Source organism: Advenella sp. S44, assembly GCF_002810445.1.
Lineage (GTDB): Bacteria > Pseudomonadota > Gammaproteobacteria > Burkholderiales > Burkholderiaceae_B > Advenella.
The window spans coordinates 1-115,343 of the sequence record NZ_NEXS01000005.1 but is presented as its reverse complement, the minus strand read 5'-3'; the positions used below and the strand labels follow the sequence as shown (position 1 = coordinate 115,343).

General features: G+C 54.5%; 106 protein-coding genes and 1 tRNA gene (1 of these 107 running past the window's edge). 64 read left to right on the top strand and 43 right to left on the bottom strand.

Annotated elements, in window-relative coordinates; translation table 11 throughout:
• Positions 1-772, bottom strand: the 5' end (the start) of a protein-coding gene (urtB, locus tag CAP48_RS12140) for an urea ABC transporter permease subunit UrtB (protein WP_100697062.1). 875 nt of this gene lie to the left of the window's left edge; 772 of the gene's 1,647 nt are visible here — the first part of the coding sequence; its start codon is at positions 770-772; its stop codon lies beyond the left edge, outside the window.
• 41 nt (positions 773-813) lie between these two features.
• On the bottom strand, positions 814-2,091 hold the full coding sequence (urtA, locus tag CAP48_RS12135) for an urea ABC transporter substrate-binding protein (RefSeq protein WP_100697060.1): 1,278 nt from the start codon (positions 2,089-2,091) through the stop codon (positions 814-816).
• Between the two features lie 469 nt (positions 2,092-2,560).
• On the opposite strand from urtA, the gene CAP48_RS12130 reads away from it, so the two are divergent.
• Both CAP48_RS12130 and CAP48_RS12125 read left to right on the top strand, forming a co-directional pair.
• Positions 2,561-3,301, top strand: a complete 741-nt coding sequence (locus tag CAP48_RS12130) for a c-type cytochrome (RefSeq protein ID WP_161495246.1) — start codon at positions 2,561-2,563, stop codon at positions 3,299-3,301.
• A gap of 62 nt (positions 3,302-3,363) precedes the next feature.
• Positions 3,364-4,317, top strand: a complete 954-nt coding sequence (locus tag CAP48_RS12125; protein WP_369806353.1) for a c-type cytochrome — start codon at positions 3,364-3,366, stop codon at positions 4,315-4,317.
• A gap of 310 nt (positions 4,318-4,627) precedes the next feature.
• On the opposite strand, the gene CAP48_RS12120 is transcribed toward CAP48_RS12125, so the two are convergent.
• Positions 4,628-5,113 (bottom strand): hypothetical protein, encoded by a 486-nt coding sequence (locus CAP48_RS12120; RefSeq protein WP_100697054.1) that lies wholly within the window; start codon positions 5,111-5,113, stop codon positions 4,628-4,630.
• Positions 5,114-5,372: 259 nt separating this feature from the next.
• On the opposite strand from CAP48_RS12120, the gene tig reads away from it, so the two are divergent.
• From tig to lon, 4 genes are all read left to right on the top strand, one after another.
• Complete coding sequence (gene tig, locus CAP48_RS12115; protein ID WP_100697052.1) at positions 5,373-6,683, top strand: trigger factor; 1,311 nt, start codon at positions 5,373-5,375, stop codon at positions 6,681-6,683.
• The gene (gene clpP, locus CAP48_RS12110) at positions 6,683-7,339 is read left to right on the top strand and encodes an ATP-dependent Clp endopeptidase proteolytic subunit ClpP (RefSeq protein ID WP_100697050.1); all 657 of its coding nucleotides are present in this window, start codon (positions 6,683-6,685) and stop codon (positions 7,337-7,339) included. Before tig ends, clpP begins: the two co-directional genes overlap by 1 nt.
• 89 nt (positions 7,340-7,428) lie before the next feature.
• Positions 7,429-8,736 carry an ATP-dependent Clp protease ATP-binding subunit ClpX gene (clpX, locus tag CAP48_RS12105; protein WP_100697048.1) on the top strand — a complete coding sequence of 436 codons (1,308 nt, stop codon included), beginning with the start codon at positions 7,429-7,431 and terminating at the stop codon, positions 8,734-8,736.
• Between the two features lie 189 nt (positions 8,737-8,925).
• Positions 8,926-11,394, top strand: coding sequence for an endopeptidase La (gene lon, locus CAP48_RS12100; protein ID WP_100697046.1), 2,469 nt, complete (start codon positions 8,926-8,928; stop codon positions 11,392-11,394).
• Between the two features lie 363 nt (positions 11,395-11,757).
• Here the strand turns inward: lon and CAP48_RS12095 are convergent, their stop codons facing one another.
• Together CAP48_RS12095 and CAP48_RS12090 are read right to left on the bottom strand one after the other, a co-directional pair.
• Positions 11,758-12,612, bottom strand: a complete 855-nt coding sequence (locus tag CAP48_RS12095) for a hypothetical protein (RefSeq protein WP_100697044.1) — start codon at positions 12,610-12,612, stop codon at positions 11,758-11,760.
• Positions 12,613-12,721: 109 nt separating this feature from the next.
• Positions 12,722-13,264: an OmpA family protein gene (locus CAP48_RS12090; protein WP_161495245.1), complete on the bottom strand. Its 543-nt coding sequence runs from the start codon at positions 13,262-13,264 to the stop codon at positions 12,722-12,724.
• A 403-nt stretch (positions 13,265-13,667) separates the two neighbouring features.
• Between CAP48_RS12090 and thrS the strand changes: the two genes are divergently transcribed.
• From thrS to ptsP, 6 genes are all read left to right on the top strand, one after another.
• Positions 13,668-15,602: a threonine--tRNA ligase gene (thrS, locus tag CAP48_RS12085; protein ID WP_100697040.1), complete on the top strand. Its 1,935-nt coding sequence runs from the start codon at positions 13,668-13,670 to the stop codon at positions 15,600-15,602.
• Positions 15,568-16,176, top strand: coding sequence for a translation initiation factor IF-3 (gene infC, locus CAP48_RS12080; RefSeq protein ID WP_198772007.1), 609 nt, complete (start codon positions 15,568-15,570; stop codon positions 16,174-16,176). Before thrS ends, infC begins: the two co-directional genes overlap by 35 nt.
• Before the next feature lie 47 nt (positions 16,177-16,223).
• Entirely contained in the window at positions 16,224-17,183 is a 960-nt protein-coding gene (gene gshB, locus CAP48_RS12075) for a glutathione synthase (protein ID WP_100697038.1), read from the top strand.
• Between the two features lie 11 nt (positions 17,184-17,194).
• The gene (locus CAP48_RS12070) at positions 17,195-17,608 is read left to right on the top strand and encodes a PTS sugar transporter subunit IIA (RefSeq protein WP_100697036.1); all 414 of its coding nucleotides are present in this window, start codon (positions 17,195-17,197) and stop codon (positions 17,606-17,608) included.
• A 32-nt stretch (positions 17,609-17,640) separates the two neighbouring features.
• Positions 17,641-17,910, top strand: coding sequence for an HPr family phosphocarrier protein (locus tag CAP48_RS12065; RefSeq protein WP_100697034.1), 270 nt, complete (start codon positions 17,641-17,643; stop codon positions 17,908-17,910).
• 87 nt (positions 17,911-17,997) lie between these two features.
• A complete protein-coding gene (ptsP, locus tag CAP48_RS12060) occupies positions 17,998-19,755 on the top strand; it encodes a phosphoenolpyruvate--protein phosphotransferase (RefSeq protein ID WP_100697032.1) in 1,758 nt (585 codons plus the stop codon).
• A 148-nt stretch (positions 19,756-19,903) separates the two neighbouring features.
• On the opposite strand, the gene CAP48_RS12055 is transcribed toward ptsP, so the two are convergent.
• The gene (locus tag CAP48_RS12055) at positions 19,904-21,130 is read right to left on the bottom strand and encodes an ammonium transporter (protein WP_100697030.1); all 1,227 of its coding nucleotides are present in this window, start codon (positions 21,128-21,130) and stop codon (positions 19,904-19,906) included.
• Positions 21,131-21,171: 41 nt separating this feature from the next.
• Positions 21,172-21,510 (bottom strand): P-II family nitrogen regulator, encoded by a 339-nt coding sequence (gene glnK / locus CAP48_RS12050; protein ID WP_100697028.1) that lies wholly within the window; start codon positions 21,508-21,510, stop codon positions 21,172-21,174.
• A 373-nt stretch (positions 21,511-21,883) separates the two neighbouring features.
• Here glnK and CAP48_RS12045 point away from each other — a divergent pair, with 373 nt between their 5' ends.
• The 9 genes from CAP48_RS12045 (at position 21,884) to CAP48_RS12005 (ending at position 30,029) form a co-directional block, all read left to right on the top strand.
• Complete coding sequence (locus CAP48_RS12045; RefSeq protein WP_153045691.1) at positions 21,884-22,498, top strand: hypothetical protein; 615 nt, start codon at positions 21,884-21,886, stop codon at positions 22,496-22,498.
• 173 nt (positions 22,499-22,671) lie between these two features.
• On the top strand, positions 22,672-22,956 hold the full coding sequence (locus tag CAP48_RS12040; protein WP_100697024.1) for an accessory factor UbiK family protein: 285 nt from the start codon (positions 22,672-22,674) through the stop codon (positions 22,954-22,956).
• 153 nt (positions 22,957-23,109) lie between these two features.
• Positions 23,110-24,636, top strand: a complete 1,527-nt coding sequence (locus CAP48_RS12035) for a YifB family Mg chelatase-like AAA ATPase (protein ID WP_100697022.1) — start codon at positions 23,110-23,112, stop codon at positions 24,634-24,636.
• A gap of 487 nt (positions 24,637-25,123) precedes the next feature.
• Positions 25,124-25,321 carry a 50S ribosomal protein L35 gene (gene rpmI / locus CAP48_RS12030; RefSeq protein WP_100697020.1) on the top strand — a complete coding sequence of 66 codons (198 nt, stop codon included), beginning with the start codon at positions 25,124-25,126 and terminating at the stop codon, positions 25,319-25,321.
• Between the two features lie 13 nt (positions 25,322-25,334).
• Positions 25,335-25,694 (top strand): 50S ribosomal protein L20, encoded by a 360-nt coding sequence (gene rplT / locus CAP48_RS12025; RefSeq protein WP_100697018.1) that lies wholly within the window; start codon positions 25,335-25,337, stop codon positions 25,692-25,694.
• A gap of 82 nt (positions 25,695-25,776) precedes the next feature.
• Complete coding sequence (gene pheS / locus CAP48_RS12020; RefSeq protein ID WP_100697016.1) at positions 25,777-26,799, top strand: phenylalanine--tRNA ligase subunit alpha; 1,023 nt, start codon at positions 25,777-25,779, stop codon at positions 26,797-26,799.
• 43 nt (positions 26,800-26,842) lie between these two features.
• Complete coding sequence (pheT, locus tag CAP48_RS12015) at positions 26,843-29,248, top strand: phenylalanine--tRNA ligase subunit beta (protein WP_100697014.1); 2,406 nt, start codon at positions 26,843-26,845, stop codon at positions 29,246-29,248.
• An 18-nt stretch (positions 29,249-29,266) separates the two neighbouring features.
• Entirely contained in the window at positions 29,267-29,599 is a 333-nt protein-coding gene (locus CAP48_RS12010; protein WP_024005975.1) for an integration host factor subunit alpha, read from the top strand.
• A gap of 40 nt (positions 29,600-29,639) precedes the next feature.
• Entirely contained in the window at positions 29,640-30,029 is a 390-nt protein-coding gene (locus CAP48_RS12005; RefSeq protein WP_100697013.1) for a MerR family transcriptional regulator, read from the top strand.
• Between the two features lie 233 nt (positions 30,030-30,262).
• On the opposite strand, the gene CAP48_RS12000 is transcribed toward CAP48_RS12005, so the two are convergent.
• From CAP48_RS12000 to CAP48_RS11975, 6 genes are all read right to left on the bottom strand, one after another.
• Positions 30,263-31,420 (bottom strand): alpha-hydroxy acid oxidase, encoded by a 1,158-nt coding sequence (locus CAP48_RS12000; protein WP_100697011.1) that lies wholly within the window; start codon positions 31,418-31,420, stop codon positions 30,263-30,265.
• 102 nt (positions 31,421-31,522) lie between these two features.
• Positions 31,523-31,963, bottom strand: coding sequence for a hypothetical protein (locus tag CAP48_RS11995; protein WP_100697009.1), 441 nt, complete (start codon positions 31,961-31,963; stop codon positions 31,523-31,525).
• Between the two features lie 485 nt (positions 31,964-32,448).
• Positions 32,449-32,525: transfer RNA gene (locus CAP48_RS11990), tRNA-Pro, on the bottom strand.
• 323 nt (positions 32,526-32,848) lie between these two features.
• The gene (locus CAP48_RS11985) at positions 32,849-33,199 is read right to left on the bottom strand and encodes a GFA family protein (protein WP_100697007.1); all 351 of its coding nucleotides are present in this window, start codon (positions 33,197-33,199) and stop codon (positions 32,849-32,851) included.
• Positions 33,200-33,286: 87 nt separating this feature from the next.
• Positions 33,287-33,703: a hypothetical protein gene (locus CAP48_RS11980; protein WP_100697005.1), complete on the bottom strand. Its 417-nt coding sequence runs from the start codon at positions 33,701-33,703 to the stop codon at positions 33,287-33,289.
• Between the two features lie 384 nt (positions 33,704-34,087).
• On the bottom strand, positions 34,088-34,672 hold the full coding sequence (locus CAP48_RS11975; protein ID WP_100697003.1) for a YceI family protein: 585 nt from the start codon (positions 34,670-34,672) through the stop codon (positions 34,088-34,090).
• Between the two features lie 535 nt (positions 34,673-35,207).
• Here CAP48_RS11975 and CAP48_RS11970 point away from each other — a divergent pair.
• Positions 35,208-36,380 carry a class I SAM-dependent methyltransferase gene (locus tag CAP48_RS11970; protein ID WP_242444472.1) on the top strand — a complete coding sequence of 391 codons (1,173 nt, stop codon included), beginning with the start codon at positions 35,208-35,210 and terminating at the stop codon, positions 36,378-36,380.
• Here the strand turns inward: CAP48_RS11970 and CAP48_RS11965 are convergent.
• Positions 36,361-36,615: a hypothetical protein gene (locus tag CAP48_RS11965; RefSeq protein ID WP_100697001.1), complete on the bottom strand. Its 255-nt coding sequence runs from the start codon at positions 36,613-36,615 to the stop codon at positions 36,361-36,363. The two genes, CAP48_RS11970 and CAP48_RS11965, sit on opposite strands and share 20 nt — an antisense overlap.
• Before the next feature lie 258 nt (positions 36,616-36,873).
• Between CAP48_RS11965 and CAP48_RS20305 the strand changes: the two genes are divergently transcribed.
• Entirely contained in the window at positions 36,874-37,314 is a 441-nt protein-coding gene (locus CAP48_RS20305) for a hypothetical protein (protein ID WP_192871329.1), read from the top strand.
• 480 nt (positions 37,315-37,794) lie between these two features.
• A complete protein-coding gene (locus CAP48_RS11955) occupies positions 37,795-40,176 on the top strand; it encodes a UvrD-helicase domain-containing protein (protein ID WP_161495244.1) in 2,382 nt (793 codons plus the stop codon).
• On the opposite strand, the gene CAP48_RS20065 is transcribed toward CAP48_RS11955, so the two are convergent.
• Positions 40,087-40,437, bottom strand: a complete 351-nt coding sequence (locus CAP48_RS20065; RefSeq protein ID WP_153045690.1) for a hypothetical protein — start codon at positions 40,435-40,437, stop codon at positions 40,087-40,089. The two genes, CAP48_RS11955 and CAP48_RS20065, sit on opposite strands and share 90 nt — an antisense overlap.
• 214 nt (positions 40,438-40,651) lie before the next feature.
• Here CAP48_RS20065 and dinB point away from each other — a divergent pair, with 214 nt between their 5' ends.
• A complete protein-coding gene (dinB, locus tag CAP48_RS11950; RefSeq protein ID WP_100696997.1) occupies positions 40,652-41,716 on the top strand; it encodes a DNA polymerase IV in 1,065 nt (354 codons plus the stop codon).
• A gap of 265 nt (positions 41,717-41,981) precedes the next feature.
• Here the strand turns inward: dinB and CAP48_RS11945 are convergent, their stop codons facing one another.
• The gene (locus CAP48_RS11945) at positions 41,982-42,443 is read right to left on the bottom strand and encodes a GatB/YqeY domain-containing protein (protein ID WP_100696995.1); all 462 of its coding nucleotides are present in this window, start codon (positions 42,441-42,443) and stop codon (positions 41,982-41,984) included.
• Between the two features lie 63 nt (positions 42,444-42,506).
• Here CAP48_RS11945 and CAP48_RS11940 point away from each other — a divergent pair, with 63 nt between their 5' ends.
• On the top strand, positions 42,507-43,223 hold the full coding sequence (locus CAP48_RS11940) for a hypothetical protein (RefSeq protein ID WP_100696993.1): 717 nt from the start codon (positions 42,507-42,509) through the stop codon (positions 43,221-43,223).
• A gap of 274 nt (positions 43,224-43,497) precedes the next feature.
• Here CAP48_RS11940 and pbpG read toward each other — a convergent pair whose 3' ends face one another.
• Positions 43,498-44,409 (bottom strand): D-alanyl-D-alanine endopeptidase, encoded by a 912-nt coding sequence (pbpG, locus tag CAP48_RS11935; protein ID WP_100696991.1) that lies wholly within the window; start codon positions 44,407-44,409, stop codon positions 43,498-43,500.
• A 373-nt stretch (positions 44,410-44,782) separates the two neighbouring features.
• Here pbpG and purL point away from each other — a divergent pair, with 373 nt between their 5' ends.
• Entirely contained in the window at positions 44,783-48,844 is a 4,062-nt protein-coding gene (gene purL, locus CAP48_RS11930; RefSeq protein WP_242444471.1) for a phosphoribosylformylglycinamidine synthase, read from the top strand.
• A gap of 103 nt (positions 48,845-48,947) precedes the next feature.
• Positions 48,948-50,408 (top strand): IMP dehydrogenase, encoded by a 1,461-nt coding sequence (gene guaB, locus CAP48_RS11925; protein ID WP_100696987.1) that lies wholly within the window; start codon positions 48,948-48,950, stop codon positions 50,406-50,408.
• 316 nt (positions 50,409-50,724) lie between these two features.
• Here guaB and CAP48_RS11920 read toward each other — a convergent pair whose 3' ends face one another.
• On the bottom strand, positions 50,725-51,660 hold the full coding sequence (locus CAP48_RS11920) for an alpha/beta hydrolase (RefSeq protein WP_100697183.1): 936 nt from the start codon (positions 51,658-51,660) through the stop codon (positions 50,725-50,727).
• Positions 51,661-51,897: 237 nt separating this feature from the next.
• On the opposite strand from CAP48_RS11920, the gene guaA reads away from it, so the two are divergent.
• Positions 51,898-53,490, top strand: a complete 1,593-nt coding sequence (gene guaA, locus CAP48_RS11915) for a glutamine-hydrolyzing GMP synthase (RefSeq protein WP_100696985.1) — start codon at positions 51,898-51,900, stop codon at positions 53,488-53,490.
• A gap of 133 nt (positions 53,491-53,623) precedes the next feature.
• On the top strand, positions 53,624-53,875 hold the full coding sequence (rhuM, locus tag CAP48_RS11910) for a RhuM family protein (protein ID WP_100696983.1): 252 nt from the start codon (positions 53,624-53,626) through the stop codon (positions 53,873-53,875).
• Here rhuM and CAP48_RS11905 read toward each other — a convergent pair.
• Complete coding sequence (locus CAP48_RS11905; RefSeq protein ID WP_242444470.1) at positions 53,844-54,257, bottom strand: LysR substrate-binding domain-containing protein; 414 nt, start codon at positions 54,255-54,257, stop codon at positions 53,844-53,846. The two genes, rhuM and CAP48_RS11905, sit on opposite strands and share 32 nt — an antisense overlap.
• Here CAP48_RS11905 and CAP48_RS20635 point away from each other — a divergent pair.
• The 4 genes from CAP48_RS20635 (at position 54,257) to CAP48_RS11890 (ending at position 56,652) form a co-directional block, all read left to right on the top strand.
• A complete protein-coding gene (locus CAP48_RS20635) occupies positions 54,257-54,370 on the top strand; it encodes a DUF815 domain-containing protein (RefSeq protein WP_153045697.1) in 114 nt (37 codons plus the stop codon). The genes CAP48_RS11905 and CAP48_RS20635 overlap by 1 nt on opposite strands.
• A gap of 36 nt (positions 54,371-54,406) precedes the next feature.
• The gene (locus tag CAP48_RS11900; protein ID WP_100696981.1) at positions 54,407-54,988 is read left to right on the top strand and encodes a TetR/AcrR family transcriptional regulator; all 582 of its coding nucleotides are present in this window, start codon (positions 54,407-54,409) and stop codon (positions 54,986-54,988) included.
• Positions 54,989-55,042: 54 nt separating this feature from the next.
• Positions 55,043-56,146: an alkene reductase gene (locus CAP48_RS11895; RefSeq protein WP_100696979.1), complete on the top strand. Its 1,104-nt coding sequence runs from the start codon at positions 55,043-55,045 to the stop codon at positions 56,144-56,146.
• A 122-nt stretch (positions 56,147-56,268) separates the two neighbouring features.
• A complete protein-coding gene (locus tag CAP48_RS11890) occupies positions 56,269-56,652 on the top strand; it encodes a nuclear transport factor 2 family protein (RefSeq protein ID WP_100696977.1) in 384 nt (127 codons plus the stop codon).
• 313 nt (positions 56,653-56,965) lie between these two features.
• Here CAP48_RS11890 and CAP48_RS11885 read toward each other — a convergent pair whose 3' ends face one another.
• Together CAP48_RS11885 and CAP48_RS11880 are read right to left on the bottom strand one after the other, a co-directional pair.
• Positions 56,966-58,183 (bottom strand): MFS transporter, encoded by a 1,218-nt coding sequence (locus CAP48_RS11885; RefSeq protein ID WP_100696975.1) that lies wholly within the window; start codon positions 58,181-58,183, stop codon positions 56,966-56,968.
• Positions 58,184-58,252: 69 nt separating this feature from the next.
• The gene (locus CAP48_RS11880; RefSeq protein WP_242444469.1) at positions 58,253-58,732 is read right to left on the bottom strand and encodes a MarR family winged helix-turn-helix transcriptional regulator; all 480 of its coding nucleotides are present in this window, start codon (positions 58,730-58,732) and stop codon (positions 58,253-58,255) included.
• A gap of 164 nt (positions 58,733-58,896) precedes the next feature.
• Between CAP48_RS11880 and tadA the strand changes: the two genes are divergently transcribed.
• From tadA to CAP48_RS11860, 4 genes are all read left to right on the top strand, one after another.
• A complete protein-coding gene (gene tadA / locus CAP48_RS11875) occupies positions 58,897-59,373 on the top strand; it encodes a tRNA adenosine(34) deaminase TadA (protein WP_100696973.1) in 477 nt (158 codons plus the stop codon).
• On the top strand, positions 59,370-60,401 hold the full coding sequence (locus CAP48_RS11870) for an LD-carboxypeptidase (protein ID WP_100696971.1): 1,032 nt from the start codon (positions 59,370-59,372) through the stop codon (positions 60,399-60,401). Before tadA ends, CAP48_RS11870 begins: the two co-directional genes overlap by 4 nt.
• A 109-nt stretch (positions 60,402-60,510) precedes the next feature.
• Complete coding sequence (locus tag CAP48_RS11865; RefSeq protein ID WP_100696969.1) at positions 60,511-62,112, top strand: ABC-F family ATPase; 1,602 nt, start codon at positions 60,511-60,513, stop codon at positions 62,110-62,112.
• Between the two features lie 14 nt (positions 62,113-62,126).
• Positions 62,127-62,717, top strand: a complete 591-nt coding sequence (locus CAP48_RS11860) for a YigZ family protein (RefSeq protein WP_100696967.1) — start codon at positions 62,127-62,129, stop codon at positions 62,715-62,717.
• Between the two features lie 102 nt (positions 62,718-62,819).
• Here the strand turns inward: CAP48_RS11860 and trxA are convergent, their stop codons facing one another.
• Together trxA and CAP48_RS11850 are read right to left on the bottom strand one after the other, a co-directional pair.
• Positions 62,820-63,203 (bottom strand): thioredoxin, encoded by a 384-nt coding sequence (trxA, locus tag CAP48_RS11855; RefSeq protein ID WP_100697176.1) that lies wholly within the window; start codon positions 63,201-63,203, stop codon positions 62,820-62,822.
• A gap of 276 nt (positions 63,204-63,479) precedes the next feature.
• A complete protein-coding gene (locus CAP48_RS11850) occupies positions 63,480-64,769 on the bottom strand; it encodes an NCS2 family permease (protein ID WP_100696965.1) in 1,290 nt (429 codons plus the stop codon).
• A 222-nt stretch (positions 64,770-64,991) separates the two neighbouring features.
• Between CAP48_RS11850 and tsaD the strand changes: the two genes are divergently transcribed.
• Positions 64,992-66,026 (top strand): tRNA (adenosine(37)-N6)-threonylcarbamoyltransferase complex transferase subunit TsaD, encoded by a 1,035-nt coding sequence (tsaD, locus tag CAP48_RS11845; RefSeq protein WP_100696963.1) that lies wholly within the window; start codon positions 64,992-64,994, stop codon positions 66,024-66,026.
• A 9-nt stretch (positions 66,027-66,035) separates the two neighbouring features.
• Here the strand turns inward: tsaD and plsY are convergent, their stop codons facing one another.
• The gene (plsY, locus tag CAP48_RS11840; protein ID WP_100696961.1) at positions 66,036-66,671 is read right to left on the bottom strand and encodes a glycerol-3-phosphate 1-O-acyltransferase PlsY; all 636 of its coding nucleotides are present in this window, start codon (positions 66,669-66,671) and stop codon (positions 66,036-66,038) included.
• Between the two features lie 132 nt (positions 66,672-66,803).
• Between plsY and surE the strand changes: the two genes are divergently transcribed.
• From surE to rlmD, 6 genes are all read left to right on the top strand, one after another.
• Complete coding sequence (gene surE, locus CAP48_RS11835; protein WP_100696959.1) at positions 66,804-67,559, top strand: 5'/3'-nucleotidase SurE; 756 nt, start codon at positions 66,804-66,806, stop codon at positions 67,557-67,559.
• Complete coding sequence (locus tag CAP48_RS11830) at positions 67,552-68,397, top strand: protein-L-isoaspartate(D-aspartate) O-methyltransferase (protein WP_100696957.1); 846 nt, start codon at positions 67,552-67,554, stop codon at positions 68,395-68,397. Before surE ends, CAP48_RS11830 begins: the two co-directional genes overlap by 8 nt.
• A 76-nt stretch (positions 68,398-68,473) precedes the next feature.
• Positions 68,474-69,214, top strand: coding sequence for a peptidoglycan DD-metalloendopeptidase family protein (locus tag CAP48_RS11825; RefSeq protein ID WP_100696956.1), 741 nt, complete (start codon positions 68,474-68,476; stop codon positions 69,212-69,214).
• Between the two features lie 31 nt (positions 69,215-69,245).
• Positions 69,246-70,025 (top strand): 3'-5' exonuclease, encoded by a 780-nt coding sequence (locus CAP48_RS11820; RefSeq protein WP_100696955.1) that lies wholly within the window; start codon positions 69,246-69,248, stop codon positions 70,023-70,025.
• A gap of 182 nt (positions 70,026-70,207) precedes the next feature.
• The gene (locus tag CAP48_RS11815) at positions 70,208-70,954 is read left to right on the top strand and encodes a Spy/CpxP family protein refolding chaperone (protein WP_100696954.1); all 747 of its coding nucleotides are present in this window, start codon (positions 70,208-70,210) and stop codon (positions 70,952-70,954) included.
• A 565-nt stretch (positions 70,955-71,519) separates the two neighbouring features.
• The gene (gene rlmD, locus CAP48_RS11810; protein WP_100696953.1) at positions 71,520-72,872 is read left to right on the top strand and encodes a 23S rRNA (uracil(1939)-C(5))-methyltransferase RlmD; all 1,353 of its coding nucleotides are present in this window, start codon (positions 71,520-71,522) and stop codon (positions 72,870-72,872) included.
• Positions 72,873-73,115: 243 nt separating this feature from the next.
• Here rlmD and argH read toward each other — a convergent pair whose 3' ends face one another.
• Positions 73,116-74,528: an argininosuccinate lyase gene (gene argH, locus CAP48_RS11805; protein WP_100696952.1), complete on the bottom strand. Its 1,413-nt coding sequence runs from the start codon at positions 74,526-74,528 to the stop codon at positions 73,116-73,118.
• Between the two features lie 115 nt (positions 74,529-74,643).
• On the opposite strand from argH, the gene CAP48_RS11800 reads away from it, so the two are divergent.
• The gene (locus tag CAP48_RS11800) at positions 74,644-76,305 is read left to right on the top strand and encodes an NAD+ synthase (RefSeq protein ID WP_100696951.1); all 1,662 of its coding nucleotides are present in this window, start codon (positions 74,644-74,646) and stop codon (positions 76,303-76,305) included.
• 77 nt (positions 76,306-76,382) lie between these two features.
• Complete coding sequence (locus tag CAP48_RS11795; RefSeq protein ID WP_100696950.1) at positions 76,383-76,721, top strand: P-II family nitrogen regulator; 339 nt, start codon at positions 76,383-76,385, stop codon at positions 76,719-76,721.
• A gap of 204 nt (positions 76,722-76,925) precedes the next feature.
• Here the strand turns inward: CAP48_RS11795 and CAP48_RS11790 are convergent, their stop codons facing one another.
• Entirely contained in the window at positions 76,926-77,495 is a 570-nt protein-coding gene (locus tag CAP48_RS11790; RefSeq protein ID WP_100696949.1) for a chorismate lyase, read from the bottom strand.
• A gap of 126 nt (positions 77,496-77,621) precedes the next feature.
• Here CAP48_RS11790 and CAP48_RS11785 point away from each other — a divergent pair, with 126 nt between their 5' ends.
• Both CAP48_RS11785 and CAP48_RS11780 read left to right on the top strand, forming a co-directional pair.
• The gene (locus CAP48_RS11785) at positions 77,622-78,347 is read left to right on the top strand and encodes a pseudouridine synthase (protein ID WP_100696948.1); all 726 of its coding nucleotides are present in this window, start codon (positions 77,622-77,624) and stop codon (positions 78,345-78,347) included.
• Positions 78,348-78,433: 86 nt separating this feature from the next.
• The gene (locus tag CAP48_RS11780; RefSeq protein WP_100696946.1) at positions 78,434-79,009 is read left to right on the top strand and encodes a hypothetical protein; all 576 of its coding nucleotides are present in this window, start codon (positions 78,434-78,436) and stop codon (positions 79,007-79,009) included.
• 147 nt (positions 79,010-79,156) lie between these two features.
• On the opposite strand, the gene xth is transcribed toward CAP48_RS11780, so the two are convergent.
• Positions 79,157-79,939 (bottom strand): exodeoxyribonuclease III, encoded by a 783-nt coding sequence (gene xth, locus CAP48_RS11775; protein WP_100696944.1) that lies wholly within the window; start codon positions 79,937-79,939, stop codon positions 79,157-79,159.
• Positions 79,940-80,036: 97 nt separating this feature from the next.
• Here xth and CAP48_RS11770 point away from each other — a divergent pair, with 97 nt between their 5' ends.
• From CAP48_RS11770 to CAP48_RS11725, 10 genes are all read left to right on the top strand, one after another.
• Entirely contained in the window at positions 80,037-81,218 is a 1,182-nt protein-coding gene (locus CAP48_RS11770; RefSeq protein WP_100696942.1) for an acetyl-CoA C-acyltransferase family protein, read from the top strand.
• A 6-nt stretch (positions 81,219-81,224) separates the two neighbouring features.
• Entirely contained in the window at positions 81,225-82,007 is a 783-nt protein-coding gene (locus CAP48_RS11765) for a spermidine synthase (protein ID WP_192871328.1), read from the top strand.
• A gap of 127 nt (positions 82,008-82,134) precedes the next feature.
• Positions 82,135-83,106, top strand: coding sequence for an ABC transporter substrate-binding protein (locus CAP48_RS11760; RefSeq protein ID WP_100696940.1), 972 nt, complete (start codon positions 82,135-82,137; stop codon positions 83,104-83,106).
• Between the two features lie 68 nt (positions 83,107-83,174).
• Positions 83,175-84,065 carry an ABC transporter permease gene (locus tag CAP48_RS11755; protein WP_100696938.1) on the top strand — a complete coding sequence of 297 codons (891 nt, stop codon included), beginning with the start codon at positions 83,175-83,177 and terminating at the stop codon, positions 84,063-84,065.
• A 1-nt stretch (position 84,066) separates the two neighbouring features.
• The gene (locus tag CAP48_RS11750) at positions 84,067-84,861 is read left to right on the top strand and encodes an ABC transporter ATP-binding protein (protein WP_100696936.1); all 795 of its coding nucleotides are present in this window, start codon (positions 84,067-84,069) and stop codon (positions 84,859-84,861) included.
• Positions 84,862-85,337: 476 nt separating this feature from the next.
• The gene (locus tag CAP48_RS11745) at positions 85,338-86,618 is read left to right on the top strand and encodes an efflux RND transporter periplasmic adaptor subunit (protein ID WP_242444468.1); all 1,281 of its coding nucleotides are present in this window, start codon (positions 85,338-85,340) and stop codon (positions 86,616-86,618) included.
• 9 nt (positions 86,619-86,627) lie between these two features.
• Complete coding sequence (locus CAP48_RS11740; protein WP_100696934.1) at positions 86,628-89,876, top strand: efflux RND transporter permease subunit; 3,249 nt, start codon at positions 86,628-86,630, stop codon at positions 89,874-89,876.
• A gap of 2 nt (positions 89,877-89,878) precedes the next feature.
• On the top strand, positions 89,879-91,384 hold the full coding sequence (locus tag CAP48_RS11735; protein ID WP_100696931.1) for an efflux transporter outer membrane subunit: 1,506 nt from the start codon (positions 89,879-89,881) through the stop codon (positions 91,382-91,384).
• 13 nt (positions 91,385-91,397) lie between these two features.
• Complete coding sequence (pdxJ, locus tag CAP48_RS11730) at positions 91,398-92,111, top strand: pyridoxine 5'-phosphate synthase (RefSeq protein ID WP_100696929.1); 714 nt, start codon at positions 91,398-91,400, stop codon at positions 92,109-92,111.
• A gap of 102 nt (positions 92,112-92,213) precedes the next feature.
• Positions 92,214-92,795, top strand: coding sequence for a nitroreductase (locus tag CAP48_RS11725; protein WP_100696927.1), 582 nt, complete (start codon positions 92,214-92,216; stop codon positions 92,793-92,795).
• 242 nt (positions 92,796-93,037) lie between these two features.
• Here CAP48_RS11725 and CAP48_RS11720 read toward each other — a convergent pair whose 3' ends face one another.
• The 7 genes from CAP48_RS11720 to CAP48_RS11690 all read right to left on the bottom strand — a co-directional run bounded on the left by CAP48_RS11720 (position 93,038) and on the right by CAP48_RS11690 (position 100,930).
• Positions 93,038-93,622 carry a monovalent cation/H(+) antiporter subunit G gene (locus tag CAP48_RS11720; protein WP_100696925.1) on the bottom strand — a complete coding sequence of 195 codons (585 nt, stop codon included), beginning with the start codon at positions 93,620-93,622 and terminating at the stop codon, positions 93,038-93,040.
• The gene (locus CAP48_RS11715) at positions 93,619-93,900 is read right to left on the bottom strand and encodes a K+/H+ antiporter subunit F (RefSeq protein WP_100696923.1); all 282 of its coding nucleotides are present in this window, start codon (positions 93,898-93,900) and stop codon (positions 93,619-93,621) included. The genes CAP48_RS11720 and CAP48_RS11715 overlap by 4 nt, the downstream gene beginning before the upstream one ends.
• On the bottom strand, positions 93,900-94,391 hold the full coding sequence (locus tag CAP48_RS11710; protein ID WP_100696921.1) for a Na+/H+ antiporter subunit E: 492 nt from the start codon (positions 94,389-94,391) through the stop codon (positions 93,900-93,902). Before CAP48_RS11710 ends, CAP48_RS11715 begins: the two co-directional genes overlap by 1 nt.
• Positions 94,388-96,028, bottom strand: coding sequence for a monovalent cation/H+ antiporter subunit D (locus tag CAP48_RS11705; RefSeq protein WP_100696919.1), 1,641 nt, complete (start codon positions 96,026-96,028; stop codon positions 94,388-94,390). The genes CAP48_RS11710 and CAP48_RS11705 overlap by 4 nt, the downstream gene beginning before the upstream one ends.
• Positions 96,025-96,366 carry a Na+/H+ antiporter subunit C gene (locus tag CAP48_RS11700; protein WP_100696918.1) on the bottom strand — a complete coding sequence of 114 codons (342 nt, stop codon included), beginning with the start codon at positions 96,364-96,366 and terminating at the stop codon, positions 96,025-96,027. The genes CAP48_RS11705 and CAP48_RS11700 overlap by 4 nt, the downstream gene beginning before the upstream one ends.
• Positions 96,357-99,335, bottom strand: coding sequence for a monovalent cation/H+ antiporter subunit A (locus CAP48_RS11695; RefSeq protein ID WP_100696916.1), 2,979 nt, complete (start codon positions 99,333-99,335; stop codon positions 96,357-96,359). Before CAP48_RS11695 ends, CAP48_RS11700 begins: the two co-directional genes overlap by 10 nt.
• Before the next feature lie 281 nt (positions 99,336-99,616).
• Positions 99,617-100,930 (bottom strand): anti-sigma factor domain-containing protein, encoded by a 1,314-nt coding sequence (locus CAP48_RS11690; protein ID WP_100696914.1) that lies wholly within the window; start codon positions 100,928-100,930, stop codon positions 99,617-99,619.
• A gap of 125 nt (positions 100,931-101,055) precedes the next feature.
• On the opposite strand from CAP48_RS11690, the gene CAP48_RS11685 reads away from it, so the two are divergent.
• Positions 101,056-101,835, top strand: a complete 780-nt coding sequence (locus CAP48_RS11685; protein ID WP_100696912.1) for an SDR family oxidoreductase — start codon at positions 101,056-101,058, stop codon at positions 101,833-101,835.
• Between the two features lie 3 nt (positions 101,836-101,838).
• Here the strand turns inward: CAP48_RS11685 and CAP48_RS11680 are convergent, their stop codons facing one another.
• The 3 genes from CAP48_RS11680 to CAP48_RS11670 are packed head-to-tail and all read right to left on the bottom strand — an operon-like array spanning position 101,839 to position 103,648.
• On the bottom strand, positions 101,839-102,840 hold the full coding sequence (locus CAP48_RS11680; protein WP_100696910.1) for a tripartite tricarboxylate transporter substrate binding protein: 1,002 nt from the start codon (positions 102,838-102,840) through the stop codon (positions 101,839-101,841).
• 50 nt (positions 102,841-102,890) lie between these two features.
• Complete coding sequence (locus CAP48_RS11675) at positions 102,891-103,262, bottom strand: hypothetical protein (protein ID WP_100696908.1); 372 nt, start codon at positions 103,260-103,262, stop codon at positions 102,891-102,893.
• The gene (locus tag CAP48_RS11670) at positions 103,259-103,648 is read right to left on the bottom strand and encodes a hypothetical protein (protein ID WP_100696906.1); all 390 of its coding nucleotides are present in this window, start codon (positions 103,646-103,648) and stop codon (positions 103,259-103,261) included. The genes CAP48_RS11675 and CAP48_RS11670 overlap by 4 nt, the downstream gene beginning before the upstream one ends.
• 163 nt (positions 103,649-103,811) lie before the next feature.
• Between CAP48_RS11670 and CAP48_RS11665 the strand changes: the two genes are divergently transcribed.
• Entirely contained in the window at positions 103,812-104,579 is a 768-nt protein-coding gene (locus tag CAP48_RS11665; protein ID WP_100696904.1) for a M23 family metallopeptidase, read from the top strand.
• A 47-nt stretch (positions 104,580-104,626) separates the two neighbouring features.
• Here CAP48_RS11665 and CAP48_RS11660 read toward each other — a convergent pair whose 3' ends face one another.
• From CAP48_RS11660 to CAP48_RS20465, 5 genes are all read right to left on the bottom strand, one after another.
• Positions 104,627-105,052, bottom strand: a complete 426-nt coding sequence (locus CAP48_RS11660; protein ID WP_100696902.1) for an organic hydroperoxide resistance protein — start codon at positions 105,050-105,052, stop codon at positions 104,627-104,629.
• 256 nt (positions 105,053-105,308) lie between these two features.
• On the bottom strand, positions 105,309-106,796 hold the full coding sequence (locus tag CAP48_RS11655) for an efflux transporter outer membrane subunit (protein ID WP_192871327.1): 1,488 nt from the start codon (positions 106,794-106,796) through the stop codon (positions 105,309-105,311).
• 2 nt (positions 106,797-106,798) lie between these two features.
• Positions 106,799-109,978 (bottom strand): efflux RND transporter permease subunit, encoded by a 3,180-nt coding sequence (locus CAP48_RS11650; protein ID WP_100696898.1) that lies wholly within the window; start codon positions 109,976-109,978, stop codon positions 106,799-106,801.
• 9 nt (positions 109,979-109,987) lie between these two features.
• Positions 109,988-111,163 (bottom strand): efflux RND transporter periplasmic adaptor subunit, encoded by a 1,176-nt coding sequence (locus CAP48_RS11645; protein WP_242444467.1) that lies wholly within the window; start codon positions 111,161-111,163, stop codon positions 109,988-109,990.
• Between the two features lie 396 nt (positions 111,164-111,559).
• Entirely contained in the window at positions 111,560-111,685 is a 126-nt protein-coding gene (locus CAP48_RS20465) for a hypothetical protein (protein WP_369806352.1), read from the bottom strand.
• A 148-nt stretch (positions 111,686-111,833) separates the two neighbouring features.
• Between CAP48_RS20465 and CAP48_RS11640 the strand changes: the two genes are divergently transcribed.
• Positions 111,834-112,823, top strand: coding sequence for a tripartite tricarboxylate transporter substrate binding protein (locus CAP48_RS11640; protein WP_100696896.1), 990 nt, complete (start codon positions 111,834-111,836; stop codon positions 112,821-112,823).
• Positions 112,820-114,049, top strand: a complete 1,230-nt coding sequence (locus CAP48_RS11635) for an NADH:flavin oxidoreductase/NADH oxidase (RefSeq protein WP_100696894.1) — start codon at positions 112,820-112,822, stop codon at positions 114,047-114,049. Before CAP48_RS11640 ends, CAP48_RS11635 begins: the two co-directional genes overlap by 4 nt.
• A gap of 14 nt (positions 114,050-114,063) precedes the next feature.
• On the opposite strand, the gene CAP48_RS11630 is transcribed toward CAP48_RS11635, so the two are convergent.
• Entirely contained in the window at positions 114,064-115,020 is a 957-nt protein-coding gene (locus tag CAP48_RS11630; RefSeq protein ID WP_161495243.1) for a LysR family transcriptional regulator, read from the bottom strand.
• A 165-nt stretch (positions 115,021-115,185) separates the two neighbouring features.
• Here CAP48_RS11630 and CAP48_RS11625 point away from each other — a divergent pair.
• Positions 115,186-115,343, top strand: a 158-nt coding sequence (locus tag CAP48_RS11625; RefSeq protein WP_153045688.1) for a transposase, incomplete at its 3' end; no start/stop codon positions are given.

Here is a 115,343-nt window from a genome sequence, read left to right as displayed (position 1 = left end):
TGCCCAGGCTCAGACCGGTGAAGGCGTTATTGGCAAGCGCAGAATTGCGTTGCCGCGCATCAATATGGGAAAGCGATTCGGCGGCAGCAATAGAGATCGCGCTCTGAGGCTGATTTTCTTCTGAAATAATATTGTTCAATACGGTACGTGCATACGGCAGGTTGACCGAGGCCAGTGATTGCACGGCCAGCAGGCGCTGCTCGGGCGCTGCGCTGCGATCAGCTGCCGCCGCGAAAGCATGCAAGGTATTGAGCTTTTGTTTGAGCGCAGGATCGGTTTCCGCCGTGAGTGCCTGGTGCAACTGCTGCGCCGACAGGCTGTCCGGACGACTCAGCAGATTGTCAATGGCCATCCCACGGGTTGCCTTGTCCGGGGCAAACAGGCTCATTGAGGCCAGCGCATTCTGGATCAGTCGGCGCAGTGCATTGTTCAGTACCGGCTGGCGCGTCGGCTCCGTGGGTGGCACGACGCTTTTACTCGTCAATGGGTCGGTGTAGTCTTGATCAGATTTGATCAGGACACGACCATCAGGCAGACCCAACAGGGTGCCTTGCGATAAGCTTTGCAGAATCGGACGGGCCATCGCAGGATCGGCATTCACCAGTTTTTCGATTGCCTCTTTGCGCTCCCCATAGCCACCCGCAACAAGCGCGCTCAAATCAGCAGGCGTCAGCGTGTTCGCATAAGCCGAAGTAACAGAGGCAAGCAGAACGCCGACAACCATCGCCAGTTGTCCAATCCAGTCACGGATGACGGAAGAGGTGAGTTTCATGCAGATCTTTCCATTTTTTGCTGCCGGTTCATTACTCGCATTTATTTCACTTCATCAGATTTTTTTTCATTGCCCGCAATGAATGGGCTCCACGGTTGAGCGCGCACCGGTTTTTCTGTTTGCCAGACAATGTCGAATTGCCCGTCAGGACGGATTTCACCAACCATGACCGGTTTGTATAAATGATGGTTGCTGCCCATTTCAACTTCGAAGCCATCCGGGGCGGATACTTTCTGGCCTATCATGGCCGCGCGAACGGCATCCACGTCAGTCTTGCCCGCTTTCTCGACGGCGGCTTTCCACATTTTCAATCCAACAACGGTCGCTTCCATCGGATCGTTGGTCAGTGGTTTGTCTGCACCCGGCAGCTTTTGTGCAGTGGCGTAGTCTGCCCATTGTTTTTTGAAGGCTGAATTGGCTGGGTTGTCCACGGACATAAAGTAATTCCACGCGGCCAGGTGACCGACCAGCGGCTTGGTGTCGATGCCGCGCAATTCCTCTTCGCCTACAGAGAATGCGACGACAGGCGTATCAATAGCCTTGACGCCGGCGTTGCCAAGTTCCTTATAGAAGGGGACATTGGAGTCGCCATTGATGGTGGATATGACTGCAGCTTTTCCACCCGCGGCAAAACGCTTGATATCGTTCACGATGGTTTGATAATCGCTGTGACCGAAGGGGGTGTAGACCTCCTGGATGTCACTATCGGCAACACCCTTGCTATGCAGGAAGCCGCGCAATATTTTGTTGGTAGTGCGTGGATAGACGTAGTCTGTTCCAAGCAGAAAGAAGCGCTTATAACCGCCGCCTTCTTCGCTCATCAGATATTCAACGGCAGGAATGGCCTGTTGGTTGGGTGCCGCGCCGGTATAGAAAATATTGCGTGACATTTCTTCGCCTTCATACTGAACCGGGTAGAACAGCAGGCCATTGAGTTCTTCAAAGACCGGCAGTACCGACTTGCGTGAGACCGATGTCCAGCAACCGAAAACCGCTGCCACTTTTTCCTGGCTGAGCAATTCGCGTGCTTTTTCTGCAAACAGCGGCCAGTTGGAAGCGGGGTCGACGATGACGGCCTCTACCTTGCGGCCAAGAATGCCGCCTTCTTGGTTGATCGCGTCAATTTGCATCAGCGCGACATTTTTCAGCACAGTTTCGGAAATGGCCATCGTGCCGGATAGTGAGTGCAATATGCCGATCTTGATCGGCGGTTTGGATGGATCAATCTGACCCTGGGCCCAACTGCTGTTGAGTGCGCCAGAGCCAAATGCAAGAGCGAGACTGCACACCATGGTTTTAAGAACATTACGACGTTTCATTTATCAGCTCCGGAATGAGTAAAGGCAAATTGCATTTGTGAGTAAGCGATAGAGCTAAAGCAATAGTCGTGCCAGCACCCGGATCGTGTTGTTGCGACGGACCGCGCAAATGAGAACCAGCTTCGCCCAATTGCGTGGCGCGACGGGCGCAGTTACGAGGGGAACCGTGAGAGAACAGAGCGCGGGCGTTGAGAGCGCATCGATGGGAACAAAAAAGTGCAGAAGGCTTTACCGCCCAGGCGATGGTGATTTGGATTAGCTTGCCTTTATTCGATATTGGTGCGTTCAAGACCCAGGGTGGACTTCGGTGCATGATGTCGGTGCGTCAGTGCGTCGGATTGGTCCGTTCGAATTTTTAATCGCCGGGCCTGTCTGCTTTACCCGGATCAGCCGATTCTATAAAATTACCTGAAGATATATGCTAATAAACAAATGTTATATAGTAACAATGGTTCAAAGTCAGGAGAAAATGATGAACAGAAGTCGAAGGAAGCGAAACGGCCTACGAGCCCTGGCAGTCGCCAGCGCCTGTAGCACGCTTTGGCTATCCATGGGGGTTGCGTTTGCCGATGATGTCGCGCAAGGCAAAAGCATCGCAACCAACGGCGTTGCCGGCCAAGCACCCTGTATGGCCTGTCATGGCGCAAATGGCGAGGGTATGGCGGCTGCCGGTTTTCCGTTTCTCGCGGGTATGCCGGCTGCCTATCTGGAAGCGCAGCTTATGGATTTTGCCGAAGGCAGGCGCAAGCAGCCTGTCATGGAGCCGATTGCCAAGACTTTGAACGCTGAACAGAAAAAGGCGGTTGCCGCCTGGTATGCGTCTCTCAAACCGGTTATCAACCCGGCCCGCGCAGTCCAACTGCAACAGAGTTATCCCAAGGGTAAGAAGGGCGCCTGGCTGGCCCAGCGTGGCGACTGGTCGCGTGGGCTGCCGGCCTGTGTGCAGTGCCACGGACCGGGCGGCATTGGCGTTGCACCCACTTTTCCTGCGTTGGCCGGTCAGTCGGCCACTTATATCAAAAACCAATTGCTGGCCTGGAAAACGGGTACTCGGGCAGAGGACGTCCATGGCCTGATGGCACATCTTGCGGGCAAACTGACTGATGAGGAGATCGAGAGCGTCAGTACCTATTTCGGAAACGATATTGGCGCGGCAACTGCCAGCGTTACGTCAGCACAAACGCCAGCAAAAGCAGGAGGGCAACAATGAATCGTCTTTTATTTATTCGCCGATCGCATCTGGCGGTCGTGACCACGGCAGCCTGTCTGCTTATGGCGGAGGTCGCCAGTGCAGCGCCAGCCGAATCCGGTGAGTCTGCCGCTCAGGCAACGCCAGTCGCCGACGCAGCGAAAGAGCGCGCCGATAGCTCGGCGGATGCCGGCGGGTTTTTGCCGCCGCCAGCCGATTCGATTCCTGACGACGAGTTCGGCGAGATTGTAAAAAAAGGGCAGGAGTATTTTTTACACACTTCCCAGTCGTTGCCGCAGTACACAGGCAATTCGCTCAATTGCGTCAATTGTCATATTGATGCGGGACGGCGCGCCGATTCGGCGCCCATGTGGGGCGCCTATGTCCTGTATCCGGCATATCGCAAGAAAAATGGCCATGTTAATACCTTGGCTGAAAGATTGCAGGGCTGTTTTAAGTACAGCATGAACGGTAAGGCGCCAGAGGCCGATTCCGACGTAATTGTCGCGCTCTCATCCTATATGTACTGGCTTGCCAGCAAAGCGCCGACCGGTGTCAAGCTTGAGGGACAGGGCTATAAGCGCCTGCCTGAACCAGCACAGGAAATGGATCTTGATCGCGGCAAGGCGGTGTACGCCGCACAGTGTGCCGTCTGTCACGGAGTCAATGGGGAAGGGCGCAAGTCAGCCGGCGTGACCGTATTTCCTGCATTGTGGGGCGATGACTCGTTTAACTGGGGAGCAGGCATGCATCAGATGCCCAATGCCGCTGCATTCATCAAAGCCAATATGCCCCTTGGTAAAGACCATACCCTGACCGATCAGCAGGCGTGGGACGTGGCCTATTTTATGAATTCACACGAGCGGCCCCAGGACCCGCGGTTTACCGGCAATGTGCAGGAAACGCGCGAGCAGTTCCATTCAGCGGATGACAACTTGTATGGCCGGACAATCAACGGCGTCGTTCTGGGCGCCAAATCGGTCCCGTCAGGCGGACGATTGCGGGAGGCCCCTGAGGCAGACGCGGCAGGCAAGTAAAGCTGCGCAAGGCTTCTTCATCAAGTTGTGTAAAGCGCCAGGAAAGAACGTGACGTAGTGCAAAACATGTAAAGCAGGGGTGGGCAAACGCAGCGCTGCGGATGCCGGATTGTAACTGGCGGCCGTAACAGGCCGATGGCGAGCGCCGGCTGGCGGCCTGTTTTCCACCGTTGTGGTCCATCATCATCGGCAACGTGAAAAAGGTTCACGGTTTATCCCGTGAACCTTTTTCTTTATTGTACCGCTGTGGGCTTTCGCTATGGTTTTGTGACTGGGTACCGGCGCGCAACGCAGGGTACCGCAAGTCAGTTTATTTGCGAGATCTGCCGAGCTTGAAGATCAGGTGATCGAATACAAAACCTGCAAATGCCGCAATGGTTGCGACTGCTGCCCAGGAGGTATCGCTTAGCACGCTTTGGAAGGTGAAAACATAGGCGGCGGTACCGAAGATCATGCCGAACACGGCTCGGATAACCAGGTAGGCCCAGTTTTCATCGTCCAGTTTGCATTTGCCCTGACTGCGGGAAAAGCAAATATGTTCGTGATCCAGAAAGCAAGTGGCCACTGACAGCATGGAGCCGACAGCGCCAAAAAACATGGCTGAAAAACTGACAGACCAGGTAATCAGCGCGGCAAATAACCCGAAGATAATCAGGCCAATGACAAAGCCGCCATTGCTGAACAATGATTTGCCAGGCGGCTTGCCGGCAAGCGGCTCGCCAGCATTGGCCTGCGAAGATTCGGATGGATGGGTGCCATAACGGTCATTGTCAGGCTCATGAATAGGGTCGGACATCGTAAACTCCTTCGATATACTGAAATAACAGACCAAATGCAAATGCAATAATTGCGTTTGTCTTACCAACGCTTACTAAATTACACCAGTTTGGCACTGTATTCGAACAAACGCGGAATCGGCAAAATAAAAATATACCAAAAAGTGGCGCTCATGGCGCCCATAATTTTTCCAAACGCTGGCCGTCAAGCATGTTTTTTTCGATTTTTGGGTAGAATACGAGGTTATTCTTAATTTATTTCCTAAGTAAGGTCCACGAATGCAGCCAACGGTTGAAACTCTAGAAGGTCTGGAACGTCAGGTTAATCTGGTCATTTCCATTGACGACGTTGAAAAAGAAGTCAAAACCCAACTTGCCCGCGTTGCCCGCACCGCCAAAGTGCAGGGTTTTCGTCCCGGCAAAGCACCGGTTTCCGTCATTGAGCGCAGTCACGGCCCTGGCGTTCGTTACGATGTGATCAACCAGAAAGTTGGTCAGTTGTTTGATGAAGCCATTCGCGAAGCGAAATTGCGTGTCGCCGGCGCTCCTTCCATTGAGCCCACGGAAGACAATTCCGCAGAGGGCCAGTTAAGCTTTGCTGCAAAATTTGAAGTTTATCCGGAAGTGTCCGTTCCCGATCTGACTGCGCTTGAAGTCACGCGCTTCGATGCCGAGGTTGGTGAGCAGGAAGTGAACAACACCATCGACATTCTGCGCAAGCAGCGTGCATCGTTCAGTGCCGATGCAGAGCGTGCCTCCGAAAAAGATGATCGAGTCACTGTTGATTTTGTCGGTACGATCGACGGCGTCGAGTTCGAAGGCGGCAAGGCAGAAGATTTCCCGTTTCAACTGGGCCAGGGTCGCATGTTGCCCGAATTTGAAGAGGCTGCAAGCGGCTTGAAAGCAGGCGAAAGCAAGGCATTCTCACTGACGTTTCCCGAAGATTATCCGGGTAAAGAAGTAGCTGGCAAAACCGCCGAATTTACCATCACTGTAAAAGAAGTGGCCGTGCCGGTTCTGCCAGAAGTCGATAGCGAATTTGCCAAATCGCTGGGCCAGCCAGAAGGCGATACCGAGAAGCTGCTGTCTGAAGTGCGCAGCAACATTGAGCGCGAAGTAAAAAACCGCACTCAGGCCCGCACCAAAAACAGCGTCATGGATGCGCTGGCCAAAGCTGCCAGCTTCGATGTGCCAAAATCATTGGTTGACAGTGATGTGCAAACTCGCATTGCGGCGGCTCGTGAAGATCTCAAGCAACGCGGTATGCCCAACGCCGATACAATGGATATTCCTGCCGACGCATTCAAGTCTGACTCCGAGCGCCGGGTTCGATTGGGCCTGATCGTGGCAGAATTGGTCGATAGCGCCAATTTGCAAGTCACGCCTGAGCAGGTTCGTACGCGCATTGAAGAGTTCGCACAGAATTACGAAAAACCCGAACAGGTTGTCACGTATTATCTGACCGATCGTCAGCGTCGTGCAGAAATTGAATCTGTGGTCCTTGAAGATAACGTAGTTGACCATATCTTGTCTAAAGCCAAGGTCACTGAAGAAAAAGTGCCGTTTGAAGAACTTATGGGAAATGTATAATGAATCGTTTTACCGACTTTTACGCGTCTGTCCACGGAGACCAGTCTGTGCGCCCCTCGGCGCTGGGCTATATTCCTATGGTTATCGAGCAATCGGGGCGCGGAGAGCGGTCTTACGACATATACTCGCGTTTGCTTAAGGAGCGGGTCATCTTTCTGGTCGGTCAGGTAAACGACCAGACAGCCAATCTTATTGTGGCGCAGATGTTGTTTCTTGAGTCGGAGAATCCGGACAAGGACATTTCCCTTTATATCAATTCACCTGGTGGTGCGGTCTACGCCGGATTGGGTATTTACGACACCATGCAGTTTATCAAGCCCGACGTCTCCACAATGTGCACCGGGTTTGCAGCCAGCATGGGCGCCTTCCTGCTCAGCTCGGGCGCCAAGGGCAAACGCTTTAGCCTGCCCAATTCACGTATCATGATTCACCAGCCGCTGGGTGGCGCGCAAGGCCAGGCTTCAGATATTGAAATCCAGGCCAAGGAAATCCTGAGCTTGCGCGAGCGACTCAATCAGATTCTTGCCAAGAACACCGGCCAGCCGATTGAGCGGATCCGCGAGCATACTGAACGCGATAATTATATGGCGGCCGAGGATGCCCAGACTTACGGATTAATTGACAAAGTTCTGGCTACGCGGGCAGACGTTGCATAGTATTTGATATACTGTTTTCAAAGGTTTCGTTCAGGTCGACCTTTTAGCGAGGGTCGACCTGTTTTTATCGGATTAATCAAAACACAGATATGGCAGATAAACCAAGTTCTACCGACGGCAAAAACCTGCATTGCTCGTTCTGCAACAAGCACCAGAACGAGGTCAAAAAGCTGATCTCGGGCCCTGGAAATATATTCATTTGTGATGAATGTATTGAGTTGTGCAACGAGATCATCCATGACAGTGCGCAGGATGAAGCTCGTGAGGCCATCAAGACAGAGTTGCCTTCGCCCGCTGAAATCAAGTCTTTTCTTGATGAGTACGTCATTGGTCAGAATCAGCCCAAACGCAATCTGGCAGTCGCGGTGTATAACCACTACAAGCGTATACGTCATAGCGACCTGAACCAGAAAGATGATATTGAGCTTGCCAAAAGCAATATTCTGCTTATCGGGCCGACCGGATCGGGCAAAACGCTGCTTGCGCAGACATTAGCTCGCATGCTGGACGTACCTTTTGTGATGGCAGACGCTACGACACTGACCGAAGCCGGATACGTGGGCGAGGACGTCGAAAACATCGTGCAAAAATTGCTGCAAAATTGCAACTACGATGTTGATAAAGCCCAGCGTGCCATTGTATACATAGACGAGATCGACAAGATTTCACGTAAATCCGACAACCCTTCCATTACCAGGGACGTGTCGGGAGAGGGTGTACAGCAGGCGCTGCTCAAACTGATCGAGGGTACCGTCGCATCTGTGCCTCCGCAAGGTGGGCGCAAGCATCCCAATCAGGACTTCGTCCAGGTCGATACCACCAATATCCTGTTTATTGTCGGTGGCGCGTTTGACGGACTGGATAAAGTCATTCGCAATCGGACTGAAAAATCGGGCATCGGTTTTGGTGCATCAGTACAGGGCAAATCGGCCAGGGGCGTAGGCGAAGTGTTTGCTGAAGTCGAACCCGAAGACATCATCAAATTCGGTCTGATACCGGAATTGGTAGGACGTCTTCCTGTTGTGGCGACCCTGGAAGAGCTGGATGAGGCGGCCCTTATTACGATTCTGACTGAGCCGAAGAATGCGCTGGTAAAACAATACCAGAAACTGTTCGCCATGGAAGAGGTAGAGCTCGAAGTGCGCCCGGGAGCATTGTCGGCAATCGCAGATCGTGCACTTAAGCGTAAAACCGGCGCCCGCGGCCTTCGCTCCATTCTTGAGGCTTCACTCATGGATACCATGTTTGACCTGCCTTCCCAGGGGAATGTCGTCAAAGTGGTGCTCGATGAATCTGCCATAGAAGGATCGGGTTCTCCGATGCTGGTTTTCGCTGAAGATAAAGAAGCGACACCATCAGAGAACAAAGAGAAAAAGCTGAAAGATGCTGCTGCCTGACGGGCCAGGTTAGCCTGGGCAGGCCTCGCGGCGGTGCACATTGGGAGAAACATTCCTTCTGTCGGGATCGTGGTGGTACCTGCATAAAAACCGCCGGTATTTAAGCCAGGCGACCTTGAAATTGCCCTCAAAGGCTCCATCTACAGCCTAATTACTGTAGAAGTACAACGTTTTTCAAGGAATCAGCTTATGTCAGCGAGTCAGATTTTGCCGGCAGAATCAACACAATTACCATTGCTGCCCCTACGCGACGTGGTCGTGTTCCCTCATATGGTCATTCCACTTTTCGTTGGCAGACACCGTTCCATCCGTGCGCTGGAACTGGCAATGGAAAGTGACAAACAGATCATGCTTGTTGCACAAAAATCTGCCAGCAAGGATGAGCCCGGCCCCGATGACATGTATGACATCGGATGTGTCGCGTCCATTTTACAAATGCTCAAATTGCCCGATGGCACAGTCAAGGTGCTGGTAGAAGGGCAGCAACGCGCGCGCGTAGAAAATATTATTGAAACCGAATCGCATTTTTCTGCGCAGATTCTGCCCATTGAGCAGAACGACACGCGCAATTCCGAGATCGAGGCACTGCGTCGAACCATCATTGCGCAGTTTGACCAATACGTCAAACTCAACAAGAAAATTCCGCCTGAAATTCTCAGTTCCCTGAACGGAATCGAAGAAGTCAGCCGTCTGGCAGACACCATTTCGTCACATCTGCCGCTCAAGCTTGAGCAAAAGCAGAAGTTACTCGAGGAACTGGATGCGTCAGGCCGTCTTGAGGCGTTGCTGGCGCAAATTGAAACCGAGATTGACATTCTCCAGGTCGAAAAGCGCATTCGTGGTCGCGTCAAAAAGCAGATGGAAAAAAGCCAGCGCGATTACTATCTGAATGAGCAAGTCAAGGCAATTCAGAAAGAGCTGGGCGAAGGCGAAGAGGGCGCAGATATCGAGGAGCTCGAAAAGAAAATCGAGGCTGCCCAACTGCCCAAGGAAGCCCGCAAAAAGGTCGACAGCGAACTGAAGAAACTGAAGCTGATGTCGCCCATGTCTGCCGAGGCGACCGTCGTGCGCAACTACATCGACACGGTCATCGGTCTGCCCTGGAAGAAAAAAAGCCGAATCAATAATTCGCTCATCAATGCGCAGAAGGTGCTGGATAACGATCATTACGGTCTGGAAAAGGTCAAGGAACGAATTCTTGAATATCTGGCTGTGCAACAGCGTGTCGATAAAGTCAAGGCGCCGATTTTATGTCTGGTCGGGCCTCCAGGGGTGGGTAAAACCTCGCTGGGGCAATCCATTGCACGAGCAACTAATCGCAAGTTCACGCGCATGGCACTGGGCGGCGTGCGTGATGAGGCCGAAATTCGTGGTCACCGACGCACCTATATCGGCGCGCTGCCAGGCAAGATTCTGCAGAATATGAATCGTGTAGGCGTGCGCAACCCCTTGTTCCTGCTTGATGAAATTGACAAGCTGGGCATGGATTTTCGCGGCGATCCGGCCTCGGCACTGCTTGAGGTGCTAGATCCCGAGCAAAATCATACGTTCCAGGATCACTATGTCGAGGTCGACTACGATTTGTCCGACGTCATGTTCGTGGCCACCAGCAATACACTGAATATCCCGCCGGCGTTGCTCGACAGGATGGAAGTCATTCGTCTGTCGGGTTACACCGAAGACGAGAAAGTGCATATTGCCATGGACCACCTGCTGCCCAAGCTGATGAAGAATAACGGCGTGCGTGATGGCGAGCTGGTTGTTGAAGAGTCGGCGCTGCGTGATATTGTTCGCTACTACACGCGTGAAGCAGGGGTACGGGCGCTGGAGCGCGAAGTCAGCAAGATTTGTCGCAAGGTCATCAAGGAATTGCTGAGTAATGCCGTTAGCGCTGCCAAAACAGCCGCCAAGGGTAAAGCAGTTCCAGCCAAGGCTGTTCACGTGACGGCCGACAATCTGAGCCATTATCTGGGCGTACGCAAGTATTCCTTCGGTATGGCCGAAAAGGACAATCAGATTGGGCAGGTTACCGGCCTGGCCTGGACCGAAGTGGGCGGCGATCTGCTTACCATTGAAGTGGCCGTGGTTTCAGGTAAAGGCAACATCCAGCACACCGGGTTGCTCGGGGACGTGATGAAAGAGTCTATGCAGGCCGCGCGCACGGTCGTGCGCTCACGGGCGCATGCACTGGGCTTTGCCGATAGTGTCTTTGAGAAAAAGGACATTCACATCCACGTTCCTGAAGGTGCGACACCCAAGGATGGCCCGTCTGCCGGTATCGCGATTACAACCGCACTGGTCTCGGCGTTGTCGGGTATTCCGGTTCGCGCAGATGTTGCCATGACAGGTGAAATTACCCTGCGGGGCGAGGTGCTGGCCATTGGCGGCTTGAAGGAAAAGCTGCTTGCGGCTCATCGCGGAGGCATCAAAACGGTGTTGATCCCTGAAGAGAACGTCAAGGATCTGACCGAGATTCCAGATAATGTGAAAAACCATCTGGAGATCATTCCGGTAAAATGGATTGATCGCGTGCTGGAAGTCGCGCTGGAAAGACCGCTTACGCCATTGTCCGAGGCAGAAATTGCCAAGCTGGCAGAGGAAGCCGCGGTTTCTGCAGCCAAGCCGCCAGTGGATAACGTCAAATCGGTCAAGCACTAATTAGCTCGCTCCTTCGCTAAGTAGCCGATCAGTAGCCAAAGAATGGCTCCTGAAGACAAAAGGCCCGGTGTATTACCGGGCCTTTTGCATATGTGCGCCTAGCGTTAACGCGCTCATGCGCCTGCGGTATTGGCTGCGGTATTGATCAGGCGGCGGGAACCGTCAGGCATACATATCAGATGCTCGTAAGGGATGTCAGGGGTCACGCACGACATGCCAGCTGCCATGTCGAACATGTCAGGACAAGCCGACGTGCCTCTGTTGTTTTCAATGGCGTCATTACTCGCCGTTATGACGCCGGGGAATGTCAGAGGTAAGGGGCCTTAATAGCCCCCGGGCATTGCTCAAAAACCGAATGGGCGATCAGAAACCGAGGTCTCTGCGCAACTGCTCTTTCTGGTTGCGCAACTGTTGAAGACGCTGTTGCTCGTCGTTGTTACCGTCAGTTGCGCCGTCAGAGGCTCCAGGCGCGGCCGGCGCGGGAAAGTCTGATACCGGATCAGGGAAACTATCGGAAATATTGCCATTGTCCGCGTCTGAATTCGTGGCATTGAACATATCCTGACTGCTTGTATTGGGTGGTGGCGCTCCTTCTGCCCGCGGCGGTGCGGTAGGCACCGGTGGAATGACTGCACGCAGGTCTGGGTTGCTGCGTACGGCCGATTGGTCTGAACCAGGGGCAGGCTCAGACGAATCCGGCGCGGGCTGAGACGGACCAGGCGCAGGCTGAGACGAACCGGGCGCAGGCTGAGACGAACCGGGCGCAGGTTGAGCTGAGTTGGCCGGCGCATTCGGCTGGCTGCTACCGTTTCGAGTCGCGTTCGAGCTGGCGTCGGGACTTGGACTGGCGGGTGCAGGGGAAGGCGTGGTCGGCTGGGCAGGCGCAGCAGGATCGCTGGACGAAGCACTGGACGAATTTGCGCCGTCTTGCGTTGTGTTAGTGCTGTCTGGCGCATTGGTCTGGTCATAGGCAGCCGCTGCCTCTTGCTGCTCCTGAGCGACAGGCGGGGCTTCGCTGCCAGCCGTGGGTTGTGCAGGCTGGGTTGCGTCGGGCGTTGCCGCTTCAATCTGACCGCTCACACTGCTGGCGCCGCCTGCGTCCGCAGAGCGATTGACCGGATTGCGCGTGAACGCATCGTAGACCGAGGCGCCAATGAAGATGAACACGACGATCGCGACAATGGTCAGGATCAGATTGTAAATAAAGGACTTTGACATAAATTTGGCGTTATCAGTTTCAGGCCGGGCACAATGCCTGCCGGTCCAATTCGGTGGCCGTCAGCTTGCTGTTACAGCATAAGTATATCTTGGCCGGCATGGGTGCGAATCAATTGAACAGGCTTTTACCCAAATTGGATATCCCGTTGAAGAATCGTTCTATGGTATTGACGTTCATGTCGGCGGTGCTGGCCCCAAGAATGATGATTTTTGACTGCTGCGCCGCTGTATTGACTGGCTGCATGCTGCCGGGAGTTGGCGCTGCGGCCGATCCGGTGACATAAGCCAGGCGGGAGCGGTCAACGCCGCGGGTCGTGAGCGCCTTCATCATGGATAACGCGCGCACTTCCTGCAGTTCCTGATTATATTCAGCCGAGCCGGTGTTGTCCGATACGCTGTCGATGAGCGCCTTGCGTTCCGGACGGTCGCGCAACAACTGGCCGACCCGGTCGAAAAAAGGTGCGGCTTCTGGTTGTAGCGTGGCCGAACCGGGCAAAAACATGTTGCTGTCTTTTGACGTGATGGCAACGCCGCGCGGGTCCTGGCTGATTTGCAGCCCGTCACGACCGTCGTCACCCATTGCGGCGCAAGCGGTCAGGAGGGTGAGGGCAAGCAGGGCGAGCGCAGTGCGCAACAGGCGTAATTGAGACATATCAGTTCCGTATATTGAAATTGTGGTCACAAGCCTAGCATGGCGCGGACCAAAAACGACGAACGTTAATATACTGCAACAGTTCTTTTTAAGACAAGCTGCGACAGTGGACATCCTAATGGTGGCTTGTTGTGTTATTTTGCTGCATTTACCCCTTGATTTTTTACAAATTGCAGTCATTTATTGGCTATAGGCGCCGGGCTGGTGTAAAATCACGGGGTATTTTACGAAATGGTGAGACTGTTTTGATGATGTCCGAAGCTTCACGAACCCAGAGCCTGACCACGACCGATACGTATATCGGTCTCCCTGTGCGCTCGTGATTCTTGCCAAACGTATTTTTCAAAAGAACAGCGAACGCGACTTGTGAAGTCGCGTTTTTTATTCAATTCAAGGCAACAGCATGTTTCAAATTACTTTACCCGATGGTTCCAAGCGTGAATTTTCCCAACCCGTCCAGGTGGGAGAAGTTGCGACGACCATCGCGCCCAGCCTGGGTAAGGCGGCGTTGGCGGGTAAGGTAACCATCAACGGCGGCCAGGCCCAACTGGTGGATACGTCCTTTGTCATTGACCAGGACGCGGATCTGGCCATTGTGACCGCGAAAGACGCCGAGGGCCTGGAAATTATCCGCCATTCTACCGCTCATCTGCTGGCCTATGCGGTCAAGTCGCTGTTTCCCGATGCGCAGGTCACCATTGGTCCTGTGATCGACAATGGTTTTTATTACGACTTTTCCTACAAACGCCCGTTCACGCCTGAAGATCTCGAAAAAATCGAGAAAAAGATGACCGAACTGGCACGAAAAGATGAAAAAGTGGTCAGGGAAGAATGGTCTCGCGATGACGCCGTGGCTTTCTTCAGGGAGCAGGGCGAAGCCTATAAGGCTGAAATCATCGCTTCGATTCCGCAGGATCAGAAAATTTCCCTGTACCGGGAGGGCGACTTTATCGACCTTTGTCGTGGCCCGCACGTGCCATCTACCGGCAAACTGAAGGTATTCAAGCTCATGAAAGTAGCCGGCGCCTATTGGCGTGGCGACAGCAAGAATGAGATGTTACAGCGTGTCTATGGCACGGCCTGGGCCACCAAGGAAGAGCAGGCCGCTTACCTGACGATGCTCGAGGAAGCCGAAAAACGCGACCACCGCCGACTGGGTCGCGAACTGGACCTGTTTCATTTCCAGGACGAAGCGCCAGGACTGATTTTCTGGCACCCCAAGGGCTGGCAAATCTGGCAACAGGTTGAGCAGTACATGCGCGACGTCTATCGCGAAAACGGCTATCAGGAAGTGAAGGCGCCGCAAATTCTCGACCTGAGCCTGTGGAAAAAAACCGGCCACTGGGACAATTACAAAGAAAACATGTTCACCACGGAGTCCGAGAACCGGGTTTATGGGCTCAAACCCATGAACTGCCCCGGACACGTGCAAATTTATAATGCTGCGTTGCACTCCTATCGGGAACTGCCTATTCGGTATGGTGAATTCGGCCAATGCCATCGGAATGAGCCCTCCGGCTCATTGCATGGCATGATGCGAGTGCGCGGTTTCACACAAGATGATGGACATATTTTCTGTACGGAAGACCAATTGCTGGCCGAGTGTGCCCAATTCACAACACTATTGCAGAAAGTCTACAAGGATTTCGGTTTCACCGAAGTTCTGTACAAAGTGGCCACCCGCCCCGAAAAACGCATCGGCGACGATGCCGTTTGGGACAAGGCCGAGCATGCGCTCATGGAAAGTCTGCGTAGCTCCGGATGCGAGTTTGAAATCTCACCGGGAGAGGGCGCATTTTATGGCCCCAAAATCGAATATACGCTCAAGGACGCGATCGGCCGCCACTGGCAATGCGGCACGATACAGGTAGACTTTTCAATGCCCGCGCGGCTGGGCGCGGAATATGTCGATGCCCACGACCAGCGCAAAACCCCGGTCATGTTGCATCGCGCGATCCTGGGTTCGCTCGAACGTTTCATTGGTATGCTCATCGAGAACCATGCCGGTGCCATGCCTCCGTGGCTGGCTCCCGAACAGGTTGTGGTTTGCACCATATCCGAAGCATTCTCCGATTACGCCATGCAGGTGGTCACAGAATTGAAAAAACAGGGTTTTCGTGCTTCATCCGATTTGCGCGGGGAAAAAATCACCCGTAAAATCAGGGAGAATAGTATGCAAAAGGTTCCCTACATCCTGGTTGTTGGCGAAAAAGAACGGGAAAGCGGCGCTGTCGCCGTTCGTGCGCGCGGCAACCTGGATCTGGGAACCATGTCTGTAGACGCATTTATAGAGCGGCTGCGTCATGACGTTACAACTTGTCAGGACGTTTCAGCCTAATTTATTAATTTCAGGAGATCTTAACATCGCAACCGAAAAAACCAATCGTATTAACGCCGAAATCCGTATTCCGGAAGTTCGACTGATCGGCGTAGACGGCGAACAGCTGGGTATCGTCAAAACAGCAGAAGCCTTGCGCCTTGCAGAGCAGGAAGGCATTGATTTAGTTGAAATCGCCCCTAATGCAGAACCGCCAGTATGCCGCATCATGGACTATGGCAAGTTCAAGTATCAGGAACAAAAGCGCCAGCACGAAGCCAAGGCCAAGCAGAAAATTATTCAGGTCAAGGAAGTCAAATTCCGTCCGGCAACCGATGAAGGCGACTACCAGGTCAAGCTGCGCAATCTGAAGCGTTTCATTGAAGATGGCGACAAAGCCAAGGTGACCCTGCGTTTCCGAGGCCGCGAGATGGCGCATCAGGAACTGGGTATGCGTGTTCTTGAGCGGGTCCGCGATGATATGGCCGATCTGGTACAGGTTGAAGCCATGCCCAAGCTGGAAGGCCGTCAAATGGTGATGGTTCTGGCGCCCAAGCGCAAGGCTGTACCCGCCGGCAAGGCCGACGATAAATAAACGCGGGCTACCAATACGGTTCCGTCGTCAATGTGGGATGTAAACTGATGCATGTACTTTTTATCATTGATCCGCTGCCTTCGCTCAAGGCATACAAGGACAGTTCGGTCGCCATGATGCGAGCCCTGCATAAACGAGGCCACATCATCAGCGTTGCGCTTCAGTCCGACCTGTATGTCGATCTGGGTCGAGTAAAAGTACGTGCACAGCCGATACAGCTGAACATGACTGCGGATCTGCACGAGCACGATTGGTGGACACAGCAGGACAACGCCGTTGAAACCGAAGCAAATCACTTTGACGCGGTCCTCATGCGCAAGGATCCTCCGTTCGATATGGAGTATCTGTACTCTACGCATTTGCTGGAAGCTGCAGAAAAACAGGGCGCGCGGGTATTCAATTCTGGCAATGCCATACGTAACCATCCTGAGAAACTGGCGATTACCGAGTTTTCCGAATTCACCGCGCCCACACTAATTACAAGTGCGATATCACGGCTGAAGGCATTTCATGCCTCGCATGGCGACGTTATCGTCAAGCCGCTGGACGGCATGGGCGGCACCGGCATTTTCCGGATCACCGAGTCCGATCCGAATGTTAATGCGATTCTGGAAACCCTGACGGTCGACCAGACGCAAACAATCATGGCACAAAAATACATTCCTGAAATCGTACAGGGTGATAAACGCATCCTGTTGATAGACGGAGAACCGGTGCCCTATGCACTGGCTCGTATACCGCTGGCCGGGGAAACCCGTGGTAATCTGGCCGCCGGCGGACGCGGGGTCGCTCGCGAGTTGTCCGAGCATGATCTTGCCATTGCCAACCGAATCGGTCCCATTTTGCGGGAACGGGGGCTGTTGCTGGTGGGGCTTGATGTGATTGGCGATTATGTCACCGAAATCAATGTGACTAGTCCCACCTGCTTTGTAGAAATTACAGAACAGACCGACTTTGATGTTGCGGACCATTTTGCTGCTGCGCTTGAGAAAGCGGTTGCAGTCTGAAGGTAGATAAAATGACCACCCTTGCTCTTATAGCGCATACGCCTTTGGCTTCGGCTCTGTCCGAGTGCGCTCAGCATGTCTTGGGACAAATTGATAATTACGTTTTCTTCGATATTGAGCCCGATGTCGATCCGGAATCCAAGGCGCAAGAACTGATTGCGCAATTAAAGTCAATGCTCGGCCCGGATCAGCAGGTGCTGATTCTGGCGGATCTGGGAGGCGCAACACCGGCCAATATTGGCGCCCGTGTGGTGCGTCAGTTGCAGGATGCCGGCGTCAAAGCCCATATTCTTTCCGGCACCAACGCCTGTATGCTGCTCAACGCGGTCCGATATCGAGACCAGCCGATGGAGCAGTTATGCCAATCCATTTTCGAGGGCGGCAAGAAAGGCATGAAATGTGTCGATCTGGCTCCTAATGATTAACGATTAACCTTTCTGATAAAGACCGCGCTCATATGCCTTCAGTAGACATAGTAATAAGTAATAAATTAGGGCTGCATGCCCGCGCTGCCGCCAAGCTTACCCAACTGGCCAGCCAGTTCAAAAGCGAAATCTTTATCACCCGTGCCTCTCAGCGGGTCAATGCCAAGAGCATCATGGGCGTCATGATGCTGGCTGCGGGCAAAGGGATCACCGTCAGCATCGAAGCCGACGGTGATGATGCGGATCAGGCGCTTGAGCAGATCCAGGCTCTGTTTGAGAACAAATTTGGCGAGCCCGAATAAATCCCAGCCCTGGGGCCATTCAGATGGTGAATAACTGGTACACGTAAAACAGGCACGTAAAAAGTGCAAGGGACGAGACAATATACGATGACAAACACCGAGCACACACCGACAAGACAAAGTACTGTTTTTACCCTTCAAGGAAAAGGTGTGGTGCGCGGCTATGCCATCGGCCGTGCTGTCGTCATGGGCGCGGCCACGCTCGAAGTCAGTCATTACCGGATTTCGGCTGAAGATGTTCCGGCCGAATGCGCCAGACTGGATCATGCGTTGAAAATTGTCTACGACATGTTGCAGCACACTATAGAATCCTTGCCGGCAGACGCTCCCAAGGAACTGGTGCCGCTGCTCACGGTTCATAGCCTGTTGGTTTCTGACCCGGAGTTGGCGGCCCAGACCAAGGAACTTATCGCATCCCGGCAATATAACGCCGAATGGGCGCTTAGCACGCAGGGGCAGATTGTCGCAGAGCAGTTTGCCGTCATGGATGACGACTATATCCGTGAGCGGGTTGCTGACATCCATCAGGTAATCGAACGCGTCATTCGTATTTTGGCCGGCTCGGGTGAATTGATGCTGCCCGATATGTCCCGAGATATGGATATCAATTCGCTTATCGTGGTGGCACACGATATTTCACCGGCTGACATGCTCAAACTGCGCGGTGGCCGGTTCGCTGCTTTTGTAACCGATCTGGGCGGCCCGACCTCGCACACGGCGATTGTCGCGCGCAGCATGAATGTGCCGGCGGTGGTTGGTCTGGGAAATGTTCGCAGCCTGGTTCGCGATCGGGATATGATGATTGTGGATGGTGAAAACGGGTTGGTGTATGTCAATCCGACACCGGAAATATTGCAGTTCTATCAGCAAAAGCAGGAAGCGTTTATCCGCGAGCGGGCAGAATTGATCCTGTCCAAGGACGAGCCGGCCATTACTCTGGACGGCAAGCGCATCGGCCTGCAGGCCAATATCGAATTACCACATGAAGTGTCACAGGCGCTGGAGATGGGCGCCGACGGCATCGGTCTGTTTCGCAGTGAGTTTCTGTTTATGGGCAGGCAGATTCTGCCAACGGAAGAGGAACAGTTCCAGGCGTATGCGCATGTGTTGCGTGCCATGCCCGACAAACCCGTGACTATTCGCACGCTGGACCTGGGCTCGGACAAAACCCTGGATGGGGAGGCGACGGTGGCTGTGAACCCGGCGCTCGGCTTGCGTGCTGTCCGCTACTGCCTGTCGCGTCCGGATCTTTTTGCCACGCAGTTGCGTGCGCTGTTGCGTGCCTCGGTTCATGGCAGACTCAGGATCCTGATCCCAATGCTCTCGCATATGCATGAGCTACTCGCAGTACGCGAAGCGATCGAATCGGCCAAGAAGGAACTGGATCGTGCTGGTATGTCCTATAGCGACAATATCGAACTGGGCGCAATGGTGGAGATCCCGGCAATTGCGATTGCCATCGAGCCGTTTCTCAAGTCACTGGATTTTGTTTCTATCGGAACCAATGATCTGATCCAGTACACGCTGGCCATTGACCGAGTCGACAATGAAGTATCCGATCTTTACGACCCGCTACATCCGGCGGTATTGCGGCTGATTTCACAAACGATCCAGGCCGGTGAGCGCGCGGGCAAGAGTGTTTCCATTTGCGGCGAAATGGCCGGAGATGATCGATACACTAAGCTATTGCTGGGGCTGGGTCTCAATGAATTTTCGATGCACCCGCAGCAGTTGCTGGATGTCAAGAAGCTGGTCAGGACATCGCATACGAACGCCTTGCGTACCAAAATTGCCATGGCACTCAATCGTGCGGAATCCATAGACTTAAATAGTCTGGGTATCTGATCAGTCACGAATCCAGTATGCCATCTTGGTGGGGTTGCGACTCTGCCAGCGATAAAAAAGGACACTGCAGTGTCCTTTTTTGCGAGCTCAGCATGGGCGTGCTCCTGCAGGTGTAACGTATCCGGTGCGCGCCAAGTTCATTAAGATATCAATGGTGATAGCCCTGTTCGCCATGCGTGCTGATATCCAGGCCCTGGCGCTCTTGATCTTTGTCCACACGCAGGCCGCCGGTAACCAGACTTGCAATTTTTAAGGCAATGAAGCTGACCGCTGCGCTCCAGATGATGGCCAGCACAATGCCTTCGATCTGGTTCAATAATTGTCCGGGAATCATGCCTGCCGAATCCAGGCCAGGGCCGCCCATCGCCTTGGCGTTAAACAAGCCGGTCAGAATACCACCGACAATGCCGCCGATACCATGCACACCAAATACGTCCATTGAGTCATCCGCTTTTAGCAGTCGTTTCAGGCCATTGACTCCCCAGACACAAAACAGGCTGGTGACTGCGCCAATAATCAGGGCTCCTGTCGGGTCCACCAGACCCGCCGCAGGCGTGACGCCCACCAGGCCGGCCACGGCACCAGAGGCGCCGCCCAGCAGGGAAGGGCGGCCCTTGAATTTCCATTCAGCAAGGACCCACACCACGACGGCGCCAGCGGTTGCCAGAAGGGTATTAAATACTGCGAGTGCTGCCTGATTGTTGGCGCCCAGTGATGATCCGCCGTTGAATCCAAACCAACCCACCCAAAGCATGGCAGCGCCGATCATGGTCATGGGCAGATTATGAGGCTGCATCGCTTCCTTGCCGTAGCCGATGCGCGGCCCGACAACATAGGCCGCAACCAGCGCAGCCACGCCCGCATTGATATGAACCACCGTTCCGCCGGCAAAATCCAGTGCGTCTTCAAAGAGCAGTCCTTTGTCGGACCAGATCATATGCGCTATGGGTATGTAGGAAAACGTAAACCAGATCGCCATGAAGACAAGAACAGCCGAAAATTTGATGCGCTCTGCAAATCCACCGACAATCAGCGCGCAGGTAATGCCGGCAAAGGTCGCCTGAAAGGCGACGAACGTCAATTCGGGAATGGTGCCAGCCAACGCATAGGAATCGGTCGGCAAGTCAATCACGCCGGACAGAAAGACTCTGGACAGATCGCCAAAGAACGCGTTTCCGCCTGAAAAGGTAAGGGAATAACCGTAGGCAAACCAGAGGATCGTGATCAGGGCGAAGGTAATCAGGACCTGGCTCATCAGCGAGAGAATGTTCTTGCTGCGGACAAGGCCGCCATAGAACATGGCCAGACCCGGCACCACCATAAACAACACGAGAATCGTGGACATACTTACCCAGACTAAATCGGCGCTTTGCATTTTTCATTTCCTTTCAATACGGGGGGTGAGGAGCGATGCGCTTACAGCGCCGCATTGTCGGTTTCGCCAGTGCGAATCCGGATAACGTGTTCAAGGTCGGTGACGAAAATTTTTCCGTCTCCGATTTTGCCGGTCGTGCCGCACTGGCAAATGGTTTCGAGAGCCTGCTCCAACTGTTCGTCTGCTACGGCGGTTTCCAGTTTGAGCTTGGGTAAAAAATCCACGACGTATTCAGCGCCGCGGTACAGTTCGGTATGGCCCTTCTGTCGACCAAATCCCTTGACCTCCGTAATGGTCAGGCCTTGAATTCCGATTTCGGCCAGGCCCGCACGAACCTCATCCAGTTTGAATGGTTTGATAATGGCAGTGATCAGCTTCACAACGTTCTCCCAGAAATGGCATTTGTCTTTAAGGACTGATTGTCCATTACCTGCTAATAGCAATAGTTGTGCCAGGTTTGCGCTATAGATATGCCTGGGTATGCGATCGATTGGTGCGTCTGGTGAAGCACACAATTGATGCATAATGGAACGCATTGGCCGTGAACGCTCATGATTGGTGCGCGGTGCCCGACGAGGTGTCAGTGCACTGCGCCAGCAGCAGGAATGCGCATAAAGTCACCCGTCGGCGTAGGCTTTCCGTAATGTGCAGCAATGCCTTCAGGACAATTGAGACGATATTGAGCTTATCCACGGTAGAAAATTACAGTAGAATTTAGACACAAATTTTGTTGTTCATTGAAGAGGTGAAACCTTGAAACACGTATCCAAATTCAGTCTTGTCGCCATGTTGTCTGCCGCTGCCTTTATTGCGGGTTGCGATAATAGTTCCGACACTGCGCAAACGCCGGAAGCGCCAGCTGCGCCTGCACCGGCGTCTGATTCTGCGGCTGAACAAGCGAAACAGGCGGCAGATAAAGCGGCTGAAGAAGCAAAAACAGCAGCCCAGCAAGCGTCTGAAGCGGCCTCCGAGGCTGCCAATAATGCCGCTGATGCCACACAGAGCGCGGCCGATAAGGCCGGTGATGCTGCCAGCAATGCGTTGGAGTCTGCCAAAGAGGCGGCAAATAACGCACTTGAGTCGGCCAAACAGGCCGGTTCAGAGGCCGCCGACGCCGCCAAGGATTATGCCGATGCGGCTATGGAATCGGCCAAAGAGGCAGCCGAGTCGGCTAAAGAGGCAGCGGAATCGGCTAAAGAGACAGCAACGCAGGCAGCCACTGATACTGTGAACGCGGTCAAAGAGAAAACCGCTGAAGTGACGGAATCTGCAGCCGATACATCGGCCTCGGGGACCTCTACGACTGCGCCTGCCGCACCCGCCGACACTCCTCCTGCTGAAACTGATACAGCGTCAGCACCGCAATAAGCAAGTATTCAGCAACCCGCCACCAGGCGGGTTGCTGCTAATGGCACCCAGTATTATTGTGTCTTCAAACGTTGTGCGGCTGCGCTGTGCAGTAAGTTCTCAACAGCAACTGTGTACAATATAAAAAAACACGACGTGGCGCTGGTGCCCGTATGCCTACAGGAACCCCAATCATGAAATCCAATCAGTTGTTTGAAGATTTTCAGAAGAATATTCAGGAATTGATCAAGAACAGTCCCGCCGCAGATATCGAAAAGAATGTGAAGGCATTCATGGCTCAGGGATTTTCCCGCCTTGATCTGGTCACGCGCGAAGAATTTGATGTGCAAGTGGCCCTGTCCGCCAAATTGCGGGAACGACTTTTCGAACTGGAATCACGGGTACGCGCGCTGGAAGAAAAAGCCGGCGTAGCGACTACGCCTACAGCAAGCCCGCATACCGGCCCGGTTGTAGACTGATTCTTCGAGACAAGGGGCAGCAGGTTGGCAACAGCCTGTATATACGCCACTAAGGATATCGTCGGTACTTGTCACGACGGATCAATTCTTCTCTACTTACAGCGCAGGCGTTCGCTATCTGTCAGAATGCACTGATCAGTTCAGGAGAATCAGATGACCTTGGCGGTACTGGCCAGCAGGGCGCTTTGCGGAATGCGAGCGCCCGAAGTGTTTGTTGAAGTGCATCTCGCTCAGGGGTTGCCGGCTTTCACCATTGTCGGATTGCCGGACACGGGGGTTCGGGAAAGTCGTGAGCGGGTGCGCTCGGCTATCCTCAGTAGCGGCTATTCATTCCCGGCAGGGCGCCTGACGGCAAATCTTGCGCCGGCCGACATCCCGAAAGAGTCTGGCAGGTTCGATCTGCCCATTGCGATCGGCGTTCTGCTGGCTTCCGGGCAATTGGTCTTGTCCGACAAAATGTTGCGCAATGAACTTCCCGGGATTGTGTTCGCAGGCGAGTTGTCGCTCACCGGCGCGCTTGTTCCGGTTGCCGCGCCATTAGTGATTGCGCTCGCCGCAGCCCGATCTGGAACCCGTCCCGTGCTTATTCTGCCATTTGAGAATGCGAAGCTGGCCGCCGCCATTCCCGGGCTGACTGTTATTGGCGCCAGAACGCTGCAAGAGGTCGTCGGCCATCTTGATGAAACCGCACCGCTCACACCAATCTCGGGCCCGGCTGCAACCTGCCCGGGTGAGCATGAGGAGGCATTAGCGCTCTGTATGTCCGATGTCCGCGGTCAACCGGTGGCGTGTCGGGCGCTGGAAGTGGCTGCCAGCGGTGGCCATGGGCTCTTGATGTGCGGGCCACCGGGCGTAGGAAAAAGCATGCTGGCACAACGGCTGCCGGGGATACTGCCGCCATTGGATGAGAATGCTGCGATTGAAGTGGCGGCCATCCGCAGTCTGCAGGCCCGCACGGTCACATTTTCGCGAGCAGTGCCGATGCGGGCACCGCATCACACAACCTCTGTTGCCGCATTGATCGGTGGTGGCGCCAATCCGCGACCGGGGCAAATCAGCCTGGCTCACCGCGGCGTCCTGTTTCTTGACGAATTGCCCGAATTCCAGCGGCATGTGCTGGAAGCATTGCGCGAGCCCATGGAAGAGGGAGAAATCCATATTGCTCGCGCCAATCGCTCGGTCAGTTTCCCCTGTCGTTTCCAGTTGGTCGCGGCAATGAACCCATGCCCTTGCGGCTATCTCGGCAGCCAGCAGCGGCCATGTCGGTGTACGCCAGACCAGGTCGAACGCTACCGCAACCGCCTATCCGGGCCGTTTCTGGATCGGATCGACATGATGTTGCTGTTATCGCCCCCTATGAAGAACTGGTACCAGCTACCGCCGTCTGAGCCCTCACCGGTTGTGCAGCAACGGGTGGTGCGTTGCCGTGACCTGCAACTGGCGCGCCAGGGCCGGTTGAATGCATTGCTCACGCCAGATATGATGGAGCGGATCTGTTGCACAGATTCCGAAGCAAAGAGACTCCTGGAAAGGGCTGGGGGTTATTGGCGGTGGTCCGCCAGGGCGGTCCACCGCGTCCTGCGTGTGGCGCGCACCGTTGCAGATATGGCCGGCGTCACGCAGATACGCGCTGCCGATCTGAACGAAGCCATGTCGTTTCGACAGCAACTGACCCATTAAGCCGTTGCCGGAGCACGCATAAATATGGAAAGTGTCGATAAAGTGGCAGTGAAAAAGCCAGGAAAAGATAGGCCACGGGCAAGGCACTAGGCAGATTGCGGCTTGTAAAGGCGTGGAGAGGCTTGTAGAGACGAGTAGAAGCTGGCGAGGGTTCGGCGGGCAAGCAGGGACAAGCAACGAGCAAGCAGCGAGCAGAAGGAAAGCAGGGCCCATTCCGTCGCCTGTGGGCCACATTTATCCCCCAACAAGCGCATTCAGTGCACTGTTGCATGGTTAAATGCTGGCGGTTGGAGAAAAATCATCGTATAATCAATGGTTTCCCGCATACCGTAGGCGCCGGGGGTAACTGCTTTTTGGGTATCTGACAAAAATAACAGTTTGCCACGGAGTTCGAGCGGATTGTTGGCGGAGAAAACGGATACGGGTTAGCAAAGTCTTAATAAACGGTTTATTGGGCACCTTTTATCCACATTTGCAGGTATCAGTTATGCCAAAAATGAAAACCAAGAAAAGTGCTTCCAAGCGCTTTATCGTACGCGGTAGTGGTTCTATCAAGCGTGGTCATGCTTTCAAACGTCACATTCTGACAAAGAAAACCACGAAAAACAAACGTCAACTGCGCGGCACAACAGCCGTTCATGATTCCAATGTGGCTGCCGTAAAAGCCATGATGCCTTTTGCTTGATAGGAGTTAAACTATGCCTCGCGTAAAACGCGGTGTTACCGCACGTGCTCGTCACAAAAAAGTTATTGCTGCTGCCAAGGGTTATCGTGGCCGCCGTGGTAACGTCTTCCGTATTGCCAAACAGGCAGTCATGCGCGCTGGTCAGTATGCGTATCGTGACCGCCGCAATAAAAAACGTACATTCCGTGCGCTATGGATTACCCGTATCAATGCGGCAGTCCGTGAGAACGGTATTACCTACAGTGTATTTATCGCCGGGCTGAAAAAGGCCGCCATTGAACTGGACCGCAAGGTTCTGGCCGATATGGCTGTCAACGACAAAGCAGGTTTTGCTGCTGTTGTCAAACAGGCCAAATCTGCCCTGGGCGCCTGATCCACTGACGATTTAAATTTGTGCTGTAAACAAACGGGGCTCGTTTCGGGTCCCGTTTTGTTATTTCAAGAATGGTAATTTCATGACGCAATCGCTGGACGATCTGATTCTTCAGGCCAAAGACAAATTCGAACATGCAGCCGATTCGGCCTCGCTGGAGAACGAAAAGGCAAAGTTTCTTGGAAAAAACGGGGTCATCACTGGCTTCATGAAGGGCCTGGCACAACTGCCGCCTGACCAAAAAAAAGCCGAAGGCGCCCGGATTAACAGGGTCAAGCAGCAAATCGAGTCACTGCTTAACGCGCGCCGCGAGCAATTTGCGCGTGATGAACTGAACCAGCGTCTGGCCGCAGAAACCATTGATGTCACCTTGCCTGGTCGAGGTCGCGCCATGGGTGGCGTCCATCCCGTGATCCAGTCATGGCAACGAATTGAAGAGATTTTCCATAGTATCGGCTTCCAGGTGGCCGACGGTCCCGAGATCGAGAACGACTGGACCAACTTTACCGCGCTGAACAACCCCGAGAATCACCCCGCGCGTTCCATGCAAGACACGTTTTATGTGGACATGCAAGACGCCGGCGGCCTGCCATTTTTATTGCGCACCCACACCAGCCCCATGCAAGTGCGCTATGCTCGCATGAACAAGCCGCCTATCAAGGTGATCGCGCCCGGCCGTACCTATCGCGTGGATAGTGACGCAACGCATTCGCCTATGTTCCATCAGGTTGAAGGTCTGTGGATTGCAGAAGACATCTCTTTTGCCGATCTCAAAGGGGTGTATACGAATTTTCTGAAGGCATTTTTTGAAACCGACGATTTGAGCGTGCGTTTCCGCCCTTCCTTTTTCCCGTTCACCGAACCTTCCGCCGAAATCGATATGATGTTTACGGCCGGCCCCAATCAGGGACGCTGGCTGGAAATCTCCGGTTCAGGCCAGGTGCATCCGTCGGTAATACGTAATTTCGGACTGGATCCTGAAAAATACATCGGCTTCGCCTTCGGATCAGGCATTGAGCGTCTGACTATGTTGCGCTATGGCGTGAACGACCTGCGGCAGTTCTACGAAGGAGACTTGCGTTTCCTGCGTCAGTTCAACCGCTGATTTTCCCGCTTTTACACCCTATTTAAACCTAGAAAAAGACATCATGTTATTTCCTGAATCCTGGTTAAGATCTTTTGTTAACCCACCGATTTCCAGCGACGAGCTTGCCCATAAGCTGACCATGGCGGGCCTGGAAATTGAAGGGACCGCGCCTGTCGCGCCGCCGTTTTCCGGAATTGTGGTAGCCCATATCGACGATATTCGCCCCCACCCGAATGCGGACAAGCTGCGTATTTGTACCGTGGACGACGGGTCTGGCGAGCCACTGCAAATCGTGTGTGGGGCGCCTAATGCGGCAAAAAGCATGAAAGTGCCGCTGGCGCGTATTGGCGCCGTTTTACCGGGCGATTTTAAAATCAGCAAGGCGCGCATGCGCGGTGAAGATTCTTTCGGGATGCTATGTTCGGCGCGTGAGCTGGGCTTGTCAGAAGATCACGGCGGCTTGCTAGCGTTGAATGCGAACGCCAAAGTTGGCCAGGATATTCGCACGGCACTTGATCTGAACGATACCATTTTCGAAATCAAGCTGACGCCAAATCGTGCAGACTGCCTGTCTATTCTGGGTGTGGCGCGTGAAGTGCGCGCGCTGACCGGCGCGCCATTGACTGAGCCGGTATGCGAGCCCGTTGCGGTAACCCACCAGGATACATTGCCCGTCACGATCGAGGCCCCCGATCTTTGCGGTCGCTTTGGTGGTCGGATCATTCGCGGCGTGAACGCCAAGGCAGTCACGCCCGACTGGATGAAAAGCCGGCTGGAGCGCGCAGGCCAGCGCTCGGTATCGGCACTGGTGGATATTTCCAATTACGTGATGCTGGAGCTAGGCCGGCCCACCCATGTATTTGATTTGGCCAAGATCGCCGGCGGCCTTACTGTACGCTGGGCCAAAGAGGGTGAGAGCCTGGCGCTGTTGAACGATCAGACCGTGCAACTTGCCCCCGATGTGGGCGTGATTGCTGCCGGTGATAAAATCGAAAGCCTGGCCGGCATTATGGGTGGCGCGGCCACGGCGGTATCGCTGGAGACAACCGACATCTACCTGGAAGCCGCATTCTGGTTTCCTGATGCCATTGCCGGACGCGCACGTCGTTATAAATTCAGTTCCGAAGCCAGCCATCGCTTTGAACGCGGTGTTGATTTTCAGAACGTTGTTGAACACATCGAATATATTTCCAGCCTGATTCTTGAAATCTGCGGCGGCCAGGCCGGCCCGGTCAGCGATCAATCTATCGCGCTGCCGGCGCGCGCCGCTGTGGCCATGCGCCTTGAACGCTGCCGCAAGGTGCTGGGTATTCCCGTCACAGACGCACAGGTACGCGACGTCTTTACCAAACTCAATTTCACGTTTACAGAAAAAGAAGGCGTATTTTCCATTGTCCCACCATCGTTCCGTTTCGATCTGGAAATTGAAGAGGATCTGATCGAAGAAGTGGCGCGCATTTATGGCTTTGAGAACATTCCCGGCAATCCGCCTGTCGCGCCCGCCGTTATGCTGCCAACCAATGAGGCGCGTCGCTCTCAGCACGAGCTGCGTCATTTGATGGCTGCGCTGGACTACCAGGAAGTCGTCAATTTCAGTTTTGTTCAGAAAGAATGGGAAGCTAATTATATGGGCAATGCCGACCCCATCGGCCTGCTCAATCCTATCGCCAGTCAGTTGCAAGTGATGCGTTCCGGGCTGATCGGTGGGCTGATCGCCAATATTCAATATAACCAAAAGCGCCAGCAGAGCCGGGTTCGGGTATTTGAACTGGGACGCGTTTTTATTCGCGACAATGCGGTAAAAGACGACGATTTGACGGTAGCCGGCGTGCGGCAGCCGCTGCACCTGGCTGGCGCCGCCTGGGGGCCTGCAGAGCCGGAACAGTGGGGTGTGCCGTTGCGCCAAACGGATTTTTTCGACGTCAAAAACGACATCGAGCGCCTGTGTAGTCAACAGGTTCGCAACCTGCGTTTTGAACCGATGATCCATCCGGCCTTACATCCTGGTCGCAGCGCCAGCATCCTGCTCAATGAGCAGCATATCGGATTTTTGGGTGAACTGCATCCGCAGTGGGTGCAGGACAATGAGCTGGTTCACGCGCCTGTGGTATTTGAGCTGAACGTAGCTGCGCTGCAGCAAATGCGGTTCGCGCAATATACCGAAGTTGCACGGCAACCTGCTGTCTTCCGCGATCTGGCCGTGTGGGCACCGGCGGCGCTGAAAGTACAGGACTTGCTTGACACGGTGAACAATAGTCAGCAAGATAGGCAATTCCTTGATATTATTAAGGATATTGCACTATTTGATGTCTGGAAGGATCCGAAATCCGAGCAGCAGGAGCGCAGTCTGGCCCTGCGATTTACGCTACAGGATCCGACGGCAACCTTGGAAGACACGCGTGTAGAGCAGTGCATGAATGCAGTTCTTGAACTGCTTGTTCAAAAGCACGGCGTTCGTAAAAGATAGAAGAGGAAGGGAAAGAGCATGTTGGAAGAAAACAATACCTTAACCAAGGCGGAATTGGCTGAATTGCTGTTTGAGCGCGTCGGATTGAACAAACGCGAGGCCAAGGACATTGTAGATACGTTTTTCGAGGAAATCCGCGAGTCGCTGGCCAAGGGCGATTCAGTGAAACTGTCTGGTTTTGGCAACTTTCAGGTGCGCGACAAGCCTGCCCGTCCCGGTCGTAACCCAAAGACCGGTGAGGTCATCCCAATCTCTGCCCGGCGCGTTGTAACCTTTCACGCAAGCCAGAAACTCAAGGGGATCGTAGAGCAGGGTGATGAGTATAATCCTGATCTTACGCTCGTCGATTAAAGTGGTTCCTTAAAAGCCGGTTTAGGTTTACAATCTGCGCATGAATCAGACTGAAATACCTTCCATCACTGCGTTGCCTCCGATTCCGGCAAAGCGATATTTCACCATCGGTGAGGTATCTGAACTGTGCTGCGTCAAGCCGCATGTTCTGCGTTACTGGGAACAGGAGTTTACGCAACTGAATCCAGTCAAGCGCCGGGGTAACCGGCGCTATTATCAGCATCACGAAGTGCTGCTCATTCGCAAAATCCGCGATCTGCTGTACGAGCAGGGGTTTACCATCAGTGGCGCGCGCAATCGCCTGAGCGATGGCCGTGATGCCCAGCATGACCAGGATGCAGCCGTTCGGCTGTCTGCGCAGGACCTGCAGTTCATCCGTTCAGAATTAAACAGTGTCATGAAAATTTTTGACCAAATGGTGGCTCCCTGACTTCCTGCCGCTGGGACGTAACGGTCGGTTAACTGACCGATTCATGCTGCAGTAGCGTGGCTCGACGTGCACATGCGCGGTTGTTCGGCAAGCCGTACGCGCACAACTGTTCAAAGAGCATCGTTGGCCGTGACCTGCCGCAAATAGCCACACACAAAAAAACCGTGATTCACATTGTGTGATTCACGGTTTTTCTTTGGACGTCGCCATGCCGAGTGTGGCGGATTTCCGGGTTACCGTTGAGCGGATAACAGGATATCGGCAGTCACCTTATTGATATCAGTCTGCCCGCAAAATCCCATCGTAATATCCAGTTCGTTGCGGATAATCTGCAGGATCCGGGTGACACCTTCTTCTCCGTAAGCACCCAGGCCATACAGGAAAGCCCGGCCGATCATCGTACCCGTGGCACCCAGTGCGATCGCGCGCAGCACGTCCTGGCCGGATCGTATGCCGCTGTCGAGCCACACTTCGGGGCCATCACTACCGATAGCCTGCACAATAGAAGGCAACATGGAGATAGCCGACGGAGCGCCGTCGAGCTGTCGCCCGCCATGGTTGGATACCACAATGGCGTCCGCACCGGTTTCCTTAGCAAGGCGCGCATCTTCCGGATCCAGAATTCCCTTCAGAACCAGTTTGCCGCCCCAGCGCTTCTTGATCCATTCAATATCGTTCCAGTTCAGGCTGGGGTCGAACTGCTGAGCCGTCCAGGACGACAGGGACGACAAATCTTCCACCCCCTTGGCGTGGCCCACAATGTTGCCGAAAGTGCGCCGCTGCGTTCTGGACATTCTCCAGACCCATTCAGGCTTGAGCGCCAGGTTGAGCAGGTTAGGAATGGTGGGTTTGGGCGGTGCCGACAAGCCGTTCTTGATATCTTTGTGACGCTGGCCAAGCACCTGCAAATCCAGTGTGACGACCAGCGCCGAGCAATTTGCTGCCTTGGCCCGATCGATCAGGCGCTCGTTAAAGTCGCGGTCACGCATGACGTACTGCTGGAACCAGAAAGGGGCAGAGGTATGGGCGGCAATGTCTTCGATAGAGCAAATGCTCATGGTAGACAGGCAGAACGGCACGCCGAACTTTTCAGCAGCACGAGCAGCAAGAATTTCCCCATCAGGGTGCTGCATGCCGGTGGATCCGGTCGGTGCCAGCGAAACCGGCATGACAACATCCTGGCCCAGCATTTTGGTGCGCAAGTTGCGGTTTTCAATATTGACAGCCACGCGCTGGCGAAACTTGATCTTCTGAAAATCGTCCTGATTGGCCCGGTAGGTCGACTCGGTCCATGCACCAGAATCGGCGTAATCGTAAAACATTCTGGGCACTTTACGCCGCGCAATACGCTGCAAGTCGTCCAGGCAGGTGATTTTATTGAGATCAGCCATTATTTCATTTCCATGAAAACAAACAATAGCGTCAATTATACGGACAAGGCGAAAAAAACCCCAGTCTCTTGCCTCCAGAATTAAAAATGAAAACCGGCGCGTTTATTCGGTTGGCCAGCGCAGAACCGATGCCTCGGTCTTGCCTGCGGTCAGGGTAAACGCATGTTTGCGAACTTCACCCTTGTAGGTGGCAGTCAATTCGTATTTACCATCGGGCAATTTCACATTCAAGTACGGCCCGGTGTTTGCGGCTTCAAACACTTTTTTGCTGTCCTTGTCAGTAATCTGCACGGCAACATCAGACAAAAAAGCCTGATCCTTGATCGCAGAAAACGTCATATGCAGGTTGTAATCCTTTTGCGCGCTTTTCATTTCGTTCTGCTCGGCATTGCCGATCCCGCCTGTGATGTACTGCACCGACTCGTACGTTTGCGGTTGCACTTGGGCAAATACGGCATTGGCGCAGCCCATCGTCAGGCCTAAAGCCAGCGCGGATGTCCCCAGAAATGTTTGGATATGGCGAATGGAAAACTGATTGTTCATATGATGCTCCTTGAAATGCGATCCTCGCCTGACGCGTTGTAGGGGCGCCTTGCAATTCGAATCGCCTTTAGTGTACGCAGATAAAAAGTCATCCTGCCAATTTGCCTTGGTCTGAAACATCTATTGGTTTATCAAGTCTACTAAAACACATAGATTCTAGGCAAGATACCAAATGTACATAGGCGAGGTTTACCCAAGCATCAAGTTCGAAAGCGAGATGCAAGGGGTAGGCGACCCACACTCAGAGGCTTGTGGATTGGTCTTGATGAGGGAGAGAGATGCCAAACTGACAGACGAAACACTGGGACCTGCCGCAACAAGTCGTCGCGTAGCTTTCTAAATGGGGACGATCGCGACACACATTTTATGTCGAAGTCAGTTTCCGTCGAGGGCGACCGGCGATAGAGAACTCCAGGGTAGGGCCCCAAAAAAATAAGGGCTTACATGAAATTCCATGTAAGCCCTTCTTCTTATTGAATTCGTTGTGGTCGGAACGGAAGGATTCGAACCTTCGACCCCTTGCACCCCATGCAAGTGCGCTACCAGGCTGCGCTACGCCCCGACGATATTGCCGCTTAGCAGTATATGGGAATGCGGACAAGGCTAACCATGTGGGGATAAGGCAGGTTAGGGTACGTTCCCAGCTAAGTCGTGCATCATATCATTGTGATGTTTTTTTTTCAATCGGCGACGGCGCGAATCATAAAAATTCAGCTCCGCGACTGACGGGTCGAAGCAACAAATCGATATTGACAAGGACTTTTGGTCAAGCTGACGCATCTGTCCTGTCCAATAGGCCGGTTGGTAATCGCGTCGTTCGGGCAATGAGCCCGTCACCCAAGATCCGGTCACGCCAAGGGTCCGACCCATTGTTGAAAATCGGCTTTACAGGGAAGCGCCGTCGTATTTCTGTATCTGCAGGGCGTCCAGATCTGCCTGCTCCACGCTGCGCAAATTGACTGCATAGGTTTTTGATCCATCGGGCTGCAGGCCGCTGGAAAAGGATTGCACGCCGCAATTGCTACAGAACTGGTGGTCAATCTTATGTTTATTGAACTGATAGGTCTTTAGCTGCTCGTTGCCACTGTTTAGCACAAAACGGTCTGCGGGAACGAATGCGAGTAAAGAACCGTTGCGTCTGCAAATAGAACAGTTGCAACTGACCGCCTGAGTGGGCAACTCTGCATCTACTGTAAAAGTCACGGCGCCGCAATGGCAGCTTCCTTGATATGACATGCCTTACTCTCTTATTTATTGATAGTAGAACGCGGATCCGACAGGCCGTTAGCTTGCGCAAGCTCACTCTGCCAGAAGCTGGCGGTCTCAGGAGTCGATGCGGCGCTGTAGTTGTCGGTACGATTGTTCAGCTGCTCTTTGCCGGGCTGGTGTTGCGGGAGCCAGGTAATACGAAGAGAAACTGGAATAGTACCGTTTTAACACGGCGCGGGTTCGGTTGTCAGCATTGGCATACGCCTGCTTATAGTCGCGTTCCCAATTGCGATTGATGACCCGATAGCATCGCGTTCCTTTCTCGTAGGACTCGTGTGTCATGGCTTCGCATCGACTTACCACCGCCGGCGGATACTTGTCGGCGAATGACGCTACTGTTGTTGTTATGGTCTGATCCGATTCAAGTTCCTGTGCCGTGAACTCGGCGTAGGGATCGGTTTGAGTAAAAGAGCAGGCGGCCAGAAAAATTAAGGTTGTAATAACGGCGGTTTTTTTTATGATTGAAGTCATGTTCAAGTTTTCCTTAAAGGAACAAGCACTTGCATACAAGGGAACCTGCGCAAAAGTATATACAACTTCCGAAATGATACAAAGAGAAATATCATGAATGAAATGAAAACAGCGGCAATGGCTGTTGTAGTGTTGGCCACGAGCGAGCTGCTTTCAATCGGTTTGCGGTGGGCAGGCGTGACTGTCGTGTCACGAAGGCGTGAAGGGCAGGCGAGGCGACAGGGTGAGGGTACGGCACCGGGCCAGCTGCCGCGTACCGAAGCGCCTAATTGCAAAGGCAGCCGGTGCCAGCCGGCGACCCGGGTCCGGTTAGGCGATCAACACGTATCGGTTTTTATTCAAGGCAGCATATCTTGCACGCCAAGTCGCACGACTACGTGCACCCTATTTCACGATGGCTTCTATTTGCACCAGTATTTTGACTTCGTCTGGAATGCCCATATCGATACCCCAGTCCATGCCCCATTCGCTGCGCTTGATCGTAGTCTCAAAGTCGCCGCCGCAGACATTCTCTTTCATGACCGGCTGAAAATAGCAGTTGTAATTGGTATTTTTCAGTGTCACTGGATGGGTCTGGCCCAGCAGCGTAAGATCACCACCGACAGAGGCTAGTTTGTCGTCTTTATAGTCAAACGACTTTCCGGTGAAGGTAATGTCAGAGAATTTTTCAACGTTGAAAAAATCGGATGACTTCAAATGATCATCGAAGTCCTTTGTGCCCGAATTGACGGATTCCGTTTTTATTTTAATATCGGCAGTACCTTCATTCTTCTTGGCATCGGCAGCAATGGTGCCCTGGACGTCATCAAACCGGATTCGCAGTGTCGATGTTTTAAAGTGCATCACTTCAACGGTGACAAACGTATGGGTTGGCTCCACTTCATAGTTTGCCGTTTCGCCATGAGCGAGGCCGGATACGCCGCAGAGCAGGGCGGCTGAGATAGCGGTGTTGCGTAATACAGAAATCATTGAAAACTCCCGGAAATAAAGTGTGGGCAGGCCATTGCTCGCCCCCTGGTGGGTAGAACACGCTAATAATTTATCACGAATTTATTCAGTATTATGTAAGGTCTTGATGCACGCCTGCTTTCGTTGGCTTCATCATTGTTCTATTTGTCAGCGTCATCTCCATTCTCTATTCGGTTTATCGGCCTCATCACTATCGTCCAGCTGAGCCACTCCGCGGCGGCAGGGCAATGGCTGGGCGCCGGTCCTTCTCGGCGGGTTTCATTGAAGCGGTCGCAATGATGGGGTTCTGTTAACACAATCTGGCGTGTTTCGACGACAGATTCGCTCATGTTCGTCGCGCCGTCTAAAGACTGTCTCGCTTGCGTTTTATGGCACAATGCTTTGTTTGCCAGGCTTGCAATGGCTGCTCTTGCTGCTTCGCATTTTTGGGCGTGCTGTGGCGCTTTGGGCAGAACGCCTGGCCTTTTTGCCACCAAGCGCAATTTATCTAGCACCAGCAATAAGCCGGCCAGGCAGCCAACCTACGGGGAACGACATGATGCATACCGAACAGAACGAGAGCCGCGCTCAGGAAACAAGCGTGCTCTTGCCTGACGGAACGTCAACAATCAAGTGGCAATCCGAGGCTGGCTTCGGTGTGCCAGCTCGTCTGGAATATGCCGACGATACCTGGCCGGCGGACCAGGCGCTGAAAAAAATGCGTAACGGTGTCGGTCTGGTCTGGCGCGGCGATTTTCAAAACGGTCGGCAATTGCTGCGGGCCCTGGGACGACGTCTGGACAAGAAAAATAAACGGTCAGGCGATCACAGCACCTTATTATCGATGGCGGAGCGTTTTCATCGCTACCGAATGCAGCAGGCGCAGCGCGCAAGGCTGTTAGGGCTTTTGCTTGTCCAGGTTGAATCGGATAACGCGATTGCATTACGCCGGGCTCCCGCTTGGAAAGAGGCTTTGCTTCAGGTGTATGGCCCTTCGCATCCTCCCATGCTTGTGTCATACAGAGAGTTGCTGGGTGTTGTCGGTGCTTACGAATGGCGTCGCAAAGGTGTTCCGGTGGCCGGCTGTGATTTTCTGATCCATCCGCATTACGGCGTATTTTCACCTTCGCGCGCCGAGTATCTCTCTCTGTTCAGACAGGCACCCTTGCCGGCTGACTGTGGATGCGCATTCGATATCGGCACCGGCACTGGCGTGTTGTCCATTTTGCTAGCCAAGCGGGGGGTGGCCAGAATCATCGCCACCGACTCTTCACCCCGGGCAGTAACCTGCGCGCAGGAAAATGTGGAACGACTTGGGCTAGGTAAGCAGATCGAGGTGCAGGCTCGTGAATTTTTCCCTGATGGCAGGGCGGATCTGATCGTGTGCAACCCGCCGTGGTTGCCTGGCAAGGTGACTTCGTCACTGGATGCGGCGGTCTATGATCCGAATGAACAAATGCTGACGGGTTTTGTGCAGCAGGCCAGACAGCATCTGCAAGCCGACGGCCAAATATGGCTGATTATGTCAGACCTGGCTGAGCTGCTGCAGTTGCGTGCGCTGCATGCGCTGCAGCAGTTGTTTGCTGACAACGGCCTGCGCGTGCTGGCCGTTTATCAGACCAAGCCGGCGCATGCACGTGCTGAGGATGCTTCAGACCCATTACACGAGGCGCGCACGAAAGAGACGACATCATTGTGGTGTCTGGTGCCTATTGACACTGAAAGTTGATGAAGTAGGTATCCTCTGGCGTGCCTGTGCCAGTCGGATTGTGTTGTGAAATATTCACAGGTTTTTGATAGCCGCAGGTTTTCTGGGCCGTCTGCATGCACATTTCCCAGTTCGGTGGCGTTTTCGCGTCGGGTGAACATTTGACGCCATAATTGCCGCGGTCTGTCACGTCAAGCCCACTGGATGCACAACCGGCCAGCACGACAGGAACAAGAAGCAATAACAGTTTTTTCATTCACGAACTCCTCTTGGGGCTGTATTGACTAGTGGCTGTATTGTATCGGATTATTAATCACGCACTTTTATTTTAATTAAATTCAGTTATAGTAGAAGACAGAATATCCTGTAACGTATTGACTCGAACGTATGTATTAATTCCATTGTGGGAAGTGATATGTTTGATTTTTATGCATTCCGTTACATTCAAGTGTGATTCTGTTGTTATCATGAGAGTCATATAAGTTTTGTTTATGTCTTTTAAAGGGGTACTTCTATGAAAAAATTTCTCGTTCCCGCTATGATCGTTCTTGCAACTGCAGCAACAGCAAGCGTACACGCTGCCACGCCTTCGGACAACCTGTCCCGGCATGCGCTCGGCGAGGCAAAGGATACCCGTTCGGCCTGGGCCAAATCACAAGATATGTACGTTGAGCCAACGTTACGTGTGACGGAAACAACAGTCCCGGTCACACCAGAGCAGGCTCAGCAGCAAAATTTACCCGTTCAGGCGGCTCCTGCAGGTACCGTCCCTGCCACGGGCTCCAGCACGACAACAACGATTGGCCCCGATGGTCAACCTGTTTCCGAGCAAGCAATGCCAGGACAGCCTATGCCTGACTCGGCCCAGCCTGCAGCAGCCCCGGGTGAACCGGTACCCATGCAGCAGGGCAATGATGGCACACCGGTACAGGATCTGTCTCGTCCGCAGCCTTAATGGATTTGGGCTTTGGCGCCATAGCGGCGCCTGGTCCAGTGTGTGAGCCCAAATACGTCAATAGCATGCGTTAACAACGCCGCTGCTATTGACGCGTAAATAATGGTGTTGCTTTGGTGTTGGGTAATTAACGCGTAAATCACACCGTTGCGATTAAACAGCACACGTTCACAGCATCGTTGCTCTTGACGGCAATGCGGGCTCTCCAGCCATTTGAAAGATAAAACCGATAACGTTTCGTACGTTATCGGTTTTTTTGCTATCCGAATTGTGCCGGCGGGTTGCCGGCGCTAAGTGTGGCGTGTGAGCCTGTTCTATCCTACACTCGTCCAATCTCTGATGCGTACGTTGAGCGCCGTTGGCGTGACATTCAAGCCCAGGCGTACCGATCTATGAGGAACTTACTACTGGATAAAAACAACGAGTCGGCAACCCAGCGTCGTTATCGTTGATTATGCTATGGGCATTTGCGTAGTCCTAATGCAAAACGCGAATGAGGCCTTTGAACCGGTAAACGAGGCAGCGTGCTTGGCCCGTTATGCCGATCTGTTTGACAGTATAGAACGTACACCGCTTACTCAGGAGCAGCGGCTGGCCTGCATCTCGAATGCACCCGCCACGCTTGTGCTGGCCGGCGCCGGAACTGGCAAAACCAGCACGCTGACAGGACGTGCTGCGTTTCTCATGGCGCACGGCCTGGCCAGGCCCGCTGACATTCTCTGTCTGGCCTTTGCCCGCGAGGCCGCGCTGGAAATACAGGACCGCATGCACAGTAGGCTTAGTGCGCATTGGCCCATGGACGATTTTGCTGCAAGCACATTCCATAGTCTGGGCTTGCACATCGTGCGCGAGGTGGAAAAGCAATCGCCCGCACTGGCAGATCTTTGCGGTAATCGACAGAAACTAAACGCATTTGTCGACAAGCAGATCCAGCAACTGGCAAACATGTCTGACGAGTACGCTGGTTTGTTGTTTGAGTATTTTTCGGTGATTGATCCGGGCGTAGCATTGTCCTGCGAGTTCGCCACGCGCGCCGATTATCAGGCTCATCTGGATAGTTGCCTGATGCTGACGATACAAGGAGAGGTAGTCCGGTATCCCGTCGAGTGCCTGGTGGCAAACGCGCTTTGCATCATGGGCGTGGCATACGACTATCGAAAACATTATCCCTATTCGGAATTCCTTGGGCGGCGTCGCCCATATCAGTGCATATTTCATTTGTCGGATATAGACGTCTACGTCGATGTGTTCGATTGCACTGAAAGGGACGCCGATCAATGCGCGATGGCAGCGCTGGCCCGTCGTCTGGTCGCTATTCACCGTCGTCATGGCACCCGTCATATCATTCTGTGGGAAGACCCGCAGTATTTGTCCGATATCAGCTACCTGATTGATCGGCTGCGCCAAGAACTCACAGCGTATGGCGTCAACGATAAGGTCTGCATCGACATGGCGTGTTTACCGCATACGCGCCATAACACTTTTGTGCCGGAGAGCGGGACAGGCAGCGTTCGTGATTGCTTGCGCTCACTGGTGGGCACTGTTCGGTGGCGTGGCCTGGTAGAGCAGATTGCGGCGGTTTTGCCGCTGTATCGTCAGTTTTGCGCGCAGGCGGCGTCTGCGCCAAAAGAGACTGATGAAATGCGAATTGCTGAGCACCGTCGCATCGTGAATATAACGGCTTTGGTGCAGCCGCTGGTGAAGGCTTACGGACAACGTTTGCGAGAAAGGGGTCAAATTGATTTTGACGATATGATTGCCCGCGCAACGCAGTATGTGTCAAGTGAACGCTTTATCGTTCCCTGGCGCGACGTACTGATCGATGAGTTCCAGGATATCTCGTCCTCGCGGTTCGCTCTCATTGCCGCCATGTTGCGCCAGCGCCCGCAGTTGCGCCTGTTTTGCGTGGGTGACGACTGGCAGGCTATTTATCGCTTTGCAGGTAGCCAGATTCGATACAGCACGCATTTTCGCGAGTGTGTGCATTCTGCCGCCCGAATCGTGCCGCTCAGCCGCACGTTTCGCTTCAATCAGATATTGTGCGATGTCAGCAGTCGGTTTCTGATGAAAAACCCGTTTCAGAACCGCAAGCAGTTGCACGCTGCCAGCAGTGGTGGGGGACCGGTAATCACGCTTGTCGCGCAGCAGGACGGACTGGCGGTTGTTTTATCTCAATTGCAACTTGCGGCGACCGAGTCTACGCTCGCACGCAATCTGCCGGGCAGGCCCGCGTCATCAGTGGCCTCGTCATCGGTACTCATTTTGGCCCGATTCAAACATCTGTTGCCCGATAGCCGGAAACTGCAAGTCTATGCCGCTTGCTACCCCCATTTGCGCATTAGCGCCACTACTGTGCATGCATCCAAGGGACTGGAGGCCGATTATGTATGTATTCTGAATATGGAGGAGGGGACCTACGGATTTCCATCCCGCAGGCCTGCTGACAAGGTGCTTGAACATTTTTTACCCAAACAGGAATGTTTTGATCATGCGGACGAGCGGCGACTTTTTTATGTCGCTCTGACGCGAGCCCGAAAGCATGTGTGGCTGCTGGTTCCGCGAGAGCAAGAAAAAATGTCGGTGTTTGTCAAGGAGCTTATGCGCGATACAACAGCCGTTCTGAACGCCCTTGACTGGCGCAAGGCAAGACAGGCACGCAAGACAATGGTAATGATGCCACAAGCCGCCTACGTTTCAAAAATGGCACGTAAAATAATGTCTGGCAAGGGTGCGGCAACGGGTGTGGCAAGGTCGTCCCTATGTGCCAGCCGCTTAACTAACGGGCCGAAACGCTCGCTCTCCGTCATAGTTGATAAAATCAAGCGCGATATGATAAGCCTGCTCGTCAGCGCAGAAAAATAGCACTGTATCTTCGGAATCCATATTGGCCAGAATTGATTCCATTTCATCCTCTACCGGTTCGTCCTCAAGTCCGAGGCTGGATACATGAATCTGGCCTTCCTGCTGGAAACGTTTTTCAGGCAAAATATCCGGGATGCGGTCAAAGTCAACGTCTGCGACAAGAAGATAGATGTCCAGCATCAAATCGTTGATCTGGGTCAGTAGCTGAACGCCTTGCGGGATCGCCCGGACAAGGCTTGTGTGTATACCAGGTTCGCCCATTATGATTTACTCTGACAGTAAAGAGGTTGGAGGTGGGGCATCAGCCGGCACGGCAGGCGCCCCTTTATAGTGGCCTTGATGCACACCGCAACCGGCCAGGGAGATAAGAATGGCAGACAATACAACAAATTTTTGCATAATAAAGGGGTACCTGGATTGAGAGTAGTGCGAATCGCTACAATGCAATTGTAATACGAACTGACCGCCTTAATCCATGACAAGAAAAATTGTCCATATTGATATGGACGCATTTTATGCGTCGGTCGAACTGCGTGAAAATCCGCAGCTCCGGGGTCTGCCCGTGGTAGTTGCATGGGAGAGCATTCGTTCAGTCATTGTCGCGGCTTCTTACGAGGCGCGCAAGTATGGGCTGAGATCGGCAATGTCGGTGCGGCGTGCGCGTCAATTGTGTCCGCATGCCATCTATATTGCACCCAACTTTACACTTTACCGCGATGTGTCGCGCCAGGTGCGCGCAATCTTTATGCAATACACAGACCGGATAGAGCCGCTGTCGCTCGACGAAGCCTACCTGGATGTGACGGTCAATCACAAGGGCATCGCATCGGCCACCGAAGTGGCGCGTCGCATCCAGCAGGAAATTTTTCAGCAAACGTCACTGACCGCATCGGCCGGTGTAGCGCCCAATAAATTCCTGGCCAAAATTGCGTCTGACTGGAATAAGCCTAATGGTATTTGCGTTATTCCACCGTCAAAGGTGCTGGCGTTTTTACAGGATCTGCCGCTGGAAAAAATTCCCGGTGTCGGTCGCGTAACGCTGGCAAAATTTCACCGGCTAAATATGAAAACCATTGCTGACTTGCGTCAGCGCAGCCAATGGGAACTGACTTATCATTTCGGACGCCATGGCCATCGTCTGTACGAGCTGGCGCGTGGCATTGATATGCGAGAAGTGGACGGCAATCAGCCATCACAGCAAGTGTCCACGGAAACCACTTTTGACCGGGATCTGCCTTATATACAACTGCAGGAACCGTTGGATGCCATCGCTACAAAATTGTGGGAGCAAGTTTTGCGCAAGCGCAAGTTCGGTCGAACCGTCACCCTCAAGCTCAAGACTGCTTCGTTCAGGATTGTGACCCGGTCACAGACCTATTCCAGTCCGATGTATTCCGTCGACGACATACGACAGGCTGCGGCCATGCTGCTTGAGCGGGTAGAAGCCGACAAGCGTCATACGCTATATCGATTGGTTGGCCTGGGTGTCAGCACCTTTGCCGAAGTCGATGAAGTCGATGCCCAGATGTCGCTGCTGTAGAGAAGGGCAGCACGGGAAACGCTGGCTTTATAGGCAAGATTTATCGATAGACAATGGCTGTATTGCGCTTGCCCGGTACGATAGCTTCATCGTCCTTAAAAGAATTGAGGAGTATCGCGCATAAAAAAGCCATTTTCTGACAGCGGTTAAGCATGACGAAAATGGCGTTGACCGGGTAATTGACGAATGCGAAATGCGGCCTTTAGCAACAGGTCATTTGCGCTGCAGGTCTGACAGGCAACAGCGCATTTTCTGGGGAAAATCCTCAGGATTTCAGACGATCCTTAAGCCGCTTGGATAATTCTCCCATATCGGTGCGACCGCCCAATTTTTCCTTGAGAATGGCCATGGCCTTGCCCATGACGGCCGGCCCCGTAACACCATCCGAGGTTACTTGAGTTAGCGCTGCATCGACCGCTTCGTCCACTTCCTGTTCAGATGCTTGCTCAGGTAAAAACTCCTTGAGCACGGCCAGTTCCGCTTTCTCGGCCTCTGCGGTTTCAGTGCGACCGGCGTTCTCAAAAGCGGTAATCGATTCTTTGCGCTGCTTGACTTGTTTTTCCACAATTGCCAGCACCTGATCATCGTTCAGTTCGACGCGATCATCTATTTCCTTCTGTTTGATGGCGGCCTGCAGAAAACGCAGCGTACCCAGCCTTGCTGTTTGCTTGGCCCGCATAGCCTCCTTGACTGCATTCGATATTGCGATTTTGAGGGAAGAAGACATGAATTTATTCCGGGAGTGGTAAGATTAGTTCCATATTATGGCACAACTTTTTCGGAGATATATATGACGGAAATAAAGACTTCCCAGATTCTTCTCCCGGAAGGTGACGCGCATGGCCAGCTGTTTTATATTCTGCATGAAGAAAGTGAGCAGTTAACGAATATGCCATTTCTGTTGAGCACTATTCGTGCCGAATTTCCCGACGCTGTTATTCGTATCGCGATGGTTGCGCTGGAGGCAGACACGGCATGGCTAAACGTGGGGGATACTGAGCCGGATGAACAAACGTCGGCGCAACTTGCACCCCGCCTGGGGGCCAGCATCAAATCGCTGGAGCATGATATTCAGGACGGGCAACGCACCCATGGTGTATTGAGCGAGGCGACGGCGGTAATCGGAGTCGGTACCGCCGGCTCCCTGGTCTTAGGTCTGACGCTGCTGGAGATTCCTGTCGCTGGCAGGCTCATTACGTTTGGGGCGAAGTTTCCAGCCTATCCGCTGCAATTGTCCCTGGACACAACCATACACCTGTTGCATGCCGATCGTGATACGTCGGTTCCCTCCGCCAGGGCTCGCGAGGCACACGGCCGGATGGCGCTCCTGCAGGCGGACGCAACCATTGACATCGCAATGAATTCGGCCGAATCGTTCAGCGAGGCGCTGATTGCAAAAATGTTCGAACGGCTCAAGACCTGCGTGCCATTACGATATTGGCGTTATGCCGGCGAGCAGGAAGAAAACAATGAACTCGGCAAGGCGCCGCCATCGTCGCTGCATTAGTCGATGTTGATCAGCTCAACTTTGAGTCGATGAACGCAAGGTGGTTCATCTGAGGTCAATCCGGCTCAGATTCCCTTATGTGATAACAGGTAATGTGAGATTAGTTGATTTGAGACCAGGTTATGTCGGCCTGTGACCACAGGTCAGGTGCTGAGCGGCCAGTTGACGTGAGCCTAGATCAAGTCAGATGAAGTGGGGCCAAGCCAGAAGAGGTCGAGCAAAATAAGCCCGCGAATCAGGCGGCAGCGAATCGGCCGCCTGTTGTCTGGCACTCTTACAGCAGAGTGGGGTAGTCCTGCTGAACCATATGTCGGACGCGCACCGCATCCGCAAAGCGGGTCAGGCCACCATCGGCATTCAGAAGAACCACGGCAACCGGGCGATGATCCATTTCAGTCATCATTACCAGGCAGTCGCCCGCTTCACGGATATAGCCTGTCTTGGAGATCTGGATACTCCAGTTGTTATTGCGAATCAGGCGATTGGTGTTGCGATAGCGCTGTTCTCGGCCATTGCTCGTGACAATTTCATATTTGTCGCTGGTGGTATACTCGCGGATAAGCGGCTGCTGCTGTACGGTCTGCATGAGACGCACTAAATCCCGCGGAGAGGCGACATTTTGCGGAGACAATCCTGTAGGTTCCACAAAACGGGTCCGGGTCATGCCCAACTGACGCGCCTTGGCGTTCATTTCGCGTACAAAGGCGTTCATTCCGCCCGGATAGGTTCGGCCCAGTGCATGCGCCGCGCGATTTTCCGAAGACATCAGTGCCAGATGCAGTAATTCATTGCGTGTGAGCACGGTACCGACAGACAGGCGCGATGAGGATTTTTTTACCCGGTCAATATCATCGGCCGTGATCATGATTTGCTCATTCATGTTCAGGTTGGCCGTGGTAATGATCAGCGCCGTCATCAGCTTGCTGATAGAGGCGATAGGCCGGATAACATCGGCATTTTTGGAGTACAGTATGCGGTTATCGGTAAGATCCACCACATATGCCACCTGGGAGCGTACAATACCGCCATTGTCGGCCTGGCCCACAACGGTGCTTGCCAGGGGAAGCGTGTCATAGGTTTGACCGCCACCGTCCTCCTGAGCGAAACTGGAGACCGGAACAATAGAACCAGTAGCCAGCACGACGGCCAGACACGCAGTCAGGGTTTTTCTGAGAAATTTTTGCATAGGATCGTCACGAACAAATTAGATCAGGGTCACGCAATTATAAATAGAATTTCAAAAAAAATATAATTATTAATGGGTTAGGGGCGATATCTAAATTTGTTCTTAAGTGTAGAAGCCTTGAGTGCCGCACCGTTTTGCGGGCGAATTAACCGACATAGCACGAAGATGATATCAAATTCGGCTATTTTTTCCTAATTCACACAAAATTGTATCAAAAATTTTCAGGGAACAAATAACTGAAATTGCGGGATCGTGTGGCCGGAAATATCCAGGTAAATATTGCAAGTGCGTGGTTATTGCGCATGAGAGTGGGCCGGAGCGATAAAATATGGCTTTCCTGTTCAGGCAATTATCATTTACTCCGGTTTTTATTGTGTCAGACACTCAACATCATTACCAGATTGCATACGGCTGTGCCGCCTTGACTCCGTTTCAGAAAGAGCGATTGCTTGCCGCGCTTGCCCAGGCCGGATTGCCTGTGCAAGACGTTTCGGCCCGTTACGAGCACCATATTTTTACCGACGGCGCCATGCCGCAGGAAGAACAGCAGCGACTGGCCCAGCTGCTTAATTACGGCACTGCGCAGGCCAATACACCCGCTGCGGATGCATTGGTATTACGGGTGCTGCCGCGGCTGGGAACATTATCGCCGTGGGCCAGCAAAGCAACCGATATCGTTCACAATTGCGGATTGTCCAGCGTGCGGCGCATCGAGCGCGGCATTGAATACCAGTTCGTTTCGAAAAAAGGACTGCTGGGCGCCAAAAAACTCACGCAAGAGCAGCATTCGCAAATCGCGGCGCTGATTCATGATCGAATGACCGAAAGCGTGGTGAATGCAGCATTTGACGCTTCTGTTCTTATGCAAACCTTGCCCGGAAAACCGTTGGCACAAATTCCTGTTCAGGCGCGCGGCCGACAGGCGCTGGACGAGGCTAATGCCAGCCTGGGCCTGGCGTTGTCCCCGGTAGAAATAGACTATCTGCTCGCCTCATTCAGCGAAATGGGACGCGACCCCACCGATGTGGAGCTCATGATGTTTGCGCAGGCAAACAGCGAACATTGCCGCCATAAAATCTTCAATGCCAGCTGGGAAATCGACGGCCAGAAAAAAGAAGACACACTGTTCGGCATGATCCGCAAGACGCACGCGGCACAACCGAAGGGCACGGTGGTTGCGTATTCCGATAACGCAGCGGTCATGGAGGGTGGCCAGGCGAGTCGCTTCTTTGCCGGTTTCGACGCCAACGGTCCCGATGCAGCCGTTCCCAAATATGGCAGCCATGCGCGCTTGACCCATACGCTAATGAAAGTGGAAACGCACAATCATCCAACGGCGATCGCGCCGTTTCCAGGCGCGGCGACCGGAGCCGGCGGTGAAATTCGCGACGAAGGCGCAACTGGACGCGGTTCCAAGCCGAAAGCCGGTCTGACCGGATTTACCGTATCCAATCTGAACCTGCCAGATATTGCCGAAACGCGCGAAAAGCAACCCTACGGCCTGCCAGACCGGATTGCCAGTCCGCTGGATATCATGATCGAAGGGCCCATTGGTGGTGCGGCCTTCAATAATGAGTTCGGCAGACCGAATCTGCTTGGGTATTTCCGTACCTTTGAGCAGACGGTCGACGGCGTGCGCTGGGGATATCACAAGCCCATTATGATTGCGGGTGGTCTGGGCAGTATTGATGCAGCGCTGACGCATAAAGACGTCATTCCAGGGCAGGCGCTACTGATTCAGCTTGGCGGGCCTGGTATGCGTATCGGCATGGGAGGCAGTGCGGCGTCGTCCATGAGCGCCGGCGCCAATACCGCGCAGCTGGATTTTGATTCTGTGCAGCGTGGAAATCCGGAGCTTGAGCGTCGTGCCCAGGAAGTGATTGATCGCTGCTGGCAACTCAAAGAAAGCAACCCCATTATAGCCATCCATGACGTCGGAGCAGGCGGACTGTCAAACGCCTTTCCCGAGCTGGTCAACGACGCCGGCCGCGGTGCCATTTTCGATCTGCAACGAGTTCACCTGGAAGAGTCAGGGCTGTCGGCGGCTGAAATTTGGAGCAACGAAGCGCAGGAACGCTACGTGCTGGCCATTCTGCCGGAAGATTTGCCCCGCTTTGAATCGATTGCTGCGCGCGAGCGCTGCCCGTTTGCCGTCGTTGGTGTAACCACCACGGAACGCCACTTGAAAGTTTCCGACGGCCAGGGCTTGCCCGGATTTACTGACGCTCAGGCGTCGTTGCCAGTCAATGGGCCTGCGCCTGTCGATGTTCCCATGGATGTCATCCTGGGTAAGCTGCCTCGCATGAAGCGTCAGGCCGAGCATAAATCCCGCCAGCTGACACCCATGGATGTGACCGGCCTGGATTTGGTCGCTATTAGCCTGCAGGTGATGCGTCATCCGACTGTGGCTAATAAATCCTTTCTTATTACCATCGGCGATCGTACCGTAGGTGGCTTGTGTTCACGCGACCAGATGGTCGGCCCATGGCAGGTGCCCGTGGCCGACTGCGCCGTCACGCTGGCCGATTACGAATCGGTTCGCGGCGAAGCCATGGCAATGGGTGAGCGCACGCCGCTAGCCATTGGCAATGCGCCTGCCTCGGGCCGAATGGCTGTGGCCGAAGCGCTCACCAATCTGGCTGCGGCCGATGTGGCGGCACTGGAAGACATCAAGTTGTCGGCCAACTGGATGGCCGCTTGCGGCTTCGAAGGCCAGGATGCCGACCTGTTCGATACCGTCGATGCCGTGTCTACACTATGCCAGAGTATCGGCCTGTCGATTCCGGTGGGCAAAGATTCCTTGTCCATGCGTACGCGCTGGGACGAGCAGGGCGAGGCCCGGGAAGTGGTGGCGCCGGTTTCGCTGGTCGTAACCGCTTTTGCCCCAGTCGCTGACGTGCGCAAAACGGTGATCCCGCAATTGGTCACAGACCAAGGTGAAACCACACTGATTTTGTTGGATCTGGGACAGGGACGACAGCGCCTGGCAGGTTCTGTGTTGTCAAATGTAATTGATCAATACGGATCTGAGACTCCCGATGTTGACGATCCGGCCATGCTCAAAACTTTCTTTCTAACGATTCGCTCGCTGGTAGAGCAAGGCCTGATACTGGCCTATCACGATCGTTCGGACGGCGGATTGCTGGCTACCGTGGCTGAAATGGCGTTTGCCGGTCATGTGGGTGTTTCCATCAATCTGGATATGCTGACGTTTGACGAAGCGTCTGCCGATTGGGGAGACTATAAAATTCGCCCGGAACAGGTGGCAGTGCAGCGAGATGAATTGACGGTCAAGGCCTTGTTCAATGAAGAGGCGGGCGCCGTTATCCAGGTGCGTGCCGAACAGCGCGACCAAGTGCTACAGGCGCTGCGTGAAGCGGGGCTGTCTCGTATCTCAAATGTAATTGGCGCGCCCAATGCGTCGGATCAGATTGAGTTCTATCGGGATGGCCGTCGTATTTTCGGTCTGGACCGGGTTGAGCTTGGCAAGGCCTGGAGCCAGGTCACATATGAAATCATGAAGCGGCGCGATAACCCGGCCAGTGCGCTGGCAGAGTTCAATACTTGGGATGAGCGCGACGATCCCGGGTTGAACGCCGTTATTGGTTTCAACCCGCAAGAGCAGATTGCTGCACCCTATATTGCGAGTGGCATTCGCCCAAAAATTGCCATTCTGCGAGAGCAGGGTTGTAACAGTCAGGTGGAAATGGCTTGGGCCTTTGATAAATCCGGGTTTGACGCCTATGACGTGCACATGACGGATCTATTGTCCGGCCGCACATCCCTAAATGACTACCAGGGCATGGTGGCCGTGGGCGGTTTCAGCTACGGCGATGTGCTGGGGGCCGGTGAAGGCTGGGCGCGCACGATCCGGTTCAATCCGGCGTTGTCGGCGCAATTGGCCGCCTTTTTTGCACGACCCGACGTGTTTGCGCTTGGTGTTTGCAACGGGTGCCAGATGCTGGCGACCCTGGCCGACATGATTCCGGGCGCGCAGGACTGGCCGCGATTTACTTATAACCAGTCCGCCAAGTACGAAGCGCGCCTGAGCCTTGTCGAAGTGGCCGATTCTCCCTCGATCTTTTTCAAGGATATGCAGGGCAGCCGGTTACCGATTGCCGTGGCGCACGGCGAAGGCTTCGCCGATTTTGGCCTGCAGGGCAATATTAACTCGGCTCACACGACGTTGCGTTATGTATCGAACGCCGGGTTTGTGACCGAAGCATATCCGGCCAACCCTAATGGCAGCCCGCAGGGTATTGCTTCTGTCACTACGGCCGACGGTCGGTTCACTATTATGATGCCGCATCCGGAAAGGGTGACGCGCAATGTCATGATGTCCTGGCATCCCGAGCGTTGGGGCGACAAGGATGACGGGGGCGATTACACGCCGTGGATGCGGATGTTTATGAACGCCCGTGTGGCTATGGGGTAATCAAACCGCTTGCGCGTCGGTAATATTTCCCCCTGAGCGCGCAACCCGGTTGATTCAATCCGGGCGCAAGCGTATAATTTTGCTTTGCGCCCGGAGTTATTTCATGCGTCTTATTCAAAAAGCGCTTACCTTTGACGATGTTCTTCTGGTACCAGCGTACTCAAATGTGTTGCCGCGCGACACCTCTCTCAAAACCAAAATTAGTCGTAATATCACACTGAATATTCCGTTGGTGTCTGCCGCCATGGATACAGTGACTGAAGCGCGCCTGGCCATTGCAATGGCCCAGGAAGGCGGAATCGGTATCATCCACAAGAATATGACAGCTGATGAGCAGGCCGCCGAAGTGGCCCGCGTCAAGCGTCACGAATTCGGTATTGTGATTGATCCGGTTTCTGTCACGTCCGATATGAAAGTGCGCGACGCCATTGCTCTTCAGAAAAAACATGGTATTTCCGGCTTGCCGGTGGTAGATAACGGAAAACTAGTTGGTATTGTTACCAATCGCGATCTGCGTTTCGAAGACCGGCTCGATGTCCCTCTGACATCTGTGATGACGCCCAAAGAGCGCCTGATCACCATGCACGAAGGTGGCACGCTCGCCGAAGCCCAGGCATTGATGCACAAATACCGCCTGGAGCGCGTATTGATCGTCAATGACGAGTTCGAGCTGCGTGGCTTGGCTACCGTCAAGGATATAGTCAAGAATACGGAACATCCCAACGCAAGCAAAGACGAATTCGGTCAATTGCGTGTGGGAGCAGCCGTTGGCGTGGGCGAGGGCACCGAAGAGCGCGTACGTAAACTGGCTGCAGCCGATGTTGATGTCATCATTGTCGATACGGCTCACGGCCACTCGCAGGGTGTGCTTGATCGCATACGCTGGGTGAAAGAAAATTTCCCGGAAATTGACGTAATCGGCGGCAACATTGCCACTGCCGAGGCAGCCAAGGCGCTGGTAGAGGCCGGGGCAGACGGCGTCAAGGTCGGCATCGGCCCAGGTTCAATTTGCACCACGCGTGTTGTTGCAGGTGTTGGCGTGCCTCAGATTACCGCCATTTCCGATGTTGCCAAGGCACTGGAAGGTACCGGCGTACCACTCATTGCCGATGGCGGTATCCGCTATTCCGGCGACGTGTCCAAGGCATTGGTTGCCGGGGCGTTTGCCTGCATGATGGGCGGCATGTTCGCCGGCACTGAAGAAGCGCCTGGCGAAGTCGTGTTATTCCAGGGCCGTTCCTATAAGTCTTATCGTGGCATGGGTAGCCTTGGGGCTATGGAACAGGGGTCTGCCGACCGTTATTTCCAGGACCCGGCAAACAACGCCGACAAACTGGTGCCTGAAGGGATCGAAGGTCGCGTGCCATACAAAGGCAGCGTATTGGCGATTATTTATCAGCTGGTAGGAGGCATCCGCGCCTCTATGGGTTATTGTGGCTGCGCCACAATTGATGATATGCGTACTGTGCCGCAGTTTGTGGAAATTACGTCTGCTGGCGTGCGTGAATCGCATGTGCATGATGTGCAAATTACCAAAGAGGCGCCGAACTACCGCGCCGACTAAGCACATCATTTCCGCATACCAATTCGGTACTTAAACACCGAACTTAAACCCGGCCCTGCTTATTGCTGTGTCGGGTTTTTTACGACATAAACAAAACGTCACGCTAATGCAAGCCCTGATAAAGCATCAGTATCGTAAGGCATTGCGCGGATCAGATTATATGGCAAGGCTTGACACGAATGTCAGAACATTACACAGCGCTGCGCTGATGCCAGACCATGCCAAAGCGTTACATTACTGCCCAACAGTCAAAAGCGCCGCCCTGATGACAGAAAGTGTAAAGGACCAGAGCACGTCAAAAGACTCTGTGAAGCCCTCATAGAGAGGACAGGCTCAGTAGCTTGTCGGCAACCAGTGCAGGCGCCATCAGCGGAGCGGAATGCGAGCAGCCCAGCTCCTGCCAGAACCAGTCCGGTTGAGTTTGCACCCAGGTGTGTGTGGCCGCAACTGGCTTATAGGCGGGTGCGGTGCAGGCCAGATAAATTTTCTTTACCCCTGCGCCAATCGGGGCATTTAGCGAAAGCGCGCTGGCATATGTATTGATTGGGTGCGGTGTTAGCTTTGCTCTTGCAGCAGTGTACTGGTCGGTATCGGCGGGCACGCCCAAATGAATCGGATCGGGAGCGGGAATGCCATAGCCATGATGGGTCTGGGCCGACGCCGTCAGTGCATCGACCACCTTATCGGGCAAGGTGTCGAACGTAGACTGGTCAGCGGGCAGCACGAAGGCATCCAGGTATATCAGGCGGTCCAGGCGATGCCCGATACGATCGGCAACCCCGGTGATGACCAAGCCGGCAAAACTGTGGCCAACAAGAATCACATTGGCGAGTGCGTCGGGGTTACCGGTGCCACCGGTTTGCTTGATGACGCTGGGTCTTGCCTCAGAGGGGTCCGAATTCGGTTCAATCGCGTTCGTCTTATTACAGTCGTCATCGTCGGACGAGACTGCAGGCACCCAGTTGCCAGGCTGATTGCCGTCGTTTGGAGCCAGGGCAGGGGCCGACAGCGGTCGCAATATTGCGGTTTCAATATCATCAATGAACGTGTTCAGGGTGATCGATAAAGAGAGTTCGGCTGCGCGATCGCCCAGGCCGGTCAACGTCGGGGTGTACACGGTATGCCCTAGACCGCGTAGATGTCTTGCGACTTCGTCCCAGACCCAGGCGCCATGCCAGGCGCCATGGACCAGCATGAAGACTTTGGGTGCGCAAGCCGGGGCGGCAAAAGACGGATTCTGATTGCTTTTCATTGATACTGGACCTTTGGTGTAAGAACAAAAATAGCACATAAAAAGAAATCCCGGCCTGGCATGCCTGCCCGGGCCGGTGCCGCCGGGCAGCGAGTATCCGGTCGGCGGCGACGTCTGCTGAACCGGTTGGCGGTCACATCTTGTCCGCAGTCGGGTTTTGGCACGGTTTTGAGCCTGGCAGCCATTATAATGTCGTCTTCCAATTTCTTTTCTTTTGTCCTCAGGCGGATATAGCACATGCATCAGCGGATTCTGATTCTCGATTACGGTTCACAGGTTACCCAACTTATTGCGCGGCGTGTGCGCGAAGCCGGGGTTTTTTGTGAAATTCACCCCGGCGATGTCGATGCGGCTTTTCTTGCAGAACAGCAAGGCTTGGGGCTCAAGGGCGTCATTTTGTCGGGCAGTCATTCGTCTGCCTACGACGAGGCGTCGCTCAAAGTGCCGCCGCAGGTGTTCGCGCTGGGCGTGCCGGTGCTGGGCATCTGCTATGGCATGCAGGCCATGGCGTCGCAGCTGGGTGGCAAAGTTAGCTGGTCTGATCATCGTGAATTTGGCTACGCAGAGGTGCGCGCGCATGGCCATACTGCACTGCTCAAGGACATTGCCGATTTTGTTACACCCGAAGGCCATGGCATGCTCAAGGTCTGGATGAGTCATGGCGATAAGGTCACCGACCTGCCCGAAGGCTTTGTTCTGATGGCATCCACGCCTTCCTGCCCCATAGCCGGCATGGCCGACGAGTCCCGTCATTTTTATGGTGTGCAATTTCACCCTGAGGTCACCCATACAACGCAGGGCCGTGCAATGCTAAACCGCTTTGTCAATGACATTTGTGGTTGCAGCAACGACTGGAATATGCCTGACTACGTCGAAGAAGCGGTCGCGCGCATCCGCGAGCAAGTCGGCACCGACGACGTGATCCTGGGGTTGTCAGGCGGCGTAGACTCTTCAGTAGCGGCGGCCTTGATTCATAAAGCTATCGGCGATCAGCTCACTTGTGTTTTTGTTGATCATGGACTGCTCCGGCTGAATGAGGCCGAGCAGGTCATGACGATTTTTGGCGAACATCTGGGCGTCAATGTGATTCATGTGGATGCCACAGACGCCTTCATGAGCAAGCTGGCCGGAGAAAGCGATCCGGAAAAAAAGCGCAAGATTATTGGCGGGGAATTCGTGGAAGTGTTCCAGAATGAGGCGGGCAAACGTAAAAGCGCGCGCTGGCTGGCTCAGGGCACCATCTATCCCGATGTTATTGAATCTGCCGGCGCCAAAACCGGCAAGGCCGTTGCCATCAAGTCGCATCATAATGTAGGCGGATTGCCCGAGACACTGAATCTGCAATTGCTGGAACCGCTGCGCGAGCTGTTCAAGGATGAGGTTCGGGAACTGGGCCTGGCACTGGGCCTGCCGCATCATATGGTGTACCGCCATCCATTTCCAGGTCCTGGCCTGGGCGTGCGCATACTGGGCGAAGTCAAGAAAGAATACGCCGATTTACTGCGCAAGGCGGATGCAATCTTTATTGAGGAGCTGCGCAATACGACCGATGAGGAATCCGGCAAGTCCTGGTACGACCTGACGTCTCAGGCCTTTGCCGTGTTCCTGCCCGTCAAGTCGGTGGGTGTTATGGGTGACGGCCGCACCTATGATTATGTGGTGGCGTTGCGGGCCGTGCAAACATCCGATTTCATGACTGCCGACTGGGCGCAGCTGCCATACTCGCTGCTGGCTCGCGTATCTTCCCGGATTATCAACGAAGTGCGCGGCATCAATCGCGTGGTTTATGATGTGTCCAGCAAACCACCGGCGACGATTGAGTGGGAATAAGGCTGTTTTCTAACGAGTTGATTCTGTTGGATAACATAAATGCCATTGATGATGTCTTTTACATTGTCAATGGCATTTTTTATGGTGTATAAGGAGCGTGCTATAGCAATATGCTCCGATACCATGAGGGGAGTTGGGCAAGCGGCAGGTCACGCGGCGGATCAAGCACTGCAAGCTGGATGCCATCATTTCCGTTGGCTGTCGGGTCAACTCCGGCCGTGCCACGCGCGTTCGCCAGTGGGCGACGCGCGTGCTGCATGAGTCCCTGACCCAGGACTACAACCTGAACGAACATCGCTTGGCTCAGGAGGGGCTGACGGTATTGACCCTGCTGAGCACACTCGCATCCCGCGTCAAAGATTCGCGGCAGTTGACTCAACGATAGATCTGAACCAGCGTTGTGCAGGGCTGGCGTCGCTGCGTCGATGCCAGATCAGGTCAAAAGTGACATCGGGGAGTGTCATCGGCGGGGGAAACAGGGCGAGCGTGCTGCCGGCAGAGGAACCAAGCGCAACTCGCTTCATGACAGTGGCGGTCATATTTGTTCGCGCCACAACAGCCGGGGCGGCAAACATCTGCGGCAGTGTCAGGGCAAGTACGCGCCTCTTGCCTTGTTGTGCAAGCGCCCGGTCAACAAGACCGTGGCGCTCGCCCTCGGGAGATACCAGGACATGAGCTAGCGCGAAATAAGTCTTCATGGTCATTGCACGCCTGGCCGCAGGATGATCGCTGGCGACGATCACGACGTTGCCGTCTGCACTGACCAATTACGCCTGCTGCTCTTCAATGGGCTTTGCAGCACGGAACTCGCGCTGGTCGGGTCGCGCATCAATTTACCCGAGCCTGGGTTGGGCAAAGAATGACGGATGGGTTGGATTAGTAGACGACTGGTCGGTTTTGCGGTAAACTTGCTGTTATGAAAAAACCAGTACAAGAAATGCGCCAACACATCCTGAATATTGCCCGCTCGCTAATGACCGAAAAAGGCTATACCGCTGTGGGTCTGGCCGAGGTAGTAAAGATGGCGAACGTGCCCAAGGGGTCATTCTATTACTACTTCAAATCGAAGGAAGAATTTGGACAAGCCTTGCTACAGGAATACTTCTCCGAATACCTGATCACGGTTGACTCAATGCTCAATGGGGACGGGACGGCGGCGCAGCGGCTAACGCGATACTTTGAGTATTGGGCACGCACTCAAGGTTCGGACCTGCCCGACGGCAAGTGTCTGGTTGTTAAACTGGGACCGGAAGTGTGCGATCTATCTGAAGATATGCGCGTCGTTCTGAAGAACGGAACCGATACCATCATAGAACGTATTACCGCTTGCGTAGAACAGGGTCAGCGTGAGGGTTCCATCCAGGCCGACACTGCGGCCGCCACGCTGGGCCAATCCCTGTATCAGCTTTGGTTGGGAGCCTCGCTACTTGCCAAGCTCAACAAAAATGACGTCCCGTTTGATACCGCACTGATCAACACCCAACGTCTTCTGTCGTGACAGATTTTTTTTATTGATTAAATAGACGACTGGTCAACTAAATTGGAGTTATTTATGGCGAACACCGACATCCGAACGGATTTATTCGCACCCACCACAATGGGTGCTCTTGAGCTTAGCAATCGTATTGCCATGGCGCCGCTTACCCGCAGCCGCTACGGTGAAGACGGAATTCCCGGTCAGTTGCATGCCACTTATTATGCCCAACGCGCCGGCGCCGGCCTGATTGTTGCCGAGGCCACCAACATTTCGGCGCAAGGACGCGGCTATGCGGCCACGCCGGGTATCTGGAACGAGCAGCAGGTGGCCGGATGGAAGATCGTCACCGACGCGGTGCACGCCGCAGGCGGCAAAATTATCAGCCAGCTGTGGCATGTCGGCCGATTCTCCAGCTCCCAGTTGCAGCCTGACGGCGCGGCGCCAGTTGCGCCATCAGCGATCAAGGCCGAAGGCCAGACCTATACCACGGAAGGCTTCGTGCCGGTGTCGGTGCCGCGTGCTCTGGAGACTGAGGAAATTGCCGGCATCATTGAGCAGTACGAGTATGCAGCCGAAAACGCCAAACGGGCGGGTTTTGATGGCGTCGAGGTCCATTCGGCCAACAGCTATCTGCTGGATCAGTTTATACGGGATTCAACCAATCAGCGCAGCGACCGGTACGGCGGTTCCATCGAAAATCGTACGCGCCTGACACTGGAGGTGACTGAAGCCGTGGTCAAGATTTGGGGCGGCGACCGGGTGGGCATTCGGCTGTCACCCGTGACGCCAGACGCCGGCAACACACCAATCGACAGCGACGTCATGGCCACCTATGGTTACCTGATCCAGAAACTGAACCGATTCAAGCTGGCCTATTTGCACTTCGTAGAAGGCGCGACCGGCGGCACACGCGAGCTACCGGATGGCGTGAGCCTGGATGCGCTACGCGCCTTATTCGACGGCCCCTATATCGGCAACAACAGCTACGACCTTGCGCTGGCGATTGAGCGTCGCGCGCAAGGGAAGATCGACGCAGTGGCCTTTGGGCGGCCGTTTATCGCCAATCCCGATTTGGTCGAGCGCTTGCGCAGCGGTATTGAGCTGGCCGTTGCACCGCGCGAGGCCTACTACGGCGGCGGGGCCAAAGGCTACACCGACTGGCCTACAGCCGTCAGCTAGTTCAGGTTAGTAGAACGCCTTTTACCAGCACCATCATCGTTTCGCACTCGTTAGCGTGCGGATTCGATTCAAGCCAGCGCAAAAGCCTGGCTATCCATTTTTATTACTGCAGGAGTTGTGTGATGTCTAAACCCACTTACGTTCAGGAATACAAAGCAATTGTCGAGGTCCTGAATCAGTACAACGAAGGCGGCAAGCAGGCTAAAAGCAGCCTCATGAAGCCCGCGTTCAGCGAACAAGCTACCATTTTCGGTCTTGATAGCGAGAACAAATTGAGTGGTGGCCCCATTCAGATTCTGTACGATACCATCGACAATTCATTCCGTCCTTCACCTGAAGCGCAAGGCGTTATAGTCAGCATTGACATCGTCGGCAACATCGCAAATGCCCGCATCGACACCAATGATATCTCGGGCTTCTGCTTTACCGACTTCTTCAATCTGATCAAGGCAGAGGGAAAATGGGTTGTGGTCAACAAGATTTACCATATGCACTGCGCTGAATAAGCATGACTCGTCTTGGGGCACTTCGATAAATAGTGACGGCCAGCGGGGCTGTCACTCCGGGCCCGAGGCAGATAGGGATAGTTCATGACGATAATTCCCATATTATCAAGGTATTTTTTAATGGTGCGTGGAGGATGCCGTCTCACAATGGCGCCAATTCCGTCTGCGGATCAGAAATGCTCGCAGGATGTCGGTAACCATTGATGATTGTGCCGGCCGGTCTTGGCCTTCGCGTCAATATTGTTGCAATGGCATACGTACTCACGCGTCAGTCAGATATGAAGAAGTAGGCCAGCGTATTCTGCCCTTACTTTTAATGTGGTGCCTGGACCACCGCAGGCCGAATACGCGGATGACGCTGGAACAAGACTGCCACCGGCACGCCGATTACGATCACCATGTTGCAGAATGAATATATTGCCGCCTCTATACCCCAGTGGTCGGCAATCCAGCCTATTCCCATCATGGGGATCATGCTGCCGACGTAACCGGCGACCAGGTAAGTGGCCAGCAGTCCGGATCGATTACCGGGCCCTGCCAGGCGTGTGATCATGCTCATGCCGGCAAGCATGGTCATGCCGTGCCCGCTTGCAGTGAGCAACACGCCAAGTGCAAACAAGGTGGCTGAACTGGTCCACAAATTCAGGATCAGAAGCGCGTTGCTAAGCGCCAGGGCCAGTGTTCCTATCGCGCCGCACCAGTCAGTACGCATTCTTGCGGCAATGACCTGGACGGCGGCCGAAGAAAACAGGATCAAGGCAATGGAGGTGCCGCTGACGACCGGGCCGTCCCACGGCACCAGTTTGCCCAGGAACAGCGGCGCCATGGACGCATAGAGGCCAAAAACACCGAAGGCAAGAAAGGGCAGGCAGCAGGTGAGCACAAATGCCCCGGACGCGCTTGAGTCGGGCCAGGTCAGCTTGGGCAAAATATCGTTCAGCGCCAGTGGCGGTCCCGCCTTGGGTTTAATGGTATCGGGCAGCGTCAGGCAGCACAACACGATTAAGCCGAGGCTACCCAGGATCAGCGTGGGAACATAGGTCAGCGTCAAGGGTGCAGGCGTCCATTGTCCGATAATGCCACCGACCAACGGCCCCAGGCCAAAGCCAAACGCCATCAAAAAGCCGGTCATCATGGCCACGCGCTGTACGTTGCCGTGGCGTGACAATTTAGACAGCCCCAGGGTTGCGCTGGTGGTTACCATGCTAGAGGCAACGCCCACGATAAACCGCCCGATATTCAGGCTGGTCATGTTCCAGGCGATCAGGCTGATGGCTGTCCCGAGCAGCACCAACGCCAGGCCTGTCTGCATCATCGGGCGAAAACCGACGCGATCAGGCAGGCGCCCCAGAAACAACAAGCCGGACAGTGCACCGCCCATGTACATCACGTAAATCAGCGAGATATCACTGGTTTGCAGTTGCCACGCTTCTTTATAGAGCGCGTACAGGGGGCTGATGAGCGCTGTGCCCATCACACCGACAATCATGGCAAAACTCACCCAGGCAAAGGGCGATATCTTCAATTTCATTTTTTAACCGTCTGTTTTTTGGCGCATGAGAAGCCGATGCAAGGGAAGGGCCATTGAGGCGTCATTCGTTTACTTATTGCCGGACTCAAGCCGGTCCGAGATTTTTTCCAGGGCTCGGCGGGTAACGTGTATTTCATCGGCGGACAGATCGGCCAGTATGGTTTGTTCGATTTGCATACTTTTTTCCAGAATCAGGGCCGCTACCTTGCGACCGGCCAACGTCAATGCAATGCACTTGGTACGACGGTCGGCCGGATCGGTATCCCATTGCACCAAGTGCGCGTTTTGCAATTGCGCCAGCACGCGCACCAGGGATGAAGAGTCCAGATACAATGCCTGGGCCAAGTCTTTCTGTCGCATGGCTTTGTCTTGCACGTACAGCACCAGCAGCGGCATGCGCGTAGCATCCGAGAGGCCAAGATCCTTGAAATTCAAATCGATCTGGCGGCGCCACTGCCTGTATACGCTGCCTAGCAGAAAGCCAAAGCGGCTACGGCTTTGGCAGGGCTCAAGCAAGGAATGGCTGCGGACTGGCGATTTAGTTTGCATACAAAGTAATTTTACTACGGGTTTACCCTTAAAACAAGAAATATCAGCAAACCGTAGCCTGATAAAACATTTTTCACCAATCCCGCCGGCTTTTCCTTAGTGTTTACGTGTATAGCCGGATAAAATGCACGCATGTCGATCAACGCAGCAACCGTCGCGAGAATATGCAAACCACCCCGTTGAATCACGCGCAGTTCATGGCGCTGGCGCTGGAACAGGCGCAAATGGCCTACGCACTGGGCGAGGTGCCGGTTGGCGCCGTTGCCGTCGATTCGCTCGGGGAAGTACTCGGAAACGGGTACAATAGAACGATTATCGACCGCGACCCCACTGCGCACGCTGAAATTATTGCCTTGCGCCAGTGTGGCAAATATCTGGATAATTACCGGCTGCCTGGCATTACTCTGTACGTTACACTAGAGCCTTGCATTATGTGTATGGGCGCCATTACGCACGCCAGAGTAAGCAGGGTGGTATACGGTGCGGCAGATCCGAAAACCGGCGCCTGCGGCAGCGTGATTGCAGTGCCGGACAATAAACAGATCAATCATCACACCGCCATTGTGTCGGGGGTGTTGAAAACAGAGTGCGGCCAGTTGCTTCGCCGCTTTTTTCAGGAACGCAGGAAATCGTCACCATGAGCAATGCTTCTTCCCATGGCAAAAAGGAAAGTATTAAAGAGCAGTTGAACGACGCGCAGATTCTGTTCGATGAGGCCGATGACGTGGCGTATCAGCCTGTGCGCTATACGAAAAAACTGCAGGTCTATACCATGTCGCCGTCCGGCTACGTGCAGGATCCTCAAGTGCTCAAGCGCGCGATCAAGAACTTGAAAAAATCCAGTGTCAAAGTCACGGTCGACAAGGCTGCGCTAAGCCAGGATATGCGATTCGGCGGAAATGATGAAGATCGGATCGCCGCCATCGCCCGAGCTGCCAAGCATGAAAGTGACATTGTTATGCCCACCCGGGGCGGTTATGGTTTAAGCCGTCTATTGCATCGCATAGATTGGAAACTGCTGGAGCGTAATCCGAAGCGTTATGTCGGATTCAGCGACTTTACCGCCTTCAATCTGGCTTTGCTGGCTAAAACCGGCATGAGCAGTTATACCGGTCCGAACCTGCTCGATTTTGGCAAGGAAACGGTTGACGAGCTGACGTATGACATTTTCCTGGAAGTCATGCACGGTGAACTGGAAATTCTCAGTTTCGAGTCCGAAGGCTCTGATGCGGTCGATACCCGTGGCACGCTATGGGGCGGCAATCTTGCCATGGTGGCGTCCCTGGTTGGTACACCGTATCTGCCGAAGATCAAAAATGGCATTTTGTTCCTCGAAGATGTTGGCGAATACCCCTTCAGGGTCGAGCGCATGCTGACGCAACTGTTGCATGCCGGTGTTCTGGCCAGACAGAAGGCCATTGTGCTGGGGCACTTTACCGAGTACAAGCTCAGCGCCCAGGACAAAGGCTTCGATATGCCAGAGGTGGTACGGTGGTTGCGGGCAAATACGGGGATACCGGTAGTATACGGCCTGCCTTACGGCCACGGCGATGTGCGTGTCACGCTGCCCATTGGCAAGAAGATTGGCGTGGCCACTGAAGCGGGTATGGCCTATCTGGTGATTGACGAACATGATCACGATCACCGCCACCACGATCATCAACATTGATAATCCGCAAGCCGCTCACACGGTGCAGGCAAGACAAGGACAACGCGTTCGGCAGTTATGAACGCGTTTGGCATTTTTTATAACTCCATTCAAGGCATTAAATACAGTCGTGATTTCAACCGCTAATCTAACCATTCAGTTCGGCCCCAAGCCTCTTTTCGAAAACGTCAGCGTCAAATTCGGGGGTGGCAATCGCTACGGCCTGATCGGTGCGAACGGTTCGGGAAAATCCACATTCATGAAAATCATCGGTGGCGACCTGGAGGCGTCTTCGGGCAATGTCTCGCTGGATCCGGGGGTCAGGCTAGGTAAATTGCGTCAGGATCAGTTCGCTTTTGAAGACATGAGGGTGCTGGACGTTGTGATGATGGGCCACGAGGAAATGTGGCAGGCCATGCATGAACGCGATGCTATTTATGCAAACCTGGAAGCGACCGACGACGATTACATGCATGCGGCAGAACTGGAGGCCAAGTTTGCCGAATATGACGGATATACGGCAGAAGCGCGTGCCGGCGAGCTGTTGCTTGGTCTTGATATCCCGGTAGAGCAGCATACCCAGCCCATGCGCGAAATCGCACCGGGATGGAAATTGCGTGTTCTGCTGGCGCAGGCGCTTTTTTCCAATCCGGATGTGCTGCTGCTGGACGAGCCAACCAATAACCTGGATATCAACACGATCCGGTGGCTTGAGGGCGTACTCAATGGCTATCAAAGCACCATGATCATTATCAGCCACGACCGGCACTTTCTGAACCAGGTGTGCACCCATATGGCTGATCTGGATTACGGAGAAATTCGTCTCTACCCAGGCACATATGATGATTACATGCTTGCTTCTACCCAGGCGCGCCAGCGTCTGGTGTCAGACAATGCGAAGGCCAAGGAGCGGGTTGCCGAGCTGCAGGACTTTGTGCGTCGCTTTTCCGCGAACAAATCCAAATCGCGTCAGGCGACTTCGCGCCTGAAGCAGATCGACCGTATCAAGTCTGAAGCGGTTGAAGTCAAGCCGTCGTCGCGCCAGAATCCATATATCCGCTTTGAACAGACCAAGCCGCTGCATCGTCTGGCTGTGACGGTGGACAAGGTAAGCAAGGCTTACGACAACCCGGTTATCACGAATTTTTCGGCAATGATAGAAGCCGGACAGAAAATTGCTATCATCGGGGCCAACGGTGTGGGCAAAACGACGCTGTTGCGTCTGTTTGCCCAGGATCTGGCGCCCGATAGCGGGTCGGTCAAGTGGTCGGAAAATGCCGACATCGGCTATATGCCGCAAGACGTGTCCGAAGACTTCAAACAACATATCAACGTGTTTGACTGGATGGGCGAGCATCGTAAACCGGGAGACGAGGATCAGGCTATCCGCTCGGTGTTGGGCCGCCTGCTGTTCTCGGCAGATGATATTGTCAAAGATGTGCCAGTGCTTTCAGGCGGCGAAAAAAATCGCATGACATTTGGCCGGCTGATGCTGGGTCGGCATAATGTATTGCTGATGGATGAGCCGACAAACCACCTGGATATGGAGTCGATCGAGTCGTTGCAATTTGCGTTGGAAAAATATGCCGGCACGCTCATATTCGTATCACACGACCGGGAATTCGTGTCGGGACTGGCAACGCGCATCATTGAAATCATGCCTGACGGCACCTTGCATGATTATCACGGCGGTTACGACGATTACCTCAATTCGCGTGGTATCGAGCAGTAGGGGACCGCAATCGGATGGCCGATTTATTATCAACGCTCACGGCCGCGTGCAGTTTCGAAGAAGAAATAAAAAAGAGCCGCTTCATTGCCCATGCCGCGCCGGTAGCCACCGGCGCGCAGGCGCTGGCTTTCTTTGCCTCCGTGGGTGATTCCGGTGCAACTCATAATTGCTGGGCCTATAAGACAGCCGAGGGATACCGTTTCAATGATGACGGTGAGCCCGGCGGAACGGCTGGCCGGCCGATCTTACAGGCAATAGAAGGCAAAGGCTTGACGGATGTGGCTGTCCTGGTTATCCGGTATTTCGGCGGAACAAAGCTGGGCACCGGCGGCCTGGTAAGAGCTTATGGCGGCTGCGCGGCCAAATGCCTGGACGCGGCACCAAAGTCGGTCATCATTCCTTCTCAGACCGCCTATTGCACGTGTAATTATTCGGATATCGACAGAGTCCGGGTGCGCCTTACGCAAGCCGGCGCCGTTATCACAGATGAAAGTTTTGATGCAGAAGGCGTGATGTGGACATTGACGATTCCTGTCACTGAACTGGCTCTTGTGGAGCAGGTCTACACCGACCAGACAAAAGGAAAGGGCCAGTGGACGGTCTGACCCCATAATTCGCAGTTGGTCAGGAGGGCTAAAGGCCCGGGTTCGGTACTTTACCGGCCCGGGCCTTTCAATTAGACATTGTGAATGTTAAGCGTTTTGGCCTCAGGAGTTTTCTTCAGCGGCCTTGGCTTCTGCAGTGGCAATTTCCTGATGCACTTTTTCCATATCAACGGCCTCAACCTTTTCAAGCAATTCATCCAATTGGCCGGCACTGAGTGCACCGGCTTGTGAAAATAGCATTACGCGTTCGCGAAATACCATTAAAGTCGGAATGGAACGGATGCCCAGGGCACCTGCCAACTCCTGTTCTTCTTCAGTATTGACTTTGGCAAACTCAATACCGGGATGCGCTTCGGCTGCACTTTCAAAGGTGGGGGCAAATTGTTTGCACGGGCCGCACCAGGGCGCCCAGAAATCAATAATCAGTGTATTGTCTTCCTTGATAGCTTGCTGGAAGGTGTCTTTAGTCAGTTCGGTAATGGGCATCATTCTTTCTCCAGTTTAAGTTGCAGACCGTTTGTCATCCAATGAATATAGGGGCAGCAACCGTGAATTACTAGTTGAATATTTTTATTGCCCTCATTATGAATGCCTATGAGAGGCAAGTGTAATTCAATTGTTAACGATATAAACCTGAACGTAAGTGCGCCTGACCAACAGGCGCGCGTATGGATGCGCGCCTGTTGCGTCCACAACGGCAAAGGCGCCTGGTTATTACACCGGGCGCCTTTGCCGACAGCAGCGCAGTTGCGATTTTTTGTTTTACTCGAGCGCGAAACGCAAGACAAATAACAGAGCGATAATCAGTGTTGCAATATGAATCTCACGGAAACGCCCCGTGAACGTTTTGATGACTACATAACTGATAAATCCAAACGCAATACCCTCGGCGATAGAATAAGTAAAGGGCATGATAATTGCAGTCAGGGCAGCAGGAATAGCATTGGTAATGTCATTCCATTCCACTTCAACCAACTCGCGCACCATGAGGCCGGCGACATAGAGCAGGGCGGGCGCGGTCGCGTAGGAAGGCACGACGCTGGCCAGCGGCGCAAAGAACAAAGACAATAGAAACAGGATGCCGACCACCAGCGCGGTCATGCCCGTGCGTCCCCCAGCCTGGACACCGGCCGCGCTTTCGACAAACGCAGTTGTGCTACTGGTACCCAAAGCAGAGCCGGCCAGAATGGCAGTACTGTCTGCAAACAGCGCCCGACCCAGGCGATTGGGCTTGCCTTCCGGCAACAGGTTGGCCCGACGGGCCACACCGATCAGGGTACCGGTGGCGTCAAAGACCTCCACCAGCACGAAGACCAGAATAATGTGCAAAAAGCCCTGGTTCAATACACCGGCAATATCCAGTTGCATAAAAGTGGGCGCAATACTGGGAGGCGCCGACACAACGCTGGTAATGGGCGCGCTAAATCCAAACAGTGCAGACAACACAGTCACAACCAGAATGCCAATAAGAATCGCGCCCTTGACGCGCAAACTGTCCAGGCAGACGATGACAAAAAAGCCGAGTATGGCCAGCAACACCGTGGGGGATTTCAGATCGCCCTGGGCGACAAGTGTCGCTTCGTTGCCGACAACAATGCCTGCCGATTTAAGGGCAATCAAGGCCAGGAACAAACCGATACCCGCAACAATCGCCGAGCGCAACGATTTCGGAATCCCTTCGATGAGCCATTTACGAATGCCGGTGGCCGAAAGGATCAGAAAAATAACGCCGGAAACAAAAACGGCGCCTAGCGCCTGTTGCCACGTATAGCCCATTGATCCGACTACGCCGAAAGCAAAAAAGGCATTCAATCCCATGCCCGGTGCCATACCGATGGGCCAATTGGCCAGGAACGCCATGACAAGGCAGCCCAAGGCTGCGGCCAGGCAAGTTGCAACAAAAACAGCGCCTTTATCCATGCCCGTGGTGCCCAGAATATCGGGGTTCACGAATATAATATAAGACATCGTCAGGAAAGTCGTCAGACCGGCAAGAATTTCCGTACGGATATTCGTGCCATGTTCCCTGAGCTTGAACAGTGATTCCAGCATGAACAAAACTCCTAATAAACAGATACATGTGTACAATTGCAACTGTAGCGTATTCTTTACAGTTAATGACGCGCGCCGACTGCGCCATATCGGCAAATAATCCATATCGTCTTTAATCTGCAACATTTTTTTCCCGCAAGGTATTGGCATCACGGCCACGACAACCTGTGTCTTGTCGTCAGGCGCAACAAGGCATCGAGCCGGCCGTGGGACAGGTAATTTATGATCATTCTCGGCATTGAAAGCTCCTGTGACGAAACCGGTGTCGCACTGGTGAGCACGCAATCGGGCCTGCTGGCACATGCGCTGCATAGCCAGATTGCCATGCATCAGGCCTATGGCGGTGTCGTCCCCGAACTGGCCTCGCGCGATCATATTCGCCGTGTCTTGCCGCTAACCCGCGAAGTGTTGCGTCATGCAAAGCTGACGCTCGAAGATATTGATGCGGTGGCTTATACGGCGGGCCCTGGTCTGGCTGGGGCGCTGCTGGTAGGGGCATCAGTAGCCCGCGCCCTGGCTTGGAGCCTGAACATTCCCACCATACCCATCCATCATCTGGAAGGTCATTTGCTCTCGCCGATGCTGGCTGAGGCAGTTCCCGACTTTCCTTACGTCGCGCTGCTGGTTTCTGGCGGACATACCCAACTAATGCATGTGAAGGCCATTGGCCAATATGAGCTGCTGGGTGAGACGCTGGATGATGCGGCCGGCGAAGCCTTTGATAAATCTGCCAAACTGATGGGTCTGCCTTATCCGGGCGGCCCCGCTCTGGCTGCACTTGCCGACAAGGGGAACCCAAAGGCCTACGATTTGCCGCGTCCGATGATGCATAGCGGTGATCTGGATTTCAGCTTTTCGGGGTTGAAAACGGCGGTGTTAACCACGCTGCGCAAGCTTGAGCAGCAAGGGCCGCTCAATGACAAGCAACGGCAGGACCTGGCCGCTTCGGTGCAGAGTGCAATTGTCCAGGTACTGGGCTACAAGGCAATGAAGGCAGTCAAGGCAAGCGGGAGCAACCGCCTGGTCGTTGCCGGCGGGGTGGGCGCTAACCGGCAATTGCGCGAATACCTGACTGGCCAGATGCAAAAGCACAAGGGCGAAGTCTTTTTTCCGCCATTGGCGCTATGCACAGACAACGGCGCAATGATTGCCCATGCCGCGGCCGAACGGATCAAGGCAGGCCTGGTGGACAAAATGCACCGTCCCGATGATGCTGCTGTGCATCCGCGGTGGGATCTGGCCGATATCAGCGTTTGATTGGTCGAATCAGGATTTTTTCTTCTGGCCGATTTTTGACTCAGTCCCGGCCATCAGATTGGCAATGTTCTTCTTGTGTTTGATGAGCAGCACGACAGTCAGAAAACAAATGGCCAGAAACCATGGCAGGGAAAACGGCCACGCAAGCTGCCCGCCCAGAAAATAATAGAACGGCGCAAATACCGCAGCCACCAGAGCCGCCAGGGAAGAGTAGCGAAAGAAAACGGCAATAATTAGCCAGGTCGCAATGGTCGCCACCGCCAGCCAGGGCTGTAGGGCGAACAGCACGCCCACCGCCGTGGCCACGCCTTTGCCGCCCTTGAAGTTAAGAAAGCATGAATAGATGTGTCCAAGGAACACGGCAATGGCCACGAGTGCGATCGTGCTGTCTGTGAAGCCCGCTATGGGCGCCAGATAAATCGCAAGCGCCACGGCTAGCCAGCCTTTGAAGGCATCCCCCAGCAGGGTGAACAGAGCGGCCTTTCGATTTCCCGTGCGCAGCATATTGGTCGCGCCAGGGTTGCCCGAACCAAAGGTGCGCGGATCCTGCAAGCGGAACAGGCGGCTGGAGACCATGGCAAAAGAGACAGAACCTATCAGGTAGGCGGCGAGCAGGGCAACAATGGCCCAGAGCAAGTTATTCATTATCGTCGTAATCATTACCGGAACACACGATTATATACAGATCCCTTTCGTATTGCCGAACAGGATATCGTCTCCCGCGTATCGGTTGATCCATGTACAATACAGGGGGAATAATGTCTGGTTGCGATCTGAATGAAACGAATATTGGTGTCGAACGATGATGGTTACAATGCCGAGGGTGTGCAGGCCCTGGCCGAGGCGCTACGCGGGTTTGCCGAGGTCACGGTCGTTGCGCCTGAAGTCAATCACAGTGGTGCTTCCAATTCCCTCACATTGAATCGGCCGCTGTCTGTACGGCGAACGCCGTCGGGCGACTATTATCTGAATGGTACGCCTTCCGATTGCGTGCACGTCGCGCTCACCGGGTTGTTGGACCATCGGCCCGATCTGGTTGTATCGGGCATCAATAACGGCGCGAACCTGGGTGAAGATACGCTGTATTCAGGCACCGTAGCAGCGGCAACCGAAGGCTATCTGTTTGGCATCCCGTCCATTGCCTTTTCCCTGACTGAAAAGAACTGGCCGCAACTGGAAGCGGCCACCAAAATCGCCGCACAGATCGTGCGTCATCAACTTGCCAATCCGTTTCCGGCGCCTGTTTTGCTCAGTGTCAATATTCCGCCATTGCCGGAACACCATTGGAGCTCGCTGCGCGTGACGCGTCTTGGCAGGCGTCATCCTTCGCAACCGGTCATCAAGAGCAACAATCCGGCCGGCGAGCCCATTTACTGGATCGGCATGGTGGGCGAGGTCGCCGATTTCGCTGAAGATACCGATTTTGGCGCGACCAGTCAGGGCTTGATCGCTGTGACGCCGCTGCAACTGGATCTGACACATTACAAGCAGCTGAATCAGGCGCGCAGCTGGGTGGAGTTAAGTAATGCGTAAACCCCCATATGGCTCCAGCTCTGCGTTCGGAAATGTAAATGATGTTAACGAAAGCCGCTCACGTCTGTCTTTTCCGTCCAACAAAATTAAAATTACGCCGACCAATAGCAACACCCGAATCATTGTCGCCGGGAACCAGGCCCGGCCGGCGTCCCCGACATATAGCTCCGATACAGGCCGCAGCGGCCAGAACATCGGTTTGAATTCGGAGCGCCTGCGTGCAGTTATGGTTGAGCGCCTTCGGACGAAGGGAATTACCGATGAACGGGTGCTAGAGGCGATGCGTGCTGTTCCGCGCCATGAGTTTATTGACCCGGGCTTGATCAGCCGGGCGTATGATGACGCCGCACTGCCCATCGGCTCTTCCCAGACCATCTCGCAGCCCTGGGTCGTATCCCGGATGCTATCGGCGGTGGCCGAAGGCCGCCAGCTGCAGAAAATGCTGGAGATCGGCACCGGTTGCGGTTATCAAGCCGCCGTGATGGCGGGAATGTGCCGCGAAGTGTATACAATTGAACGTATTAAGCCGCTATACGAAATGGCCAGGGCTACGCTGCGTGAACTCAAGCTGATTTCCCGCGTGCGGCTGGTTTATGGTGATGGCATGCTTGGCATGCCATCGGTTGCGCCATTTGATGCCATCGTGATTGCGGCGGCCGGGTTGCAGATTCCGCCCGCATTGCTGCACCAGCTGGACATAGGCGCCCGCCTGATTGCGCCAGAGGGTTCCGATCAGCAGAAACTGGTACTGATCGAAAGAACCGGCGTAAACAGCTGGGATCGTAAGGAACTTGAACCTGTACGCTTTGTACCATTGCGTGCGGGCATACAATCGTGACAGGAGAAGATACCCGTTTTGCGTACACGTGACGCATCCATTGAACAGGTAGGTAAAACATATGCAGATTCACTCAATGAAAAGAAAATTCCCGGTTTTAGTTGGATCCCTGGTATTGGCCGCAACGCTGGCCGGTTGCGGAACCTCGTCTCGCGCGCCGGTCTCCGAACTTGGTTCCGCCAGCCGCGCGCCAGCGGGCCCCGGCGAGTATATTGTGAAGCGTGGTGATACGCTCTACAAGATTTCCCGCGCCAACAACGTCAGCGTTTCCCAGCTGATGTCCATGAACAATCTGTCCTCTCCGTCACTTGAGGTTGGACAACGGTTGCGCGTGTCGTCAACGGCGTCGGCCAGTCCGACTGCCACCGATTCGTCAGTTGCAGGCAGCGCCACACCGTCTGCCGCAGGCAGTGGCTCAGCGGCCACTCCCGCGCCAGCCAGCGACGCCACATCGGTCTCCTGGGGCTGGCCGGTCGGCTCGTCAAAAATCCTGACGGCGTTTTCGTCCAGCACCCGGGGTATTGATATCGAAGGAAAACTTGGCGATCCGGTGTCGGCTGCGGCGGCCGGTACCGTGTCTTACGTTGGCAATGGCTTGCGTGGACTGGGTAACCTGATTCTGATTTCGCACAGCAATGGATTTATCTCGGCCTATGCGCATAACAGCAAGCTGCTGGTCAAGAATGGGCAAAAAGTGACCAAAGGTCAGAAAATCGCTGAGGTCGGGCAATCGGATACCTCTTCGCCCCGCCTGCACTTTGAAATTCGCCGTCGCGGACAACCGGTCAATCCGCTGTCTTACCTGCCGCGTCGCTAACTCACAGCCTCGTCTGACAACATAACGCGCCATGATTCCAACGCTTGTTTTCGATCTTGAAACCATTCCTGACGCCAGTGGTCTGCGCGCGTTAAATGACTGGGATGATGTCCTGTCTGACGACGAAGTGATTGAGCGGGCCAGGGCGCTTCGCATTGAACAGACAGGCAATGATTTTTTTCCCTTGCATCTGCAAAAAATTGCCGTCATCGGCTGCGTCTTCCGGGACGACAATGGGTTTCGTGTGCGCACGCTTGGCGAGCCGGGCGACGACGAATCGGTGCTTATTTCTGGTTTTTTCAAGACGATCGAGCGATACACGCCCAGGCTGGTCAGCTGGAATGGCTCGGGGTTCGATCTTCCCGTCCTGCATTATCGTTGCCTGATTCACGGTTTGTCTGCACCGCGTTACTGGGATATGGGAGAAGATGACCGTGAATTCAAATATAACAACTACATTAGCCGCTATCACACTCGTCATATCGACTTGATGGATCTGCTCGCCAAATTCAATGGACGCGCCAATGCACCGCTGGATCAGCTGGCTAAACTCTGCGGCTTCCCCGGAAAACTGGGCATGGATGGCAGTCAGGTCTGGGATGCTTGGCGCGACGGCAAAGCTGACGAGGTGCGTGCATATTGCGAAACCGACGTGGTCAATACATGGCTGGTTTACTGTCGTTTCCGCCTGATGAAAGGCGAGCTGGATAAAACCGCCTATGACCAGGAAGTGGCCCTGGTGCACAGCAGCCTCACCGCCCTCGAAAAGCCCCAGTGGCAGGAATACCTTGCCGCCTGGGATTACCGCTAGCACCGTGCCGGTGGGCGGCGTCATTAACGTTTGGCGTGCCATATCAGCTGCCTGACGTTCTGCGCAAGGAAATGTACTGAAAGACTTTAACCGCCAATGAAACACACTTGTAATTGCTTTTCAGCCAGAATGGAAACATCACCAACAGGCTAGTGAAGACAGACTAAACAAGGAGTAATAATATGGCTGTTCAATTTTCAGGTTCTTTCCTCGCAAAATCGCTTTTTGCCGGGGCGCTGTCTGCAGCGGTGGCCTCGACTGCCTTCGCGCAAACGTTAAAGCCCGATACCGAATCTACGCCGATCAGTCCTTCGGTCCAGTTTGAAAATGGATCAAACGGGACAATGGAACACCATCGCATTGAGGCAAAGCCGCAGCACCGTGTCAAAAAGCACCATAAAGCCGAGGGTCAGAAACACGGCCGTCATCACCGGGGTATGCGCAATGCGGCAATTGTTATTCCCGGCCTCGGTGGAGGCAGTCAGAAACTGGTGGATGACCTCAAGCTGACCGAGGAGCAACAAACCAAACTCAAGGCGATCAAAGACGAACGCAAGGAGGCACACAAGCCGAATCGTGAAGCATTCCGCGAGTATCAGCAAGAGCGCAGCAAGCAGCTGGAATCTGGCAATATTGATCCCAAAGCGCTGCTTGAAGCACAGAAAGAGATGCACGCCGATTTTGCGAAAAAGCGGACCGATGATCAGGCCAAGTGGCTTGGCCTATGGGACACTTTCAGTGCTGATCAGAAAGCCACTGTCGTAAAATACTTTAAGGAACGTTCAGACAAGTGGAAAGAACGTCGCAATAAATCCGGACAAGAGCGTGCAAAAATGAAAGACGCCAAGCAAACACAAGCGGCCGATAGCACCGATAGCGAAGCTGCCGCTGACAGCACGGCAACAGAAGCAGAAGCACCAAAACAGTAAACGTGGCATTTGCCCTGGTCGTCTTTCGGGAAGTGAGGCGAAGCAGGGCAGCATTACGTCACTGTTGGAAGTCCGTCGGCAATGGCTGACGGGCTTTTTTTTGCCTTTGGCCGATGCAGGCAGCGCCTGCGCGCCATCTCTTGGCGGATGAATAAACATTCGATCTACGTGCCCCGGTATACGCAGCCGGCCCGCATCCACTTTAAATCAGACTGACCTGCCTGGGCTCCGGACGAACGATTAGCGTGAACGATGCAGCCCTTTTATCGACAAAACAATGCCCATTGTGTATAGAGATTACCGGGACATCAAATGCGGGGGCCGTTACATGAGGGAATGGCGTTGGCTATTGCCAGAGCGATTGAGTCAGAGCATACGATTAAAGTAGCGCATACTGTGCGATCCGATCCGATCCGATCCGATCCGATCCGATCCGCCGCGTTTCACAATGTCTGGCGATCGCTTTTACGGATTTTAATGACAATTGTTTTGCATTGTCGCCTTTTCCTGCCAACTGGGCCGGCATGCTCATTAAAATAACGCCTTCAGAATAGAGAGGTCAGCCATGCAGGAAACATTTACCATCGAATCCCTTGATCTGGAGGCGCGCGGTGTTGCCCGGCGGGACGGCAAGGCGATTTTTGTCCACGGCGCGCTGCCTTCTGAAAAGGTGACCGCTGATATTATTCGCCGCAAGCCTTCCTATGAGATTGCGCAAGTGACCTCCATTCAAAAGGAATCGACTCAGCGTGTCACGCCGCGTTGTCCAAGTTTCGGTATCTGTGGGGGGTGCATTATGCAACATGTGGATGCTGCTGCCCAGGTTGCAATCAAGCAGCGTGCACTGGAGGACTGTTTCCGGCATATCGGCAAAATGGCGGTGCCCCAGGTGTTGCCTCCCTTGCAGGGTCCTTCCTGGGGTTACCGCTATCGCGCGCGCCTGTCGGTTCGCAAGGTCATAAAAAAAGGCAAGGTACTGGTCGGGTTTCATGAACGAAAAAGCCGCTATGTCACAGACATGACCGAATGCCATGTCTTGCCGCCGTATGTTTCCGACATGCTTGTGCCACTGCGTGAACTGATTGGCAACCTGAGCATTGACGAGAAAATTCCGCAGATTGAGGTTGCTGTAGGAGAGGCCACCACTGCGTTGCTGCTGCGACATCTGGAGCCGCTATCGGCGAGCGACATTGAACAACTGGACGCCTTTTCGGTTCGCCACAACGTGGTGTGGTGGCTGCAATCAAAAGGTCCGGACACGGTCAAGCCGCTGCATGCTGAGCAGGCCGATTCGCTCTATTACCGGTTACCGCAGTTCGGTCTGAAAATGCCGTACAAACCGACCGATTTTACCCAGGTCAATTACTTTATCAACCGTTCCCTGATTGCCAAGGTGATCAATCTGCTGCAAGTGCAACCCACGGACCGGGTGGCCGATTTGTTCTGCGGGCTCGGCAATTTCACTTTGCCACTGGCTACCGTAGCACGCGAAGTGGTTGGCGTCGAAGGCAGCAGCACACTGACCGACAGAGCGCTGGAAGCGGCAACGCTAAATGGCCTGCAAGATAAAACCCGTTTTGCCACGTTGAACTTGTTTGAAGTGGATGCGGGCTGGTTGCGTACGCTGGGGCAGGTGGATCGCATGCTTATTGACCCGCCAAGAGATGGCGCGCAGGCAGTGGCACAGGCGCTGGCCCAGCTGGAGGTCCATGAGCGCCCGGCCCGGATTGTTTATGTATCCTGTAATCCGGCCACTCTGGCCCGCGATGCAGACATTCTGGTGCACGAAGGTGGTTACAAACTGCTGGCTGCGGGTGCGATCAATATGTTTCCGCATACGGGGCATGTGGAATCGATTGCAGTTTTCGAAGCGGGAACCGGCCAGCCTGCGGTCGAGCCCGCACAGACAACGGCGTAGATATAGCGGATTTTGTTCAGTGCACGCCATTTTTTCGCCCTGTCCAAATCACGTTAAGCACGGACAGTAGCCAGTAAAAGCCAGTAACCGATAAAAGCCAATTAACAGCAAAGGGAATATCGGCAGCAACCGCGATGCTGGACGGCCAGGGCGGCGCTATGCCATCGAGGACGCGGTGTGATAAAAACGGCGCCTGGTCGTGGATACCCAAGCGCCGCTAATACCAAATTAATACAGCGTTGATCAGGCCAGCTCGGCCAGGACGCGTTCGGCTTCTTCCTTCACGCGCGAAGGGGCAGTGCCGCCAATATGGGCGCGTGCAGAAACTGAACCATCCAGCGTGAGTACGTTGAACACGTCGCTATCAATCGACGCATTGAATTTGCGCATCTCTTCCAGTGTCAGGTCAGCCAGATCGCATTGCTGCTCTTCGCAATGCCGCACGGCCAATGCCACGGTTTCGTGAGCGTCGCGAAAGGGCAGGCCCTTCTTGACCAAATAATCAGCCAGGTCGGTGGCGGTCGAAAATCCCATTAGGGCGGCATCGCGCATGGCCTGCTTGCGTACCCGGATGCCACCGACCATATCAGCAAATATTGTCAGTGTATCGCGCAGGGTATCTGCCGAATCGAACAGGCCTTCCTTGTCTTCTTGATTGTCCTTGTTATACGCCAGTGGCTGACCTTTCATCAGGGTAAGCAGCGCGATCAGGTTACCGTTGACCCTGCCGGTTTTGCCGCGAGCCAGTTCCGGCACATCGGGATTTTTCTTTTGCGGCATGATGGAACTGCCCGTGCAAAAGCGATCAGCCAGATCGATAAAACCAATACGCGGGCTCATCCACAAAATGAGCTCTTCCGACAGTCGGGAAATATGGGTCATCACAAGGGCAACTGCCGCACAAAACTCGATGGCAAAGTCACGGTCCGACACCGCGTCCAGAGAATTGCGGCAAACGCCGTCAAATTCCAGCAGTGTTGCAACCTGTTCGCGGTCAATAGGGTACGAGGTGCCCGCCAGCGCTGCCGCGCCGAGTGGAAGCCGGTTACAGCGCTTGCGACAATCAATCAGTCGCTCGGCATCGCGAGCAAACATCTCGGCATAGGCCAGCAAATGGTGCCCGAAAGTCACCGGTTGCGCGACCTGCAAATGCGTAAAGCCCGGCATAATCGTATCATGATGCTCCAGCGCGACCTGGGCCAGTGCGCGACGCAGGGCCGTTATCAGTTCAAGGGACAGGTCAATTTCCGAACGCAGCCACAGGCGAATGTCGGTTGCCACCTGATCATTACGCGAGCGTCCGGTGTGCAGGCGTTTGCCGGCATCGCCAATGAGTTCGACCAGGCGCTTTTCGATATTAAGGTGTACATCTTCCAGATCCAGCAGCCAGGTGAACGTGCCGGCATCAATTTCCTGCAATATCTGCTGCATACCGCTTTCAATGGCGGCCAGATCGTCACGGCTGATGACGCCGGTTGTGGCCAGCATCGTGGCATGAGCCAGCGAACCCTGAATGTCAAAACGAGCCAGGCGCTTGTCGAAATCGACCGAGGCAGTATAGCGCTTGACCAGTTCGGATACGGGTTCAGAGAAACGGGCCGACCAGGCCTGGGCTTTTTTGTCGAATTGATTGGTTGGGTTGGGGCTATCTGTCATAGTGTGTGTTGATCTGTCCAATGTCGGTATTTTGCGATAATCAGCGGTATTTTAGACGCTGATTTCAGATGCTTGTGTGATAATCGATGGTTTGCAAAAGAAACAGAGCAGGATAATGGAACCAGCGGTGAGTGTCGCGTTTGCACAAATCAACCAAAAAGTCGGTGATCTGGCGGGCAACGCCGCCCGAATCCTTCAGGCAGCGGCATTGGCGCACAAGCAGGGCCATGACATCCTGCTGTTGCCTGAGCTGGCGCTTACCGGCTACGCACCTGAAGATCTTCTGCTGCGCTGTCAGTTCCTTGCCGACCAGCAGGCTGCGCTGCAGTCCCTGCAACAGGCGCTCTCGCCATTGACAAACCTGCATGTGGTGCTCGGCCATGTTGTCAATACCGACAAGGGTACATACAACGCGGCCAGTGTATTGCTCAACGGCGACAAGCTGGGTACCTACCTGAAACAGGAGTTGCCCAACTATTCGGTTTTTGATGAAAAGCGGTATTTCATCGCGGGCCGCAAGCCGCTGGTATTTACCGTCAGGCAGCATACTTTTGGCGTGGCCATTTGTGAGGATATCTGGTTTGCAGGCGCCGCCGCTGCAGCAAGAGAGGCCGGAGCACAAACCCTGCTGGTGCTGAATGCCTCGCCCTATGTGGTGCGCAAGCACGATATCCGCCTTGGCGTCGTGCGCCGAAACGTGTGCGATGCGGGCATGGCTGCCATTTACTGTAACCTGGTGGGCGGGCAGGATGAGCTGATCTTTGATGGTCACTCATTCGCAATGGACAGGCGGGGTGCCGTCGTTGCCCAGCTAAATGGTTTCTGCGAATCGATGGGACGCGTACAAGTGTCCTCATCCGGCCAGCTCCAGGCACAGGCGCCACTCCCGCTGGCAGAGGAGACGTCGGCAACACTGCAGTCGCAGGACACTGAACCCGCCGAAGCAGAAATCTGGCGCGCGCTGGTCATGGGCACGCGCGATTATCTGCGTAAAAATTTCTTTAAGAAAGCAGTGATCGGACTGTCTGGCGGCATTGACTCGGCTGTCGTACTGGCCATTGCGATTGACGCGATCGGCGCGGAAAACCTGCATGCCGTTATGATGCCGTCACGCTTTACCGCTGATATCTCAATCAACGATGCGCAGCTAATGGCCCGGCAAGTCGGTGTACATTATGATGAAATTGCTATTGCGCCAATGTTCGACAGCTATCTTGACGCGCTGGCTCCTGTCTTTGGCGACTTGCCCCAGGATACGACCGAAGAGAATCTGCAGGCCCGTATCCGCGGCGCGCTGCTGATGGCTTTATCCAACAAATTCAACGCAATCGTGTTAACCACCGGCAACAAGTCTGAACTGGCAACAGGCTATTGCACGCTGTACGGTGATATGGTCGGCGGCTACGCGCCTTTGAAAGACATTCCCAAAACATTGGTCTACCAACTGGCCAACTGGCGCAATAGCCAGTCGGCCATGATTCCCGAACGCATCATTACGCGCCCACCGTCTGCGGAGCTGCGCGAAGACCAGACAGATCAGGACAGTTTGCCTCCGTATGAAGTACTGGATGCCATTCTTGAGCATCTGATGGAGCACAATGATTCAGTAGAGGCCATCGTTGGCACCGGCCTGGCTCGCGACGACGTCGAAAAGGTTGCACGCCTGCTACGGATAAATGAATATAAGCGGCGCCAGGGATCGCCGGGGCCGAAAATAACCACTCGCGCCTTTGGCCGGGATTGGAGATTCCCGATAACGAACGGCTATCGATTCTAGGCTGCAATATTCAAAAATATGCTATTCTTTTCCAGTAAAAAAGCGGCAGGAAACGCCGTAAAGGTAAAGGAAACTACGTGAAATTAATTACAGCCATCATTAAGCCCTTCAAGCTGGACGAAGTTCGTGAGTCTTTGGCAGATATCGGTGTAAGCGGTCTGACCGTTGCGGAAGTCAAGGGGTTTGGCCGTCAGAAAGGGCACACAGAGCTTTACCGTGGTGCCGAATACGTGGTGGATTTTCTTCCCAAAGTTCGGGTCGAAGTCGTCATTGCCGACAGCCTGGTTGAATCAGCCATTGAAGCCATTATCAAGGCAGCGCGTACCGGTAAAATCGGCGACGGAAAAATCTTTGTCACGCCGGTCGAGCGTGCGATTCGTATTCGCACCGGTGAGCAGGACGACAACGCACTGTAATCGCGACTTCATCCAATCGCTGTTTCTATTACATCTGTGATCTGTGAAAGAACGGGTGAAATACCACTGTCACGGTTTTGGTCGAATCTGCGGCCGGCGCAAGCCGCAGCCGGCTGTTCAAACCTTAGGCTGCGACAGCAGTGGCGCTAGACCTTCGAACCCCTGAGCAGCATTATTTAGGCATCGAATGCCGGAGCAACTATGTTATGCCTTCGGATGCCTGAGCAGCTGTGACCAGAAGGCTGGTAGAAAACACTCGGTCACTTGCAAGGGCTGGCCATTTTTCCAGAAAACCGAACGGCGAGTGGGCAATGTTGCTTGCCAGGGCGGGGGCAGTTGCCCGGCGCGGGCAACCGCTTTAAATATCGGCATTGGTGATTTTGCTATGCATGACTCGAACACTGATCGTACAATAGCCGGGTCGTGATACAGAATATCCGCCAACGGCCGGGTGCGAAGCTGGCGCATTGCCTGCCACACCGACCGGGAGGCGTCCAGGGGCGTAATGCTGCGGGCAACGACCGCTGGCGTGCCGTCAATAGACATGAAAATTTCCCGGACCCAGACTACCGTATTGGCTTGCTTTCTGATGGTCAGCGCTTCGTCTGTGCTGACGACTTCAGCGAACTCACCAACTACCTGGATGCGGACCTGCCCCTGGCGACGCAAACCCTGAGTCAGCGGGCCAGGACGGGAAAGCCAGTATTTTTGGACAGCATCAAGTTTCGGTGGAGGTCGGCTCAGCCAGCCGGGGCTTATTGGGTCATGCTTCATGGGTCGCGGGATATCAAAGCCTGCAAGCAAAACGTGATCTTAAATAATCACGTTTGAATTGAAACGTCCGGTGCTTCCGGACAAAGAAACACACTATAGCAAATTTGCATACGCAAACGGAATCAAATGGAAAAGACAAGAATATCAAAACTGCTTGCCGAGCGAGGGCTATGCTCACGACGTGAAGCCGACGCCTACATTGAGCGCGGCTGGGTCCGCGTGGACGGGCGGGTTGCTACCCTGGGAGAGAAAGCGTTCCCCAATCAGGCGATCACACTGGACAAATCTGCGCAGGCAAGACAGACGGCCCGCGTGACGATTATCTTGAATAAGCCGGTCGGATATGTATCAGGCCAGGCCGAAGACGGTTACCGTCCGGCAGCGACGCTGATTACGCCCGATCGTCAATATGATCGCGACAAGCATGCGTTCAATGCGTCGCATTTGCGCGGTCTGGCGCCGGCCGGCAGGCTGGATATCGACTCCCAGGGGCTGCTGGTCTTGACCCAGGACGGTCGCATTGCCCGGCAACTGATCGGAGAAGACTCCGAAGTGGAAAAGGAATATCTGGTTCGCGTTGAAGGCAGAATCAGCGGTAATGGGCTGCAACTGCTTAACCACGGGCTGTCGTTGGATGGAGATGTGCTGCGTCCCGCCCAGGTAAGCTGGCAGAACGACGATCAGCTCAAATTTATTTTGCAGGAAGGCAAGAAACGGCAGATTCGCCGCATGTGCCAGATGGTGGGGTTGACTGTGATTGGTCTCAAACGGGTCAGAATGGGGAACGTGGCGCTGGCGGATCTGCCGCCCGGCAAGTGGCGTTATCTCAAAAGCCATGAGCGCTTTTTGTGAGTGGTGAGAAAACTGCCCATGAGAATTTGCAACAATATCTTATAATGGCGCCATAACTCTCTCACCTGATATCAAGGAAACAGATCATGCAGATCAGAAAAGGGGTATATTTTGCCGCGCTCGCTGCCACGCTAACCCTGGCAGGTTGCGACACCATGGATCATTTGGTCAAGAAGCGCCCAAGCGGCGGCACGCCAATCAGCGATGTGCCAACGACGCCACCGCCTTCGTCCGCACAGGGCAATACTGACGCGGCGTCCAAACCGCCTACGCCATCCAGTTCCGTGGCTTCGTCTTCGCTTATTATGTATGTGGCATCACGTACGCCGGTTCAGGGCTACACGGCCGTGCGCCAAAATGATGTCCTTGTCTATGTAGATCCCACCCAGACTTTGACTCGCAATGATTTGCAAAATGCCGTGGCCACCCGCAACAGCGAAGGCAAAGCCTTTGTAAAACTGGAATTTTCTACAACCGGCAAGCAGCGTCTGGCCAGCCTGACCAGCAGCAATATTGGAAAGAGCTTTGCCGTCACGCAGAAAAATCGCCTGATCTCAATCATCAATATCGGCAAGCCTATTACCTCGGGTGTCCTTTATGTACCCATGTCCAGCGAACAGGCAGCCACCAGCTTTGAAGACCAGATCCTGGACGGCGAATAGGTTATCCAGAATAGGGTTTCCAATAAGCATTCCTGCTCGCAAGGCCATCACAATGCCGTGCGCTGCAGATAAGAAAAAGCCGGAATAACTCCGGCCTTTTTGATTTTCTTGCGCTCGTTGCGGGCCGGCACTGACGCCGGTATCCGATCAGGCAAATGACAAAGAAAGCGAGGCAACCACCGGTGCATGATCTGAAGGCTGTTCATTGCCGCGTGGCGCCTTGTCAATAATGCAGCCCGTACAATGTTGCGCCAGCGAGGGCGTCAATAGTATATGGTCAATGCGAAGGCCTGCGTTGCGACGAAAACCCATCATCCGATAGTCCCACCAACTGAAAAGCTTCTCTTCCTGATCAAACAGACGGAAAGAATCGGTCAGGCCAAGACCACTGAGCGCCTGCAAGGCGGCCCGTTCTTTTGGCGAAATCAGAATGTCTCCAGAGTATTTGGCGTGTACATCCCGGTCTTCGGGCGCAATGTTGTAGTCACCACAGATGGCCAGGTTTGGATACAACTTCATCTGCGCTTCAACAAACTGGTTAAGCGCTGCGTACCATTCCAGTTTGTAATTGTATTTCTCGCTGTCCACCGCGCTGCCATTGGGACAATAGGCGCAAATGACACGCAACGGGCCCGCGCTTGTATGGCAGGTGGCAGTAATCAGACGCTGCTGAGTATCGGGGTAAAGCGGATTGTTGACAATGACATCTTCCAGCGAAGAACGCGAGAGAATGGCAACACCATTATACGTTTTCTGACCGGTCCAGACGGCATCGTAGCCCAGCTCCTGGAAGGCATCCCTCGGGAACTTCTCATTGATCTGCTTGAGTTCCTGGATACATAATATATCAATACTGTGCTGATCCAGCCAGGCCAGCACCTGGGGCAGACGTACGGTGAGCGAATTGACATTCCAAGTAGCAATTTTCATAGCGATCCTGATTTTCCGTTGAACACAAACAGCGGGCGTCCATTGTAAGCCGGATGCGTTATGATTCGCTTCTCTTCATTCAAAAAAAGGAATTATCATGCCAGACGTTTTCGTGGTATCCGGTATTCGCACTGCCATTGGCGGTTTTGGTGGAAGTCTGAAAAATGTCAGTCCCGGTGAACTTGGCACGACGGTCATCCGCGCTGCCATGGAACGGGCTGCCGTCACGGGTGAAGAGATCGATCACGTGGCCCTCGGGCATGTTCTCAATACAGAACCCCGCGATATGTATTTGTCGCGTTACGCTGCTGTTACTGCCGGCGTGGCCCAGGGTACGCCTGCGCTCAATGTCAATCGTCTTTGTGGCTCTGGCCTGCAGGCGATTGTCTCGGCTGCTCAGACGCTGCTGCTAGGAGATGCCCGCATCGCGATTGCCGGTGGTGTCGAAAATATGAGCAAAGCGCCTTATATTGCGCCGGCACACCGGTTTGGGGCAAGAATGGGTGACAGCGTCATGCAGGACATGCTGACCGGCGCTTTGTCGGACCCCTTCGAAAAAATGCATATGGGTGTCACAGCTGAGAACGTGGCTAAGGAATATGGCGTTTCCCGCCAGCAACAGGACGAATTGGCCCTGGCTTCGCACCAGCGCGCAGCCAACGCAATTGATAAAGGTTACTTCAAGGAGCAAATCGTACCGGTGGTAATGAAATCGCGTAAGGGCGAGGTTGTTTTTGACACGGATGAACACGTGCGCCGCGATGTTACGCTGGAAAATCTGTTGACTCTCAAGCCGGTCTTTGTGAAAGAAGAGGGCACGGTAACGGCAGGCAATGCCTCGGGTATTAACGATGGCGCAGCCGCGCTTGTGCTCATGAATGGCGAGATGGTTAAGTCCCATGGCGCAAAACCGCTGGCACGCCTTGTATCCTACGGCCATGCCGGCGTTGACCCGCGCCTGATGGGCATCGGTCCGGTACCCGCAACCCGCAATGCCCTGGCCAGGGCAGGGCTGAGCATTGAAGATATGGACGTTATCGAGGCCAACGAAGCCTTCGCCGCTCAGGCTTGCGCGGTTTCGCAGCAACTGGGATTGGATCCGGCCAAAGTCAACCCCAACGGCAGCGGTATCGGACTGGGTCATCCGGTGGGCGCGACCGGCGCCATTATTACGGTCAAGGCTTTGCATGAACTGCAACGCATTGGCGGACGCTATGCACTAGTGACAATGTGCATTGGAGGCGGACAGGGCATTGCCGCCATTTTCGAGCGGGTTTGAATTCGCATGACCGTTTCAAGAAGGCAGCCGCATCCGGACTACGATGATCCAATGATCTCGGAGTCTCAGGGTGTGCGCTACCTGCATTTCAATAGTGAATGGATTCAGGGCGCCATGCGGGTTGCCCGCCCCGAAAAGCTGGAGTTCGAATACACCCAACAAATGATGGCCTGGCTCCTGTTTCTTGCTCCACCCGTTGATCGGGATATCGGTATCCTGGGCTTGGGAGCCGGCTCTTTGACACGGTTTTGTCAACATCATTTCGATAGCGATATCGTTACCGTCGAATGGAATCCTCAGGTGACGGCAATCTGCGAATCGGCTTTTGCCCTGAGGCAGACAGGCTCGTGCCAGGTCGTCCACCAGGATGCATACGATTGGGTGCTGGATCCGTTCAATGACAATGGCTATGGCGTGCTGATGGTGGATTTGTATGACTACACCGCGCAGGGCCCGGTATGTTCCTCTGCCGAGTTTTATCAGGGATGCCGCAAGGTATGCCGTGATCTGGGTGTGGTAACGATCAATCTTTTCGGACACCATGGCAGTTTTCGCAAAAATATCCGCAATATCAGACGCGCCTTTGATGACCGTGTCATCCTGTTTCCGGAAACCGTAGACGGCAACCGGATTGTTATCGCCTTCAGCGGTCCGCCATTGCAGGTGACGCGCTCGCAACTGCAGCAACGTGCCCGGCTGGTACAAAGCCTGTACCGCTTGCCCGCAACCGGCTGGCTCAAAACACTGCTGAGCGAAAACGACAAGGGCGGCGAGCTGATCTGTTTTTAAAGGCCGACGCTTTCAGACGCCCGGCAACGATCCGTCACCGGTCAATTATTCTCGTTAACACCACTGGCGCAAAGCCTTGCGCTGTGCCAGAATCACCGGGTTCAGAACATGTCATTCAGGAGTAGTTATGATTAAGGGCACGTTTACTTTTTGTCTTTCAACGGCACTCGTTTCTGCCACCTTGCTTGCGGGTGCAGCCCAGGCAGCAGACAAATTCGTTGCGGTAACGGCAATCGTCGAACATCCGGCGCTGGACGCCGTACGCGATGGCGTCAAGGAAGGTCTGGCCAAGGAAGGTTTTGAAGAAGGCAAAAATCTGAAATGGAAGTACCAGAGCGCACAGGGCAATACCGGCACAGCGGCCCAGATAGCACGCCAGTTTATCGGTGAGACGCCCGACGCTATTGTCGCCATTGGCACACCGTCGGCCCAGGCGGTAATTGCCGCGACTAAAACCATCCCGGTCGTGTATTCGGCAGTGACAGACCCGATAGCCGCACAACTGGTCAAATCCATGGAAGCGACTGGCGCCAATGTCACCGGTGCCTCCGACGAGCTGGTTCTGGAAAAACAAATCGAATTGATCAAGCAGATATTGCCCCAGGCCAAGCGCGTGGGCATCGTTTACAATCCGGGCGAAGCCAATTCCAGCGTGGTGGTCAAGCGCCTGAAGCAATTGCTTCCCAAATCAGACATGACGCTTGTTGAAGCGTCTGCGCCGCGTTCGGTGGACGTCGGATCTGCTGCACGCAGCCTGGCTGGCAAGGTCGATGTCATCTATACCAATACCGACAACAACGTGGTGTCGGCCTACGAAGCGCTGGTCAAGGTCGGCAATGAGTCCAAGATTCCGCTGATTGCATCGGATACCGATAGCGTCAAGCGCGGCGCCATTGCTGCCCTGGGCATCAACTACAAGGACCTGGGGGTTCAGACTGGTACAATCGTGGCGCGTATCCTGAAAGGCGAGAAGCCTGGCAGCATTCCATCCGAAACCAGCAAAATGCTGGAACTGTTCGTCAACCCGGGCGCTGCGCAAAAACAAGGCGTTACATTGAGTGAAGACGTTATCAAAAGCGCCAAAGTGGTTGTGAAATAACCCGTTATCACTCTTTTCTGAGGCCTGGGCTTATCTCAGGCTTTTTTATTTGATCACAAGTTCTTAACATGTCTCTTTTTTCTTCCCTTGGTGCGCTCGAGCTCGGTTTAATCTACGGTCTGGTCGCAATGGGTGTGTTCATTTCATTTCGCGTCCTGCGATTTCCCGATCTGACAGTCGATGGCACGTTCGCTACGGGCGGCGCCGTATCCGCGCTGCTGGTCAGCAGCGGCTACGATCCGTTTTTGGCCAGTGCGGCCGCCATGCTTGTCTGTGGCTTTGCGGGAATGATTACCGGCTGGCTCAATGTCAAATTGGGGATTATGGATCTGCTGGCCAGCATCTTGATGATGACGGCACTGTATTCGATCAACTTGCGCATCATGGGAGGCCCCAATATCCCGCTCATCACCAGTGACACCGTGTTTACCCTCACGCAACCGGCAGCCATTGACGATTTTGTCTGGCGTCCGGCATTGCTGTTCATTGTGGTGATTGTAGCCAAAGTCCTGATCGACGCCTATTTTTCAACACGCTCCGGTCTGGCGATGCGGTCGACCGGATCAAATTTGCGGATGGCCCGCGCACAGGGTGTTTCGACCGGCCGCATGGTACTTATCGGCATGGCGCTGTCCAACGCACTGGTCGGCCTGGGCGGGGCGATGTTTGCCCAGTCTCAGGGCGGCTCTGATATTTCCATGGGCATCGGAACCATCGTCATTGGCCTGGCTGCCGTTATTGTGGGCGAAAGCATTTTGCCGGCAAGGCGCTTTCTTTTCATTACTCTGGCCGTCATCGTCGGCGCCATTCTGTATCGATTCTTTATCGCGCTGGCGCTCAACAGCGATTTCATTGGTCTGAAGGCACAGGACCTTAACCTTATTACGGCACTACTGGTGGCCATTGCATTGATTTTGCCCAAACTTCGTCGCAACCTGCGATTCAAAGGACGTGCCTGATATGTTAAATGCACAAAACCTGCACATTACCTTCAATGCCGGCACGCCCATTGAAACCCGCGCCTTGCGTGGTTTGTCGCTGACCATCCCCGAAGGACAGTTTGTGACCGTTATCGGATCCAACGGGGCAGGCAAGTCCACCTTTCTGAATGCAGTGTCGGGCGAACTCATGGTGGACACCGGTACGATACAGATTAACAACGAGGACGTGACTCGCAAGAGCGTCTGGCAACGGGCGAACAGTGTGGCGCGTGTGTTCCAGGATCCCATGGCCGGCACCTGTGAGGACCTCACAATCGAAGAAAATATGTCGCTGGCCTATTGCCGCGGCGGTGCACGCGGCCTTCGTCCGGCTTTGCGCGCTGATTTGCGGCAATTATTCCGCGAGCGGCTGTCGATCCTGGGCCTGGGGCTGGAGTCCCGGCTGACTGATCGTATTGGTCTGCTATCGGGCGGCCAACGCCAGGCGGTAAGCCTGTTGATGGCGGCATTGCAGCCAAGTAAAATTCTGCTGCTGGACGAACATACTGCCGCGCTCGATCCACGTACTGCGCAGTTTGTACTGGATCTGACGGAAAAAATCGTGACCGAGCAGAAACTGACCACCATGATGGTAACGCACAGCATGAAGCAGGCGCTGGAAGTCGGCGAGCGTACCATTATGCTTCATCAGGGACGGGTCGTGCTGGATGTGTCCGGTGAACAACGCCGCGATATGACCGTCACCGACCTGTTGCAAATGTTTGAGAAGGTCAGGGGAGAGCAGATCACCGACGACGCCTTGTTGCTTGACTGACGTCCGGGTGGGTCAAACCGCCGTCAAGTGATAAATGCAAAGTTGGCTGACGCGAGTAACAGACGCAAGTAACAAATGCAATTGAAAAATGCGAATGACAAATGAAAGATTCAAATGGCAAATGGCCGATATTGCTGCCTCACGCGGCGTATGGCAGCAAAATTTATGACGCCATGTTATTTTTAGGCCTAAGCTGGTGGCGCAGAACTCGCAAGCGGGTGAATACCCATGACGCGAGAACACTGCGCTGTGCGTCACATGACGGTTAGCCGGTTTACCCTTTACGGTTAGCAGGGTATTAATGATCTTGCTGTGTTCACAAAATCGTCTCCGAGCCGATAGAAACCCCTAATACTTAAGGGTTTATACTAAATAGTATTTGCTTAGGCAATTATTTTCTGGTTATAATCTTTTCTTCAACACCGTTCAATCAGCTATCCGTCAGGATCAGCCCTCGCTCTCAAGGTTTTCAGTCAATGTCAAACAGACTCTTTTTACACAAGCGCTATGTTGCAACAGTTTTGCTATCGTGCCTGGTTGCGCTTAGTGGTTGCGGTAAGGAAGATGAACAGGCCGGTGCTCAAGGCGGCCCGCCGCCCACGCCAGTCAGCACTGTCAAGGTGACCGAAACACCCACCACGATTTTCACGACGCTGCCCGGACGCGTCAGTGCTGTGCGTGATGCCCAGGTTCGTGCGCGCGTCAACGGCATTGTGCAGAAAATTGAATTTGAGCAAGGTCGTGAAGTCAAGAAAGGGCAGGTGCTGTTTCGCATTGACCCGGCTACCTACAAAGCTCAGTACGCGCAGGCGGAAGCTGCATTGAACCAGGCCAAGGCGACCGCCGGCAGTGCCCGGCAACTGGCTAATCGCTATGCAACCCTGGTCAAGTCCAATGCCGTGAGCCGTCAGGAATATGACGATGCCCGCGCACAGGCGAATCAGGCCGATGCAACGATCGCATCTGCCCAGGCCGCACTGGAATCTGCACGTATCAATTTGTCTTATACCGACGTGGAATCGCCCATTGATGGCATCATCGGACGCGCACTGGTAACCGAAGGCGCGCTGGTCAGCGGCACCGAGGCCACCGAACTGGCCAATGTGCAGCAACTGGATCCGGTTTATGTCGATTTCACGCAATCGACCTCGGAGTTGTACCGCTTGCGCAAAGCCATGGCGGAAGGTCAATTGACCCAGGTGGACGAAAATACGGCCCGCGTCCAGCTTGAACTGGAAGACGGGACGCAATATGCCGAGGACGGCAAGCTGCTTTTTACCGGCGTTAGCGTTGAGCCATCTACCGGCCAGGTGACGCTGCGGGCCACATTCCCCAACTCTGACAAGCTGCTGCTGCCAGGCATGTACGTTACCGTCAAGCTGGAGCAGGGCAAGGATGAAAAGGCACTGCTGATTCCAACACAAGCTATCCAGCGTTCTACGGATGGCCTGAGTAACGTCATGCTCGTGCGTGATGGCAAGGTCGCTACAGTCACCATCCAGACAGGCGGAGAAGTCAAGACGGATACGATCGTGACGCAGGGCGTTAAAGCCGGTGACGAAGTGATTGTTGAAGGATTCCAGAAAATCCGTCCAGGCGCACCGGTCAAACCTCAGCCATGGAAAAAAGACAAGGCGGCAGGCAATGATGGCCAGCAGCCTGAGTCTGGCGCTCAGGAAGAACCCAAAGAAGGGGGTGACAATGCCCCGACACAGGAAAGCAAGCCTGAACAGCAGGGCGACAAGCCGGCACAGTGAGTATAAAACATGTCTAACTTCTTCATTAACCGGCCAATTTTTGCCTGGGTTATTGCGATCATCATATTCTTTGCGGGTGTTGTTTCCATCCCCAATATGGCGATTTCGCAGTACCCTGAAGTGGCGCCGCCGACCATTACTGTACGCGCGACATACCCTGGAGCAGGGGCCGAAGAGGTCGCACGCTCGGTTACCAGCCTGATCGAAAACGAGCTTAATGGCGCCGAGGGCATGCTGTACTATGCCTCTACCAGCGACTCCTACGGTGCCGCCAAGATCGACGTGACCTTTGAACCGGGCGTCGATCCCGATCTGGCCCAGGTGGACGTCCAGAACCGCATTTCCAGCGTGAACTCCAAACTGCCACAGGCGGTGACCCAACAGGGTATTACGTACTCCAAGAGTACGGCGGGGTTCCTGATGATCGTGACCCTGACCTCTACCGATGGCTCGCTCGATGATGCCGGCCTGGGCGATTACATTACTCGGAATATCCAGAACTCGGTCTCCCGTATCAAAGGTGTTGGGGAATTCCAGCTGTTTGCTTCGCCACGCGCCATGCGTATCTGGATCGACTCGGCAAAAATGACGTCGTTTGGTCTGACTACCAGCGATATCAAAACCGCCTTGCAAACCCAGAACGCACAGATTACCGGCGGCACGCTGGGTTCGCCGCCTACGCCGGATGACCAGACCACCAGTGCAACCGTGATCGTCAATGGGCAGCTTAGCACCGTCAAGGAATTTGGCGATATCGTTCTGCGCGCCACAACAGGTGGTTCTACAGTCCGGCTGCGCGACGTGGCCCGTATCGAAGTGGGTGCCGATTCCTATCAGTTCGGATCACGCCTGAACGGGCAAACATCAGCCGCATTCGCCGTCTCGCTGGCTCCCAACGCCAATGCGCTGGAAACCTCGAATCTGGTTCAGGCCGAGATGGAAAATCTGGCCAAGTATTTCCCTGACAATATTGAATACAAGGTTCCGTACAACACGGCTCCATACGTCGATGCGTCTATCACCCAGGTCGTTCACACGCTGGTTGAGGCGATGCTGCTGGTGTTCGTGGTGATGTACCTGTTCCTGCAGAACATCCGCTATACATTAATACCGGCCATCGTGGTGCCGGTGGCTCTTATGGGCACCATGGCAACCTTGCTGTACATGGGCTACTCGATCAACACACTCACGATGTTCGCCATGGTGCTGGCCATTGGTATTCTGGTGGATGACGCCATCGTGGTGGTCGAAAACGTGGAACGGATCATGGCCGAAGAGGGGCTGCAACCCAAGGAGGCCACGGTCAAGGCAATGCCGCAGATTTTCGGGGCGATCGTGGGTATTACGCTCGTGCTGATGGTCGTGTTCGCGCCCCTGTTCTTCATGAGCGGGTCCGCCGGCGTGATTTATCGTCAGTTTGCAGCGTCGATGATCATTTCTATCGGCTTTTCCGCATTCCTGGCGCTGACCTTTACGCCAGCCATGTGCGCCACGCTGCTCAAGCCCGTGCCCAAGGGGCATCATGAGAAAAAAGGCTTTTTCGGCTGGTTCAACCGGTCGTTTACCAAAATCACCAACAATTACACCGGTTTTGTTGGAAGTCTGCTCAAGCGCGGTGGTCGCATGATGCTGATCTACCTGGGACTGGTTATTTTGCTGGGCTTTCTGTATTTGCGCCTGCCCAGTTCGTTCCTGCCGACAGAGGATCAGGGCTATGCCGTGACCAACATCGAGTTGCCGGCTGGTGTCTCGGCCAAGCGAACCGAGGACGTCATCAAGCAGGTCGAGCAATACTACGAGAAGCAGCCTGAGGTGGAAAACATCATTACCGTGCAGGGCTTCAGTTTCAACGGTTCCGGTCTGAACTCGGCCATCGCCTTTACCCCGTTCAAAAAGTTCTCTGAACGTAAGGGAGAGGAGCACAGTGCCATGTCGGTCGCCGGCCGTGCCACGGGACAACTGCTTTTCGGTATTCCCGATGCCATGGTGCTGTCGATTGTACCGCCGTCCATCCCGTCGCTGGGTACGGCTACCGGTTTTGACTTGCGTTTGCAGGACAGGGGCGGTATGGGCCAGACCCAGTTGCGTGAAGCAGCCAATCAACTGATACAACTGGCTGACCAGAGCGAAATTCTGTCCCAGGTGCGTATTTCCGGTCTGGGCCCTGGCCCGCAATTGAAAGTCACAGTGGATCGCGTCAAGGCCTATGCGCTGGGCGTGAACATGACTGAAGTGGGCAACGTGCTGTCGGGCACTATCGGCAACAGCTATTTGGGGCAATTTCCCAACCAGGGCTGGATGCAGAACGTGTGGATTCAGTCCGAAGCCGCGCAGCGGATGTCGCCGGACGATATTCTTAAACTGCGTGTGCATAACACCAGTGGCGAACTGGTTCCCATGTCTTCATTCGTGACCCTGGACTGGGTGCATGGCGAAACGCAGATCCAGCGCTACAATAGTTATGACGCCATCACCATCCAGGGGCAGGCCAATCCTGGCTTCGCCAACGGTGAAGCGATGGACGAAATCGTCAGACTGATCGGCCAGTTGCCTTCCGGTATCGGTTATGAATGGACCGGACTGTCCTATCAGGAAGTGCAGGCAGGCAATCAGGCCCCGATCATGCTGGCACTGGCCTTTGCCGTGGTATTCCTGGTACTGGCCGCCTTGTATGAAAGCTGGTGGATTCCGCTGTCAGCGGTGCTGATCGTACCTCTGGGTATGCTTGGCACGGTAGGGCTGGTCACCCTGGTAGGTATGTCCAATGACATTTACTTCCAGGTCGGTATGATTACGGTGATCGGGCTGTCGGCAAAGAACGCGATTCTGATTGTGGAGTTTGCCAAAGATGCCTACGCATCTGGCAAGGGCCTGGTTGAGTCGACGCTGGAAGCAGCCAAGCTGCGGTTCCGTCCTATTCTGATGACGTCATTCGCGTTTATCATGGGCGTCATACCGCTGATGCTTGCCAGTGCCGAGGGTGCTGCAAGCCAGCAGGCTGTCGGTTTTGGTGTATTTGGCGGCATGCTGGCAGCGACACCGTTTGCCGTGCTGTTCGTGCCGACATTCTTCGTGGTTGTCATGACGTTCTTCAAAGTGAAGCCCCGCCTGCTGGGTCGCCAGGCTGACGAACACGAGAAAGCAAGCGAAGCGGAAAGAGAATCTCAACACATCTATACCGATGTGGCTGAGGCAGATGACATGACCGCCGATGGCGACAAACGTCAGGACGGATCACCTCCAAAAGGAACTGAATAATCATGCAAGGGTCACAACGTACATTGCCCCGTTTGTCCGCAGTTTTCATCGCCGTTGTACTGGCCGGCTGCTCGCTGTCGCCAGACTATACACGGCCGGATGCACCGATTCCGTCTTCCTATCCGGACCAGAACAACGCAAGCCAGGCCTCGGCTGCCGATTTAGGCTGGGAGCAGTTTTTCCGTGAACCACGCCTGAAGGCGCTGATCGGTCTGGCCCTGGAAAATAACCGTGATATGCGGATTGCAGTTAAGCGGGTTGACGAGGCACGCGCCCAATATGGGATTACACGCAGCGATCAGTTTCCGCAAATTGGTGCCACGGCGCAGGAAACTGCCCAGCGCATGCCTCCCAATATGCGCATGACCGGTCCCGACAGTCCTTCTGTGACACGCAGCTTTACCGCAGGCATTGGCATTACCGACTTCGAACTGGATTTCTTCGGTAAACAGCGCAATCTGTCCGAAGCGGCATTCCAGTCCTACCTTGCTACGGTAGAAGGGCGCAAAACGGCGCAGATCAATCTGATCGGGCAATTGGCCACGGCGTATTACAACCTGCGGGCGGCGCAGCAGCAACGGGACCTGGTAGCCAAAACACTGAAGTCGCGCCAGTCTACCTATGACCTGGTTCAGGCGCGTTTTAAGGGCGGCGTCGCGTCGGCACTGGATGTGAATCAGGCAAAAACATTGCTGGATTCGGCCAGGGCGACCTCGGCTGAACTGGACCGCAGTGAACGACTGGCCACCAACGCGTTACAGCTCATTATCGGCGCGCCGATACCGGCCGATCTGCCAGCACCCAACCCGTTTGCGGGCGATGTCTTAATGCAGAAAATCCCGGCGGGGTTGCCTTCCGATCTGCTGGTGCGCCGTCCCGACGTGATTGCGGCAGAACATGAGCTGCTGGCCGCCAATGCCAATATCGGCGCAGCTCGGGCTGCTTTTTTCCCTAGCATCTCGCTCACCGGCCTGATCGGTTCTGCCAGCCTTGGGCTCAGTACGCTATTTTCCGGCGGTCAGGGTTCCTGGTCGTTCAATCCTGTCATCAACATGCCGATCTTTACGGCAGGACGCTTGCGCAATAATCTTGAACTGAGCGAAGTGCGCAACGACATCGCAGTCGCGCAGTATGAAAAAACCATTCAGACTGCATTTAAAGAAGTGGCCGACTCGCTTGCCGGCGAAGCAACCTACAGCGCTCAATTGCAAGCGCTCAGGGATCAGCAAAAATCGGCATACGAGTCGCTCAATCTGTCAAACTTGCGCTACAGAAATGGGATAGACAGTTTCCTGCAGGTCCAGACTGCACAAGTCAATTTGTTTAGCGTGCAACAAAGTTTCGTACAAGTCGGACTTGAGTCCTTGCTCAATAAAGTCGAGTTGTACAAAGCCCTGGGCGGCGGCTGGAATCGCGACACGGTCATGCGTCCGAATCCGGACGCGCCAGTGGCGGATTCGACTCCGGTTTCCGCAGGCGACAGCACTTCGCCATCAACACAGCCATAGTTCGGGATATTTCATGATTGATTTGGGTGTAAATATTGATCATGTCGCCACGCTGCGTCAGCAGCGCGGCTGCGGTTATCCAGATCCGATTCGCGCAGCGCTTCTGGCCGAGCAGGCGGGCGCCGATGCAATTACCCTGCATTTGCGCGAAGATCGCCGACATATCCAGGACAGCGACGTGCAGGTGCTCAGACCCTTGATCAAGACACGCATGAACCTGGAATGCGCTGTCACCGACGAGATGCTGGATATCGCCTGTCAGGTGCGTCCGCATGACGTCTGTCTGGTACCAGAGAAGCGCCAGGAGTTGACCACCGAGGGAGGACTGGATGTACGCACCCATTTCGAATCGGTGACCCAGGCTATTCGCAAGCTGGATGCCGTCAATGCCCGGGTTTCGCTGTTTATTGATCCGGACGCCGAACAGATTCGTGCTGCCGTGCAAGCAGGAGCGAGGGTCGTCGAATTGCATACCGGGTCGTATGCCGAAGCCAGGGACGAGCAGCAGATGGTTGAACTCGATCGCATTCGGGTCGCGATCGCCGAAGGGTTGCGCCAGGGTCTGAAAGTCAATGCCGGCCATGGCCTGCACTATCAGAACGTTCAGGCCATTGTGGCGCTTGGCGGGATATCCGAACTGAATATCGGACATGCTATTGTCGCCCAGGCGATATTTGACGGCTGGGAAAAGGCAGTGCGCGACATGAAAGCGCTACTGCGCAATTGAGACAGCGGTTGAGCGCGAAACCTCCTTTGGAATCAGGGTCATGGGCCCATTTTATGGGTCGCTGCGCTATCATAGCTGTATTGCAACTTAGGTAACTTGTCCATGACTGAACCCATTGATTTTTTGTTGTCCCGCACTTCCATGAAGCTGGTAACTTCACCTGCCCCGAGCGACGAAGATCTGGCCCGGATTCTGCAGGCGGCCATGGCTGCCCCTGATCACGGCGCCCTTCAGCCTTGGCGCTTCAAGATAATCCGCGGCGAGGCCATTAAGAAGTTCGCTGATTTCTCAATCGCGCTGCGGCAAAAGAGCGATACGCCATTTAAGCCCGAAAAAGAAGCGGCGACCCGCGCCTGGCTAAGCGAAGTGCCCATGATTATTGCCGTAGCTTGCCATATTGATTACGGCAATACGGCCATCAGTGAGACTGAGCGGGTCCTAGCCACTGGCGCCGGCGTCACCAATATCCTGAATGCGGCTTACATGCTCGGCTACGGTGCGTTCTGGAGTACCGGCATCGCCACCTATATTGACGAATTTCAGTCTGGCCTGGGCTTTGACTCCCTTGATTATCGGTTCATGGGTTTTATTGCAATCGGTACGCCCAAAATGGCGATTCCACAGAAAAAACGACCAGACTATACGCAGTTCGTGCAAGAGTGGACTGAACCACAAGACGTCTGAAATCAGGCGCAGCCTTCCGATCACAGTGGCGGCTTTAACGGCTAAACATCTCTGCTGCGGCGACAAGTCGCCGCTAAAACATCATCGCTGCGGCGGCATGTTGTAAGCGAGAACAATCTCGCTGCAGGAGCCGACCACAGTCGATACAAAAGTAAACATAGTTGGCGTCTGCGGAAGCCGCGCAGAACATTATCTATTCTTCGTATCAGGCGCTAAGCGCTGGCCCCATTTTTTCCTTGGTTTTAATTTTTACTCTGATCCTGGCCTTTATCCTGGCTCTGATCTTTGTTCTGATTATGGCCGTGGTTTTGTTCCGCGTTTTGATCCGTGTCCTGACCTGCGTTCTGTCCCGACTCCCGAGACGGATTCTGATCTCGGCCCTCGTCTTGTCCCTGATCCGAATCGTCAAGCGCCGCCTCTATGGAGGCCACGTCTTCGGCAGCCGCCTGTTCCTCTTGCTGTTCACGGGCATCAGCGCCCGGCATGCGTGCCGTTGTGGCCTTGCTATCGGATACCCCGGCCCGCTCCTCACGCAATACAAAGGAACGCACCAGCAAGATGGTACTGATGGGCGAGGTGATGAAAACAAAAACGCCGATCAAAATTTCATGCAGAAAAGTCCGATCCTTCAGGCTGAACGTCAGAAGCAGGGATGCCAGTAGCAGGCACCAGAGTGCAGTAGAGTAGATGACCGCCTGTATATGAGTACGGGGCAGGAAGCTGTTAACCCGCACCATGCCAATGCTGGCCGTCAGCACCAGCAAACCGCTCAGAACCATCAGGATAGCCGCGGGAATCACGATAAATGGAGATAATGTTTCCATCATGGTTCGATGACCTCGCCGCGTAATAGAAAGCGCGCCATTGCCGCGGTACTCAGAAAGCCGAACAGACTGACCAGCAAACCGATGTCAAAATACCAGGATGTGCGATACAGCATACCTAGCGTGAGCGCAATCATCATGCCGATCAGATACAGGGTGTCGATGCCCAGAACACGATCCTGAGGCGTGGGGCCGACAAAAAGAGGGTGACTCAGAATCACGCCTGCCAGTGCGAAACAGAACAGGGTGAAATAGCAGGACCAGATCAGAAGCGTTTCCATTATTCGAAGATCTCCTTCAATGGCTTTTCATAACGTTCAATGATAAATGCTGCCCAGTCAGCCTCCTGCGGCAGATCCAGAATATGCAACTGGACGTATTGGCCAGATTCCGGAAACCCCGCCCAAAGTGTGCCGGGCGCATAATTGATGATCGCCGCCAGAATCGCAAGACCGTGCGGATCCCGCAGTGTTAGCGGGACGTTAACAAACCCGGGCGTAATCCGAATCTTGGGATAGCGCATAACCAGTTTGATGGCAGTCATATTGGAGCGAAAGGTATCGAAAAGCACAATACCCGTCAGTTTAAGGATGACCCACAGGCGTCGCGGCCTGGCCAGAAACGGCCGCAGGCGACGGGACATGAGTACGATGATCAGCGAAGCCGCAACACCGAAAGCCACTGAACCCAGCCCGACCGGGGTGCCGGCCAGCAATATCCAGATGACGGCGAGAAACAGGGTCATGGGCACCCATGAGAACCATGACTTCATTGCACACCTCCATGTAGAGACATGGCTGCAGGCCGGCTGTTGAGCACGGCTTTCATATAGGCCCCGGGATCATCAAGTTGCTGGGCGGTCAGCGATAACTGATCCATGACGGGCCCGGCAAAAACGGTCAGCGCAATACACAACATCAACAGCAGGGTAATGGGAAAGGCTTCCCGGCGACTGAGCACGGGCGGTTCCAGTTTTTCGCTGCTCCAGAACATCCGGATGCCGGCTCGTCCCAAGGCGATCACCGTTGCCATTCCCGAAATCAGCATGGCAATCACCAGCAACCATACGCTGCCGGTCGTGGCCGCGTCGGTCTGTGACAGATCCAGCGCCTTGGACAGCAGTGCAAACTTGGCAATAAAGCCGGAAAACGGAGGCATACCGGCGATTACCAGCGCACAGATGAAAAATGCGAGTCCAAGAAATGCCAGGGCAAACGGTATTGGTTTGCCTACAACGGTTCCGGAATAGTCGGATCGGTCTTCGTCTTCGGCGCTGAACGCTTCAAGACTGACTGCCAGCACGTTGCCGCCAAAAGACTCGGTACGCTTAATCAGTTCAATCAGATAGAAGAAAGTACTGGTGACCAGCACGGAACTGAGCATATAAAACAGGGATGGGCCGGTCAGAATGACACTGGGCATGCCGAGTGCCGACAGCAGCGTACCGGATGACATAATGATGCAATAGCCCACCAGCCGGCCGCTGTTTTTCTCCGAAAGAATGCCCAATGTGCCAAACAGCAGCGTTGCCAGGCCGATGACATACATCCAGTCGCCACTGAAAGCTGCGGGCGCGCCTGTGGGCAATAGCAGCGATCCGATACGCAACAGGGCATAGATGCCCACCTTGCTCATGATGGCGAACAATGCGGCAACGGGCGCCACGGCAGCCGAATAGGCGCTGGTCAGCCAGAAGTTTAACGGCCATGCGCCTGCCTTGATAAGAAATGCGATGCCAAGAATGGCGCAGGCGGCCTCGAACAGACGGCGGTCGTCGCCACTGAGCGTGGCTGCACGCAGGCCCAGGTCGGCCATATTGAGCGTCCCCGTAATGCCATAAAGCACAGAAATGGCAATAAGCAGCAGGAACGAGGCAATCAAATTAACGGTCACATAATGCAGGCCGGCAGCTACGCGGGCCATGCCCGAGCCATGCAGGGCCAGGCCGTAGGAAGCAGCCAGGAATATTTCAAAAAACACAAACAGATTGAACAGGTCACCAGTCAGGAATGCACCGTTCAGGCCCATCAGGATGAACTGGAACAAGGGATGGAAAAATACGCCGGCCCGATCCCACAAGGCGGTTGAATAGAGCAGCGAACACAATCCCAGCACAGCGGTGAGCATCAGCATGATGGTACTAAGCTGATCGGCAACGAGCACGATGGCAAACGGCGCCTGCCAGTTGCCCAGCAGATAAACCATAATATGGTTATCGTAATCATTCGGGATACGCCCGGTTGTCATACCGAACATAGCCACGGCCACGCCGAACTGGGCAAGCACAGAGGCCACGCCAAGGATAATGCTCGCGTTGCGATGCTGATCGCGCAGTACCAGCATAAACGCGCCCACAATCATCGGAATGACGACGGGCAATATGGGCAGGTGATTCATCCAAGCGCTCATTGCGACTCCGTTCCGTCTACATGGTCAGTGTTGGACAGGCCGCGCAGCGCGAGAATGACAACAAGAAACAGGGCCGTGGTGGCAAAGCTGATCACAATGGCCGTCAGCACCAGCGCCTGGGGCAGGGGATCCGCATAATTGGCCAGCGTTGTCGCTACCCCTTTTTTCAGGATTGGTGGGGCGCCGGTCGTCAGCTTGCCGGTGGCAAAAATAAACAGGTTGACTGCATAGGACACCAGCGTCAATCCGATAATGACCTGGTAGGTACGCGGGCGCAACAGCAGCCAGACACCCGAGCCGACCATAATGCCGATAGCAAGCGATAAAATCAGTTCCATGATGGGGCTCCCTGCGTGTCTGGTGGCAATGCCGGTCTGACCGTAGCGGCATCATCTTGAGCACTCGCGGTGTCGTCATTGCCCGTATTGTCTTCGGCAGCTTCGGCCGTCACTTTTTTGTAGAACCTCAAGGATTGGTGGCTCAAGGCGACCAGCATAAACAGGGTAGAGCCGACCACAACTGCAAACACGCCTAAGTCGAACAAGATGACACTGGATAAATGCAGATGGCCTAGCGGGCCCAAATTAATATCGGCTGCCAGCGCAGACAAAAACGGCAACTTGAACAGCCAGGCAGATATCCCTGCGGTACCGGCCATGAGCAGTCCGCCGGCAATCCAGTATTGGGGAAAGATGCGCGAACGATCTTCGACCCAGCGGATGCCGCCCATCATATATTGGAGGATCACCGAAGCGGCAAAAATAAGGCCCGCGACAAAGCCACCGCCAGGCAGATTGTGGCCACGCAGCAGGAAAAACAAGGCAATCAGCGTAGAGATCGGCATGACAAAGCGCGACATCACGGTCGGCACCAGCATGGTGCCACGCGGCAGCTCGGCGTCTTTATCCACGCTCGCAGTATCACCGCGCTGACGAAAGCGCCTGTCTTCCAGGGCTTTCAGGCTTTCGCGAGGTGGGCGGAAACGCCGCAACAACGCATATACGGTAAGCGCGACAATACTGAGCACCGTGATCTCGCCATAGGTATCAAACCCACGGAAGTCGACGAGCAGGACGTTCACCACATTCGTACCCCCGCCTTCAGGCAGGGCTTTTTCAAGATAAAACGAAGAGACGCCTTCTGGTCTGGGACGCGACAGTTGCAGATAAGTGAGGATCGACATGCCCAGACCTGCCACCACGGCGATTGTCATGTCACGGAAGCGCCGGACCAGCGCCCGGCCACGGTCGGACGGTGGTTCGGTCGACATTCTGCGCGGCAACCAGCGCAAGCCCAGCAAAAGCAGAACCGTGGTAACCATTTCGACAACCAATTGCGTGAGCGCCAAATCGGGGGCTGACAACCACAGATACGTCAGGCTACAGCACAGGCCGGCGCCGCCGAGCAGAACCAGAGACCGAAATCGATTGTATTTGGCCTGGTACGCCGCGCCAATCGCACAGCACGACCCGATAATCCACAGCAGGGTAAAGGGCAAATCGATGTTGCGCATAACGAGTTGCGGCCAGGCCTCAAACAGCAGTAAAGGCATGATCGTGACCACAACCGTGATAACAACGATCCACAACACCTGCGGTTGAAGCCGCTTGGTTGAAAACACAGTCATTGCCTGATAGGCGACGGTATCGAGCAGGTTCATCAGCCCGTCAAAAAAAACACGCCCATCGATGCGGTATAGCAACGGTGTCTGGCCTGGCGAGCGCCGCTGCAGCGGTCGCAGGACAAACATGAGCAGGACGCCGCCGCCCATGGCGATCAGACTCATGGTAAGTGGCAAGTTGAAGCCGTGCCAAATGGCAAGGCTGTATTCCGGCAGGGTCGGACCGAGAATTGAGTGGGCTGCTGAATCGAGCACCGGACCGATCACCGTTTGCGGCATGATGCCGATCAGCAGGCAGAGCAACACCAGAATGCCACTGGGCACCAGCATCCAGCGTGGCGGCTCATGCGGTTGGCTGGGCAAGTCGGTTGCGACGGGCCCAAAGAAGACCTGGAGGATCAGTCGCAGGGAATAGGCGACACTGAACGCACTGGCCAGCACGGCAAATACCGGCAACCAGCTGGACACTTCAAGGTAATCCGGCAGAGTCAGGGTTTCGGCAAAAAACATTTCTTTTGAAATAAAGCCGTTAAGCAGCGGAACGCCTGCCATGGCCGCTGCGGCAACCACGGCAAGCGTGGCGGTGATTGGCATCGCCTTGCGCAAACCCGACAGCAATATCAGGTCCCGCGTGCCGGTTTCGTGATCGACGATACCCGTGGCCATGAACAGCGACGCCTTGAAAGTGGCATGGTTGATCATGTGAAAAAGCGCCGCTATCAGTGCCAGCTTGCTATTTAGGCCCAGCAATAACGTAATCAACCCCAGGTGGCTAATGGTGGAATAGGCCAGGACCGCCTTCATATCCCGCTGGAACGTCGCCGCGTACGCGCCCAGGAACAACGAGCACAGTCCCGCCATGCCGATAATCCAGAACCATGCCGAGGTGCCGGCAAGCACAGGCCAGAATCGGGCCAGAATAAATACCCCGGCCTTGACCATGGTTGCCGAATGCAGGTAGGCCGATACCGGCGTGGGCGCTGCCATGGCATTGGGCAGCCAGAAATGGAACGGAAACTGCGCGCTTTTGGTGAGCGCGCCCAGCGCAAACAAAATCAGGATGGCCAGGTACCATGGATGATCGCGCAGCAAATCGCCGGAATCCAGAACGGCGCCCAGATCATAACTGCCTACAATATGCCCGATCATGAGCATGGCCGCCAGCAGACAGAACCCGCCGGCTGCGGTGATGGTCAAGGCCATCCTGGCGCCGCGCTTGGCATCCTGGCGATGATTCCAGTAAGCGATAAGCATAAACGACGACAGACTGGTCAATTCCCAGAAGATCACCAATTGGATAATGTTGCCCGAGAGGACAACGCCAAGCATCGAACCCATGAACGCCAGGAAAAAGGCGTAAAAGCGGGTGACCGGATCCCGTGGCGACATATAGTAGCGCGCGTAAAGCACCACCAGCGCACCCATTACGGTAATAAGCAGGGAAAACAGCCATGCGTAGCCGTCCATGCGAAACACCAGATTGAGTTTATATGATGGTACCCATTCCAGCGTCTGGACAATCGTGTTGCCTTGCAGCACATCGGGCAGCAACGACAAGGTGATCAGCGCACCGATCACTGCAATAATGCCTGCCATCCATGCTTCCGGTGCCCTGGCGTGCACGGGTAGTAAACCAACGAGGATACTACCCAGAAACGGAAGAATTAGAAGCAGGATTAATGACATTTAGTGCTATTTATGAAGAATTATGGCGAATTATTACAATCATACTTTATCTTTTTAGATCGACGCTTATATTTTTCGTTGCCTGCTGAATTTGAGCTGACAAAATGACAGTTTTGATCGCGCGAACGTGTGCGAGGTGCAATGCATTTGCGTAAAATGGCGACTGTTTTGATTATGACGAGCGACGCCAGCGGGCGTTTCTACACAGCTCGCAATGATATGCAGCCATGGCGCAACAGTCATGGACACGCTTGATAAATCCGGGTAAATCATTTTAGCGACTAAAGATCCGCCACAGTCCCCTTGTACAGGACCGATCCGGACGGACGATCATTGCGTGAACCGCCGTCGGGCTCAAGACTGATCAGCAACTGGTCGCCGGCCTGAATCGGGCCGATTTTTTCTGCGGACAGCCGAAAGGCTTTGCTGTCCCGGATCAAGCCAAGCGCGCTATCGTTATCGTTGGCGTGCTTCCAGACCTGCAATACCAGCCCGTCCGATACCGTCTGACGTACCACGGGAGAAAACAGGGCATCGCCGGCGGCATTGATACGGACTACCCATCCCGTTTGCGTGCTACTCATGGACGAATCAAGCACTGCAACCTTCTTGGGCAGATCCGAGGGCGGGGTGCCCACGTACCAGAATGCGAGCGCGGCAATGCCCAGCAGCAGCGCCAGGCTGCGCCAGAAAGGAAGCATGAACCAAAGTTTGCGCAATGTGGTTTTCAGGCCCGATCCATACGTCAGCTCGCCTCCGTCTTCGTCGACAGAGTCTGTAGCGGTAGCCGCAGGAGACTGGATCGGCGCCTTGGCAAAGGCTTTGGCCTTGACTTTCTCCCATACGCGACTGCCGACAACCTGCGCAGGCAACTGACTGAGCAAATGCGTAAACTGGGCCTCCCACAACAAGGCAATGCGCGAGACGCCCGCATCGTCATTCATCAGTTTGTACACGAGCTTTTCTTCATTCTCGGACAAGCCTCCCAGAACGTATTCGCCCATTTTTTCCGTAGCGTGATGGGGCGGCGAAAACTCAGGTAGATGCTTGGCCAGGTGCTGCAGCCCGAGAAACAGATTTTCCTTGAATCGGCCTAGCGGCATGCCCACTTTGGTCGCTGTTTGCGCCTGCGACATGCCACTGAAATACATATTGATCAATGCTTTTTGCGGCTCATCGGGCAATTCTTCCAGATGCAGATAAAATGCCGGCGTTGCCGGCAAGTCTTCGCGCACGTCGGCGTGCAGATTACTGCTGACTTCATTTAATACAGATTCATCCTGATTCTTGCTGGCAGTCTGTATGGCATCATAGTGCTCTTTGAAAATCTGGTTGATGCGGTAACGCAGGATGGAGTAGATCCATCCACGCGCCGGACCCATGTCTTCATCATAAGCCTCGGCATTGTTCCAGATCAGCACAAAGGCCGATACGACCGCCTGTTCAGCCAGATGGTAGTTGCCAAGAACACGCAGGGAAAGGGCGAGCATGGGCGGCGCCTCATGTTTGAACAGCGTCTGTAATGCGCTTTTCTGTCCTTTTGCACACGCTTTTAAGTTTTTCTCGTAGTTAAAAGGGGTGTTTCTGGCAAACATTTACTTTTTCCAGGCAATTAGGTGAAAATAGATTCAAGTTTAACCGTAAACCGGCCTATTGCATACGCTTGACATCAGTCAGGCTATCATTCAAACCCTCGTAACAGCAGATCCCAGGAATTTCAATGCAACAGCAGCGTTCATACTCGGAGGGCTTCGCCCTGCACGGCAAAGTGGTATTTATCAGTGGCTCTACACGAGGTCTGGGCCTAGCGATGGCTTGTGCTATGGCCCGCAGCGGCGCGCTGGTGTACATCAATGGTCGCACATCGCAATCGGTGCAACAGGCTTGCGCAAGCCTGGGCGAGCAGGGCGCAAATGTGCAAGGCCTGGTCGGCGATATGTCGGTCGTGCAGGATATCGATCGCTGCATGGCGCGCCTGGCCGAAAATCATGGTCGTTGCGATGTACTCGTCAACAACATGGGTATCCGGATTCGCCAGCCGCTTGGCGCCTTCAATTTCGCGCAGATGCAGCAAATGCTGGAGGTCAATTTACTGGGGGCGATGTATTTGTCCCAGCAGGCAGCGGCGCTCATGCAAAAGCAGCGCTGGGGCAGACTCATCACGATCACGTCGGTGGCCGGACAGGTTGCGCGTCCCGGTGATGCCGTTTATCCGGTCGCCAAACAAGGACTGACGGGCATGATGCGGGCGCTGGCGGTGGAGTTTGCGGCAGACGGGATTACCAGCAACGCGATTGCACCCGGCACCTTTGCCACGGAAACGAATATGGCAATGGCTGGTTCGGCAGCAGGCGAAAAACTGGCCGCACGCAATCCGACCGGTCGCTGGGGTCAGCCCGACGAAATTGCCGGACTGGCCGTGTTCCTGGCGTCGGACCTGTCAGCCTATATCAACGGGCAGGTCATCGCTGTCGATGGCGGCCTGTCGGTTCTATTCTGATACTCAGTTGACTTTGAGTTCGAGCTTTTCGATCAATGGTTGCCAGCGCGCCTTCTCCTGATTCATATAATCGCGAAAAGCCTCGGGCGTGCTCGGTATCGGATCCATATACATGGCATTGAGCCGCTTGCCCACTTCTGGATCCTTAAGCGCGCTCAAGAGCGCGTCGGTCAACGTATTGCGGATAGCAATGGGCACCTGCGAAGAGATAACAAAACCGGACCAGGCTGCCCCTTCAATTCCCGGCGCGCCGGCTTCAGACACGGTTGGAATATCCGGCAGCGAGCTGTTGCGCTGCGCACTGGTCTGCGCCAGTGCCACCAGCCGTCCTTCCTTGACCAGTGGAAGAACAGCAATGGGTGCCAGTGCCGTAAACTGAGTATCGCCCGCAATCAGTGAATTGAGTGCTGCTGGCGACGAAGGGTAGGGCACGGCTGTCGCCTTGCCGTTGACCGCCTGCAGCATCAGCGCTATCGACAGATGAGAGCCGGTTCCGTTGCCCGAGGTCGCAAAATTGAGTTTGTCAGGTTCGGCCTGTATTTTGCTGATCAGTTCCTGCAGTGTGGTGATCCCGGACTTCTTGGTAACCACAATCACATTCGGTTGCGTGACTGCCATGGTCAGTGGCGCGAGATCTTTTTCCGGGTCGTAGGGCAGATTATCGTAAATGAACGGGTTGTTTACCAGCGGACCGGTAATGGAAATCCCGAAGGTGTAGCCGTCGGGCTTGGCCTTGGCGATCGCGTTGGTGCCGATATTGCCGCCGGCACCTGCCTTGTTTTCTATGACGATGGTCTGCCCCAGTTTTTTCTCGGCGCTGCCGGCAATAATGCGTGCGATCTGGTCGGGAGTCGAGCCGGGGCCGAATGGAACGATCAGTTTAAGTGGGTGTTCTGGCCATTTGCTCTCATCGGCGTGGGCCGGAGCAATGGCATAGGTCAGGGAACCGGCGGTCACAGCGGCAAGCGCCAGCGCAATCATTGTTTTTCTTTTGTTTTTTTGCATTTGCAAACTTATCCTTTGGAACAATTATTAACAGACGTTATGGCACAGAATCAGCGATCCGTGCCGGTCATGATTTTGAGAAAAATCTCGTAAGGCTGCATTTGATCGGGGCCGACATCGGCAGACACCGGTGTCTGCTGAATGCGGACATACTCTGCGTAAGGCAGGGTCGCCTTGAGCTTTTCAAAACGGCTTTCACACTCCGAGAACATATCAGTTTCGGCCGGATCGTCCATATAGTGGGTCGCATACGCGGCGGTCATGCAGGTGATAACCGCCCGCTCCTTATCAAACTGCGAATATTCGCCGGCCGTTTCATGCGGGCGCTTCATGCTGGTCCACAAATAGGCCATAGCGGTGAGCACGAACAATGCGGCAATTAGATATTTTAGTAGACGCATGCGATCACGGACGTCTTTCACAGGCCGATCTCCTCTTTTTTCAAACTGAAAAGAGTCGTCGCCAGTTTCTCGTATGCCGCTTTGGACTTCGGCGGCAGACTGTCAAAGACATCTTGCAGCGAGTATTTCATTCGGTATGCCCGCTGAAAACTGTCGTACACCTCGGTCTGCTGATCGCGCAGTGCTTGTGCAGAGGTGTCCTGCAGCAGGGTGCTGTAGGCCGCCAGGCATTCCTTTTGCACGCTGGCCAGTGCATGCTGGTCGGCGGATTCGGCGTCCGGCAATAAGGCTGCACGCGTCACACTGCAGTCGGACATCAGCGCCAGTCGTAGGCGTTCGTCGTCCTGCCGATCCGAGCAGGCGCTCAGCGATATAAGGATGGAAAGGATCACGGTCAATCTGATCATTGGACTGTAAATACGGTGTATTCCGGGGCTGCGTGGTTATCGATCTGCGAGGCGCGGTTGTCGTGCAACAGCAGATATCGCGGAAAGCGCCGTGCAATCGCAAAACGGGTAGAAACGAAAACTATACACGGATTTGCGATGCAATTGAGCTGAAATAAGTAAAATGTCCTTTCATGTACTCACAAACCCGTTTCCCTCCATGAGCGCTGCCCTGAGCCCGGCCGTCAGGCGCTATCTGGCGCTGCTTGCCTGCCTTGTCGCCACGATAAATGTGCCGCCATCGCATGCCCAATCCGATGAGGATCTGGACGCATCGGTCCAGGTCCCTGCCGTCGATTCCGATGTGAAGACGATACGCGGGCTGGCGGACGATCTGGCTGCGCCAAAAGGGTGCAGCGACAAGGGTTGTAGTGGGTCATTGAAGCTCGACTTGAAAATCATGGGCTTTTTGTCATCACCCCTTGAGAAAAGCTACGTTTCGTCCCGTTATGGTCTGCGCATGCACCCGGTTCATCAGCAACTTCGCTTTCATGCGGGGGTGGATCTGGTTGCGCCGATGGGCAGCGAGGTAAAGGCAACGCTGGGCGGCAAAGTTATATTTGCCGGTGTCAAGGGCGGCTATGGCAATACCGTGATCGTAGAGCATGGCTCTGGCTACGTTACGCTCTATGCCCATTTGCAGAAATTTGCGCCACGCCTGGCGGTCGGACGGGTTATCGATAAAGGCGAAACGATCGGCAATTTGGGTGACACCGGCCAGGTGACCGGTGCGCATTTGCATTATGAGATCCGCTATAACGACTACGCTATCAATCCGTTAACCGGTCGGGGTGCGGCCGGTATCGGTCGGATCGAACAAACCTCCGCTATAAAAGGCGCCCGCACCCAGCGTATGCGCTCTGGCCGGATCAGGACCATTATCCGTCACTGACCGGAGCGCCGCCATCGCACACGGCAAGCCGGCCAGGGCACCGACACTTACACCACCGTCAGCGTCACTTGCACATTGCCGCGCGTGGCGTTTGAATAGGGGCATACCTTATGCGCTTTGTTGACCAGGTCTTCAGCGACTGCGCGCTCCACGCCTGGCACAGAGATTTTGAGGTCGACCTCGATGCCGAAGCCGTCAGTGATGGGGCCGATTCCCACGCTGCCGTCAATATGGGTGTCGTCTGGCAGCTGGACTTTTTCACGCGAGGCGACCAGTTTGAGCGCGCCCAGAAAGCAGGCTGAATAGCCAGCGGCAAAAAGTTGTTCCGGATTGGTCCCGGCGCCGCCGGCACCCCCCAGCTCAGTCGGGGTCGTCAGTTTTACATCCAACACATTGTCCGAGGACACTGCACGTCCGTCGCGACCGCCGGTTGCGGTCGCATGTGCTACGTAAAGTACTTTTTCAAGCGCCATGTTTGACTCCTGTTTAGAAGACTACGTGAATAGGACTAACACCCCGTTTATAACATTCGGGCCCGCTCAAATGGCGCTTTGCCCATGTGAGGATGACGGATATCCATTGTGGTCCCTGACGTCGCTGGCCTGGCAACTGTGCTCAGCTGCGGTTTCTCTGTTCCTGCATTGCCTTGGTTGAGCTTTGGCTGGTGCCGCAATGGCGCTAAAAAGCTGGAGACCATCGACTCAAACACCTGCATCGAACGGACTTAAGTCACTGCGATGCTGGTGTTGCCGATGGTGCTGGCGTGGCGGAGGCTGCCGGCGTGTCCGCTTGCCAGCCACCACCCAGCGTTTTGAACAGGGCAAGGCGGTTCATCTGCTCGACCAACCGCAGCGTGATCATGTCCTGCTGAGCGGTATAGTATGCCCGCTGCGCGTCCAGCACTTCCAGGAACCCCGTGCCTCCGCCGCGCCTGAAAAGCGCGTTTGACAGTTCAAAACTGCGGTATGTGGATGCGACCAGTGATTGCTGCGACTGCAGACGCGTGGCAATGCCGGCGCGTACCGCAAGCGCATCGGCCACTTCCCGGAAAGCCGTCTGAATCGTCTTTTCATAGGTGGCAAGCAGAATATCTTTTTGCGCCTTTGTCATATCCAGACTCGCGCGATTGGCACCGCCGTCGAAAATAGGCAAGCGCAGTGCCGGTGCCACGCTCCAGGCGAGCGTCCCGCCACTGAACAGTCCGGACAGACTACTGCTGGCTGTGCCTGCAGACCCCAATAGCGAAATACTGGGGAAAAAAGCCGCTCTTGCTGCCCCGATATCGGCGTGAGCCGCGATCAAATCATGCTCGGCGGCCAGCACATCCGGTCGCTGCTGCAACACACTGGAAGGCAGACCGGCAGGAGGCAAGACTAGCCGCGTTGCGGCCCGACCCTGCAGTGCGAAATCGGTCGGTGGCAACAAGGTGGCCGGCACCGGAGCTCCAGCCAGCAGCGTAAGGGCGTTCATGTCCTGCGCCAGTTGGGTTTCGTATTCGGCCACCTTGACGCGCGCCGCGTCCACCGTGGATTGGGACTGGGCCAATGTGAGTCCGGATTGGGCACCCAGCTCGTAACTGCGGCGAATTAGGTCATGCGATTTCTGCTGGTTGAGCAGGGTACTGCGCGCCAGTTCAAGCTGCTGGCCGGTCGCTTCCAGCTGCAGCCAGGCGGCGGCAATTTCACTGACCAGACTGATCTGCGCACTGCGGCGGCTCTCCTGCGCAGCCAGGTACCGTTGTACTGCCGCAGCTTCAAGGTTACGAATTTTGCCGAAAAAATCAATCTCGTAGCTAGTCAGTCCCAGATCCACGTTATAGCGGGTCGACAAGGTGGTTTCCCCCGAATTGGCCACACTGGCCGGTGTCCGGCTGCGACTGGCGCTCGCATCGATTCCCACTGCCGGCAGGCGATCGGCGCTGGCGATGCCATACTGTGCGCGCGCCTGTTCAATGTTCAGCGTTGCGACACGTAAATCACGGTTGTTCTGTATACCAAGCCGAACGACATCGCGCAGACGGGGATCGGTAAAGAATGTGGCCCAGCCCAGATCAGCCGCCGCCGGTATCGATAGGCTCGTCTGAGCGGGAGGCTGGGGCCAGTTGCCGGCGACCGGCGCTGGTGGCTGCTGGTAATCGGGCGCAAGGTTCACACACGCCGTCAAGCTCAGCAATGGGATAAACAACGCCAGAGGTCTACGTATCAGTTGCTTGATCATTGTCATAGTGTCCTGTCAGACGAGCTATCCGTCGCCGGCGGGCCCGAATGATCCCCGTGCAGATGCTTTTTGCGCCTGAAACTGCGCACCAGCACAAAGAACAGCGGCACGAAAAACAGGCTTAACGCTGTACCCACAATCATCCCGCCCAGTACGGCGGTACCAATGGCGTGGCGGCCACCAGCGCCTGCACCCGTGCCAATGGCCAGCGGCAACACGCCAAAGCCAAAAGCCAACGAGGTCATTAAAATAGGACGAAGGCGTTGGCGTACTGCAATCAGCGTCGCTTGCAGCACAGACTCTCCGCGTTCCTGCAACTGCTTGGCAAACTCCACAATCAGGATCGCATTCTTGGACGTAAGTCCGACTGTCGTGAGCAAGCCGACCTGAAAGAACACATCGTTATGCAACTCGCGCAGGGCCGTAAACAAAAGCGCTCCCACAATACCCAGCGGCACAACCAGAATAATCGCAAACGGTACGGACCAGCTTTCATAGAGCGCGGCCAGACACAGAAAGACAAACAAAATAGACACGGCGTAGAGCAGGGGAGCCTGCGCGCCGGAAATCCGCTCCTGCAAAGACGCACCGGTCCATTCGAATCCAATACCGGCCGGCATTTTTTGCATTACGGCTTCGACCGCCTGCATTGCTGCCCCTGAACTGACGCCTGGCGCCGCATCGCCCTGAAATTCCAGGCTGGGGCTGCCGTTGTAGCGGCTAAGCTCGGGGGAGCCAAAGGTCCAGCCGGTGCTGGAGAAGGCGGGAAACGGGACCATCTGGCCCAGCGTGTTCCTGACATTCCATTGGTCAATATCGCTGGGCAGCATCCGGAACGGCGTATCGCCCTGTACATAAACCCGTTTGACACGGCCCCGATCCAGGAAATCATTGACGTAGGTGCCGCCCATCGCGGTCGACAAAGTACTGTCAATCGCATTTGTATCCAGACTGAATGCGCCGGCCTTGGCGTCGTCAATATCAATGGAAAATTCCGCGGTGTCTTGCGGCGCATCAATCCGCACGTTCATCAATTCCGGGCGTTCCCCCAGCATTTGCAAGGCATCGCGACTGGCCTGCACCAAGGCCTCGTGTCCCAGTCCGTTAACATCCTGCAGAAAAAAGTTAAAGCCCGAACTTGATCCCAGCCCGCGCACAATGGGTGGCAGTGTCGCAATAATTCGCGCATCGCGGATATGGGCCAGGTCCTGGGTCGCCTTTCTGGCGATCGCCGCGGAGGACTGTTCCGGTAATGGCCGCAGGCTCCAGTCATTGAGCATGACATAGGATCTGGCTGAACTCTGGTCGCCACTTCTGCCGGTAATGGTTGTAATGCTTCGCACATCAGGCTGCTTCAGAAAATACTGTTCAATCTGTCGCATGATCGGCTGTAGCCGGGCATCGGTTGCACCGGCAGGCAGAGTGACCTGCAAGCGCACTGCACCCTGGTCTTCTGGTGGCAGAAACGAGGTAGGCAGACGCAAAAAGAGAAATGCCATGACAATCGCAATTAATGCATAGACAATCAGTCCGCGCCGCGGCCGTTTAGCCACGCCAGCTACCGTATTCTGGTAGCGGTTTGCGGTCCGGTCAAAGCGACGGTTAAAACCAATGAAAAAGCGATCCAGGTATCCAAAGACGCCTTTGCGTGCGGCAGCGGGATCGATATGTTCGCCTTTTTTCACCGGCTTGAGCAGACTGGCGCAAAGGGCAGGGGTCAACGTGAGGGCGACCGTGACCGACAGCGCCATCGCTGAAACAATGGTAATGGAAAACTGCCGGTAAATAACGCCGGTGGATCCACCAAAAAATGCCATGGGAATGAACACGGCTGACAGCACAAGTGTAATCCCAATAAGTGCCGGCGTAATCTCACGCATGGACTTGCGCGTGGCTTCACGCGGCGACAGTCCCTGCTCGTGCATGACACGTTCGACATTCTCTACCACGACAATCGCATCATCAACCAGCAGGCCAATAGCCAGCACCATCCCAAAAAGCGTCAGCGTATTGATCGAAAAACCGGCAATAGACAGCACGCCAAAGACACCAAGCAACACGACAGGCACCGCAATGGCAGGAATCAGGGTCGCGCGAAAATTCTGCAGGAACAGGTAAATGACCAGCACCACCAATACCATGGCTTCAAGCAGCACCTTCACCACTTCGTCAATGGAAGCGCTGATGAATGGCGTCGAGTCTACGCCGATAAAGGTTTTCAGATTGTTCGGAAAGAACGGTTCCAACTCGGCCAGTTTGTCGCGCACCCGCTCGGCCACTTCGACCGCGTTGGCGCCGTCAGCCGTAATAATACCCATACCGGCGCCGGGCAGGCCGCCAAGGGCAGAGCGGATTGTCAGGTTCTCTGCCCCCAGTTCCACCCGGGCGACATCGCTAATGCGAATAATGGCACCATCGGGCGTGACGCGCAGGACAACATTGCGAAATTCTTCCTCGGTCTGCAACATGCTGCGTGCCGTGATCGTTGCGTTTAACTGCTGGCCGCTGACTGCAGGCAGCGAGCCGAGCTGGCCTGCAGATACCTGGACGTTCTGCTTTTCAATCGCCGCAGTCACATCAGAAGGCATCAGCTTATAACTGAGCAGTTTTTTGGGATCCAGCCAGATACGCATGGCATAGCCGGTCCCCAGTGTCTGCACTTCGCCCACGCCGTCGATCCGGCTGATGACGTCCACCAAATTGCTGGTAATGTAGTCGCCCACATCGACCGGTGAGGCGCTGCCATCATCCGAATAGAGCGAGACGACCATCAGGAACTCTTCACCCCCTTTGGTGACAGTCACACCCCGGCTTTGCACCTGCTGGGGCAGGCGCGACATGGCCTGCTGCAGGCGGTTCTGCACCTGCATCTGGGCCACGTCAATATTCGTGCCCGCATCAAAAGTCAGCGTAATTCGCGCACGGCCGGCCGCATTGCTGGTGCTGCGCATATACAGCAAATTGTCCAGTCCTTTCAATTGCTGTTCAATGACCTGGGTGACAGAATCTTCCACCGTCTTGGCTGAGGCGCCGGTATAGGTCGCCGTAATCGCCACGCGCGGCGGGGCAATGTCGGGATATTGCTCCAGCGGCAAGGTCTGGATGGAAGCCAGTCCCGCAAGCATGATCACGATGGAAAGGACCCATGCAAAAATTGGGCGGCTGATAAAAAACTGTGCCATAGCCCTTTCCTAGCCCGGTGTACGGGGAGCTTCAACTGCCCGCACCACACTACCGGGTCGCACATGCAAAGAGCCCGTGACGACGACACGTTCACCAGCTGCCAGGCCGTCAAGCACCTGCCAGTTGTCGCCGATGGCACGCCCGACCACCACGGCGCGTTCCTGCAATGTGTCGTCGGCGTCAACCACCAGGGCAACCGTGCTGGCATCGGGGCGGCGGGTGATTGCCTGCTGGGGAACCAGTATGGACTGCTCGCCCGTACTGTTTTGCAGCACTGCCCGTACATACATGCCCGGCATTAACACCCGATCCGGATTGGGCACTTGCGCCCGAAGGGTGATGGATCCGGTATCGGGATTGACCGTGACACCGCTGAAAGTGAGCCGTCCCGGGTGCGGATAGCGTTGGCCGTTTTCCAGTCTGAGCTCGATAACTGCATCGTTTTCCGATGCGGCCTGCAGTCGACCGGCTTCAATATCCGCCTTTAGCTGCAAGAGTTCGACAGAGGATTGCGAGACATGTACATACAACGGATCCAGTTGCTGCACAGTCGTCAGTTCAGTTGCCTGGTTGGCCGTCACCAGCGCCCCGGGCGTCACATTGGACAATTCTATCCACCCGTCAATGGGAGAAACAATCCGGGTATAGTCAAGATTGATTTTCGCACGCTGCTCCTGCGCCTTTGCCACGGCCAGATCGGCCGCCGCCTGTTGCGCTTCGGCCTGCGAGGTTTCATTTATTTGTGCACTGATCGCATCAATTTTTACCAGTTCACGATTACGCCTGGCCATCGTACGCGCATTCGCATACGTGGACTCCGCCTTTTTGACGTTAGCGCGTGCCACCGCGTACTCCGCTTCGTAAACGGCTGGATCAAGCTGATAGAGCACCTGTCCCGCCTTCACTTGCGAGCCTTCATTAAACAATTGCTTCTGAATAATGCCATTGACTTGCGGACGGATTTGCGCAATGACGGGCGCAACGGTGCGTCCCGGCAATTCGGTCGCAAAGGTGATGCGCTGTGATGTGAGCGTTGTGACGCCGACCTCGGGCGGCCCCTCGGCCTTCGGCGCCGGCGCGTTTGCCGCGTCATCGCGCGAGCAGCCGACAAGAATAATGGCAAGCAGAAGTAGCATCAGCAAGTTCAGCGCCAGGACCGGGGCATTTCGGCGCTGTGTATCCATTGTTGACATACTGACGGGTTTAATCATGGCATCGTGAAAAAAACGGAGCGGGGGATGGGAGGATCACAGTCCCCGTGGTGTGTGTCAGGTGTACCGGGCCACCGCTGCAGAACAGCACGCAGCGGTCTGAGCGACATTGGCCTCGTTCCCGACAGAACAGGCGAAACGCGAAAATAGTAGCATGTTTACACAGTATTTCAGTTGAAACTTTTGTATCACTGGATCAAATTGCGATTTATCCCGTAAAAATCGTAATTTGCGCGCGGCTTTTGCGCTTTTGGCAGATATTGTTTTTATGGCAAGGCACCCGTCGGATATTAAGCGAAGAGGGGGATCAAGCTGCAAGTGACGGCTGTCATCATGTGCGCATTCGGTCAGTCGTCAAAATCAGCATTCTTAGTTAGCGCTCTTAATTCGCGCCAGTACCTCGCGAAAGCGCGGGTGCCGACAGGCATTCAACCATTCGAACATGACCATTTCATGAGTCACGACAGTGGCCCCGGCCTGAGCCAGGCGGTCCATGGCAGCTACCATCTAGTTATTTGTCGCGCCCATTAATAGATAAGAATTTTCAATTTGTATAAATGGGTGTCCCTGACGGATAGTAAACACTCCTTCACGTGTACCGAATACGGTTGGCATTGTTAAATTCACCTTTAGGGGGTCAGAAATGCGTATTGCCGCTTTGTGTAAGTTTGTTGGAGTTCTAAGTCTATTTCTTTGTCTGATACTTTCCCCAGGCTTTAGTGCCGCAGCATCAGGATATCCACAGCGTCCAATCACAATGGTAATTCCCTGGTCGGTTGGCGGTTCAACAGATGTCCTTGGTCGTGTTCTGGCAGATAGCATGGCGAAGAATTTGGGGGTCTCGATGGTCGTAGAGAACAGGCCGGGCGCAACCGGTACCATCGGATATCGTAATGTAGCAAATGCAACACCCGATGGCTACACCATTCTTCTAGGCACTAACAGCACCTTCGCGATGGCGCCCCATTATTACAAAGACCTGCCCTTTGATCTAAATAGCGATTTTAGGCCTTTAGGCATGATTGGGGTCAACCCACAGATATTATGTGTGCATCCATCTGTTCCAGCACGCACTGTAGAGGAATTCATCGCATATTTAAAGAAAAATCCGGGAAAGCTGCCTTTCGCGTCGGCGGGGCACGGGGGGTCTAGTCATTTAGCGATGGAAATGTTTCTGGAAATGTCCGGCACCGAGATGTTGCATGTGCCATATCGCGGTGGCGCACCTGCGATGCAGGGTCTGCTGGCCAAGGATACACAAGCGGCGTTTGTCGATATTAGCATTGCCGAGCCATTGATTCGAAGTGGTGCGATTCGAGCTCTGGGTACCAGCGGTGGTACGCGAACGCCTTCCCTACCCGACGTCCCGACTATTGCTGAGACGGGTGTGCCTGGGTTTGAGTCGCTGACATCTTTTGGATTGTTTGCACCCGCTAAAGTGCCTGATCAAATTGTTGCGAAGCTCTATTCTGCATTGGCAGCAGCGTTGAAAGACCCCGTTGTCGTGAAGCGCTTAAGCACTTATGGATTTGAGCTCACAGGAGGAAAACCGTCGGAATACGCCGCATATGCGAAAGCCGAATATGATAAGTGGGGCAAAGTGATCAGCGAAAGGAACATTAGCCTAAAATGAAATCATCAAATTTTTCTATAATTCCGCCTGCCGCAGCTGAGTCACTACCTTCACAGACCCAAGAACAAAACCATTCTTTACTTTTTTCGCCGATTAAGCTTCGAGAGCTGACAAGTCGAAATAGGGTGGTCGTCTCGCCAATGTGTCAGTACGCCTCGGTGGATGGAATGCCGTCCGACTGGCACCTCGTGCACTTGGGTAAGTTTGCGACTGGGGGTGCGGGCATCGTTTTCTGTGAGGAAACTGCCGTGGAGGCTAGAGGCAGGAAGACATATGGCTGTGCCGGTATTTATACCGATGAGCACGTGCTTGCCTATCGACGCATTACCGATTTTATCCGTGCTTCAGGTGCAATTCCCGCTATCCAGTTGGGCCATGCAGGCCGGAAGGCGTCTTGTGGGCCGCCGTGGACAAACTTCCAGCCTCTTACCGAAGAGGATGCGAAAAATGGGATGCCACCGTGGCGAGGCATTTCAGCAAGCGCGATTGCTGCCAAACCCGGCGCACTCGTCCCCGAATCACTGGACGCAAGACAAATTGAACAGATAGTGCAGACGTGGCGTACTGCGGCATTACGAGCACTGGACGCCGGGTTTGATATCTGTGAAATTCATGGTGCACACGGCTACCTGATTCATCAGTTCCTTTCGCCGTTAGCGAATATCCGGACTGACGCCTGGGGTGGTGATATTCATCGCCGAATGCGTTTAGCGCTCGACATTTCAGAAACTATACGAGCCGTGTGGCCGCAAGATAAGCCGGTTTTCTTTCGAGTGTCGGCAGTAGACGGCGATGGCGGCGCCTGGAGTCTGGACGATACAGTCATACTATCTGCTTGTTTGCGTGAGCGGGGAATTGACGTAGTAACTTGCTCTTCGGGTGGAATCAATGGGCCTTTAAATATGGCTGTGGTACCTCGCACCCCCGGATATCAGGTTCCGTATGCTGCCCGGGTACGACGCGAAGCCGGTGTGCAAAGTTGCGCGGTGGGGCTGATTACAGATCCATTCCATGCTGAAGAAATTCTGCAGCAAGGAAACGCTGACCTGATCGCTCTAGCCCGAGAAATGTTGGTGGATCCAAATTGGCCGGTGCGGGCGGCACAAGCGTTAGGCGTATCGGACTATTTGGATCTGTTACCTAATGGCTATGCGTGGTGGTTGAAAAGGCGGGAACAAATCAGGGAGATTTCCCCTGATGTATCGAACAAGAATGTGAATATATAAAGATGCTTTCAATTCTAAACAAAGACCGTTCCTTGTGGCACGTCGCGGGCGCGAAGCGTTTCCAGGAGTGCTTCCAATAAGCGCTCGGCGCTCGGGGATATTGAGCGCAATTTTCGCGTGACCAGGCACAATTCGCGCTCAATAGGCGGGTTGTCGAGCTCTCTGAAGATGAACGAGTCAAGCTGATGACTGTACCGGGTAAGGGATGGGACAACAGAAAAACGGTTCCCCAGACTGAGCATCGAAAACAGTGAAGTAGAGCTTGACACTTCCTCAGAGCACGATGTCAGTCCAAACCGCTCCATCGTTTCGCGATGCATGCCACCGACCCGGGTATCGGATGCCAAACCTACCCAATCATCCTGATATTCAGAAATATCTGACCAATGCAATGGTTCCTTAAGCATGGCTAAGGGATGATTCGCGCTACAGACAACTCCATATCGGTCCTTTAGAAGCAAGGTATATTCCAGTTCGGAAAAGTTCGACAGTTGGCTGCATATTCCGAACTCAACCTCACCCTCGCGGACACGGCGCTCTATTTCGGCTGAACCAGCATCGCGGATCGATAGTGTGACATTGGGATAGGCGGCTCTGAATTGCGGTAATGATGGAATAAGGAGCCAAGCCACCACCGACGGAGATGCCGCGATTCGCAGATGTCCTTCATTACTTTCCGCCAGCGACTGGAGGTCGCCCAGCATGGTGTCAAAGTCTCCAAGCAATCGTTCTGCCTGCTCTCGAAAACGTGCCGCAGCAGGAGTAGGCGTGACGCTTCGTGTAGTTCGATCAAACAGCTTTACACCGACCTCGTCTTCAAGCTGTTGGACAGTGGTGGTAAGGGTCGATTGTGTCAAATATAAACTTTCTGCCGCACGGGTAAAGGAGCCCGTTTCCGCAACAGCGACAAAACTACGCAAATGACGAAGAGTGACGTTTCGCAGACGTCGAAGTGTAACTCTCTGGTTCATTACGGAGCACTCCGGAAATGTAGTCATGTCCTAATATATATTCATGACATCCATTAATCAATCTTTATTTTTCATTTGTTAAGATTAACGAATTGTAACTATCCCCTAAAATAATACAGCTGAAGCGTAGAATTTTTCTTACACTAAGAAAAAAGGATTTTTACGATGAGCAAACGGATGACAGAAAGCCAAATTGTGGCGATGTTGAAAGAAGCGGAAGCTGGGATACCGATTAAAGAGCTGTGCCGCAAGCATCATGTAGGTAACTCCACATTTTATAAATGGCGAGCCAAATATGGCGGCATGGAGCTCTCCGACGTAAA

What these genes read in the sequence shown, in the direction of transcription:
- CAP48_RS11755 (WP_100696938.1), top strand. Translation starts at nt 83,175, where the DNA reads ATGTCTCTTTTTTCTTCCCTTGGTGCGCTCGAGCTCGGTTTAATCTAC.
- xth (WP_100696944.1), bottom strand. Translation starts at nt 79,939, where the DNA reads ATGAAAATTGCTACTTGGAATGTCAATTCGCTCACCGTACGTCTGCCC.
- CAP48_RS11630 (WP_161495243.1), bottom strand. Translation starts at nt 115,020, where the DNA reads ATGAACCAGAGAGTTACACTTCGACGTCTGCGAAACGTCACTCTTCGT.
- CAP48_RS12090 (WP_161495245.1), bottom strand. Translation starts at nt 13,264, where the DNA reads ATGTCTCAATTACGCCTGTTGCGCACTGCGCTCGCCCTGCTTGCCCTC.
- CAP48_RS11965 (WP_100697001.1), bottom strand. Translation starts at nt 36,615, where the DNA reads ATGAAAAAACTGTTATTGCTTCTTGTTCCTGTCGTGCTGGCCGGTTGT.
- urtA (WP_100697060.1), bottom strand. Translation starts at nt 2,091, where the DNA reads ATGAAACGTCGTAATGTTCTTAAAACCATGGTGTGCAGTCTCGCTCTT.
- guaB (WP_100696987.1), top strand. Translation starts at nt 48,948, where the DNA reads ATGCGTCTTATTCAAAAAGCGCTTACCTTTGACGATGTTCTTCTGGTA.
- CAP48_RS11895 (WP_100696979.1), top strand. Translation starts at nt 55,043, where the DNA reads ATGGCGAACACCGACATCCGAACGGATTTATTCGCACCCACCACAATG.
- gshB (WP_100697038.1), top strand. Translation starts at nt 16,224, where the DNA reads ATGCATGTACTTTTTATCATTGATCCGCTGCCTTCGCTCAAGGCATAC.
- CAP48_RS11980 (WP_100697005.1), bottom strand. Translation starts at nt 33,703, where the DNA reads ATGACTTCAATCATAAAAAAAACCGCCGTTATTACAACCTTAATTTTT.
- CAP48_RS11710 (WP_100696921.1), bottom strand. Translation starts at nt 94,391, where the DNA reads ATGAAGTCATGGTTCTCATGGGTGCCCATGACCCTGTTTCTCGCCGTC.
- CAP48_RS11945 (WP_100696995.1), bottom strand. Translation starts at nt 42,443, where the DNA reads ATGTCTTCTTCCCTCAAAATCGCAATATCGAATGCAGTCAAGGAGGCT.
- CAP48_RS20305 (WP_192871329.1), top strand. Translation starts at nt 36,874, where the DNA reads ATGAAAAAATTTCTCGTTCCCGCTATGATCGTTCTTGCAACTGCAGCA.
- CAP48_RS11680 (WP_100696910.1), bottom strand. Translation starts at nt 102,840, where the DNA reads ATGCAAAAAAACAAAAGAAAAACAATGATTGCGCTGGCGCTTGCCGCT.
- CAP48_RS20465 (WP_369806352.1), bottom strand. Translation starts at nt 111,685, where the DNA reads ATGGACCGCCTGGCTCAGGCCGGGGCCACTGTCGTGACTCATGAAATG.
- CAP48_RS11770 (WP_100696942.1), top strand. Translation starts at nt 80,037, where the DNA reads ATGCCAGACGTTTTCGTGGTATCCGGTATTCGCACTGCCATTGGCGGT.
- CAP48_RS11900 (WP_100696981.1), top strand. Translation starts at nt 54,407, where the DNA reads ATGAAAAAACCAGTACAAGAAATGCGCCAACACATCCTGAATATTGCC.
- CAP48_RS12055 (WP_100697030.1), bottom strand. Translation starts at nt 21,130, where the DNA reads ATGCAAAGCGCCGATTTAGTCTGGGTAAGTATGTCCACGATTCTCGTG.
- CAP48_RS11970 (WP_242444472.1), top strand. Translation starts at nt 35,208, where the DNA reads ATGATGCATACCGAACAGAACGAGAGCCGCGCTCAGGAAACAAGCGTG.
- surE (WP_100696959.1), top strand. Translation starts at nt 66,804, where the DNA reads ATGAAACGAATATTGGTGTCGAACGATGATGGTTACAATGCCGAGGGT.
- CAP48_RS11820 (WP_100696955.1), top strand. Translation starts at nt 69,246, where the DNA reads ATGATTCCAACGCTTGTTTTCGATCTTGAAACCATTCCTGACGCCAGT.
- CAP48_RS12120 (WP_100697054.1), bottom strand. Translation starts at nt 5,113, where the DNA reads ATGTCCGACCCTATTCATGAGCCTGACAATGACCGTTATGGCACCCAT.
- CAP48_RS11850 (WP_100696965.1), bottom strand. Translation starts at nt 64,769, where the DNA reads ATGCTGGAATCACTGTTCAAGCTCAGGGAACATGGCACGAATATCCGT.
- CAP48_RS11765 (WP_192871328.1), top strand. Translation starts at nt 81,225, where the DNA reads ATGACCGTTTCAAGAAGGCAGCCGCATCCGGACTACGATGATCCAATG.
- thrS (WP_100697040.1), top strand. Translation starts at nt 13,668, where the DNA reads ATGTTTCAAATTACTTTACCCGATGGTTCCAAGCGTGAATTTTCCCAA.
- CAP48_RS12065 (WP_100697034.1), top strand. Translation starts at nt 17,641, where the DNA reads ATGCCTTCAGTAGACATAGTAATAAGTAATAAATTAGGGCTGCATGCC.
- CAP48_RS11785 (WP_100696948.1), top strand. Translation starts at nt 77,622, where the DNA reads ATGGAAAAGACAAGAATATCAAAACTGCTTGCCGAGCGAGGGCTATGC.
- CAP48_RS12040 (WP_100697024.1), top strand. Translation starts at nt 22,672, where the DNA reads ATGAAATCCAATCAGTTGTTTGAAGATTTTCAGAAGAATATTCAGGAA.
- CAP48_RS11660 (WP_100696902.1), bottom strand. Translation starts at nt 105,052, where the DNA reads ATGGCGCTTGAAAAAGTACTTTACGTAGCACATGCGACCGCAACCGGC.
- CAP48_RS11790 (WP_100696949.1), bottom strand. Translation starts at nt 77,495, where the DNA reads ATGAAGCATGACCCAATAAGCCCCGGCTGGCTGAGCCGACCTCCACCG.
- rpmI (WP_100697020.1), top strand. Translation starts at nt 25,124, where the DNA reads ATGCCAAAAATGAAAACCAAGAAAAGTGCTTCCAAGCGCTTTATCGTA.
- CAP48_RS11890 (WP_100696977.1), top strand. Translation starts at nt 56,269, where the DNA reads ATGTCTAAACCCACTTACGTTCAGGAATACAAAGCAATTGTCGAGGTC.
- CAP48_RS11735 (WP_100696931.1), top strand. Translation starts at nt 89,879, where the DNA reads ATGCAAGGGTCACAACGTACATTGCCCCGTTTGTCCGCAGTTTTCATC.
- infC (WP_198772007.1), top strand. Translation starts at nt 15,568, where the DNA reads ATGACGTTACAACTTGTCAGGACGTTTCAGCCTAATTTATTAATTTCA.
- guaA (WP_100696985.1), top strand. Translation starts at nt 51,898, where the DNA reads ATGCATCAGCGGATTCTGATTCTCGATTACGGTTCACAGGTTACCCAA.
- CAP48_RS11700 (WP_100696918.1), bottom strand. Translation starts at nt 96,366, where the DNA reads ATGGAACTGATTTTATCGCTTGCTATCGGCATTATGGTCGGCTCGGGT.
- plsY (WP_100696961.1), bottom strand. Translation starts at nt 66,671, where the DNA reads ATGAATAACTTGCTCTGGGCCATTGTTGCCCTGCTCGCCGCCTACCTG.
- CAP48_RS11995 (WP_100697009.1), bottom strand. Translation starts at nt 31,963, where the DNA reads ATGAACAATCAGTTTTCCATTCGCCATATCCAAACATTTCTGGGGACA.
- CAP48_RS12000 (WP_100697011.1), bottom strand. Translation starts at nt 31,420, where the DNA reads ATGGCTGATCTCAATAAAATCACCTGCCTGGACGACTTGCAGCGTATT.
- lon (WP_100697046.1), top strand. Translation starts at nt 8,926, where the DNA reads ATGTCAGCGAGTCAGATTTTGCCGGCAGAATCAACACAATTACCATTG.
- CAP48_RS11685 (WP_100696912.1), top strand. Translation starts at nt 101,056, where the DNA reads ATGCAACAGCAGCGTTCATACTCGGAGGGCTTCGCCCTGCACGGCAAA.
- CAP48_RS11725 (WP_100696927.1), top strand. Translation starts at nt 92,214, where the DNA reads ATGACTGAACCCATTGATTTTTTGTTGTCCCGCACTTCCATGAAGCTG.
- dinB (WP_100696997.1), top strand. Translation starts at nt 40,652, where the DNA reads ATGACAAGAAAAATTGTCCATATTGATATGGACGCATTTTATGCGTCG.
- CAP48_RS11720 (WP_100696925.1), bottom strand. Translation starts at nt 93,622, where the DNA reads ATGATGGAAACATTATCTCCATTTATCGTGATTCCCGCGGCTATCCTG.
- tadA (WP_100696973.1), top strand. Translation starts at nt 58,897, where the DNA reads ATGCAAACCACCCCGTTGAATCACGCGCAGTTCATGGCGCTGGCGCTG.
- pbpG (WP_100696991.1), bottom strand. Translation starts at nt 44,409, where the DNA reads ATGCAAAAATTTCTCAGAAAAACCCTGACTGCGTGTCTGGCCGTCGTG.
- pheT (WP_100697014.1), top strand. Translation starts at nt 26,843, where the DNA reads ATGTTATTTCCTGAATCCTGGTTAAGATCTTTTGTTAACCCACCGATT.
- CAP48_RS11750 (WP_100696936.1), top strand. Translation starts at nt 84,067, where the DNA reads ATGTTAAATGCACAAAACCTGCACATTACCTTCAATGCCGGCACGCCC.
- CAP48_RS11830 (WP_100696957.1), top strand. Translation starts at nt 67,552, where the DNA reads ATGCGTAAACCCCCATATGGCTCCAGCTCTGCGTTCGGAAATGTAAAT.
- CAP48_RS11975 (WP_100697003.1), bottom strand. Translation starts at nt 34,672, where the DNA reads ATGATTTCTGTATTACGCAACACCGCTATCTCAGCCGCCCTGCTCTGC.
- argH (WP_100696952.1), bottom strand. Translation starts at nt 74,528, where the DNA reads ATGACAGATAGCCCCAACCCAACCAATCAATTCGACAAAAAAGCCCAG.
- CAP48_RS11815 (WP_100696954.1), top strand. Translation starts at nt 70,208, where the DNA reads ATGGCTGTTCAATTTTCAGGTTCTTTCCTCGCAAAATCGCTTTTTGCC.
- CAP48_RS11715 (WP_100696923.1), bottom strand. Translation starts at nt 93,900, where the DNA reads ATGGAAACGCTTCTGATCTGGTCCTGCTATTTCACCCTGTTCTGTTTC.
- CAP48_RS12005 (WP_100697013.1), top strand. Translation starts at nt 29,640, where the DNA reads ATGAATCAGACTGAAATACCTTCCATCACTGCGTTGCCTCCGATTCCG.
- CAP48_RS11695 (WP_100696916.1), bottom strand. Translation starts at nt 99,335, where the DNA reads ATGTCATTAATCCTGCTTCTAATTCTTCCGTTTCTGGGTAGTATCCTC.
- CAP48_RS11920 (WP_100697183.1), bottom strand. Translation starts at nt 51,660, where the DNA reads ATGAAAAGCAATCAGAATCCGTCTTTTGCCGCCCCGGCTTGCGCACCC.
- clpP (WP_100697050.1), top strand. Translation starts at nt 6,683, where the DNA reads ATGAATCGTTTTACCGACTTTTACGCGTCTGTCCACGGAGACCAGTCT.
- CAP48_RS11645 (WP_242444467.1), bottom strand. Translation starts at nt 111,163, where the DNA reads ATGGATACACAGCGCCGAAATGCCCCGGTCCTGGCGCTGAACTTGCTG.
- tig (WP_100697052.1), top strand. Translation starts at nt 5,373, where the DNA reads ATGCAGCCAACGGTTGAAACTCTAGAAGGTCTGGAACGTCAGGTTAAT.
- CAP48_RS12070 (WP_100697036.1), top strand. Translation starts at nt 17,195, where the DNA reads ATGACCACCCTTGCTCTTATAGCGCATACGCCTTTGGCTTCGGCTCTG.
- CAP48_RS12125 (WP_369806353.1), top strand. Translation starts at nt 3,364, where the DNA reads ATGGCGGAGGTCGCCAGTGCAGCGCCAGCCGAATCCGGTGAGTCTGCC.
- CAP48_RS11825 (WP_100696956.1), top strand. Translation starts at nt 68,474, where the DNA reads ATGAAAAGAAAATTCCCGGTTTTAGTTGGATCCCTGGTATTGGCCGCA.
- CAP48_RS11940 (WP_100696993.1), top strand. Translation starts at nt 42,507, where the DNA reads ATGACGGAAATAAAGACTTCCCAGATTCTTCTCCCGGAAGGTGACGCG.
- rlmD (WP_100696953.1), top strand. Translation starts at nt 71,520, where the DNA reads ATGCAGGAAACATTTACCATCGAATCCCTTGATCTGGAGGCGCGCGGT.
- CAP48_RS12010 (WP_024005975.1), top strand. Translation starts at nt 29,267, where the DNA reads ATGTTGGAAGAAAACAATACCTTAACCAAGGCGGAATTGGCTGAATTG.
- ptsP (WP_100697032.1), top strand. Translation starts at nt 17,998, where the DNA reads ATGACAAACACCGAGCACACACCGACAAGACAAAGTACTGTTTTTACC.
- CAP48_RS12130 (WP_161495246.1), top strand. Translation starts at nt 2,561, where the DNA reads ATGATGAACAGAAGTCGAAGGAAGCGAAACGGCCTACGAGCCCTGGCA.
- CAP48_RS11985 (WP_100697007.1), bottom strand. Translation starts at nt 33,199, where the DNA reads ATGTCATATCAAGGAAGCTGCCATTGCGGCGCCGTGACTTTTACAGTA.
- CAP48_RS11690 (WP_100696914.1), bottom strand. Translation starts at nt 100,930, where the DNA reads ATGTTTGCCAGAAACACCCCTTTTAACTACGAGAAAAACTTAAAAGCG.
- CAP48_RS11665 (WP_100696904.1), top strand. Translation starts at nt 103,812, where the DNA reads ATGTCCTTTCATGTACTCACAAACCCGTTTCCCTCCATGAGCGCTGCC.
- CAP48_RS12035 (WP_100697022.1), top strand. Translation starts at nt 23,110, where the DNA reads ATGACCTTGGCGGTACTGGCCAGCAGGGCGCTTTGCGGAATGCGAGCG.
- pdxJ (WP_100696929.1), top strand. Translation starts at nt 91,398, where the DNA reads ATGATTGATTTGGGTGTAAATATTGATCATGTCGCCACGCTGCGTCAG.
- CAP48_RS11800 (WP_100696951.1), top strand. Translation starts at nt 74,644, where the DNA reads ATGGAACCAGCGGTGAGTGTCGCGTTTGCACAAATCAACCAAAAAGTC.
- CAP48_RS11670 (WP_100696906.1), bottom strand. Translation starts at nt 103,648, where the DNA reads ATGATCAGATTGACCGTGATCCTTTCCATCCTTATATCGCTGAGCGCC.
- CAP48_RS11860 (WP_100696967.1), top strand. Translation starts at nt 62,127, where the DNA reads ATGGCCGATTTATTATCAACGCTCACGGCCGCGTGCAGTTTCGAAGAA.
- CAP48_RS12095 (WP_100697044.1), bottom strand. Translation starts at nt 12,612, where the DNA reads ATGTCAAAGTCCTTTATTTACAATCTGATCCTGACCATTGTCGCGATC.
- CAP48_RS11705 (WP_100696919.1), bottom strand. Translation starts at nt 96,028, where the DNA reads ATGAGCGCTTGGATGAATCACCTGCCCATATTGCCCGTCGTCATTCCG.
- CAP48_RS11780 (WP_100696946.1), top strand. Translation starts at nt 78,434, where the DNA reads ATGCAGATCAGAAAAGGGGTATATTTTGCCGCGCTCGCTGCCACGCTA.
- CAP48_RS11760 (WP_100696940.1), top strand. Translation starts at nt 82,135, where the DNA reads ATGATTAAGGGCACGTTTACTTTTTGTCTTTCAACGGCACTCGTTTCT.
- CAP48_RS11885 (WP_100696975.1), bottom strand. Translation starts at nt 58,183, where the DNA reads ATGAAATTGAAGATATCGCCCTTTGCCTGGGTGAGTTTTGCCATGATT.
- CAP48_RS11635 (WP_100696894.1), top strand. Translation starts at nt 112,820, where the DNA reads ATGAAATCATCAAATTTTTCTATAATTCCGCCTGCCGCAGCTGAGTCA.
- CAP48_RS11870 (WP_100696971.1), top strand. Translation starts at nt 59,370, where the DNA reads ATGAGCAATGCTTCTTCCCATGGCAAAAAGGAAAGTATTAAAGAGCAG.
- pheS (WP_100697016.1), top strand. Translation starts at nt 25,777, where the DNA reads ATGACGCAATCGCTGGACGATCTGATTCTTCAGGCCAAAGACAAATTC.
- CAP48_RS11955 (WP_161495244.1), top strand. Translation starts at nt 37,795, where the DNA reads ATGCAAAACGCGAATGAGGCCTTTGAACCGGTAAACGAGGCAGCGTGC.
- CAP48_RS11745 (WP_242444468.1), top strand. Translation starts at nt 85,338, where the DNA reads ATGTCAAACAGACTCTTTTTACACAAGCGCTATGTTGCAACAGTTTTG.
- tsaD (WP_100696963.1), top strand. Translation starts at nt 64,992, where the DNA reads ATGATCATTCTCGGCATTGAAAGCTCCTGTGACGAAACCGGTGTCGCA.
- rplT (WP_100697018.1), top strand. Translation starts at nt 25,335, where the DNA reads ATGCCTCGCGTAAAACGCGGTGTTACCGCACGTGCTCGTCACAAAAAA.
- CAP48_RS20065 (WP_153045690.1), bottom strand. Translation starts at nt 40,437, where the DNA reads ATGGGCGAACCTGGTATACACACAAGCCTTGTCCGGGCGATCCCGCAA.
- CAP48_RS11650 (WP_100696898.1), bottom strand. Translation starts at nt 109,978, where the DNA reads ATGGCACAGTTTTTTATCAGCCGCCCAATTTTTGCATGGGTCCTTTCC.
- CAP48_RS11655 (WP_192871327.1), bottom strand. Translation starts at nt 106,796, where the DNA reads ATGATCAAGCAACTGATACGTAGACCTCTGGCGTTGTTTATCCCATTG.
- trxA (WP_100697176.1), bottom strand. Translation starts at nt 63,203, where the DNA reads ATGCCCATTACCGAACTGACTAAAGACACCTTCCAGCAAGCTATCAAG.
- CAP48_RS11880 (WP_242444469.1), bottom strand. Translation starts at nt 58,732, where the DNA reads ATGCAAACTAAATCGCCAGTCCGCAGCCATTCCTTGCTTGAGCCCTGC.
- CAP48_RS11740 (WP_100696934.1), top strand. Translation starts at nt 86,628, where the DNA reads ATGTCTAACTTCTTCATTAACCGGCCAATTTTTGCCTGGGTTATTGCG.
- CAP48_RS11640 (WP_100696896.1), top strand. Translation starts at nt 111,834, where the DNA reads ATGCGTATTGCCGCTTTGTGTAAGTTTGTTGGAGTTCTAAGTCTATTT.
- clpX (WP_100697048.1), top strand. Translation starts at nt 7,429, where the DNA reads ATGGCAGATAAACCAAGTTCTACCGACGGCAAAAACCTGCATTGCTCG.